Below are 115,343 nucleotides of genomic sequence, written 5' to 3' on the forward strand. Positions count from 1 at the left end.
GTTTGATCGTAACCGAGGGTAACAGATTGGGTCGACAAAGAAAGTTCTGGCAAAGCTTGATAGTCTGTATCGTTTGATTTGTTCTGCTGAATTTCTGTGACTGTTGCTGTCATTTTCTTCCCTCACGAATAATTAAAAACACTAGATAAATACCACCCAAGCTCACGGTGATGAGTCCTACCGGTAATGTCGAGCCTTCCCAGCCATGTTGCGCGATAAAATCTGCGCTAAGTAATAACAAGCCGCCGACTAGAGCGGATGATCCTAATGAGGTGCTCGCGCTGTTTTCAAGACGTTTTGCTATCTGAGGCGCGGCCAGAGCAATGAAGGCTATTGGGCCTGTGATGGCGGTGGCTACAGCGGTTAGAGCAACGCCAACAAACATTAGGGCGAGACGGGTTTTATTCACTGAAACGCCCAGCGCCGCCGCGGTATCGTCGCCCATTTCGAGTAATTTCATACGAGTATTAAGCAAAAAAGCACAAAGGATAAAGACCGTAATGAGTACCGCTGCTGGCAATATGCGCGCCCAGGTCATACCATTGAGTGTGCCTGCACTCCATAGCGCTGCTGTCATTGCTGTTTCCAATGAAACGCTGAGTATCAGCCATTGGTTAAACGCAGAAAGGGTGGCACTAATCGCGATGCCTACAATGATTAATCGAAAACCAGAATGGCCATCTCTATAGGCGAAAATATAAACGAGCAATGCTGAAAAAAGACCGCCCAGAATTGCGCCCAATACACTTAACCAATAGATATTGCCGAACAATGCAATAGACAGTAAAACACCCGTAAAGGCGCCCACATTAAAGCCAGTGATGTCAGGGCTACCTAAAGGGTTTCGAACCAGTGATTGAAATACGGCACCACTGATTCCTAGCGCCGCACCGATTACTAAGGCGGCAAACAATCTAGATGCTCGCCATTGCCACACAACAATGGATTGATATGGGTCTGCTTGGCCTGTGATAAGTTGCCAAATATCTTGAGTATTTTCGGCAATGTGTTGGCCAAAAAAAAGTGTGGCAATGATCAACGCAAGAGTAAAAGAACAAATGATTTGCTTTGGGTAGTGGCTGATAACATTGATTATTGTCAGTGTGTAGGTACGATAGATCTTCATAGTCCAGAAGCTCCTTTTTTGCGCACTAAATAAATCAGAATAGGTGCGCCGATAAACGCGGTCACAATAGAAACCCGTAACTCCCCAACAATTAATACACGCCCGATGATGTCAGCAATTAATAGCAATATAGGCGTTAGGATAAAGCAAAAGGGGATGATCCAACGTTGATCTGGGCCCACCATCCAGCGAGCAATATGCGGCATCATAAGACTGACAAAACCAATGGGTCCAGCCGCCGCAGTGGCAGCGCCACAGAGCAATGTAACTGCTATTAGCCCTAACAACTGAATCCGAGCGGGCTTGCTGCCCAGTGCTGAGGCCAAAGAATCGCCTAATCCAAATGCATTAAGAGCTGGGGTAATCGATATGGCTAATAAACAGCCACCGATGACAATAGGGGCGATAAATAATGGGACAGATAACGACCGAATATCTAGACTACCAACTGCCCAAAAACGCATTTGATCAAATGCACTTGGATTAAAAAGAGTAAGGCCAGAGCTAATACCGCCAAATACGGCGCCAATGGCAACCCCTGCTAGCGTAAGTTTCAGAGGGTCGGTTTTACCGCCGCCAATGCTGCCAACGAAATATACTAATAAACTGGCTAAAAAAGCGCCCAGAGCCGCGTAGCCAAAAAATTGAGTCAGCTGAGTTGCGCCTAAAAAGACGATGGCAATTGCTATGGCTAAACTGGCGCCTAAGTTAACGCCAAGAATGCCGGGATCCGCCAAAGGATTTCGGGTTATCGCCTGAATCAGTGCGCCAGACGTTCCAAGCGCCATACCGACAAAAAGCCCATTTAAAGTGCGTGGTAAACGACCTTCAATAACAATGGTTTTGGTAAGTCCATGTTCTTTGCCCATGAAGATATTCCACAGCATGTCCATGGAAATCGGCTTAGCCCCAATGCATAAACTGGCGATCATAATAATGAATAAAAATAGCAGCAATGCGAATAACCAAGCATATCGCTTGCTCTTTGACGCGGACATTGTGTTATTGGTCATGACTTTTCACGTCCAAACAGTGCTTGTAATCGTTTTAATAAATTGGTTGCGCTGTAATAGTCCAAGCGAAAGGTATCATCGCCAACAGAGAATACCTGTTTGTTTTGTACTGAGCTTGTTTCATGTAAATAAGGGTTATCTATAAAGGCTTGTTCTCTATCTGAGCTGGCTGAAAACAGCAGTGTGGTGTTGCCAGTTACCGCATCAGGAAACCTTTCCCCAGTAGCGATGATAATGTCATGACGAATCCCCATGCTGATATTGCCTTTTACGCTCTCGGGGATGTCAGCTAGAGTAAAGCCAAGTTCTTGTAATAATCGACCCTGTGCTGACTCTGAGGTCCAAATATTGGCACCAGTGTCGTCTTGGTAGTAGACCATGGCCGTGGTCGGTTGAGGCGGTAGATTAATTGTAGTTTTGGTGTGTTTCACTTCTTGTTCGAAGTGCTGGATCATGGTTTTCGCTTGTTCTTCTAAACCAAGAATGTCGCCAAAGATGTTTGCTAATTGCATCCAGCTTTTGTCGTCATACGCAATGACCAATGTGGGTGCGATATCTTTAAGTTGCTCATAAAGCTTGATGGCGGAATCGCCACCTGTTGCAGAAATGATGATCAGATCTGGGTTGGCTTTGATTATCGCTTCGGCATTGGGTTCGGTCTGATATAGGGGGATGATACCTCGAGTTTCTGCGATATCTGCCCACTGGCGCATGAACCCTTGTTCAGATGCAACGCTGGTATTCGCCATGGTGGCGCCAGAACCAACAAGTGGTGCCTTGATGGCGAGTAAAGTACCCGTCAAGGTGACGCTGGTGGACACAATTCTGGTTGGTTTTTTATTGAGGGTGAGTGAACCTTCAGGGGTCATGATTGTTCTTGGCCAACCCGATGAGCTTTTTTCTACCTGATCTATTTTTAATTGTGATTTGTCTGGTAAGGCTGGAGGTGATTGATCACAGCTTGCTAAAGTGAGACTTAAAAAAAGAAGAGCGAAAACTTGTTTGAAGTGTGTCATAAAACGAACCATGTCTAAAATCCTGTAGACCAAAAAGAACGCGTTATTATATAGATGAGAATGGGTTTTTTATACTATTGATAATCATTTGTATTTATTTTTTAATCTTTCGCTGCTTTTATGCAGTAAAACACTAAAAAATAATGCTCTAGGGACTGATAACTTTGAGTTTAGTGAGTTTGGTGCGGTCACCTAATAACCATCCTTGCATGCTTTGGAGGATATTATTTTTATAGGCATAAAACTCAGCTATTGAGCTCAATATGCTGCCATACATTAGGCTTAATACAGGGATGAGTAAGGTGTTTTTGAATTCAATACGGTTAATGATGGTAATGAAGATGAGGCTTGTAGCAAAGCAAAAAGCAATAGTAAATATCATTTTACTGCTGGTACTAGCTTCATGGAAGTGTGGTCAATGAAACTCAAATCATTAGTTTAGTCGTATCAATTGCTGGGCTCCAATCATAAGTGATGCTATACATAGCATCACAAACAAAGCTGATAAGCGTAATATCATGAGAAGTATTCTTCACTTGAAAGAGGCGTTTTTTAAAAAGTATTAGTGCTTTTTCATGGAATAAATGGCATTAACTATTTAAATAAATAGACTGTGTGGGTTGCCAAATAGATGGGTCTCTATGAGTTACAAAAATGATGGTCGCAGATAGATCATGAATTACGTTAATAATTTCCTGTTCTGTTGCCTCATCTAGCGCAGCTGTTGCTTCGTCTAATATTAAGATGGGAGCGTTTTTGATTAGGGCGCGAGCCAATGCTACACGTTGGCGTTCACCCCCTGATAACGCGCTACCTTGCTGGCCAATTGATTGATGTATGCCATCAGGTGAACGATCAATTATAGAGCTGAGTGTGGATTTTCTCGCAATATCTTCAATTTCTTTATCTGAAGCATCTGGCTTACCAATGCGAATATTTTCAGCTAAAGTTCCTGTAAATACGATAGGATCCTGCGGCACAAAAGCGATATTAGAAGCCAGTCCATCATAGGTCATTTCATTTAGTTTAATTCCATTAATTGTAATATGACCTTGTGTGGGATCATCAAATCTCATTAGTAGTTCAAGTAGGGTGCTCTTGCCGCTACCACTAGGTCCCGTCACTAATACTCTGCTGCCAATCGGGATGTCTACATTGATATTGTTTAGCATAGGAGCATAGCTTACACCTTGAACTAAAATATGGTGGCTATCTGATGCAGTTTGTACGTTTGCCTGTGCAGTAGTAGGCTCGGGTAATATCGGTGTGTTTGTAGCTGCCTTAAAATTATTTAATGAAGCTCGTAGGTCATTAATGCCTAATCCTGCTGTTGCCAAGTCGCCAAGAGGGGCTGCGGCACGGCTAACCATGATTAGGAGTGCTAATATGACTGTAGGGCTATTAAATCCAGTAAATATCAAATATGCAGCCATTCCTGCTATAGGCATTATGCTTGCTAACGAAGAAATAAATACGGCGAAAGCAGCCGCTTTATTAGTTTTGATTAACGCCCTTTCCTGATTTTTCCAGCGATGCTCAATTCGTTCTATTGTTCGCACAGGTCCTGCTGCTGTGCGTAATAGCTCAATATGATCAACTAATTCAATAGTTGCTTCTGATGTTTTTGCTTCTGTATCATGTCGCCTTGCATCTGCATGTCCAAGTGCTTGCTGTGATAAGAATTGTGCGATCAATGATAATGTAAGTAATGCGGCGGCAACTAGGGCTACATCTAGACTCACAAGAACATATATGCCGAATATTAGAAATAGAGGAATGCATGGAGCGTGAAGAAAACTTTGAAGTTGGTGAGCTGGAATGCTCATAAATCTAGGAATACCTTGCCCAGCAATGTTAGCTACTTGTGCACGATGATCATTAGTAAACCAAGATAACTTGGTGCGAGCAAGAGACTGCCCTAATGCTGCATATAAGTCGCCAGCGAGTCTAACTCCTGTTAAATAGCCTATGCGATTCACTAAAACTGTTGCGAAAACAGCAACGCCAGCGCTGATTAAAATCCATTTTGGTGACCAATAGTTGATAATCCCAAGTGCCAAAATAGTGTAAGCAATTGCTTCTAAAGCGGCTACTAATATCCAGCCAATGCTAACAATAATTAATCGCTTACGCGCAATAGGTGGCAATGCAGGTATTGTTTTTTTGTGTGGTGTGTTTACTGCAATGCTCATAATAACTCTCCTGATGTAGTTTTACGCTTCAATTCAAGGTGAGCACTTGCTTTGGTTGCTAAGGCTTTATCGTGCGTAACTATAATAATAGTTTTGTCTTGATTTCGAGCTAAGTGTTCTAGCGATTCAATTAATTTAGTTGCCTTTATTTGATCTAAAGCGCTGGTTGGTTCATCAAGTAATATCACATGTGCTGAAGATAGAAATACCCTTGCAATACCTATTCGTTGTCGTTCACCGCCTGATAGTATTTGAGCATCTGTATTTAAATCGATGTCTAACTGTGCTGTTAGAAGGGCTGATTTTAGTTGTTCATCAGTAGCATTTGGGGCTGATAATCTTAAATTTTCTTCTACGGTTGCGGGTAGTACATCTGCACCTTGTGGTATGAATAGAAAGGTTTGGTGTCGAACTTGTTCATCTAGTTGAGAAATGTCTGTTTGGGCTAGCTGGATATGCCCTTTTTGCAGAGGTTCAAGCCCTGCTAAAATGCGCAAGAGGGTTGTTTTTCCTGCACCACTTGGACCAGTGATTGCAGTCATAGTGCTGGGTTCAAAAATATAGTTTAGTTTATCAAGAGTCTTGACTTTGCCTATAGAGTATTCAGCATCTTTAATTGCAAGTATAGGTGGAGTACCTAACTGTGTTAATTGACCTGTTGGTAATGTAGGCGTCTGCAGCAGCTTTATTATTCTCCCCATTGCTGATTTCCCCGTACTTACATAATCAAGTCCATGTCCGAGACGCAAAGCGGGTGTCACAATTGCTAAGCTGAAAAATAATGTTGCGGCTAATATTATAGTGTTTTGGTCATAAGACACTAAATAGGCAATAGCAAACGTCGCGACAGCTTGTAGCAATGCTACGGCAATCCCTGCAAATGTTGCGACTTTACTTACCCACATAACCATGCTGTTAGTAAAACGTTCCGCTGAATCATGATAAGTGGCTAAAGCTCCAGATTGACGCCCATATATTCTATTTACTCTAATGCCGCGCGCGTAATCGTCAACTGCAGATATCACCTCAGCCATAACCTTCATGCGTGCAGCTCCATCGCGAGCAGTAATGCGTGGTACTACTACGAGATAATATAATGAGGCAATAAGGCCTGGTAATAACACCCAGAGTGTTTCAGGACCAACCATGCTAATTAATAAAGTAATAGAGGCTAGCGGTAAGACTGCTAAGTTAGCAATTTCTGAAGGTAAATGAGCCACCATATGATGTAATTTTGCAATATCATCTGAAACAAGGCTTCTTAAGCTCTGGTCACCTTGTCCAGACAGTGTTGATGCAGGTAAGCGAGTAAGGTGATTGGCAACTTGACGACGTAACTTTCCTGAAAATGCGGCCTCGGCATCGTGTGCAAGCCATGAAGCTGAGGCTGAAAATGCAGCACTTAAAAGCCACAATATTATCGCAGTAATAACCCAATAAGCAGATATATCGCTAATCAATTGAACCATGCACCAAAAGGCTGCGAGCGTGGCTAAGCCAGATAAGGATGATAAAAGCGTCCCAGCAAGAAGCTTAGGCAATGCTGGTTGTAATGTTAATCCTATCAATGGGTTAGTAATAAGACAGCGTAAGTTTGGTTTGCTCATGTTAGCCTCAATTGTCCATAATTTAGTTGTTTCATAAGGTTTACAACCTTATCTTTATTAACTCTGTTATCTTAGGTTTGGCTGATGTTGGTGCCAAATTATTAAGATTAAGCAGCATTCTAAGAAGATGTTTTTTTTCTTTGTTATGAGATTGTTGATTAGTAGATCGGTTATATAATGACTAATAATAGCGTTATTGATAATGGTTATCAATATTGTGTTTGTTTTGTGTGTTGATAAAAACTACACACTAAAACACCAAAAATTAATGCTATAGGGGCTGACTAGATTAAGTTTAGAAAGCTTGGGGAAATCACTAAGTTTGATTTTTCCATTTCTAAATTTGGGTTTGACTCCGTTGATGCGGATCTTTTTTGATGTGAGGGAGTCTGCGGTAATTTCAAAGCGCTTCTTTTTTGAGCCAAAGCCGTTGCAGTGAAGAATTTTTGGATTGGCTGACATATTGATAATGAGTAGGGTGCATTTGCCTTCTTTTTTTGCGCTATGGCAGTAAATCTGCACAAATGGGTCGTTACTTTGCACGTCAAAAACGTGTTCTCCTATGAGCTTCCCCCATAACCAGCTGACCCAATAATCTGGATTTGGTTTTAACGTTTGTCGATTAATAAGGGCGTAGTCACCGCCGATTAGACTTTGTCTTATCATGACTTTCTGGCCGTTTTTTGCGCCTCGACCGAGTTGATCTGCCCACCAAAAACAGGATACAAAACGATCTGATAGTTTGGCTTGCCCACCGCACTGAGCCGATCCAGTTTCTCCGGTCCAAAGTTGAGCATTAGGTTGATATTGATCGCGGAGCTTTTCCAGTTGTCTCGAATATCTCTCATAATCCATGAGTGAGCTTGGCGATAGAATGTTTTTGATTGTTGCTGCGCGAGTTTTGATCGGAGAACGACTGCTTTGAAATGGATAATAATGCCAATCAACAATATCGAGAGGTTCTTCTAGATTATCTAAAAATGGAGCGGAAATATTGCTAAGGGGTTTGATGGCTTCGCCGATTCTCGGCCAGAATGCACTGCCAGGGCCGGCGATTTTGCTATTGGGACTGTACAGTCGAACGCAGCGAATAAAAGAGTCATAGTCTTTTGCGAGATTTTTCGCGCTAGGTTGTGAGGTTAATCCATGAAATGCCCAATAGGCGTTGAGCTCATTACCCAGTTCGCAAATATGGATACTTTGCCCATGAACGTGGCTGTATTCCAATAATTCTTTAACTTCGGTTGATTGCCATGTGCCTTGTTGACGTCGTTCAAACAGACCATATTTCATGGTAAACATAAGGGCTAAACCATTGCGTTGGCAAAAGTCATGAAGCTGGTGCCACATGTCTTTGGTGACAGTAAGTGCGTCTGAATTGCTATTAGTTGGGGCGTTAGCGCTCGTAAAGTAATGTACTTTATCCGCTTCAGAGCCGCCTACTCGAATATAGGCGGGGCCGAGTGCTTGAACTAATAAATCGAGTTTTTCCTGTTGTAAGTTGAGAGGATCAACCCGTTGAGTACCAAGTCCTCGTTGCGTGCCTTTACTTCCTTCCCACCAGAAACCGCCAGCCAATACGGATATATCAATCGAGAAAGATAAGTATCTTGGTTCTATGGTTGTAACAGGTGTCGTGCTGTTAAGATTAACGACAAGCAATTTATTTTGGCGAATGTTGTGTTGTCTTTGCAATCTAGAATAAAACAAGAGGTTTCTTCTCTCACAAAAGGTTTTGCTAGACTGCAATAAAAGTGTGACATTTGTATGATGCTCTAAATGCCCCGATTTTTTATAAAGGACACTAAGATGAAAGTACCGGTTTGGATAATGACGATTTTGTTGGCAGGCTGCACTTTATTAACTGGTTGTACTAGTGCTCCAAAAAATATTGATCCCGTAACACAATTTCAAGTAGAGCGTTATTTAGGCACTTGGTATGAAATTGTGCGTCAAGATCATGCTTTTGAAGAAGGTTTGTCTAATGTCACAGCGACTTATTCTATGCGTGATGATGAAGGCGTCGCAGTGTTGAACCGTGGTTATTCTGCGGAAGATAAAAAGTGGCGAGAAGCTGAAGGCCGCGCTTATTTTGTCAATTCGTCGGATATTGGGCATCTAAAAGTGTCGTTTTTTGGGCCGTTTTATGGTGCCTATGTGATTTTTGAGCTGGATCAAAAAAACTATCAATACGCCATGATATCTGGGCCTAGCCGAGACTATTTCTGGTTATTGTCTCGCACTCCAACTATGCCTGAAGACGTTAAACGTCGATTATTAGCCAAAGCGGAAGCATTAGGCTTCCCTATGGATAAATTGGTTAACGTAGTTCAAAGTAGCAATGTGCCAGCCAGTTAGCTTTTCCTGCGTTACAATTTTAGAAAAGAGAGCAAGTAATCGACTCTTTTGCTTCAGGAGTTGAGCAAACTTCAGTGTAAGCTGTGGGGCTTTGAATAAGAGCATAGTGCACATTGGAGTCTCTACATAAGGCGAGAAAGTCGTCATAGCGTTGATTGAAATTGTTTCTTGTTATCTCATAATTGATTGTTGCGTCATTATCGCCAAAATTATTATCCATGGCTTCTGCTTTTACTCGCTGAATCAGATACGTTAATTCATTATATTTGTGTCGAATTTGATGGCAGTATGCGCTATTCGGTGTGGTTTCAGCACATTCTATCATTGATGTTTCAAGCTGGGCTTTCTCGGTTTGATAGCGATCTAAGTAATTTATCGATTGGCTATTTTTCCTTTGTGTTCTTTCAGACTGTAGCGATAGCACTTCTAATCTATTTTTTGCTTTATTCAAGCGCTCTTCTTTTGCCAAGCACTCTTTTCCGAAGGCTATTAAATCACTGCTATGTACTAGACTTACAAAAGAGCATCCTAGTAAAAGAACGCCGTATTTAATGGTCGAAATGTGCATTAGGTTGTAGGTCCTGTTTGTTTTTCGTTACACATTTAGTGTACGTTCATCGTAATTACGCTTAAGTATACACTGTGTTTTTCTGGAGGAAGTATGGAAAAATTGTTATCAGTTATAGGTGAGGGGAAGGGGATTTCTATCTCTCTTGATCGAGGGCCTTTTCAGAATAATGGTGCGTCACCTTGGTATGCTTATGTTGGAGTTGGCACGCCAGAGCAAACATTGAAGTTTTCTTTTGATACCGGCAGTGACTTTATCTGGGTGACATCTAGTTTATGCAAAGCAGATACTTGTCATCATTATGGTGATCAAGAGTTTGCTTATCAAATATCATCCAGTTTTTCTTGGGTTAACCAGCAGACAACTGAGGTTAATTTTGGGCCATGGGGAAATATGGAGGTAAAAACGGGCAAGGATGTTTTTACCTTAACACCTGAAGCCTTGGGACAATCAACAAGTGGTTCTGTGTCTTTGCTGTCAGATGTGTATTTAGCGCAGTCTTATCAAGGTATTCAGTTTCGAGAGCTTGATTGGGATGGCGGCATCGGTATTCCTAGTACAACGGAATTGTCAGATTCTCTTTTTGTTTATCGGTCTTTTCGAGGCATAACACCGAGTAATAAAACTGAACCGGCATCATTTCATTTCTTTCAGAGTTTGCTTGATCAAGGAGTGGTTAGTTCGAAACGTCCTTATGTAACATTTCTAACAGATATCGATAACAAGAGTGGTCAAGTGGAATTTGGTCAGCTGAATAAAGATTACCGAGAGAACAGGGAGTATCTATTTTTGCCTTGGGATAAATACAGTGCACCTTATTTATGGACCAGCAAGATCACATCTTTATCTATTGGTGATACTCAGCTTATTTCACCTGAATCAATTACTAGCACGCCATACTTTCTTGCTTTGGATTCTGGCTCATCTCAGTTCAAAGGCGACTTGGATGTAATGGCTACGCTTTACAACATAGCATCTAAAACAAAAGAAAATCTGGTGATTGAGATCGGAGAAACGGATTCTGGAAATATTGGAAAGTTGGTGGTTACCTCTAACATGTACGATGTATTGATTGAGGCTGGTGAGAATAAAGGAGAAGTTATTACGCAATTTCAACCAATGGAAAATGCTGATTATATCGCGTTGGTAGGTTCTGTATTGATGGATTATTTGTATACGGTGTATGAATTTAGAGTAGTTCAACGTGAAGGCGAGAATTGCGTTATTCCTGTTGGCATGTGGATATTCAATAAAGAAGAGGGGCCCAAAGTGATTACGACAACTCAAAATAAGCCAGCACGTATTTTCAATTAATGTCTACCAATTTTAGTGAACAGATAAAAATGTTTAAACCATAAAGGAGTAATGCATGTCTTTGATGTTGAATGGCTCATGGGAAAATAGCTATGGCTCAACGATGACGTTAGAAGTCGATGAAGATGGTTTTATTTTTGGAGAGTACGGATCTCATACTGGCTCTACTGGTACTTATCTTGTGATTGGATATTGTCGGCCAAGTGACCCTACTAATGATGCTGGGCAACCATTAGTTCTGTCTATTTATTGGCGTTCAATTGGTGGTGAAGAACCTGACGATGGCTCTCACTGGGTTTCTACCTACTGTGGCCAGCTTGATAGTGATGGCCAAATTACGGTAATGAACTCATTGGTAACGACAACTAAATATCAAGCTTTTGTTCCAGGAGATTACATCGACAAGTTGATCTTCACGAAACATTCTAGCTCTAATGAAATCAAGACAAAAAACATTGAGCCTATGGCTCAGAAAAAAGCAAAATTTGCTAATTCTATTAATGGCGTTTGGGTAAACCAAGAAAAAAGTATTCAGCTAACGGTATTTTTGCAGGATAAAGAATATGGGGTTGTTAACGGCTGGTTAGCATATGAAGGTGAACTAATAAGCATGCTTGGTTTCACAGATACCTTAGATAATAACAATATATTACAGAGTGTTAGCTTAAGTGGATATATGCTATATACATATCAACCGATATCACTTATCGGTCGTATAAGCCAAGACGCTAATACTTTGATTCTTTCTCGTTGGTTGGCTAACTCCACAAAGGCTGAGTCAGCCTACTTTCAGGCAAACTCTGAAAACTGGGAATTAACGAAAAAATCATAGTTGAGTCATGATCAAATTGTGAGGGAAAACAAATGAGCTTAGGTAATGCATTCAATAAAGAAGAGCATGATCAAACTATAATCGATTGTTTTCTACAAATGTGGCGTTATTCTGCCGATTTAATGTTCATCATGGCAGTAGAAGATGGTGATGAGTTTTCTTTATACGACAATAACCCAGCGTCTAAGGCAGTAATGGGTCTTGAAAAGGGAGCAGAGATACATCGCCTTAACTTACGAGTGCAGTTTGGTGACGAAATGGCAGAGCAAGTCTATGCTACCTATCGTCAAGTATTGCAGGGTGGAAAACCTGTTTCTATCGAACAAGCTGGTATGCGAGGTGACGGTAGTCAGATTTATTTTGATACCTTGTTTGTCCCTATTTTTGATTCATTAGGTAAGCCGATTTTTGTATGTGGCGTAAGTCGTGATATTACGAAAATAAAAGAGGCCGAAACCGTTGCATTAAAAGCTAATGAAAAACTTCTGGAATACAGCACCGCACTGGAAACGATCAACCAAGAATTGGATCGTAAGGTACAAGAGCGAACCAAAGAATTAGAAAATGCGAAACGCATAGTAGAAGAGTCATTGGAGGCAAAGTCTTCCTTTGTTGCCAGAATGAGCCATGAAATACGCACCCCAATTAATGCTGTGATTGGATTAAGCCACCTGACTTTAAAAACGTCTTTAAATCATGAGCAAAAAGACTATATCAACACCATTTTATCGTCCGGTGAAAACCTACTTAGTCTCGTTAATGATGTATTGGATTTTTCGAAGATTGAGGCGGGGGAAATGGGGATAGAAAAAGTGCCTTTTTCCCCTAAATTGATTGTCCAGCATGCGATCAATATGAATGCTATCAAAGCTGAAGAAAAAAAATTGGCAGTGACGGTCGATATTTCTCCATCGTTGCCGCCCATGCTATTAGGTGACCCATTACGTATACAGCAAGTGTTGGTCAATCTAGTTACCAATGCTGTTAAGTTCACCGAACGTGGTGGTGTTTGTGTACGCATGTATGCTGATGAAAATAATGATAAAGGTGTTCTAATAAGGTGCGATGTAATTGACACAGGTATTGGGATATCGAAAGTGTATTTGGATCAACTATTTCAATCATTTCATCAGGCTGACGATAGTGTTACTCGCAAGTTTGGTGGAACCGGTTTAGGCTTAACTATCTCTCGCCAACTCTGCTCGTTGATGAACGGTGATATTTGGGTACACAGTGAATTAGGGCAAGGTTCTACTTTTAGTTTTGTTCTCCCTCTTAATATCGCCCCTGATTTATTGCTTTTAAATGAAAGTACCTTAAATGAAAAAGTGTTAAAAGAAGAATGTAGAGAAAATAAAAGCATCCCGAATTTTTCTCAATATAACATTCTTCTGGCAGAAGATAATCTTATTAATCAAAAGGTTATTTTGGGGTATTTAGATGATACCTTGATAAAGGTGGATGTTGTTGGTAATGGTGAAGAGGCTATTAATAAATTAGAAAACAAGAAATACGATTTGGTTTTGATGGATATTCAAATGCCGATTATGGATGGGTTAACCGCTTCTAAAAAAATTAGACAATCCTCTCATTATAGTAATATTCCTATAATTGCAATGACAGCTCATGTCTCTGATGAAGCAAAAAAGCAGTCAGCACACGCTGGTATGAATGCGCATTTAGATAAGCCAATTAAAAAGTTTGATTTATACAAAATTTTACAAAAACACCTAGCTACAAATAAGCATCATAACTCCTTGCAAATGAAGGGTTTTGTGATGCATGAACAAGACGCACTGCATTCTGAGGTGTTGTCTAATTTGTACTCAATAGATACATTGGATATAGATAAAGCGATAAAAAATCTTAGTGGAAAAAAAGACTTATATCTTGATTTAATATCGTCTTTTTATAATAGATACAAAGATTTTTCTTTGGCTGAATGTATTGGTATTGATTTAGATGGGGTTATTCACTCATTAAAATCTAATGCTGCTTACATAGGGGCGTTAAATATATCAGTGTTTTGTACTGAATTAGAAGGCAATATTAAAAATGGGGCTTTTTGTTCTGAGCTAATTATCCATCTTGTGGGAATGGTTAAGGTGTTAGTTGATAAATTGAAATGTATTTTAATGCCCTATTTTTCTTTAATTAAATCAAGTGAAGATATAGAAGGGTTTAGCGAAAGTGATTTAGTGAATAAATTGAAAAAAATAGTACCTCTATTAAAAAAGTCAGATTTTTTTGTAGAAAATCATTTCAGTTTACTGCGCAAAATGGTTCGCGGTAGCAAGTACGTTCTGGATATCGAAAATTTAATTTATGATGTTAAAAATATTGAGTTTGAGACGGCTGCTGTTAAAGCGTCTCAGCTTGTTTTAGAGCTCCAAGGTGATTAGAGACGATGACAGAAGTGCAAAGTGTTTTAGTCATTGATGACGAAAAAATCAACCTGAAAATAATCAGCGATATACTCAGTGATGAGGTTAGCATTATGCTAGCAAAAAGCGGTGAGCAGGGTATTAGAAAGGCTATAGAATATAAGCCAGATTTGATTTTATTAGATGTTGTAATGCCAGAAATGGATGGTTTTGAAACCATGGCTCGCCTTCGTCATAATGTGCGTACAAGTGCCATCCCCGTTATTTTTATTACTGCTTTAAATGACTCGAGTCATGAAGAAAAAGCTTTATTAATGGGTGCCAGCGACTATATTCAAAAACCACTACATACCAATATAGTACAGGCTCGCGTTCGCCTTCATTTGCAGCTTGTAAAACAGCGTCAAATGTTAGAAAAACTAGCCAATATTGACCCTTTAACATCACTTGCCAATCGTCGTAAGTATCAAGATGTTATTGAGCAAGAATGGCAAAGAGCCATTACTCATCAAGGATGTCTTTCTTTGCTCGTCATTGATATAGATAATTTCAAGCAATATAACGATTGTTACGGACATGCTACTGGTGACAAAGTGCTTCAACAAGTCGCAATGGTATTAGCTAAGCAAGCTTTAGATAAAGGACTCGTTGCAAGATATGGTGGTGAAGAGTTTGTTATCTTGTTACCTGACCATTCTCAAGAAGATGCTGTTGAGGTTGCTCGTCTTTGTATGCAAGGAGTTGAGGCCCTAAATTTAGCTTACAGTCATGAAGATTTTAGCGGTAAGGTAACGGTTAGTGTGGGAGGAAGTACAAAATTACCTAATATAAGTTGCAGCAGCGATGACCTTTTTAATACAGCAGATGAGATGCTGGGGCTCGCGAAAAAAAGCGGTAAAAATAAAATATTATGGAAATTACCGAGTAATCCGCACACAATAGCTGAGTGATGTTTGTTTTTTAAGTCACTCTTATTATAAGGTTTGTAATGAACAAGGTTAATAACTCATACGGGTTAGAGATGCATCCATTACGAGATGCACTGTATGCAGAGCTACATTCACGCCCTTTTCAGGTGCTGCCCAGTCCAGCCCGAATAAGTTATCTCGCGGTTATTGTCGGTTCAGATCAGAAGCAAGCAGAGTTTGAACACTTTTGTTCACTTTATAATCATTTTAATGGTGTGCCACCACAAGATGATGGCGTGTGCTTTGAAGTAGATTTTGGCGACTTTAAAATACGTCGTGATAAGCACCTTGAATTTACTTCTTACATGATTACTCATTCGCAGATTGATCCTAACCTAGGTTTTTTCGATCAAAATGCTTTGGTTTGTTTGCCAATTGATTGGTTATCTAAAATTCCTGGTATTGTTATTGCGGCGTTTCATGTGGCCGTTGAAGATGCTCGAACCATTCCTGAACCAGATCTCGCTCTAGTAAAAAGCCATTTTGAAGGTATGCGTTTAGTCGGTAGTCGTCCTCAAAATGGCGATGCTCAGGTTTGGACCACTTTTCAGTTGCACAGTGATGGCTGTGGTCGTTTTCTCATTTACAACAAACGCATGAGTGATAGCCAACTGGGCCGTATGGTTCAGCGCGTAGTCGAGATAGAAACCTACCGTTTGATGGCGTTATTAGCGTTACCCATGGCGCGAAAATACAACGCAGAACTTGTTGCCATGGACGAAGAGTTAGCTCAAACCACCGCCAGCTTGTCTGACGCGACAGAACCACTTGATGAGCAAGCCTTGTTGAGCGAACTAATAGACATGGCCGCTTGGGTTGAAGCCACACGATCAAAAACCTCATTTCGATTCAGTGCCACAAGGGCTTATCACGAATTAGTTTTAAAACGTTTAAATGAGCTAAAAGAAGACGAAGTATCCGGTCATTTAACCATTACCGAATTCATGACTCGTCGTTTAACACCTGCAGTGAGGACCTGTAATACAGCTGGCAACCATTTAGAAAGCCTTTCGACTCGTATCGACAGAGTGTCGGATATGATGCGTACTCAAGTAGAGATGTCGATTCAATCTCAGAATCAACAATTGCTCACTTCCATGGATCGTCGTTCAAAAATTCAACTTGCCATGCAGCATACGGTCGAAGGCTTGTCTGTTGCTGCGATCAGTTACTATAGCGTGGGTTTATTGAAGTTCTTGATTGAGGCGGTTTACGACAAAGGTGTCCATTTTGATAAAAGCCTAGTGATTGGCTTGTCCGTGCCTATTGTTGTTGGCAGTGTATGGTTAGCGACGCGAAAAATACATAAACGCTTTTTGTTGCTGGCTAAGGCCAAAGAAGAAAAGTAGTCGTTGTTTTGTTTTTCAAACACACATAAAAAAGGCTTTCTATTGTTACCGTAGAAAGCCTTTTTTGTGATTAGAGGTTTGTTTTATTAGGGTCTTTATCAAACTGTATTATGAATCTCTGCAACGAAGTCGTAAGAATCCCCAGGGAACCATGAGCGCGTAAACTCAATGGGCGTACCATCTTGTGTTACAGCGGTACGTTCAATGTAAAGTACAGCGCTAAGTGCTGGGATGTCGAGTAGATGAGCTCTTTGTTCATCAATGCTAATGGCGCGAAGACGCTGAAACGCACGAACAGGGCGGCAGCCTTGTTGTTCCAGCAAATCGTACAATGATCCTTCCATCGCAAAAGGGTTGAGAATGTAACGGCTTGGAATCGTCGCCAGCTCAAGCGCCATTGGCTTGCCATCGGCATAACGCAAACGATAAAAGCGTACCACTTCTTGCTCTGCTGACAGTTTAAGTGCTTTGCATTCATCCTCATGAGGCATACCCAAAGAGCGATCTAGCCATTTGGACGTAATGGTTTTGCCACGTGCTTCCATGACTTCGGTAAAGCTACGCAAGTGGTTCAGCGGTTGTTCAACCCTTTCACTCACAAAAGTTCCTGCGCCTTGACGTTGCGTCAATACGTCTTCTTTTACCAACTCGTCGATGGCTCGGCGCACGGTGACGCGTGAAACATCAAGATACTTGGCCAGATCACGCTCTGGTGGAAGCGTGTCTCCACCAAGTACTCGACCTGCAGAAATAGACGCTAAAATGGCTTTTTTTACCTGCATATAAAGAGGAATGCCTTTTTCTCTCAATGCTTGGGCCGCGCCAAATAACTCATTAACCCGATTTTGGTTCATATCAGTGTCCTGAACGGGAAGGGGTTCCCGTATTCGTACTCGTTTTTTCGAAGAGCTAAGTATGTCAGTTCTAAAGGAGAATAGCCGCTGACGTATGCGCGTTTACTCTCGTTAAAGCCTTGCCTTGGTGATCAAATAAATACAAGCGATTAGGTTGAATACCAAAGGTAATTTTATCACCTGCTTGGTGTTGGTTGTCACCATCCACCTTAAGCACCATTTCACCTTCCTGACCGATATCGACATATAAATAAGATAGTTCACCAAGGTGTTCAATGAGAGTGACTTTGCCTTCTACGATGTTGCTTTCGCAGTTTAGCGCCATGTGTTCTGGCCGCATGCCCAGTTGTACTATATCGCCCTGATTTAAAGACGAAGTATCGACCGAGGCTTCAATAACACGGCCAGATTCTAGCACAAGTTGCGTGTTTTCAGCGCCGGATTGACTGATCTTCGCTTTCAAAAAGTTCATTTTTGGTGAGCCAATAAAACCAGCAACAAATTGTGTTTTTGGATGATGATACAAATCCAACGGTGCGCCAACTTGTTCGACACGGCCTTTGTTCATCACGACGATTTTATCACCCAATGTCATGGCTTCTACTTGGTCGTGAGTAACATAAACCACCGTGGCTTTTAGTTCTTGATGAAGCTTACCAAGTTCGACTCGTGTTTGAACTCGCAGTGAGGCGTCTAAGTTAGATAAAGGCTCATCAAATAAGAAGACTTTCGGATCTCGTACAATGGCACGACCTATAGCAACACGTTGGCGTTGACCACCAGACAATTCTCTCGGTAATCGCTCCAATAAGTGATCAATCTTCAGCTTCTTCGCGGCTTCCATAACCTTGTTGTTCACAAACGCTTTGTCTTTGCCTGAGATCTTTAAGCCAAATGCCATGTTTTTAAACACGTTCATATGAGGGTACAAAGCATAAGATTGAAACACCATAGCGATGCCGCGCTTGGCGGGAGAGCGTCCATTGACGCGCTCGTCATCGATATACAAATCGCCTTCGGTGATGTCTTCTAATCCAGATAGCAAACGTAATAAGGTTGATTTACCGCAACCAGATTCGCCGATCAACACGACAAACTCGCCGTCTTTGATATCAAGGTCGATGCCATGCAGTACGTCCACATCGCCAAAGCGCTTTTTAATATTGTTAAGTTTTACACTAGCCATAAAATAAACCTCCAACGGTCAAAGATATAAACTATTATTTGACCGCTCCGCTGGTTAAGCCGCGGATCAATTGTCTTGAAAAAATGGTGTATAGGATCAGTACAGGAACGATCGCCAAGGTTAGTGCTGACAAAACCGAGTTCCAGTCAGTGACGTATTGACCAACAAATTGCTGTACGCCAAGAGTTATAGTGCGAGTATCTTCACCCGGCGCGAGTATCAGTGGGAACCATAAATCATTCCAAATCGGAATCATGGTGAATACGGCAACGGTTGCCATCGCGGGTTTCAGTAGTGGCAAGATGACACAAAAGAAAATCTTGTATTCACTAACCGAATCGCAACGAGCAGCTTCGGTGAGTTCCTTTGGAATGGTGCGTACAAACTCCGATAATATGTACACAGCAAGGGGCAAGCCTTGGGCTATGTACACCAAAACTAGCGCAGTAAGCGTATTCACAAGATCCAGATTGACCATCAGGCTCAAAATACTCACCGTGCCAAGACGGATCGGTATCATGATGCCCATGGCAAACAAAAAGGTAATCAGCAAGTTGCCCTTAAATTTGTATTCCGTCAGAGCCCAAGCGGCCATCGCGCCAAGTAAAAGCACCAAACCTACTGCCAAGATAGTGACGACCAAACTGTTCCAAGAATACAAGCCGAAGTCTGATCTCAATAACACTTGTTGGAAGCCCACTAAGGTAAAGGAATCACTGTCTGGTAAGCCGAGTGGATCGCGGAAAATTGCACGACGTTCTTTAAAGGCATTGATCACAACGACAATAATTGGGAACAGAGCAATCACGGTATAGGCCAATAACACAGCGTGTACCGTGACACTTTTGGGCACTTGCCTCATTCCAGAGGAAGGTATAAGACGACTAAATAGTTTCATCATGGCCTCCTTAAAATTGGAATCGCTGAATGCGGCGTTGAATAAAGAATAAGAACAGCATGACGCCCACCAAAATGATCAAAAACATCAGTGTTGCCACCGCAGCACCCATGGATGCGCTACCTTGTTGTAGCTGGAAGCCAAAAAATGTTCGGTAGAAGAAAGTTCCCATTAAATCGGTCGAAAAATCTGGGCCGGCAAGGGCGCCTTTTACCGCATATATCAGTTCAAATGCATTGAAATTCGCCACAAAGGTTAAAATTGATACCATGGCGATAGTTGGCAAAATTAACGGTAATTTAATGTGCCAAAAGGTTTGAAATGAATTCGCGCCATCAACCACACTGGCATCGACAATGTCATCAGGAATGTTGAGCAAGGTTGCGTAAATCAACATCATCGGAATGCCGACAAACTGCCACACTGAGATAAAAGCTAAAGTGATTAGTGCGCTACTTTCCTTACCAAGCCAAGCATCGAAGTATTGACCAAGACCAATACTGTAAAGGAAGTTTTCAGAAATTCCCCAAATAGGACTTAACAGCAGCTGCCAAACGAAACCAATGATTACTACAGAAAGCATGGTAGGCATAAAGATAAGTGTTCGGTAAGTACCGGATAAACGCAGCTTTGGCGAGCTCAATAAAACCGCGAGAAGCAAACCAATCGGGTTTTGTACAAGCATGTGAATCGCGAAAAATTTGAAGTTATTGCCGAGTGCGTTCCAAAAAGCCTGTGACCAAGTTTCGTCTGTTACCAAGGTGATAAAATTCTGCAGACCGACAAAGCTACTTTGCCCTTGTTGCTCGTTGAATAAACTTAAGACAAGTGTATCGAGCAAGGGGTAAACACTGAAAACAACGTAAATAAGCAGCCCCGGCCCGAGGAAAAATACCAAGTGCCATGGGAACGGTTTCTTTTCGTCATGTTGGTTGGATGGAGTCATAGTTTATCTCAATGTAACGTGCTATCTAGATAAATTTCATTTAGTTAAAAGGTCGCCCTAATCGACGACCTTTTAATGGTTTAGTTTATTGCTGAGGTTTGTACCATTGCTCCAAGCCTTCTTGTGTTTCTTTGGCGGCGGCTTCTGGTGTCATGGTGCCATTGATTACCTGAGCGCTCACGTTCCAAAGTTGGTTTTCCAAGTTTGGTGTACCACGAGACAGAATTTGATAGGAGTTACGAATGGTCGATTCACACTGCTGACGCCAGCTCATAAACTCTTGTGCAACAGGATCTTTAATGTCGATTTGATGATCGGATAATGGGAAGAAGCCCGGTACCGCATTCGCGTAAAGTGTGGCGAACTCTTTACTTGCCATCCAATTTAAGAAGACTTTAGCGGCTTCTTTATTAGTCGAACTTGCATTGATGCCAATACCCATATCGGTATGATCACTGATGTAGCAAGTGTCTTCTGCTTTTGCCACTGGAGGTGGAAATGCACCAAATTCAAAATCCGCTTGATTGTTGAACGTCTGAATATCCCAAGAGCCCGCTGGATAAATAGCAGCACGACCTAATGTGAAAAGGTTCTGTGAGTCAGAATATTTCTGCGCTTCAAATCCTCGACCTAGATACGATTTCCACTGGGCAAGTTCTTTCCAAGTATCTACGTAAGCTTTGTCGGTTAGTTTTTCTTTACCTGTTAATAGTGCTTTACGGCCTTTTTCACCTTCCCAATAGTTTGGTCCGATATTTTGGAACCCCATTGTTGCGGCTTCCCACTGATCAGCGGTTCCCATTGCTAACGGTATATAGCGACTTTCTGATTTGATGGTATCAAGCGTTTTGAAAAACTCATCACGGGTTTTAGGCACGGATAAATTCAGTTCTTTAAAGATTTCTTTGTTGTAAATAAAGCCGTGAATAACCGACGCAACAGGCATGCAGAATTGATCTTTGCCATCGTCCGTGACCCATGCGCTTTTCGCCACGTCAGAGAATTGTTTTAGACCTTTTAGATCATTTAAGTTTGCAAGATAACCGTCTTTATAAAGATCCAATGCCGTATCGAACGGACGACAAGTGATTAAGTCGCCAGCAGAACCTGCTTTTAATTTTGCTTGTAAGGCTGAGTTGTATTCCGTTGGAGGGGTTGGGGCAAAGTTTACTTTTGTATCTGGATGGCTTTTGTTAAAAGCTGGAATGATGACATCAGACCAGATATTGGCATCATCACTGCGCCAACTTTCTATCGACAAATCTTTTGCAGCTTGCGCTATGCCAGTGCTGCTAAGCAGGATTGCGGCTAGGCAAGTAAGTTTTGTTGCCATTTTTGTTTCAGGTGAAGCGGAACGAACATTGAACATGAGTACTCTCCGATTGTGTTTTCCAATTGTGATGTGATTGCTTTTTTTATTAGGTTTTTTCGTAGACCTTTTGTACTGCTACAGCTTTCGTAACACCGTAAAATAATTTCCGTTAAAACTATATTGGTATTTTTTAGGTATTGCTAAGTTTTAAAAATTAGCACCAATTATTCGTCCAAGCAAATAAATATGACAGAATTGTGGAAAATAAATTGATCTTACGCTTTAATTGGTTCTATATTGGTTCTATGTTGATTCTGGTTACTAAAGAGGGTTCTTATGCAAGTTATCATTCTCCCATCTGCTCGTGACGTGGCCTTGTATGCGGCTGATTGTGTTGTAGATGTGATTGATGCCAGAACGAATCCCGTTTTAGGGTTGGCGACTGGCTCGACGCCCATCGCTTTGTACAAAGAGCTGGTGGTGCGTTATCAATCTAAGCAGGTATCGTTTCGTCACACGACCAGTTTTAACTTGGACGAATATATTGGTATTGCAGACTCTCATGAGCAGAGCTATCGCACTTTTATGAATCGGCATCTGTTTGATGCTATTGATATCATTGCTACGAACACGCATGTTCCATTGGCCGAAAGCCAAGATGCAGGCACCTTAAAGAAAAGCGCACAGGATTATGAAGCAAGTATTCAGCAAGCTGGTGGTATTGATTTGCAGATTTTGGGTATTGGTTTAAATGGTCATATTGGCTTTAATGAACCCACCTCCAGCTTTGCCTCACGAACTCGTATAAAAACCTTGTCTGAATCCACTGTTGTAGCGAATAAACGTTTTTTCAAAGACGGAGAGTTTCAGCCCCATTTAGCGCTCACCATGGGAATTGGTACTATTTTGGATAGTCGAGCAGTGTTATTAATGGCAACCGGAAAAGCGAAAGCAGAGGCGGTAAAAGCCATGATAGAAGGACCGCTTTCTGCTATGTGTCCAGCGTCAGCACTGCAGCTACATGAAACTGCAACCATAGTATTGGATGAAGAGGCGGCTAGCTTATTAGCTCTAAAAGAGTACTACCAATGGTGTGAACAAAAACGACAACAATTACATGAGGGGAATGTATCATGAGCGGCTTATATATAGGAGTGGACGGAGGAGGAACCTTCTGTCGAGCCCGCTTGGTTGATAGTGATGGTAATGTATTGGGTGAGGCCGTAGGTGGCTCGGGTAATCCAAGAATAGGGATAGAAGCGGCATGGCAGAATATTATTAATGCCTGTCTTGAAGCATGCCATCAAGGCAATATTCTTCCCGAAGCCTATTCAAAAATCACGTTAGGTTTAGGCTTGGCGGGTGCCAATCAGCCGTTAGAACAAGAACAGGTGATTTCTCAAAAATCCCCTTTTGGGCAACGCTACTTATTAACCGATGCGCATGCGGCTTGTTTGGGGGCGTTTAACGGTGAAGATGGCGCGTTATTGATATTGGGCACTGGCAGCTGTGGTGTGGTTTATAAAAATGAAAGGTTTAGCATTGTTGGGGGTTGGGGTTTTCCGTTATCTGATCAAGGTAGTGGGGCACGTATTGGCCTATCTGCACTTGAGTATTCGTTAGCTGCGTTAGATGGTATTTCACCATCGACACCTTTTACTGACAGTATTAATGCTGAGTTTTCTCTCTCTGCGGAAGAATATGTATTGTATCAAAATCGTGTGCCACTTCCGAAAGAATACGGGGCTTTTGCTGTTCAAGTGTTTCAGTTTGCTCAGCAAAAAGATCCTATCGCGTTAAAAATCATCCAGCAGCAAGTAGAATGGGTAAGTCTATATTTAGACGCTTTGATCACCAAAGGCGCGCAGAAGATAGTTTTAGTTGGTGGCGTGTCCGAAGCCATTTTAGCGTATTTGCCGGAGCGATTTTCGACATACTTTTGCCAGCCAGAAGGCGATGCCATGGCGGGCGCGATTTTGATGGCCAAAGCTCAGATAGGAAGGAAGGCAATATGAAGGAACATATGATGAAAACTATATTTGCTAAACGTCTGTTCGATGGCGAAAACTGGTTAACGAATCAAAAAGTGACCTTAAAAGGCCAAATTATTGAGTCCGTTGTGTCTATAGAAGGTATTTCGGATGCACAAGCAGACCACATGGAAGTTGTTGATTTTCTGGCGCCTGGGTTTATTGATGTTCATGTTAATGGCGGTGGTGGTGCATTGTTTAACCATACGCCGACTATAGAAGCATTGGAGCGTATGGTTGCTGTGCATGCTCAATTCGGTACGGTTGCGATGATGCCGACATTGATATCGGATGATTACGAGATCATGTCGCAAGCTCACCAAACGGTTTGCCAAGCACTGAAACAAAACATGGTGGGTATTTTAGGGATGCATTATGAAGGTCCTTATCTTAACCCTATTCGTAAAGGTGTTCATAATGAATCTAAACTGCGCAAACCCACAGAAGGTAAATTAGCGACGTTGCTAGAAGTGAGTCGAAGTGGAAAGCTCATGGTGACATTAGCACCAGAGCAAGTGCCAGAAGGCTTTATCGAATGGTTAGTTTCCGAAGGGGCTATTGTTTGTATCGGTCATTCTGCGGCGAGTTATGATCAAGCAAGGCAAGCTGTGATGAGTGGTGCTCGCGGTTTTACGCATTTGTTTAACGCCATGACACCCTTGGTAAGTCGCGAGCCCGGTGTGGTTGGTGCGGCATTACAAACCGACAAACCAACTTGGTGTGGTTTAATTGCCGATGGCTATCATGTTCATCCTGCCAGTATGCGAGTCGCTATTGCCGCAAAAGGCTGTGAGCATATGCTTTTAGTAACCGATGCTATTCAGAGTGTGGGGTCAGATGAAAAAGAAATGCCATTTTTAGGTAAAAAAGTACTGCGCAGCGAAGGTAAAGTCACCACCGAAGATGGCACGTTAGCTGGCTCCGATTTAGATATGGCAACCGCCGTACGTAATACTATTTCTTTAATCGGCCGAACACCTACGGAAGCCTTACAAATGGCGTCTTTAAGACCTGCTGAGTTTTTAGGAATAGAGCATCATTTTGGTCGTATTAAAGCGGGATACCGAGCTAGCCTTGTAGCATTAAGTGAAGATTTTTTTGTGCAATCAACATGGATCGATGGGCGGAAAGTGTGGGGGTAGGTAACAACTTATTTTAAATAAGTTGGAATAAAGCTATCTATCCAAAGCGTATCTCTATACTATGGCGGCACAAGCTAGAAAGAAGTCTAAATTATTAACTCTGCAATACGTTGTTTTATTCATAAAATCCTCGTCTGAAAGTTTCTAAGTACAAGTCTATTTTTTTGCAAAACCGGCCCCCAAAAGGCTATTCAAACTCAGGTGATTATTTATGTCTAATACAGTTAAAGGAACCGTTAAGTGGTTCAACGAAATTAAAGGTTTTGGTTTTATTGAGCAAGAGTCTGGCCCTGATGTGTTCGCACATTTCAGCGCTATTGCTAGCTCAGGATTCAAAACTTTGGCTGAAGGCCAACAAGTAGAATTCGTTGTTACTGCTGGCCAAAAAGGTCCTCAAGCAGAAAATATTACAGTACTTTAATTAGCTACTAAGAATATTTAAAAAAGGGTAAGTTCTTCGGAACTTACCCTTTTTTTTTGCGTTTAAAAAATATATTCCTTTTCGTTGGAGAATTCTAACCTTCCCTTTGTACTTCTAATTGAGCCATGTGCCTATAATATTGAAACTATTCTTTAGTTTTTTACGTACTTATTAATATCTGTTGCGTTGTCGCTATAAAGCAAAAACCTAAGAATAATAAGGAGTAATGTTATGAATCGCCGAAACTTTCTCGTAAAAACCGCTTGTGTCATCGGTGGTGCTCATTCGTTTAGTGCGCCTGTTATGGCTGCCACTTCAACCTCTGATGAAGATTTTGAGGTGGTACTTAGCAAGAAACAGTGGCAAGCAAAGCTAAGCGATTTTGAATACCAGGTAATGAGAAAAGAGAAAACAGAGCGAGCAGACAGTAGCGCATTGCTTAATGAAAAGCGAGAGGGTACGTATCTTTGTAAGGGCTGCGATCTTCCTCTTTATCCTAGTAATACTAAATATGAAAGTGGAACCGGTTGGCCAAGTTTTTATCAAAGTTTACCAGATGCAGTTGGAACGAAAGAGGATAATGGCTTTTTTATGAAGCGAACAGAAGTTCATTGTCGTCGACGTGGGAGTCACTTGGGGGCATATTTTTGACGATGGTCCGCAACCAACAGGATTGCGCCATTGTTTAAATGGTATTTCTTTGGTGTTTCAGCCAGCTTAGATATTTTTAACGTTATTTTTTTTAAAAACTTGAAACCATTTTTAATTTACCCCGTATTTCTTTATAACCATGGCGAATTGTTATGGATAAACAAACTGGAGAATAACAATGAAATTATTAAGTCTTGTTTCTGCTGCAACAATTGTGACTCTTGCCGGCTGTTCTTCTGGTGGTATGAAATCAACTGATGAATCCGCTAATCCAATGGTAGGTGGTGCTCCGATGTATGCGAGCAAAAACATCATTGAAAATGCCGTTAACTCAAAAGATCATACCACTTTAGTCGCAGCGGTTAAGGCGGCTGGCTTGGTTGACACGCTTCAAGGTCCAGGTCCTTTTACTGTTTTTGCTCCTACTAATGCGGCCTTTGATAAATTACCTGAGGGCGTTGTAGCAGATCTTTTAAAACCTGAAAACAAAGCGACTTTAACTAAGGTCTTAGCTTGTCACGTTGTAAAAGCTGATGCTCTGTCTGGCGCGATTAAAACTATGATCGATAATGATATGGGGAAACACCCAGTTCCTACTGTCGGTGGCTGTACTTTAATGGCCACTTACATGGGTGATAAAATTGTGCTTGAAGATGAAAATGGTCGTGTTGCTCACGTAACTATTGCCGATGTTAAACAATCTAATGGCGTGATTCATGTAATTGATACCGTGCTTTTTCCTAAGCAATAATCCTACATTTTAGTGTGACTGCGTGTTGAATTAGTTTAAAAAAGGCTTAGCTTCTATTGTTAATATAGAGCCTAAGCCTTTTTTTATTCCATCCCCTTTTTCATTTCGAAACAGCGACCTTCATTTTCTTAAAGTCGCCATTATGGTTGCCAATAAAATGCAGGCACCGCCTATCATTTGTATTGTATTGAGTGATTCTCCTAACCAGTAGTAAGCAAAAATCGCCCCGAAGGCAGGTTCTGAGCCAGTGAGCAAGGAAACCCGTGATGGTGTAGTGTGTTTAACGCCGAAGTTCTGTGCAAATAAGGCAAAAATAGTGCAGAAAATAGCGAGGTAAAAAGCTGATATCCAAAAAGAAAGATCTGTTGGGAATAATTGCTCAATTGGATTATCGCTTGTAATAAAAATGAATAATGCACCAAGGGTAACTACGTTGGCTTGAATGCTCGTGGTGCTAAGCGCCGATAACGTTTTTCCTTTCAGTAAGCTTTTTGTTGTCACTATCATGCAGGCTCGCAGAAAAGCGGCTAACAAGATTGAGTAGTCTCCTTTATTCATGTCTAAAGATAGAAGGTCTAAAGACAAAAATTCAAAGGACAATGCGTCAACTGTTTGCTGGCCGCTGCTTTGTGTTGTCAGTAGAAAAACACCGAATAACGACAGTAAAGCAAATAAAATGATTTGTGTGCTAGGCAATTTACGGTCTGTAATGGCTTCTATAAATGGAGTGATTAGCACACATAAGCTGATTAAAAAAGCGGCTTTAGATGCTGTGGTATAGAATATGCCATAGATTTCTGCAAGGAAAATACACAGTAAAATGCCCCCTGTTGGAACGGCAAATTTCCAGTCTTTTGCTAATCCCATGCGCTGCTCTTTGATAAAAATAGGGGCGAGCAAAATAGATGTTAAGCCAAAGCGGATCACGATAAAGGCAAGTACGCCCGTATAGAGTAGCGCTTCTTTAGTAATGCCATAGCTGGTTCCCCAGAAAAAAGCAGTTAGCAGTAATGCTATTTCTGGGAGAGGTAGTTGAATTCGTCGAAATGGGAATTGGATGTTAGACATTAGCATGATGATCTCGTGACCTTTATAAAGAAAAACATGTTAACTTGTGTTTGGATAAATAATAATTGGCAGATTAATCAAAAGACTTGTGACTCATGGACATAAATAAGCTCATTGCATTGTTACCTGACATGGCTGCGTTTGTTGCGGTGGTTGAAACTGGTAGTTTTACCAAGGCAGCGCTGAAGCTTGGCGTGACGCCTTCAGGTGTTAGTCGGCAAGTATTACGTATGGAAACGGCTTTATCGGCGGTATTGATAGAACGTACTACTCGACGCCAAACCACAACCTTGGTTGGTATGGCGGTTTATGAGCAATGTCGACAAATGTTAGACAGCGCAAAAGAAGCCGTCATCGCATCTGAAAATAACGCCACAGAAGCAACAGGACGTTTACGAATAGCCGCTCCTAAAGCCTTTGCTAAGCAGGTGCTGGAGCCGTATTTGTTAGAGTTTATGGCTTTGTATCCAGGGATTTCGTTGCAAGTTCAAGTAACTGATTTGCGTATAGATCCTGCTTATCAAAATGTGGATTTAGTATTCCATGTGGCGGATCGGCCGTATGAGCATTTGGTGTGTAAAACCATAGGAAGTGTTTGCTCTATTCTTTGTGCCAGTCCAGCTTATTTGGCAGAACGTGGCTTGCCGATATTACCTAGTGATTTATTAGAGCATGATTGTTTGCCGCTGGGCTTTTTTGATGGTGATAACCTTTGGTCATTTAGCCAAGGTGAGCAAAAGCTAGATATTAAAGTTGATGGGCGTTACATCAATAACCATTCTGAGATGCGTTTGAAAGGCGTTAAGCAAGGCTTTGGTATTGGCAAATTTCCTGATTTTGTTGTTCGAGAATCACTCGATAAAGGGGAGGTGGTACAGGTATTGGGAGACTGGCAATTAAACAGTGATTTTCAAGGCGGTATTCATATGCAGTTTCCTGCTATGCGCTTTATGCCCAATAAAATGCGCGTGTTTATCGATTTTATGGTGGAGCATTTTGTAGCAAATAAGACCTAGTTATAACAAAAGTGTAACAAGTAAGGTAAATACTTAGATCGTGAATTCCTAAGGAATGGGATTGTTTTTTTCACCTTTTTTATACGTTTTTATGAATAAAATTGTGTGCTTATCTTTCTATTTTTTACATAAAACTTGGGGTTGGTATGGTACCTTTTTTATCCGTTGTATTACCTGCAAAAAATGAGCAGGGGAATATAGGGTTATTAATTAAAGAAATACATAAAAGCCTTTCTCCTGAGTACGCATTTGAAGTGGTACTGACTGATGATGGAAGTGATGACGGTACTGCTCAGGTCGCGATTGATACCGCCAAAGAAATTGGTTGCAATCTACAAGTGATTTATCACGCTAACAGTTGTGGTCAAAGTACGGCTGTCTTATCCGCTGTTCGCCATGCTAAAGGCGAGTGGATTATCACCTCAGACGCTGATGGTCAGAATGACCCGAATGATTATGCTAAATTAATTCAACAAGCATCTTTATTAAGCCGCGAGCATTTTTGCGTAGCAGGTTATCGTAAAAAACGTCTTGATACAGCTTGGGTGCGTTTTCAATCCCGAGTTGCTAATAATATTCGTCAAAAATTACTCAATGATGGCGTGCCTGATTCTGGTTGTGGTTTGAAATTATTTCCGAAAAATACTTTTTTAGCTCTTCCGTATTTTGATCATATGCATCGTTTCTTACCAGCTTTAATTAAACGTATCGATGGCGAAATTGTAGTTTGCCAAGTAAACCACAGAGATCGAAACGCAGGTGTTTCTAACTATAATGCTTGGAACCGTGCCTGGGTTGGGATTATCGATATTGTTGGGGTGATCTGGTTGAACAAACGCGCGAAGCATCCTGTTATTGCTAAGATCTATTCGAGTCAGGATTAATTCATGAAATGGGTTAAATGGCTGCTGCTTGTTATATTCGTTGTGTTACTTATTTCGGGCGTGCTTAACCCTGTTTTAGCCCATCTATCGGATAAAAATTGGTTGACTGGCTATTTGTTACAATATGGCTGGATAGGGCATTTTTCCATTGCTTTAGCGGCACTGATTTTTGTTGGCATTGGTGGTCCACGCCAAGCGATATCTTTTATATTTGGTTATTTGTATGGCGCTGTTGTAGGCGTTGCCGTGGCGATTGCTATTTGTTCATTAGCCGCGTTGGCAAATTATATGGCTGCTAGAATGGTATTTGCTCATACTCTTGCACATCATTTTCCAGTTCGTATGCATAAGTTTAATCAGTTTGCCAGCCGTGCTCCTTTCATGAAAATTCTTACTCTAAGGCTGCTACCTGTTGGCAGTAATTTAGTGACCAACTTGTTATCTGGCAGTGTTGGTGTGCCTTTGCCTGCATTTTTGTGCGCTAGTGTGTTGGGGTATTTTCCACAAACGCTTGTGTTTGCTTTGATTGGTGGTGGTATTGGCTCTGCTAATCACGCGATGATTTACCTTAGTATTGGATTGTCTCTTTTAAGCTTTGTTTTGACTGCTCTCATTTATCGAGATCATTTGAAGCATAAACTCTCAAAACTTAATTTGGAAAATAACGCATGATGTCTACAACACCGATAGATAGTATGGATTATAAGCGTACCTTCTGGCTGATTTTTTTAGTGGCTGCTGTAGTTATTTTAGCGGGTATTGGACTTCGTGATCCTTGGCCTGCCGATGAGCCTCGTTTCGTTGAGGTGGCCAGAGAAATGGTGAATTCTGGAAACTGGTTTTTCCCTATGCGTGGCGGTGAATTATACCCAGATAAGCCACCTGTTTTTATGTGGTTGCTGGCGTCTTTATATTGGCTGACAGGAAGTTTGAAAGCGACTTTTTTAATTCCTAATGCTGTGGCGAGTTTGGTTGCTTTGTTTTGTACATTTGATATTGCTGCAAAACTTTGGAATGTCAAAACAGCACGTAATGCCTGCTTAATGTTGCTTATTGCACCGCAATTTATTATTCAATCAAAATCTGCTCAGATAGATGCCACAGTCGCCTGTTGGATCACGATTGCCATGTATGGGCTGTTACGTCATTTTTTCTACCAAGCCAGCTTTAAATGGTATGTCGCCAGCTGGGCTTTTATGGGATTGGGTATTATTACGAAAGGGGTTGGTTTTCTACCACTGCTGTTCTTGTTGCCTGTGCTGTTTTTGCATTTTAGTGGCAAGTATCGATTCGAAAAAACGCAAGTAAACTGGACTTTGTGGTTAGGGCCGTTGGCCATGTTATTGGTCCTTGCTGCTTGGTTACTACCTATGTTGTATATTGCTGAGCACAGTAATAATCCTGACTTTATGGCTTATCGTGACAATATCTTATTTAAGCAAACGGGTGAGCGCTACGCGGATTCTTGGGGGCATATTAACCCTTGGTATTATTTTTTGGTCAGCGTGATTCCTGCTTTGTGGTTTCCTCTTTATAGTTTTTTGTTTACGAAAGCCTTTTGGTGCGATGTTAAAGTCTCTCCGGTGATGTTTAGTGTCTTGGTTTGGGTTGCACTGCTGGTGTTATTTTTTAGCATTAGCCCTGGAAAACGAGGCCTATATATCTTACCGGCTTTGCCTATGCTGGCTCTAATTATGGGGGCTCATTTTACTAATATCGGCTTGACGGTTTGGTTTAGGCGCGTATTGCAGGTGGGCTTTGTTGCTTTTGGTATGCTGTTTTTTACTGCTGCAGTACTTTGTTTTACTAAATCACATGCAATTACCAAAGAAATTGGTGAGCATACTTTACCATTTGGTATTTTGTTTTTGGTCATGTCTTTGGGTTGGTTTGCTATCTTGTTATGGAAGCGTAATAAGGTCGATCTAAACATCTATTGGGCCGCTTTTGCGATCACTTGGGTGTTATATAGTACGGCTGGCTATATGTTGTTTAACCCCGAAAGAACCCCAGCAAAGGGAATAATGGCTGAAGCAGCGCAAGATATTGGCCCTGATGGCGAGCTTGGTGTGACTCGTTTTAAAGAGCAGTTTTTGCTTTTTTCTCCAGTTCCTTTAATCCATTTTAGTTATCTGAGTAGTACTCAAGAACAAGATAGAAATGCTTGGTTGTGGATGAGTGAGAAGCCTAATCGTTATGTGATGACAGCTAAAGATAATTCAATTGAATGCTTTGATTTAAGCAAAGCTAAAGAGCTAGATCGAGCTCATAGCAAAGAATGGATTTTGCTTGATGAAAGTGCCATGACGCCCACGTGTGAAAAGCCAAAGACAGTTAAACGTTATTCCTTACCATTGAAGGCTCTGTACGAGTAGTTTTCTTATGGTCAATTAAATGATGTTTTGAATGTTGTAATCTGAAAGAAAGGCTCAGTTTATTTATTTGACTGGGCCTTTTTTGTCAGGTTAGTTCTTCATTTCTTATGGTTAGTACTTCATAACCTGTCGATGTCACTAGGATGGTGTGTTCCCATTGAGCGGACAGTTTTTTATCAGCGGTTATTACGGTCCAGCCGTCTTTTTTAATCTTGGTTTTGGCCTTGCCTTGGTTGATCATTGGCTCAATGGTGAAGGTCATCCCTTCCTCCAATGTCATCCCTGTTCCTGCTTTACCGTAATGTAGTACTTGCGGCTCTTCGTGCATTTCGCGGCCAATGCCGTGACCACAATATTCTTTTACCACCGAATAGCCTTTGCTTTCTGCTAAGGTTTGAATCGCGGCTCCTATGTCGCCTAAAGTTGCGCCAGGTTTTACTTTTTTGATCCCAGCCCACATCGCTTCATAGGTGGTTTTGACTAATCGTTTGGCAATAGGGTTCGCCTCGCTCATGACATACATTTTGCTGGAATCGGCGATAAAGCCGTTCTTTTCTAGGGTGATGTCTAGATTGATGATGTCTTTTGCTTTGAGTTTTTGGTTGTCGCTTGGAACGCCATGGCAAACCACCTCGTTGATAGAGGAGTTGAGGACAAATTCATAGCCATATTGACCTAGACTCGCAGGTCTGGCATTGAGTTCATGACGAATGAAGTCTTCAACTTTGTTGTTAATCTCTAAGGTCGAAACGCCTTCTTTTACAAAATCATCAAGCATATGAAATACGCGGACTAATAACTTTCCAGACTCGCGCATGAATTTGATTTCAGCTGGGGTTTTGATGTGTACTTGCATGTTACTTGACGGCTTTCAATGGCGTTTCTGTATTTGCATTAGCCAGTTCATTGGCGATCAATTCAGAAAAAGTGAGGCTGGGATTAAGCTCGGCTAAGCGTCCCATTTTTATCCAGAATTCTGCTTGCGCATTGATAGAGCGAGACATGACATGGCAGCTTTTGCGGATGTCGTCGTGAAGTTCGTCGGAGATTTTAATAATACCCATGAGATATGATCCATATATAAAGTGTATATGGATCATATATTCAGGGGTGTGGCTTTTCAAGTGCTATTTATTGATTAGCGTTTAGTGGAACAAGTCTTTTATCAACTTAATGCCTGCTTCTTGACCACCTTTGTTATATGCATCCAATAATGCTGAACCAAGGATTGCGATGTCAGCTTTGCCGATCAGTTGCTCTATTTGAGCGCGTTCGCGTAAACCAAAACCGACGCCCATTGGTGCGCTAGCATGCTGTTTAATTTGCGCTAAATAATCATCAAGTGATGTTTGCTTGGCTTTGCCTTCATGGCTTTTGTTTTCATGGACAGAATGACCTGTAACACCAGAACGAGCGACGCAATATAAGAAACCGCTTGCTTGGCCTGCTAGCATCGCTAAACGATCTGGTGGCGTCACTGGAGTCACCAACCAAACTGGATCGATGTTATTAGCCTTACAAGCTGCTTGATAGGTCGCTGCTTGTTCAATCGGCAGATCTGGAAGAATTAAACCTAGAATATTTTCTTCTGCTGCACGTTTAGCGAGCTTGTCTAAACCAAAGCGATACATTGGATTTAAGTAGCTCATCAACACAATGCGGCTGTCAGGAAAGTTTTTAGCTATTTTGCCTAACTGAGATAAACAGGTTTCCACGTCCAGCTTTTGCTCTAATGCTTTATGACAAGCAGCAACTATACTTGGGCCGTCGGCGACAGGGTCCGAAAAAGGAAATTGCACTTCGATGAAGTCCACACCTTCTTTCATTAATCGTGCCATCCAATCCAAACTTTCTTCCACACTTGGGTAGCCATACACCACGTGAGTCATCGACAAAATAGGTTTTTGTTGGCGTTTTTCTTTAATAAAGGTCGCTAACTGGCTCATGCTTTTTCCCCTTTGTTCTCTTGAGTGGTTGGATAAGAGGCTAGGTAGTCGGTTAAGAATTGCGGAAAAGTTTCATCTTGTACGGCTTTCGCTACGTTAAAGATGTCCTTGTCGCCACGACCAGACAGGTTGATAACGATCTTTGAATCTTTCGGCAAATTTGGCGCATCTTTAAAAGCACCCGCCAAGGCATGAGACGATTCTAGAGCTGGAATAATGCCTTCTTTTTTCAGTAGAAGTGTACAAGCCGCAATGACTTCATCGTCCATGGCATAGGTCATTTTAATACGACCGATTTCCGCTAAATGGGCGATGATAGGGGATACGCCAACATAGTCTAAACCAGCTGCGATAGAGTGTGTTTCTTGTAATTGTCCTGCGCTATCCTGCAAGAACATAGTTGCAAAGCCTTGTGCGATACCAGGTTGTCCAAGATTGTGAGATAAGCGAATAGAATGCTCGCCAAGCTCCAAACCTTTACCGCCTGCTTCGACGCCGACCATTTCCACTTCTTTATCATCAAGGAAAGGTAGGAACAAACCACAAGCATTTGAACCACCGCCAACACAAGCGTACAAACGGTCTGGAAATTGACCAAATTGAGCGACACTTTGCTCGCGTACCTCGTTGCCAATCACAGATTGAAAATACGCCACCATTTCAGGGAAGGGCGCGCAACCGCAAGAGGTACCAATTAGGTAATGGCTTTCTTCATGGCTAGAAGACCAGTCACGCAGCGCTTCGTCTAATGCATCTCGTAGCGTTTGTGCGCCAGTGGTAACAGGTACAACCGTAGCGCCAAGTTGTTTCATCCAGAAAACATTTGGGTACTGGCGTTCAATGTCTTTCGCGCCCATGTAAATAGTGCATTCCAGTCCTAAACGCGCTGCAACAAGGGCCGTGGCAATGCCGTGTTGTCCAGCGCCTGTTTCCGCAATCACACGTTTTTTACCCATACGTTTGACTAATAACCCTTGGCCAATAACGTTGTTCATCTTGTGCGCGCCACTGTGGTTTAAATCTTCACGCTTAAGGTAAATTTGTGCGCCGCCAAAGTGTTCGGTTAAATTCGCACAAAAAGTCAGTGGCGTTGGGCGGCCAGAAAACTGCTGCCATTGTTTATTCAGCTCAGCGAGAAACTCTGGGTCGTTTTTGGCTTCTTCGAACGCATGTAAAATTTGCTGTTGGCTCGAATAAAGGATTTCAGGAATATAGCTACCGCCGTATTGCCCGTAGAAACCGTTCTCGCTTTGCATGACTTGCTCCTAAAATTGCTATTTATTTAACTATACCGTTTAGTTAATTTAATGCGATGATAAACGTTCGTCAAGTGTTTTGAATTGTTGATGGGAAATTAAGTTTTAGAGGATAGAGATTGAGTCTTCAGACAGACGCAAAGCCAAATTGCGTTGTTAGAAAACGAAAGCAGATGAACATCAATAGGTTACTATATAATTTATAGCGAATAGTTAGATCGAGGACATTATGGCAAGAGGAAGACCCAGTAAAAAAGCCCACATAGTTGAGGCGGCGTGTGGTTTGTTTACTCAACAGGGTTATCAGAGTACCAGTATTGATCAAGTGGTCGTGACAGCTGGCGTCTCTAAGCCTACGGTATACAGCAATTTTCCTACTAAGTTAGTGTTATGGGAAACGGCGTTAGCCTCGTTAACTGAGCAAGCACAAGATGAGATGCAAAAGGTCTTGGTGCGTCTACAAGCAAAGAAAAATCTCACGCTTATTTCAGGCTGGATATTGCTTTGGGAGGCTTGGGTTAATAAAGCCGAGCGCCTTGCGGTGTACCGTATTTTATTGGGCGAGCAGCATAAAATGTTGCCGTCTACCTTTTCCTTGTTTACTGAGTTTGAGGCTGTTTTAGAGTCGACTTTATTAGCTTGGATTGCTGAGTTTGCCGTATCACCGATGAATTTCTTTGCGTTAAAAGCGGTTAGTAGAGAAGCGCTTTTAACGCCTGCATTAATGAATCAGGCAATGATGGTTAAGACTGAGCTAGAAAGTCAGCTTGATGGTTTGATGAAATAGCTGAACTTGATGCCGGCATTATTATGCCTACTGTTCACGCGGGCGCGGCTTTGTTGTGTGATAGCGCGAAAAGACTGGCGAGCTTGGTAATGATTTGATTAAGGTAATGCGTTTGCATTGTCTGTGTTTTGGTACTACAATTTTTGTAATACATTCTGCAACAAGATAGAGGTTGTCAATAATGGCTAATATCGCTTTGGAAACCGAGTCAACACTTACCGAGCGTTTTCAAACAACGGTGCCTAGTTCTGTTCGTCGAGCTTTGCATTTGGGTAAAAAAGATAAAATCCGATATGTGATTCAAGCAGATGGCAATGTTTTAATGACAAAAGTTGAAAAAACAGAAGACGATCCTGTGATGAATAAGTTTTTGTCTTTTTTGGCTAATGACATGCAACAGCATCCAGAAAATCTGCAGCAATTGACAACAAGTATGCGCAATACTGTTCAAAGCCTAATTGAAAATGTTGAGCTAGATTTGGATGCGCCGTTGTCTGATGAGGATGAATAAATTTGTCTTTATATTCGAGCAATCATCATCCTACCATCGTTAATGGTTGGACACTCTATGCACACCCTTTGTTCGCTGAGCAATATCTTATTCTCAAGGACAAAGTGGAGGAATTAAAGCAGCAAGATCCTACAGGTTATGTAAAGAAAAATGCGACTAAGCGATTGGCAGCCATTCACAAGCTGGCATTTGAAATAATTCCTCAAGATCCAACCAGTTCAGATTATCGTCAAGGCAAGACGTTAGGCGATAATCATAAACACTGGTTTCGCGCCAAGTTTTTTCAGCGGTATCGTTTGTTTTTCAGATACCACGTCGAATCAAAGATTATTGTTTATGCTTGGGTCAATGATGAAAAAAATAAAAGAGCTTATGGCAGCAAAAATGACGCTTACAGGGTCTTCTCTAAAATGCTAATGTCAGGACAGCCACCGGATGATTGGGACGACCTTTTAAAGGCTTCGACACGCCATTTTCTTTCAAACGATGATGAACTCCCATCATAAAATAGCCATTAAATAAGGTTTTAAGCAGCGGTTAAACCGCTGCGCTTTGCTCTTCAATTACTTCTTCAACACGGCCTTTTTCGGCCCAATACATGATGCATACTGCTAATGAGCCCATAATCACGAAGCCACCCGAAATTGGCATCAAGGTGTTGTTGTACATTTGGCCTATCACAGTACCAATGCTCATCGACATAATAGACGACACTGAACCAATAACAGCAGATGCAATGCCCGCGACATGCCCCATTGGTTCCATTGCTAGGGAGTTGACGTTACCGAACAACAAACCAAAGCAGAAGAACAAAACGGCAGCATAGACTAAAAACATCCATAAACTGATCGCCACAAAAGCGTGCAAAGCAAAAAATGCAATGGATGCGATAACGACAACGCAAATAGCTCGGAAGGCGATGTATTTTGCGCCATGTTTTTCAACGATACGAGAGTTAATCAAAGAAGAAAAACCCAATACTAAGGCCAATAAACCGAAGTAAAGTGCGAACAAGTTACCAGTTTTGAATTGCACCTGAAATATTTGTTGTGAAGAATTCAAATAGCCAATAAAGCTACCGAAGAATAACCCCATGCATATGGTGTAGCTCGCCGTGATTCTATTTGTTACTACTTCTTTAAAACCTTCGTAAAAGCCTTTTTTCGAAAAAGGAATACGGTTGGATTTTGGTAGCGTTTCTTTTAAACGAAAGCCAATCCAAACAATCAATAACACAGCATAAACAAGATACATCTCAAAAATACCGCGCCAGTCATCGACAAACATAATCGCTTGACCAAGTGTTGGGGCGATGGCTGGAACCAAGACGAAAATCATCATCACCAAAGACATGATACGAGCCATTTGCGCGCCATGGTACAAATCACGAACCAGGGATATAGCGGAAATATAAGGTCCAGCAACGCCTAAGCCTTGAATAAAACGACCCAACATCAGCATTTCTAAACTGTCTGCTTGGTAGCAGACCACAGTGCCAACCAAATAAAGAGCGAAGCCACCAAATAGAATAGGGCGACGACCTAGGGCATCCGACAGTGGTCCGCAAATTAATTGCCCCATTGCCAAACCTAAAAACAACATACTAATGAGCAATTGTGGTTGGTTCGCTGTTACTGCGCCAAGTTCGTTACCGATAATCCCAAGTGCTGGTAGCAAAGCGTCAATAGATATTGCTGTTATCGACATTAATAGAGCAACTAAAAGCGTGAACTCCTTCGATCCCATACCGGAAGAAGAAGTGTTGTTGTGAGCATTTTCCATATGTCATCCAGAGAAAATATGATGTTTCGAAAGGAAGCAAAAATCGAGTCCTAATAATAGCTGAGTATTATACTCAGGCTTTATAAAACGCAGCTTACGGATGTGTGCATAAAATAAGGAATTGGATAATTTATATTTGAGCTATGTGATTGTAAATTGTTTGGCTTGGTTAGTAATTTCTTGCATTTTCATTGCACTTTTTTTGTGATTTTTATACGATTCCTATATGTTTGATGGCAATCGCAATCAAATTCTTTGATACGGATACGGATACGGATACAGTAAAGTGAGCTTGCATGGAATGTGGCGTTATAAATCGTTTTGAATACCCCCCTCTTTCTGCCTGTTATATATTTGACTGGTCTAATTTTCATTTCTATTCCATTTGTCTATCGATGATTTCTTTTTTTATTATTTATTTATAAGGGGGTTTTATGACTTCTCGCCTACTATTTGGTCGAACTGCTTTGGCTGTTTTTGTGTCTTTGTCGGTTGCTGGTTGTTCGGTTACCCCTAAACAATTTACTAATCAAGAAATCTTGTCTCAGGCGGCTGAAAATGCTGATGAGATAAATAAAGACGTTGCCCCTATTAATGGTCCAATCGATTTAAACGAAGCTTTTGCTCGTACTATTAAGTACAACCGCGACTCGCGTCTAAAAGCTTTTGAAGCTGTAGTTTCGCAGGGGCAATTGGCAGTCGATAAGTTTGATATGTTGCCAGAATTAGCTGCCAAGGCAGGCTACAATCATCGAAATAATTACGCGGCTTCTGCATCGGTTACTTTCTCCGGTGATGAGCCATCGAGCTTAGGTAGCAATCCGAGCTACTCGGTTTCATCTGATAAAAGTACGGTAAATGCGAGTATTGGCGCGACTTGGGATATTCTCGATTTTGGCTTGTCGTACTATCGTGCAAAACAGCAAGCGGATCGTTTTCTGATTTCCAAAGAGCGTGAACGTAAAGTGGTTCATTCTATTATGGAGCAGTCTCGTAATGCTTATTATCGGGCGGTTTCTGCGGAACGCTTGTTGTCTAAAATCAATCCTTTAATCGTTAAGGCTCGTGCTGCATTAGTTGACTCAGCTAAGATAGAAAAGCTTCGTGCTCAGTCCCCAATGGAAGCATTAACCTATCAGCGGTCTCTATTGGAAACCTTGCGTACCCTTCAAGACATTCGTAAGGATTTGATGCCAGCTAAAACTGAGTTGGCAATTTTAATGGGCCTAAATCCTGCTGTTAATTTTGAATTGGCAGATGTTAATAATCCTAATAGCGATATCCCCGTTCTTAATGTCGACATGAGTTCTATGGAGCGCACTGCGTTAGTACTTCGTCCAGAACTACGAGAAGCGCAATACCAAGAGCGTATTACTCAAGAAGAAGTGCATTCTGCCTTTTTGTCTCTTTTTCCAAGCTTAAGCCTTAGTGCAGGCCTGAATTACAACGATTCTGATTACCTTCGTTATAACGACTGGACGTCTGCTGGTGTGGGCTTGAATTGGAACCTTATGAACGTGTTTCGATATGGCAAGTTAGATAAGTTGAATGACTTGAAAATTGCCGCGGGCAAACAGCGATCTCTAGCAACCTCTATGGCGGTTATCTCTCAGGTTCACATTGCTGATATTCAATTCAAAGAATCGAATGATACTTATGCACTGGCTACGCAATATTATGATGTGGCACAGCGTATTAAAGCCCAAGTAGATTCTAGCCGCACAGCACAAAGTATTGGTGATTTAACCGTTATTCGTGAGGATCTAAATGCTTTGTTGGCAGAGTTACGTCGTGATGTGGCTTATGCTGATCTGCAAAATAACTTCGGTAGAGTGTTAGTTTCTATGGGTCTGGACCCATTGCCAGAAGGTTTTGGCAATATGAGTCTAGAAGATCTATCTACGGCTTTTAACAACATGTTTGCTCGTTGGGAGCAAGGTGACATTGAAGTGATTTCCGCGGAAGAAATGCAATCTGCATTAGCGGCAAAAAGTGTGGCTGAGAAGTAAGTTTTGATGATGTTAAAACTGAAAGTTGTGGTGTGCCTGCTCTTTTGTGTAATAACGATGCCAGTTATCGCACAAGAGACCTTTAAAGCGCGAGGTATATTGGTCGCGACCAATAAGGCGACGCTGTCTACTGAGTTATCTGCCAGAGTGATTGCAGTGCCCAAAAGAATGGGGGAATCCTTTAAGCAAGGGGATTCTCTTATTCGTTTAGATTGTCGGTTGTTTGAGGCTCAATTGGAAAAAGTGGATGCCGAAACGAAAGTCGCGCAAGCAAGATTAGATAACACTCAGCAACTTAATCGGCTGAATTCTATTGGAACATTGGAAGTCACTATTGCACAAGCTGAGCTACAAAAGGTTCAGGCAGAGCGCACTATGGCACAACTAAACGTAGAGCGTTGTGATATTAAAGCGCCTTTTGATGGTGTGGTTGAACAACTCGATAGTCATACATTTGAAGTCGTGCAACAGCAACAAGCCTTGATGAAAATCGTCGGATTGAATCGATTAGAAGCCGACATAATTGTTCCCGCACAATGGATGGCGTGGTTGACAATAAATAAAGCAATCACATTGCAGGTCGAAGAGACACAACAAACATTGCAGGCGGTGGTTAGCCATATTGGGCCAAGTGTCGACCCAACGAGCCAAACTATTCAAATACGAGCTACGATTAAAAAAGTACCAGTGAAGGTTTTACCTGGTATGAGTGTGGTGGCGATGTTTCAGTAAAAAAATAGAATTTTGATATTAGTACTTTTTTAAAGAGCAGTATTTTTAAAGAACAGTAACAAATGCTGCTAAAAAAAATAAAGCAGCGTTTACAACAGATTGAATGAATTTTAGCAACAATACATGAGTTGCTAAAAATATACCCATAGAGGTGGTGATCATGAAAAAGCAATATTCCAACAAATCAGGCAAAAAAGCGTCAGGTCATTACTCTCTAGGCAATAAAAAACAGGCGCGTAAGCCGCTGATTACTGCTTTAGAGCCGCGTTTGTTGTTGGATGGTGCTGCGGTTGCCACCGCGATAGATGTGCTGACCGATTCTCAGCTTCATGATGCGTCTCAAACCGACGTAAGTCAGCAAGATACCGATGCTTCTGTCGTGATGGCTCCCACTGAAGTGAGAGCCGCTGATCCCACCTTGAATAATGGCAAAAAAGAAGTGGTCTTTATTGAAGACAACGTGGCGGATTACCAGACCCTAATAGACGGTATTGGTGCGGGTATAGAAGTTGTCTTATTGGACTCCACTCAAGATGGCCTCGCGCAAATGGCGTTATGGGCCGAGAGCAACAGTGACTATGATGCTATCCATATCATCAGTCATGGTGCCGAAGGTCAAGTTAACCTAGGGGGATTTAGTCTAGATAATATTACCGTCAATACCCGTTCTGCTGATTTAGCCCAACTGGGCGCGGCATTAAATGAAGACGGTGATTTGCTGCTTTACGGTTGTGAAGTCGCCAGCGGAGAAGGGCAAGAATTTATTACTGCTTTAGCACAAGCCACCCAAGCGGATGTGGCTGCGTCGGATGATTTGACTGGTGCAGCGGTTAAAGGCGGGGATTGGGTGCTTGAAAAGTCGGCTGGGAGCATCGAATCCGTTGTTTTTTCTAAAGAAAGCTATTCCAGTGTGCTGGCTGATGAAACAATTGGGACCAATGGCGCCTCCGGTGTTGCGCAATCATCGGGCGACGCGGCGCTTGGGCAGACTTTTACGGCGACAAAAACGGGTGTTTTGAAGGAAATTCATGTTGCTAGTAATAATATTGACAGTGGTTCTGATTGGACCTTGACGGTGTATTCCGGAAGTGGAACTGGTGGTACGGTTCTCGCAACGCAGACGGGTGCCTCATTCGGCGACACCATAACAACGTATCCCACCAATTACACCTATGCCACAGTTACCTTGTCGACGACGGTTAATCTGACAAGTGGTTCAGTTTATACTTTTAATTTTTCTCCTGCGGCGGCGATTGGCTTGCTGTATACGGACGAACAATACGCGGGTGGTTCGATTGTTTATGACGGCTCGGTGGTTGGCAGTAATGATTTGATTTTCCAGGTGGTACAGGCTGATGCAGCTCCTGCCAATAACGCCCCTACCATCACTGGCGCACCTGCGGACATTACCGTCACTGAAGATACCGCTTCCAATGTGGATTTGTCTGGTGTGGCCTTTGCCGACAGCGATGGTGATAATCTTACAGTCACCCTGACCGCATCGGCTGGCACCTTAGCCGCTTCATCAGGTGGCAGTGTAACTGTAAGCGGTTCCGGCACAGGCATACTGACTCTCGCTGGCACCGCTTCGGACATTAATAGTTATTTAGATACCACGTCAAATGTCCAGTATACAGGTGCGAGCAACGCCAGTGGTGACAATGCGGCAACGTTAAGCATTAAAGCTAATGATGGCACGGTAGATTCTAGTATCTCCACCGTGAATATTGATATTACGGCGGTTAACGATGCGCCGACGGCTGTATCACCGACGACTGGCACCGTAAGCACCTTTGACAGTGCAAATGCTGTGGTTGCCACTGTCGGGGCCACCGATGTCGATGACAGTACGTGGCAGTACAGTATTCAATCTATTAGCTTGGACAGTGCCTCTCAGGCCAATGATGGTTCATTGTTTAACTTTGCCACTGCTGCGAATACCTTAACGGCAACCAATGCACTGCGAGCTACCACACCTTCCGGCTTGACGGCAGGCACTTATATTGTGACCGTTGTCGCAACGGATGCAGAGGGGCTTGCTGCTACTCAAGAGATAACCATTACGGTGACAGACACCCTGGTGGTGACCACAGCCAATGACACCTCAGAAGACGCTGCGGACGTTTATAATGGCAATAGTTACGCCGCTGAGTTGGCGGATGGCGGTGGTTTGTCGTTGCGTGAAGCGCTAGGTTTGGCAGCGGCTGGCGGTAAGACCATCGCCTTCGATACTGCTAGTTGGGGGAACTTTTATAATATTTCGTTGGATTCCCAAGTTACTGTAGCAGATGGCACCGTTTTCCAACTCGCTAACGGCACCAGTTTTACTATCAGTGGTAGTGATTTGATGTTAAATGGTGGTTTGACGATTAATAATGCTGCGTCTAACAATCTTACCCTCTCTGCCAGCTTAACCGATAATGGTGTCGTTGAATCGTCGTTGACTAAAACAGGGGCAGGCATACTGACCCTAGTTGGCACCAATAATACAGCAACGGGTGGTGATACTGGTACAGGCCTTAACACTATTGTGGCCTCGGATGGCAGACTACAGATCAGTGCCGAAACTAACCTTGGTACTGATGGCGTAACTTTGAGCGGCGGCATTACTTTGGCTACTGTTGGCAACATACTTACTGTCGACAACACATTTGCAATCCAGGAAGGCGGCGCTACTTTCAACCAGACTGGTAGTGGACACCTCACCCTGTCCAATCAGGTTTCCGGTGATGGGCTGCTGACGAAAGCAGGCGGAGGCAGCATGACCCTGTCCGAAAACAATGATGCCTTTGAGGGGGGGGTACAAATCTATAATGGTACGCTTAATGCCACATCGACAGGGGGAAGCTTAGGTTATGGTACTGTGACCTTAGCAGGTGGCACGCTTGCGCTCTCTGGTGCGACAGCCATCAATAACAATATCGTTGTCAACGAATATGCAGATGCAACCATTTCAAACAGCACAGACGTAACTCTGTCTGGGCAAATCTCGGGTTTGGGAGCGTTAACCAAAGCCGGTGCGGGTACGATGACTTGGTCAGGGATTAATACTCATAGCGGTGCGGTGACGGTTTTTGACGGTACGCTGGCGGTTTCAGGCGGCAGTTCTATTGGCGATGACAGTGCGGTAACCGTCAACAGTGGTGCTACTTTGAGTCTGACCGGTGGTAACGAGACCATAGGATCCTTGTCAGGATCGGGTGCAGTCGCGCTGACCTACGGGTTAACAGTGGGCAATGCCAGCAGCACCGAGTTCTCAGGTGCCATATCTTCTACGACTACCAGCGGTATCACCAAAGTCGGTGCGGGTACGCTTACCTTAAGTGGCCTAAATACCTATACGGGTACAACGACGGTCTCGGCAGGTACGTTGATCGTCACTGGCGGTAGTGCGATTGCGGATAGCGGTGCGGTGACTATCAGTAGCGGTGCAGAATTAGAGCTTCGCTCTGGTGAAACTCTGGGTAGTCTGGCCGGTGCGGGCAGTCTGACCCTCAATGGAGTCAGCCTGACGACAGGCGGCAATAATAGCAATACCACATTCTCTGGTGTGATCCAGGATGGTGGCAATGGTGGCGGCTTGACCAAGGTTGGCACAGGTACTTTTACCCTGACGGGCAGCAATACCTTCTCTGGTGATATTGCCGTTTTGGGTGGAGGCTTGTCCATTGAGGGGGATTCGAACCTGGGTTCTGGTGCGTTGACATTAAATTCAGGTACGTTATCCGTGACGGGCGATGGCGCGAATATTGATAATGCCATTTCTATATTGTCTAACGGAGGCGTTGTCAATGTTGGTACTGGCGTCGCCGCCACTTTATCGAGCATTGTCTCCGGTACGGGAGCCTTGACGAAAGCAGGCGCAGGCGTTTTAACCTTGAGTGCAACCAACACCTATAGCGGAGCAACCAGCGTTACGGATGGCACGTTAAAAACGAATACCACGGGTATCAATGCAACCTCAGGCTTGACGTTGAATGGTGGAACGCTATCAACACTCAGTAGTATTGGTATCAACAAAGCGTTCGCAGTCAGTATTGGCAGCAACGGCGGTACGTTGAATATGAGTGCTGGCGTCATATCTCTATCGGGAGTGATAAGCGGCTCAGGTGGCTTGACAGTTAGTAGCACCAACGCGGGTAGCACATTAACCTTGTCTGGCGACAACACCTATACCGGCGGCACCACGTTAAATAACGGCATATTGCAATTTAATCATGATAATGCCATTGGTAGCGGCACGTTAACCATTGAAGGTGGAAAGGTGCGGGCTGGCCTTGCCAGCCGCACCATCAGCAATGATTTGGTGCTAGGCAGCACTCTGACATTCTCAGGTTCCAACGCTCTGACGTTCAGTGGTGGCGTCGATTTGGGCGGAGTGGATCGCATTATCGATAATACGATCAGTCGCGATCTTACTTTTAGTGGCGTACTGAGCAATGGTAGTTTGACGATAGCGGGCACTTCGGGAACCGGAGCGGTGATTCTATCCGGTACCAATACTCACACCAACACCACGATTAGTGGCGGTAATATCAGTACGAATAGCAACAGTTTGTCTATCGCCAGTGAGGCTAGTTTGGGTACTGGCACCCTTACCCTTAACGGAGCCGGTGCGGTTCTTAATATCACAGGTGCTACTACCATCGATAATGCTATTGCAATCGGCAGTAGCGGCGGCACAGTGAATAACACGAATGCTGTCACTTTATCAGGTGTGATTTCTGGCGCTGGTGCGTTGACGAAATCGGGTGCAGGCGTGCTTACCTTATCCGGTAATAATGCTGACTATTCCGGTAATATTACCCTGAATCAGGGGGTGATTATTGCCGCTCACAATAATGCCTTGGGTAACACCACAGGTTCTACAACAGTCGCTAGTGGTACCACTTTGCGCGTTGGTAACGGCTTAACATTGGCAGAAAACCTTACTATTAGCGGTGTCGGTATCGATTCTTCTTATGGCGCTTTAAAAATCAATGAAGGGACGGGTTCAGCGACAGTGACCGGTGATATTACTCTGGCCGCTGACAGTCTGATCGGTGCCTTTAACACAGGTGATAGTCTGACGTTGAGTGGTGTCATCAGCGGTGATTTTGACTTAACCAAAGTAGGTAGCGGAACACTGACATTATCAGGAAGCAATACCCATACTGGTGCCGTGACGGTTTCTGCCGGTACGCTGGCGGTTTCAGGTGGCAGCTCTATTGGCGATGACAGTGCTGTGACAGTCAGTAGCGGTGCGACTTTGAGTCTGGCCGGTGGTAACGAGACCATAGGATCCTTGTCAGGATCGGGTGCAGTCGCGTTGACCTATGGACTAACAGTGGGGAATGCCAGCAATACCGTTTTCTCTGGTGTGATTTCCTCAACGAACACCAGCGGTATCACTAAAGTAGGTTCAGGAACACTGGCCTTATCAGGAGCGAATACCTACACTGGCGCGACTACCGTCTCTGCAGGTAAGCTCTTATTGCAAGGTGGTTCAGCTATTGCTGATAGCAGTGCGGTGACTATCAGTAGCGGTGCAGAATTAGAGCTGCGTGACAATGACGAAGCCGTTGGTAGTGTGGCAGGGGCTGGCGCTCTGACACTGAATGGCGGCAGCCTGACGACGGGCGGCAATAATACCGATACCATATTCTCTGGTGTGATCGAGGATGGTGGTAATGGTGGCGGCTTGACCAAGATTGGTACAGGTACTTTGACCCTGTCAGGCAGCAATGCATATACTGGAACAACCACTGTCTCCGCGGGTACCTTAGTGGTTGACAATAGCGCCGCTCTTGGCACGACAGCGGGCGGCACGGTAGTAGAGTCTGGAGCCACACTGCAAGCGACTGCTGGAATTAGTATTGCCGATGCATTGACTCTCAGTGGAACTGGTGTCAATGGCGCTGGTGCCTTGGTCGCATCGGGCAACGGCACTGTCACTGCATCAGGCGCCATCACGCTTGGTGCTGCAACAACAGTGGCGGCTTCGGATGCAGACACTATTTTATCTCTTTCTAATAATATCGCTGGCACCTATGGCTTGACCAAGGCTGGCACAGGTATGTTATCGCTTGGTGGCAATTCGCAGAGCTTCACCACCTTGACTATCGGAGCTGGTAGTTTGTCGGCCGGGCTGGATGCCAATCTAGGCTCTGACGCGGTGATACTGGAAGATGGCACCCTCTGGTCCATCGCTAATAATGGCGGTACGATCGACAATGCCATCGTCCTGAACGGTTCCGCGGTTCTCAGCGCCTCATTGAATACAACTCTGGCGGGGGGGATTTCTGGTAGTGGCAGTTTGACGAAACAAAGTAATGGCACCTTGACGTTATCAGGTAGCAACAGTTACACCGGTACCACCACGATTACTGGTGGCACCTTGGCGATTGGTGGCGATGGTAATCTGGGCGCAGGCAGTCTGGCCATGAATGGCGGTACCTTGTCGGTTATTGGAAGCAATGTCACCATCGACAACGCGATCAGTCTTGGCAACAATGGCGGCACAGTGAGCAACGCGAACGCTGTCACTTTATCTGGTTTAGTGTCTGGTACTGGCACGTTGACTAAGTTGGCTAGTGGCATCCTGACTTTGTCCAACACAGGTAATGAGGCAGCATGGAGTGGCGGCATCAATGTATCGGCGGGAACCCTTGCCGTTAGCGATGATAATGTGTTGTCGTCAGGTGCTTTAAATGTCACTGGCGGGACTTTGGAGCTAGGTAATAGTGTTAATTTAGACAATGCGGTCACCTTAGGTGCTGGTGGCGTGCTGCTACCTGCCTCAGGTAAAACAGCGACCCTGTCGGGCAACCTTGCTCTGACGTCGGATGCAACGTTCAACCTAGGCGTCAATACTAACTTGACCATCAGTGGTGTGGTCAGCGGCGATTATGGCATCACTAAATCAGGCTCTGCCTCCCTGCACTTGACGGGTAACAATACTTATACTGGGGCAACGGTTATCAATGCTGGTTTGGTCACAGCTGGCACCAATACGGCGTTGGGTACCACAGAGAGCGGCACAACGGTCAATTCCGGCGGTACGTTGAGTTTTGCGAATGGAGTTAGTATCGCCGAAAATCTGACGATTGCTGGCACCGGTTCTTTATCAAATGGTGCGCTAGTCATGCGCTCCTCAGGTACGGCGACTCTTACCGGCGCGGTAACCTTGTCAGGCGATGCCACGGTCAAAGCGTCTTCCAGCGCCTACACCTTGGTGTTAGCTGGTGTTATATCAGATGGGAATAATGGCTATACGTTGACAAAAGATGGAACAGGAACGGTCACTTTGTCTGGTACAAACACCTATACAGGCGCGACGAATGTGTCGGCAGGTACGTTACTGGTAACAGGTGCATTGAATGGTACATCGAGTGTGACTGTTTCTTCTGGTGCGACTTTAGGCGCGTCTGGAAATGGAAACACCGGTACTATTTTTGCGGCGAATTCCTCTAATACTGTAACAGTGCAAAGTGGTGGTACCTTGTCTCCTGGTCTCACAAGTAGCGTCGGTTTTATGACGATCAATGGTAACCTTGATCTTCAGTCAGGTAGTACGTTAAGAGTGGACATTGCAGGGACGACTGCGGGTAGCTTGTATGATGTGGTGGATGTTCGAGGTTCGGTTTCATTGGCAGGAGCGTTGACGGTGAACCACAACTATACGCCCGGCAATGGTGACACGTATCGTATTATCACCAATGACAGTGCAGATGCCATCACTGGAACCTTTACAGGTCTTGCCGAAGCTGGAACCTTGACGGCAGGTGGTAACGCCACTGTCTTAACTGGGTATTACGCAGCAAGTGACGTCGCAGCCACCACAGGTGGCAATGATTTCATGTTGAGGGCACCTGCGAATGAAGCCCCTGTAATCACGTCCGGAGCCACCGGTAGTGTGAATGAAAATGCAGATGTGGCGACGGTGATTTACACCGCGGCCGCAACGGATGCGGATAACAATGCCTTGAGTTACAGCCTTACGGGCGATGATGTGGCCTTGTTGACTATTGATTCCAGCACGGGCGTGGTAACACTGAAAAGTTCTGCCAACTACGAAAGCAAAAACACCTACAGTTTCAACGTGGTGGTGACCGATAATGGTACGGGAAATCTGACAGATACCAAAGCCATCACGGTGAGTGTCAATGACTTGAACGACAATACGCCGGTGATTACCTCAAGTGCGAGTGGCAGTGTCAATGAAAATGCCGATACCTCGACCGTAATTTATACGGCTACAGGTACCGATGCAGACGGCACGGCAGCGAACAACACCTTGCGTTATAGTCTGTCTGGCGACGATGCCGACCATTTAACCATCGATACGACCACGGGTGTGGTGACGCTTAAAGCCGCTGCGGATTACGAAACCAAGTCCAGCTACAGTTTTAACGTTATCGCTACGGACAATGGTGCGGGTAACTTTAATTCTGGCAGCTTGAGTGTCAGCAAAGCGATTGTCGTGAGTGTGAATGACTTGAACGACAATACGCCAGTGATTACCTCAAGTGCGAGTGGCAGCGTCAATGAAAATGCGGATACTTCGACCGTGATTTACACGGCCACAGGTACCGATGCAGACGGCACGGCAGCGAACAGTACCTTGGTGTATAGTTTGTCAGGCGACGATGCGGATAAGTTAAACATCAATGCGACAACGGGCGAAGTGACGTTGAAAGCCTCAGCGGATTATGAAACTCAAACCAGCTACAGCTTTAATGTTGTGGCAACCGACAACGGTGCCGGCAACTTCAATTCTGGTAGTTTGAGTACCACGCAAGCGGTGACCGTCAGCGTCAATGACTTGAACGACAATACGCCGGTGGTTACGTCAGGTGCGACGGCAAGTGTGGATGAAAATGCTGATCTCAGTACGGTGGTTTACACCGCGACCGCGACAGACGCGGATGGTACAAATGCCAATAAGACAATTAGCTTTAGCTTAACGGGTACGGATGCCGCGGCGTTTGATATTGACAGCAGTACGGGTGTGGTGACGCTAAAAGCCTCAGCGGATTATGAAACCAAAGCCAGCTACAGTTTCAGTGTCGTGGCGACGGACAATGGCACAGGCAATCTGACGGACACGCAAGTGGTTACCGTCAGCGTGAATGATCTCAACGACAATGCCCCTGTGATTACCTCTGGTGCGACTGGCAATGTGGACGAAAACGCTGTTACCAATACGGTGATTTACACGGCCACAGGTACCGATGCTGATGGTACCGTGATGAATAATACGCTGCGCTACAGTTTGTCTGGAGATGATGCTGATAAGTTAATCATCGATACGACCACTGGTGAGGTGACACTGAAAGCCTCAGCGGATTATGAAACTCAAACCATCTACAGCTTTAATGTTGTGGCAACCGATAACGGCGCCGGTAATTTCAACTCTGGTAGTTTGAGTACCACGCAAGCCGTGACGGTGAGCATCAATGACTTGAACGATAACACACCTGTGATGACTTCCGGTGCGACGGGCAGTGTCAATGAGAATGCTGACACCAGTACGGTAATCTACACGGCAACAGCAACCGATGCGGACGGCACCGCGACGAATAATACCTTGCGCTACAGTTTGTCTGGAGATGATGCTGATAAGTTAATCATCGATGCGACCACTGGTGAGGTGACGCTAAAAGCCTCAGCGGATTATGAAACCAAAGCCAGCTACAGTTTCAGTGTCGTGGCGACGGACAATGGCACAGGCAATCTGACGGACACGCAAGCGGTTACCGTCAGCGTGAATGATCTCAACGACAATGCTCCTGTGATTACCTCTGGTGCGACAGGCAGCGTTGATGAAAATGCCGATACCTCGACCGTGATTTATACGGCCACAGGTACCGATGCAGATGGTACCGCGACGAATAATACGCTGCGCTACAGTTTGTCTGGAGATGATGCTGATAAGTTAATCATCGATACGACCACTGGTGTGGTGACACTGAAAGCCTCAGCGGATTACGAAGCTCAAACCAGCTATAGCTTCAATGTTGTGGCAACCGACAACGGTGCCGGCAACTTCAATTCAGGCAGTCTGAGTACCCCGCAAGCCGTGACGGTGAGCGTCAATGACCTGAACGACAATACGCCGGTGATTACGTCGGGTGCGACAGGCAGTGTGGATGAAAATGCCGATACCTTGACCGTGATTTATACGGTCACAGGTACCGATGCAGATGGCACCGCTACGAACAATACTCTGCGTTACAGCTTGACTGGCACTGACTCGGATAAATTGAATATTGATGCGGTGTCTGGTGAGGTGACACTGAAAGCCTCAGCGGATTATGAAACTCAAACCAGCTACAGCTTTAATGTTATGGCAACTGACAACGGTGCCGGCAACTTCAATTCTGGTAGTTTGAGTACCACGCAAGCGGTGATCGTGAGTGTCAATGACCTGAACGACAACACACCAACGGTGAGTGCGGGGGCAGAAACGGCTTTCCTAGTGGAAGCAGGTGGAGTGAATAATGCTGCAGCTGGTACTAATAGTTCCTCTATTGCCCTCACTAAAGGAGATGTTGATACGGTTGGTAGCGTTAGTTATGACTCTACGTATTTAACTAATAATGGCTGGACTACTTTAGATAATGGCGCTACTTACTCAAGAATCGGCACTTATGGTACAGCGACATTAACTGTATCGACTGATTTAGTGAGCTATGTCCTGAACAACAATGATAGTGACACTCAATCTTTGGTGGTTGGGCAGTCCGTTACTGATAGTTTTACGATTCAAGTTACGGATGGCAATGCGACTAAGAGCACTAGTGCTGTATTCAACATCACTGGGGCGAATGATGCTCCAATTGCGTCTGGTATTGTGGTGGCAATGACAGGAACGTCTAGTCAAGTGTTTAACCCAGTGATTTTACCTTCTGATTTGTTCACCGATTTGGATAATGGAGAAACGAGTAAACTGGTTTGGAGAGTTGAAAATTTACCAACGGGGATGTTGTTTAATGCGCTAACACATACTATTTCAGGGACGCCTACAGGTGGCTTTGAGGGTGTAAATACGCTGCAAGTCGTAGCAACTGATCCTAATGGTGCTCAGGTTAAGGTTCCTGTAACTTTGACTTTGAGACCATCGCCAGTAACTCCGCCAGTTGAGGCTAATGCAATCGCGCCCCCTTCACCACAACAAGAAGTCGATAATACAGAGTTTTCAGCACCAGAAATTAGTCAAGGTGTCGATGTGTTACCTTCAGGTATAATCGAAACTTCAGCTGGTGCTACTGGTTTTGCTGGAGAGGCAGCTGAGGGTGTTGATAATGCTCAGTTGGTTGAATCTGTTGTTCCTGTAGATAGTAATGCTGCAAATACATCTAATGGAGCGATAGTCTCTGAGTCACGAGTGTCTGTTGATGTCGGAGCTAATGGTCAAGTTCGAGTCTCGGAAATCGCGGGCCAATCATCAAATGTTACTGGGTTAACTGTTGCTAGCCTAATTACTCAAACTGATCGAGTGTCTATTTCCTTGGCTGATACTGGAGCAGCTGCAAGTTATAGTGCTACTTTGTCGGACGGTTCGAGTTTACCAAGTTGGGTGGAAGTAAACCCATCGACTGGCGAGGTGACTATGATTCCGCCGGCTGGGCAAGGTAAGATTACTCTTAAGATCAATGCTACGGATGCAGAAGGTAATATTCGTGTTTTAGAAATTGAAGTTGATCTTGAGAATTTGCCAGCCCCTGTTCAAAATGAACTTACAGAGTCAGCTGCTCAAGCTAATGGTGCTATCTTTGTGCCATTAGATGAGCAATTAGCTATTGCGGCTGAACAGTTTGATGAATATGGAAATGATTTGATGAAGTTGTTAGCGTCGTAATTTATGTCTATTGATCAATCAGTTGCGCAGTTACTGCAAATAGAGCAGCAGGTTCGTCGTTGTGAAACCTCGACGGATCTGAGCTTTATTATGGTGAATATGACGCGAACCTTGGTGCCTTACCAGCAAGCAATGTTTTTGTCTGGTAATGAATTGGAAAAATTGAAATTAAAAGCGGTGAGTGATCTTTCTCTTGTCGATCGATCTACACCCTTTAGTGCTTGGCTTGAGCAAGTTTCTGCTTTTGTAAGTGCTTCAAAGATAGGTGTTAAAGCACATACCATAGATACTAAGAGTTGGCCCGCTGAGTTGCTCAATGATCTTAGTGAGTTCTCTCCGCCTTATATGTTGTGGTTGCCTTTGCTTATACCGGCTAAACCTACTCAACGAGTAGGTGTGCTTTTATTAGCTAAGTCCGAACCATGGACAGAGAAAGAAATAGGGCTCTTGCAACATCTAGCATCGAGTTACGCTCATGCAATGCAACTGTTTACTCAACGTTCTGGTTGGCGAGCATGGTTAAGTGGATTAAATTCTAAGAAAGTGAGGCTTGGCGCCCTTATTGCCATCGTTTTGCTTGGATTGGTTCCAGTTCGGTTGACAGTTTTAGCACCTGCAGAAATCATTGCAAAAGAATCTCTTTTGGTTACCTCGGCGATTGCTGGTGCGGTTCATGAGGTGTTAGTAAAGCCTGGAGATCAAGTTGTCATTGATCAGCCTCTCGTGCAAATGGATAGGACTGAATTTCAAGGGGCTTTTGATGTAGCCCAGCGAGAGTTAGAAAGAACTCAGGCGGAACTAAGAACTGCTGAACAAGCTGGTTATGTGGATCGCAGGAAAAAATCTGAATTGGCTGAGTTGGAATCTCAAGTCGAGTTGAAAACTATTGAGCGCGATTATTTGAAAACTAAGCTATCTCAAACTCAGATTCTTGCGAAGAAGTCAGGTATTGCAATACTGGATGATCCTGAAAAATGGAAGGGCCGCCCAGTTGTTGTGGGAGAGCGTATTTTATCCATAGCGGATCCATCGAAAGTGCAGTTGCAAATAATGCTCCCTGTTGCCGATGCTATTTCTTTAACAAATGGTAATGATGTCACGTTTTACTTAGATACTGATCCTCTAAACCCTATCCCCTTTAGCTTGGATTATTCTTCTTTTGAGCCGAGTTTGACACCTGATCAAGTCATTGCTTATCGTATTGTGGCTGACATTCAGCATGAAGCTCTTCCTCCTCGTATTGGCTTGCGTGGTACGGCAAAACTGTATGGTGAAAAAGTCTCTTTGGCTTATTATTTATTACGTCGCCCCATTACCTTTGTCCGTCAACATTTAGGTATTTAGATGCCTATTGACCTGAATGCACAGCTGCCAAAATTACGTCAGAACTTGTCTTTATTAGTGGCGCCACCTGATGAAGATGGAGAGCCTCGCTGGCAAATTTTTGATCCAGTCAGTAATAAGTTCTTTTACTTGTCTCGTACTGCTTTTTATTTATTTCGAGAATGGCGTCATGTAAGCAGCTCTGTAGAATTACTTTCTCGAATTGAGGCGCGAGGAATTGATGTTGAAGAAGTTGAACTAGAATATTTTTTACGCTTCTTGGAAGGTAACCATCTTTTAGAGGCTCAATCTGAAAATGATGTAACTCGCCTTCGCGGAGAGGCAGCTAAACAAAAAAAACATGTTTTGCTTTGGCTTTTACATAACTATTTGTTCATCAAAATCCCTCTTATTCGTCCCGATTTACTATTGACGCGTTTTTATCCTTTTATAAAACAGTTGTTCAGACTACGTTTGGATAGAGTCGCGCTTGTGTTGGGCTGTATAGGCTTGGTGATAGTGTTGAAGCAGTGGGACACCTTTACCCACACTTTTCAGAATCTGTTTAGTATGTCGGCTATTTTTTATTACATTGCGGCATTGATTTTTGTGAAAACGGCCCATGAATTAGGCCATGCCTTCGTTGCCAAGCGCTATGGCTGTCGGGTGAGTTCAATGGGGATAGCTTTTTTATTGATGACGCCGATTTTGTACACAGATACGACGGATGCTTGGCGGTTAAGGTCGCGGTTTCAGCGCTTGAGTATTGTGATGGCAGGGGTGAAAATTGAAATTTATATCGCCTGTGTTGCTACTTTTTTGTGGGGGATCGTTCCTGATGGTGGCTTTAGGAGTGTGTTGTTTTTTATTGCCACTACCAGTTGGATATCGTCGTTGTTGATCAACACGAGCCCATTTATGCGCTTTGATGGTTATTATGCATTATCCGATTTTTTAGGAATGGAGAATTTACAGCCACGATCTTTTTTAGTGGGTAAGTGGTTTTTGCGTGAGCGATTATTTGGTTTTGGTTTTTTGCCTCCTGAACCGCTTAATCGAAAGAAATGTCTGCTGATGGTCGCTTATGCTTGGAGTACATGGATTTATCGATTCTTTTTATTTTTGGGTATCGCCGCCTTAGTTTATTATTTTGCGTTCAAGATATTAGGCATTGTACTTTTTTTGGTGGAAATTATTTGGTTTGTACTGCTTCCTATTGTTAAAGAAATAAAGGTTTGGGTGAGTCTGAGAGAAAAAATGTCGTTAAACCGTACTAGTGTGATGACTTTATTGTTTTTTTTATTGGCTTTGGCTGCATTAGTATTACCTTGGAAAAGCCAAATAAGTGCGCCTGCTGTTGCTACTTTTGAGCGACATCAGACTTTTTATCCTAGTGAATCGAGTCGAGTTGTTTCGTGGCAAGTGACTCCAAACGAAAAGGTTAAAAGAGGACAATTACTGATTTTATTAGAATCACCCGATGTAGAGCAGCAAATTCGATTAACGCAGATTAAGCTCGATGCGTTGCAAACTCGTTGGCAACGGGCGAGCTCTGGGGCAGTCGAATTAGACTCAGTATTTACTTTACAAACGCAATTGTCACGGGAGCAGTCTCGCCTTCAATCTTTACTTGAACGTCGAGAAAAACTAGCGATCAAAGCACCTTACGATGGTTATATTGGCGAATGGTTATCGCTAACAGAAGGTGATTATGTAAATGGTCAATCTCCTTTAGCAACCTTGTATGATGATGAAAGTTTAGTGGTCAAAGCCTATATTGAAGGGCGTATCGTGCCGCTATTGAAAGAAGGTAGTAAGGTAGATTTTATTGGTAACGATGGTGAGATATTGTCTGCGCAACTTCTCATAGACAAAGTGCTACCTACTGCCATTAAGAGTCTCAATTATCCAGGTCTTGGATCCACTTATGGTGGTGCAATTGCGACCCAGAAGTTAGAAGATCAATTAATTCCTGAAGAGGCGACTTATGAAGTGCAGCTGAAATTGATTGGCGAAGTACCATTGATGCGGCAGCAATTTGGTAAGGTTAACTTAGCTATTGAGCCCCATAGTTTACTGATAGATGGTTTACGACGTATCTACGGTGTGTTTATTAGAGAGTCAGGCTTTTAGTCGCAACCTAGAGATTATTTTAACGTATTTAGTAATGGCAGTTTAATGACGCAGTTTAATGATACTAATTCATCATGGTCAGCTGAAAAGGTTGATATCGTAATAAAAAGTTTAGCGAATTTACGTTTATTAGCCGACTTAGATTTAGTTCCTCGTTACCCGCATTTTGGTGATAAAACCTATCCTTTAGGGCGCTGTAAAGAGATCCGTGATGCGGTGTTTGTGTTGCTTCAGGAGAAGCTTCCACAATCAACAGATCCGGGGCTTGTATTAATACGCGATATGTTATCTAAAGGAACGGTGCTTAAAAAAGTATGGGGCTCTCTTCGTGATGAATATTTTCAGAATGCCATGGTATTAGGTGATTGGTATTTGGATGTTTCAAACGATACGGTGAATCCGAATAAACCAAGAGTAGAGGTTCTTCCGCTTATCGAGTCACAATTTTACAATATTGCAAGCTTCGAGCAATTCGTCAAAATAGCTAGATCCTACTGGAATGTTGAAGTCTATAGAAATGATATATGTCCAGCACTAGCGCCTTTTATGCCGCTTATTTATGTTAATGAAAAAGGCGTTAGTTGGATGGGAGAGGCCAATGATGACATGTTGTCTATGGTGATGAAAAGCCAATTCTTTTCAGCAAAAAGTATTTTGTCTCATCTTTCTACGCCCCCTGAAGCGATAGTTAATAAGTGGCAAAATGCCTTGTCGCAGTTGAAACACAATAGTTTTATACATACACAAGGAGACTCTCTGGCCTTTTGTGAGGAGTATCGAGTAAAACAATATCACCTTGATTCTATTTTTCGTGATCGTGTTGTCATGGCTTTTTTAGAGTTACCAAGAGGTCTTTAGGGTAGATTAAGGCTTTGCTTGTTGTATGGAGAACGCGTTATGCATAACAGTGAGAAAGAAAAAATAGAGCTTGAGCATCAGGCGGCTAAGCTTTTTATGCGTTGTTATGAGCGTAATACGGGTAAGCATATTCGACACATTTGGCATAATGATCCAATTCGCCCCGATGTATCCTGTATGTTGGAGGGTGAACGATTAGATTTAGAAATTGCTCATCTTTATGGATCAGAAGAAGAGGCTATGGAGATTCTTGGACGAGATCTTACCCCAATTACGCGTAATGTTTTGCGGTCACTGAAAGAAGAGCCTGCTGACGAGCGATTACTGAGATCCTTGAATAAAATTTTAGAAAATAAGTCTAGTAAGCAATACGATTCAAAAAGGGTGTGGTTAGTTATTCGAAATACTCACCCAGCGTGGAGCCAAGCAGATATTAAAGCGCTTGAGCATCTTATTACCATACCTGTTCCTCATTCTTTCGAAAAGGTTTGGATTCTCGGTGATATAGAAGGGAAAAGCGGCATTGTTCGACTTTATCCCTAGGGCTATTGCTGCTCTTGGTTGCTATTATATATCTTGATTTTTCTTCTGTTCTTCGGCTCTTTTTTTAGCAAGATTGTTTAGTCGTATTTGTTCTGCTTTGTATTTTTTAAGGACAATGAGTCCAACAATTAATGCAGCGCAGAAAAAAATAATAGCGAAGGCGCCAAGCGCGACAGTGGCAAGAGAGTGCATAATATTTGTGCTCAACATTTGTGCTAAATAGAAAAATAATTGTGACGATTATATAAAAAAACGGCCACTTTTACAGGTAAGTAAAGTGGCCGTTTTGGTTTTTTGCTAGGCGAGCTTCGGCTTTATCGTTGGTGAACGCATTTGCCGGCGGAGTAAGTTGCTTGAATTGCGCGGTCGTCGCCAATGGTCATGAAGACGAATAGGCTTTCTTCGATATTTTTGGATAACGCTAAGCGCGATTCTAATAACGGCGTACCTTTTTTGTCTAGAATGACGAAATCTGCTTCGCTACCAACGGCTAAATTGCCTATTTTATCTTCTAGTCTAAGTGCTCTAGCGCCGCCTAAAGTAGATAAATACAGAGATTTGATTGGGTTGAGGTTCTCGTTTTGCAGCTGAATCACCTTGTAGGCTTCGTTCATGGTTTGCAGCATGGAGAAGCTAGTGCCGCCACCCACATCTGTGCCAAGACCAACGTTGACCTTATGCTCTTCCGCCTTATTAAGTTTGAATAAACCGCTACCGATAAACAGGTTAGACGTTGGGCAGAAAGAAATTGCTGAGCCGGTTTCGTGTAATCGGTGGTATTCACTATCACAAAGGTGGATGCCGTGAGCAAATACAGAGCGCTCGCTCAGCAGCTTGTGCTGGTCATACACGTCTAAGTAGTTGGTGCTTGCAGGGAATAGGTCTTTTACCCATGCACACTCATCTTTGTTTTCAGATAAGTGAGTATGCATATAAACATCATCGTATTCGCTTAGCAGCTTACCGGCTAATTGTAACTGCTCGTCTGAACTGGTCGGTGCGAAACGAGGCGTGATAGCGTAATGCAAACGGCCTTTATTGTGCCAAGTATCGATAAGCTCTTTGCTTTCTTGATAGCTGCTTTCTGGTGTATCTGTGAGGTAATCAGGCGCGTTGCGATCCATCATTACTTTGCCGCAAATCATGCGTAAGTTATGGACTTCGCTGGCTTCGAAGAAAGCTTCGACAGATACTTTATGGACCGTGCCGAATACCAAAGCGGTGGTCGTGCCATTGCGTAAAAGTTCTTTCAGAAAGCGGTCTGCCACATTGCGAGCATGAGCTTTGTCGCCAAATTTACCTTCTTCAGGAAAGGTATAGGTATTTAACCAAGTTAATAGTTGTTCACCGTATGAGCCGATCATATCAGTTTGTGGGTAATGGATGTGAGTATCGATAAAGCCTGGTGTGATAATGGTATCAGGGTGATGCTCAATTAGGGTGTTATCTGGTAGTGTTGGTAGTAGATCGACTGCGTTACCAAGGGCGTAAATTTTATCGTCTTGAATGACTAGCAAGCCATCTTCAAAGTATTCATATGCAGCATCAATGCCTACGTCTTTGGGATCTGCGATGCAGTGAACAATGGCGGAGCGCCACGCTTTCAAATGGCTCATATGTTTCTCTTGTGTGTCTTCTAAAATGATTTTAAATATAAAGTTTGACCGAATGGTTATACTTTATCAGGTCTTTTTCGTACTTTCATTAAACCTTATATTTTGATTTAAGAAATAGTCCAATTATTAGCCTTACTAGGATGGCTAAAATGACACCGAAAGCATCAGCGTAGAAATCTAACCATTCCGCATAGCGGTTTACATAAGGCTGAATCAGTTCAATTGCGCCGCCTAAAAATATTATAAACATAGACAGCAAGAGAAAGCGTTTCATTGGGCCAAACGCGCATAGAAGCGCCCAACCACCGAAGCCAATAACATGATGCGTTTTATCAGTGCCAGGCACTGACGGAAGGATATCTGCAGGAGTTAATGTGGCTAGGCAGATAATAAGTGCGCCTAAAACAAAACCGACAGCTTGCGCTGTCGGTGAGGTGAGCCTTTTGATCATCGTAAAATGCGCGCTCGAATGTTTTTGCCTTTGATCTTTTTGTTTTCGAACTCTTTGACAACGGTTTTAGCAACTTCGTTGTCGACTGATACGTAAGCATGAAAATCAAAAATATCGATTTTGCCAACTTGTGATTTATCCAATCCAAGGCCAGCGGTTAATGCACCAAGTATGTCGCCTGGGCGAAGCTTGTTTTTACGGCCTGCATCAAAAGAGATGGTGGTTTTTTGCGGAATTAAGCGATAGTGAGGATCAATCGCTTCAAGTTCAATAAAATTCGCGGTGATATTAAAGCGTGTTTCAATATCACGAACTTTATAATCGTCTTTTGATGTCACAAGATTAACTGCAATACCTGCGGCACCCGCGCGGCCAGTTCGGCCAATACGATGTGTATGGACATCGGTGTCGCGTGTGGTGTCATAGTTCACAATGAGGTCAATTTCTTTTACATCAATTCCGCGAGCCGCCACATCGGTAGCCACTAATACACAACTACTTTGGTTGCTGAAACGCACGAGTACTTGATCGCGTTGTCTTTGTTCTAGATCCCCATGAATGGCTTGAGCGGCAACTTTGTGTTCAGCTAACCAGTCTGCGACCACTTGTGATTCTGCTTTTGTATTACAAAATACAATCGCTTGACGAGGTTCAAAATGTTGCAATGTCGCCAATAAGGTTTCGCATTTGTCTTTATTTTCGCTACGAACAAAAAACTGTTCTATATTAGGTTTAAGATCTTCTTGTGCTTCTACCTTGATGCTAATTGGCGTGTTCTGAAATTCCTTGCTGATCGCTTCTATACCATCGCCATAGGTAGCTGAAAAAAGCAGTGTTTGGCGGTTGCTTGGCGTTAGGTCAACTACTTCACGGATGCTATCGACGAAGCCCATATCCAACATGCGGTCAGCTTCATCTAATACTAGCGTGTTTAGTGCATTGAGTTTAAGCGTGCCTTTGCGAAGGTGCTCCATTAGACGGCCAGGCGTACCCACAACGATATGAGCACCATGTTCCAAAGAGCCTATCTGCGGACCAAATGGCATACCGCCACATAAACTCAGTACTTTAATGTTGTCTTGATAGCGTGCCACTTTACGAATTTCTTTTGAGACTTGATCTGCTAATTCACGAGTGGGACACATTACGAGAGCTTGAACGCCAAAAAAGCGCGGATTAATTTTGAGTAAAAGAGCAATTGAAAAAGCTAGGGTTTTACCACTACCAGTTTGTGCCTGCGCAAGGATGTCTTTGCCTTCAATCATAGGTGGCAAACTTTGTTCTTGGATTGGGGTGAAGGTGGTGAACCCCATATCCGAAAGCAAAGTGGTTAGCTTAGTTGGAAGAAGGTTGTTTAGAGCGTGTTGAAATGTGGTCACAAAAGGCCTGTCTAGTTGAGTCAATAATAGAGGCAGGATACCAGAAAATCGTCATGAATACTTTTCTTAACCATTTATTCCGTGCCGCTTATATTGTTTTTAGGTAAAGTGGGTTGTTGTTATGGATGCAGTGATTTATAGCGGCCTTTTTGTTGGGAAAACATCGATGGGTAAACAATGATTTCTTTAAGAAACCATGTGAAAAATGAAAAGATGCATTACGTCGTTTTTTGTTTTGTTTTTTTATGTGGAATGGCTACGAGCCTTGCTATTTATTTGGAAGAGCGTAAGCATGTTTACAGTGATCAAAAAGCTGTAGGGGAGCTCTTTACTGAAAAATTAAATGATAGTTTGACGCAATATATAACGGAAGTATCTTCCGCTGCTGCTCTTATCGAGTCTAGCAAAGGAGAGGTGTCTGCTGGCTATTTTTCGCGTTTTGCTCAGAGAGTTATCACTACTCAAGGCATTAATTTATATTTTGCTCAGTACGTACCTGCAAGTAAAAAAAACGAATACGAAATGCAGAAACGTATTTTGTTAGGTAATTATAATTTTAGAATTTATCCCGATGGTAATAGGTCAGAATACATGCCCTTGGCGTTAGGGTATCCAGATAAATTTACTTATGGTTATGACATTTTATCTTCGCAATACCGGAATCTTAGTTCGGTTATTCAGGCTCGTAATTCCTCTTCTGTCACTTTGTCCGAGCCGACACTTTCGCCTTTTTCTGATGCTAGTCTGAGTACGGCTGCCGATACCTTCATTATAAGAAAGCCAATTTACTTATCTGTTGATGCGCGTTCTTATAAGTTAACAGACGATATTGGTTTTCATGGAATAGTCGGTGCATTTTTTAGAGTAGATAGCCTGTTTAAAGAGGTTAATTCCTTGGTTAACCACGATCTCTATTACCGACTTGCCGATGTTTCTTCAGATAGAGAGCTTTGGTTTGTCGACACGGCTGAACCTTCATCATGGGAAGGTGTAAGTTTTGATACTCACTATCTTTCTATTGCTGGACGTAAATGGCGAATTGATACCCGTTATAATGAAAACATTATTACTCGAATACATTGGTTTTTAGTTACTGTTCCCTTATTTGTATTTGGTTTTTTGGCGCTATTTTTAGCCTATTATTCACGTAAATTGTCCTTAACTTATTTCTCTATGCTTGATTCAATCAATAAGCGTATCGAGATTGACGAGCTGACCGGGTTGTTAAGTCGTTATCAAATACAGCTCGAACTAAATGAATTAATCGTAACCTGTCAGAAAGAAGAGAAGCAGTTAGCTGCGTTTATTTTGGATTTGGACCACTTTAAAACCATTAATGATGCTTTTGGTCATGAATTGGGGGATAAATTACTGGTAAAAGTGTCTAAGCGATTAGCGTCTATTTTACCTGATGACGCCGTTATTGGTTACTTGGGGGGCGATGCTTTTCTAGTGCTGGTTGTGCAGTCTGATGGTCAGGATATGCCCGCGCTAGACGTCTTAGCGAAAGATTGGATACAAAAAGTGAGTCAGAGCTATTTTTTAGAAGGGCTAACGCTTGATATTGGCTGCTCTATTGGTGTCGCTTTGTATCCTGAGTTTGGTAAGGATGCAGTCACTTTGATTAAAAATGCCGATATGGCCGTGTACCAAGCTAAAACAGCGGGGCGTGCTACCTATCATTTTTACGATGGCGATATGGGGCGTCGGTTTGCGCGCAATGTACGAATTGAAACCCGGCTACGTCTAGCGTTGCAGAACGGGAATTTAGAGCTTCACTTTCAGCCTAAAGTAGACCTTACGACAGAGCGTTGCGTAGGTATGGAGGCCTTGTTACGTTGGAATGATGAGGAGCTTGGGATGGTTTCGCCCGCAGAATTTGTTCCTATTGCTGAGCAAACGGGCATTATTTTACCTCTTGGGGATTGGGTCTTCGAACAAGCTTTTCGTCATATATTAGAATGGCAAGCGCAAGGTATTACAGTGCCGCCTATCGCTATTAACTGCTCTGCTGCTCAGCTTAAAAGAATCGATTTTTTACCTAAGCTATTGGCGCTACTGGATAAATATCAGATCGATCCGAGTCTTTTAGAAATTGAAGTGACTGAATCAATCTTGATCGAAGATGCGGAAAGGTGTGCCGAGCTCTTGCGTCAACTTAGTCGTCTTGGAATGAGGCTGGCCATTGATGATTTTGGTACAGGTTATTCTAGTTTAAGTTACTTGAAAGATTTGCCGTTTCATTATGTTAAAATAGATCAAGTTTTTATTCGTAATATTATCGAGGACAAAAAACACGCAGCGTTGACTCATGCGATAATTAGTTTGAGCCATGATTTAGGGCTTAAAGTGATCGCAGAAGGTATTACTGATATCCATCAGCTAATAATGTTGCAAGATTTTGGCTGTGATATTGGTCAAGGTTACTTATTCAGTAAGGCGTTAGGGGCAAACTCCATGGGGAGTGATCCCATGATAGTGGCGCTTAATGAACAGAGCTCTGAGGATTAATTCGTTAAAATTTAAGAACTTTCTCCTTTTTCACAATTTATGAGGCGGCAAGTTTATCGCGTTAAAGAGGGCTGTTACGAGCTATCTTGTCTTTAAGGGCTTCCCAAAATTGGGTTAGATTTGGGTTTTGATTGAACTTAGATCGATACATGCGTATTTCAAGCGGGATATTCCAATTTTCCTCACCTGCTAAAGCGACTTTTCCATAGTTTAATGTGTCTAACATTAAGCGTTTTGGAATCCAGCCAATACCGTAACCTTCTTTCACCATGGCTTTAATACTGACTGAGTGATAGTTCTCAGAGATCGTTTGCAGTTGCGGAATCTCTCTTTGTCTTTGCAGATGGTGATGAATAACTGGCTGTAAGAACGAATTCTCGTAATAGCCAATATAGGGTAATGGTTTACGTTTAGCGCCTGGGAGCGTGAACTTAGGTTCACCTGTGGCGTTGGTTGCGCTACATGGAATTAGGGTTTCTTCAGCAATCACAAGATGCTCATATTGCTCATCATCAAGGGCGCGAATGAAGTTAATAGCAGGATGCCAATAGCAAAGCATTATGTCGCATTGCTGATCCATCAGAGAGTTAACAAAGTCTATACCTAGCCAAGAGCTAGATTTCATATTGATATCTAGATCCATATCGATGCTTTGACAAAACGGCTCGATGACTTCTTTATAAAAGCTGAGAAACAGAGTTTGCGTGGTCACGAAACGTATTTGTGATTCTTCTTGTTTGCGAATTTCTTGGCACCGCTCTTTGGCGTCTCTAAGCTGCCTAGTAATTAATTCAGCACTTTGAAGAAATACCTCACCTGCGGGCGTTAAAGATAAAGGCAGGGTGTTGCGGTCTATTAAAGTAACGCGCATTTCTTCTTCGAGTAGTTTAATGCGTCGACTAAAAGTCGGTTGCGTGACATTTTGCTCGTCTGCAGCACGTGAAAAGTGACGTGTCTTCGCTAGGGCAATAAAGTCCTCAAGCCATCTTATTTCCATGGGGCCTCCTGACGAGCAGAAGCTGTAAAATACGTGATAAACAAGAGAGGGATCATAGTCGGCCCTCCTCAATAGCGTGACAAGCCACACTACTGCCATCACTTTGCAGTGTCATAGCGGGAGACGCTTCATAGCAGCGCTGATTTGCATAAGGGCAGCGCGCCTGAAAAACACAGCCAATTGGTTTTTCTGTTGGTGTTGGGACTTCACCTATTAATCGAATCGGTTGCGCGGTATTACTGTCTAGTCTTGGGATAGCGGATAACAAGGCTTGGGTATAAGGATGTTTTGGAGCGCTAAATAATGTTCCTGTAGGCGCAAGCTCACAGATTCGTCCCAAATACATTACCGCTACTCTGGTAGCAAAATGTTCGACAACCGCTAAGTCATGAGTAATGAAAAGATAGCTAAGGTTGCGTTCTTCTTGTTTGTCCATCATTAGGTTCAGTACTTGTGCTTGTACTGATACATCCAGTGCTGATAACGGCTCATCAGCGACAATAAAGTCGGGTTCAACCGACAGAGCGCGAGCTAAACTGATTCGTTGACGTTGACCACCTGAGAATTCATGAGGGTAACGGTCTGAACTCGAAGCAGAAATACCGACAGACTCTAAAAGCTCATCAATTTTCTCATCCACTTGAGATTGCGAAAACTGTGGGTTATGGAAGGAAATTGGCTCACTTAATGTTTGATAAACCGTCATTCGAGGATTTAGAGACGCATAAGGGTTTTGGAAAACCATCTGCATACGACGTCGGAAAAACATGCGCTGACGGTTATTTAATTGATCGATACGTTGATCAAGGTAATGTATTTCACCCGCACTTGGTGTTGTAAGTCCCATAATGGCGCGTGCTAGGGTGGATTTTCCACAGCCAGTTTCACCCACAACACACAATGTCTCGCCTTGGTTTATTGTAAGGTTAACGCCATTGAGCGCATGAATGCTGTCTTTATGTCTTGTAAGTTTGCCGTGACGGAATCGCCATTGGCTAAGCCAACTTTCATTTGACGTAAACGCTTTTTCTAAGCCGCTAATTTGAATAAGAGGAGTTGCCATTAGCTTGCCTCCTTATCTTTATCAGCGAACTCATTAAGCATATCTTCGACCAAAAAGCAGGCAACGCTAGACACACCACTGTAAATAAAGCGGGGTTGTTCTTGTCGGCATTTTTGTGTGGCGTAAGGGCAGCGTGGATGGAATGCGCAACCTGATGGCCGCTCCGCGAGCGAGGGCATGCTGCCTCGGATTTGGTTTAGGCGCTGGCCCGGCAGTGTCATTTGTGGTAAGGCATTCAGTAATCCTTGAGTATAAGGATGCTGAGGATCGTTGATGATCTCTAGTGTAGGGCCTTCTTCGACAACATGGCCGGCATACATGACTAAGGTGCGTTCGGCGACTTTAGAAACTACACCAAGGTCATGACTAATTAGCACAAGAGCAACACCATTGTCTCGGCAGATGGCCAGTAGAAGTTGCAGTATCTCCGCTTGGATCGTTACATCCAGAGCGGTAGTGGGTTCGTCCGCAATAATAATGTCTGGATTGAGCAACAAGACGGAAGCGATGATAACCCTTTGTCTCATGCCACCAGACAATTCATGTGGATACTGGTCGAAGCGTTTTTCTGGCGATGCAATTTGCACATGATGTAACTTTTCAATGGCAATGTTACGGGCATCTTTATAAGAAATTTTAGTATGGCTGCGGATGGTTTCGACCAACTGATCGCCGATAGTCAGCACAGGATTTAGTGTCATCATAGGGTCTTGGAAAATCATGGCGATGCGTTTGCCACGAACTTCTTGCAGCTGACGCAAATTCATCTTGGTAATTTCTTTGTTTTCTAACTTGATCGAGCCAGATTTTATATAACCTGGCTTGCCAATGAGATTTACAATAGAGAATCCTAGAACCGATTTTCCTGCACCTGATTCACCAACAATAGCAATTCGTTCACCACGATTTAAAGTGAAGCTTACGTCAATAAGAGCTGCGAGTTCTTGTTCTTTCATGTGAAAGTTGACATGTAGGTGGCTGACGCTTAGCAAATTCATGTGAGACCTTTGCACGACTGCTGTGCTTGCCAATACTGTGTTAATAAAAGTCTCATATTAATCTTTATACGTCCTTGGATTTAGATGATCGCGCAACCAATCGCCAAGTAAATTCATGGCTAAAATTAAAATAATCAGTGTGACGCTTGGGATGACACAAATCCACCAAGAGCCTGAAAACATATAGGCAAACCCTGCTGAGATGAGCGAGCCAAGAGACGGCTCTGTCGCTGGCATGCCGAGACCTAAAAAGGACAAGGCTGCTTCGGCAACAATAGCGTTTGCAATTTGAACAGTGAAAATAACCAAGATTGGTGAAAGTGTGTTCGGTAAAATATGGCGAAACATGATGCGTTTTGAACTAATGCCCATAATTCTAGCGGCATCGACATATTCTTTTTGCTTTTCTGCCAGCACTGATGCGCGAATGGTTCGAGCAAAGAGCGGCCATTCTGTTAAACCAATGACTAGAATAAGAATGACCATTGCGAGTTGCTGATATCGGGCCATACCAAATAAGGATTGGAAGATCGCTAGGAAAACAATTGCGACCATCATATTTGAAAAAGACAATTGAATATCAGCGCAGCGCATCAAAAAGTTGTCAATGCGACCACCTAAATAACCAGCCATTAAACCGATGCAAATACCTAGTGTAACTTGAATTAAAACAGCACAGATACCTATGGTAAGAGAGAGTCGTGTGCCATATAAAATAACTGACAGTAAATCTCGACCTTGTGCATCCGTGCCTAATAGAAAACGATTGTCACCACTAATCCAGCTAGGTGCAATCTCCGCATTCATCAAATCCATAAATGCAGGATCGACGATATCGAAAGGTGCTACCAAAGGCGCGAGTAGGGCGACTAGGCAATAGAATAGAAATATGATTAGGGCCAGCATTGCGAGTTTGTCGCCCACAAAACCTGACACAATATGGCTCCAACGATTGCCTGAAGTGGGATGGAGAAGGTCTTTTTTAATGTACTTCATAGTCCATGACTCGCTAAGCGTACCGTCGGGTTAACCAATCCATAGATCAAATCTACAAAGGTATTGGTAATAACAAAGATACCACCAACGACAATTAAGTACGCAGAAACAAGTGGAGTATCGACTCGGCTAACCGCGTCCATAAATAAAAATCCCATGCCTGGCCACTGAAAAATGGTTTCGGTCAAAATGGTGTAAGCCACTAAGGTTCCTGCTTGGATCCCTCCCACTGTTATGACGGGTAACATAGTATTTTTTAATGCATGCTTAAAATAGATGCGTCGTGCAGATAGGCCTTTTGACCAAGCGAAGCGTATATATTCGGACTGCAAGACTTCCATCATTTCTGCACGTATTAAGCGAACAAAAATAGGCATCAAAGCAATTGCCAGCGTCAAACTAGGAAGAAGTAAATGTTTTAAACCATCTTTTGTAAAAAGCCCACTTTCCCATAAGCCGAATATTTCTACCGTCTGGCCTCGTCCAAAACTGGGTGCCATATTTAATTCGATAGAAAATATGTACACCATTAGAATGGCAACAATAAAAATAGGGACAGAGAGGCCGATGGAGCTGATGATCATTAGTAAGCGAGAAAGTATGTGTTTGGGTTTGATTGCGGCTAAAACACCACAAGGTGTAGCAACAAGAATCACCAGTAAAATAGAGCAAAAAGCTAATTCTAAGGTGGCAGGAAGTTTTTCAAGAATTACGTCAAGAGCGGGCTCTTTATAGTAGTACGAGGTACCTAAGTCACCATGGATTGCGCCTTCTGCAAAGCGCCAATACTGAAGGAAAAAACCATCATTTAGTCCTAGTTCGTTACGAATTTGATTGCGTTCGTCCTGAGATACTGACATGCCAACCATTTGCTGAACTGGATCACCTAGCTTATCTTGTATGGCGAAGCTGATAAGACTAATGATGATCATAACAAAGCACGCTTGCATGACGCGTCGGAGTAGGAAAATCAGCATGGGGCGATTAGATCCCCACTCGTCATTGACATGATGTTCTCTTGATGAAAGCCCGTTGAGAGACTGGTGTATTCACTATTCTTCAATGAATAGATCTCCTATATGGGGATAATTTTGATCGTTGACTATATCTTGTATTTTGACGTTATCTTTGGCTGCCCAAGTCAGAGATTGCCAATATAATGGCACAATTGCCGCGTCATTATATAAGGTTCGTTCTATCTGTTGCATAAGACGCAAGCGCCTTTCAGGGTTCATCTCCCGATTTGCCTGCCGGATATCATCGTCAATATAGGATCGACAATATTCGCTAGCATTATAAGCGCCCATTCCGGTTTTGGCATCGGGGCAAGCGATAATAAACTCAAATAAATTGTTTGAATCCATTGTATCTGACTGCCAACCTAGCATCATCATATCTGCACTGCGATTATCGAACTCTTTAAAATATTGAGCTTTAGGTAGGGTTTTTAAATCGACTGTGATGTTGATTCTAGACAGCATTGCGGTAATGGCTTGAGCAACCTTTTCGTCATTCATATAGCGATTGTTTGGCGCCATCATGCTGATGCGGAAGCCTTTCTCGTATCCCGCTTCCTTCATGAGTTCTAGTGCTTTTGTTAAATCATACTCAGGTTCTAAATTATTGATATGCCCTAGAAAGCGGTCGGGGCTTAATTGGCCAGCAGGTATGGCATAGCCTTTTAAAATTTTGTCGACGATTAGTGATTGATTAACTGCTAAGTTAATGGCTTTTCTAACTCTGATGTCTTGGAATTCTTTGCGTCGTTGCTGATTCATGTGAAGTAATAAAATACGCGTACTGTGTAGCGTAACCAGCTGAATGCCTTTGATTTTTTTTGTCCGTTCAATATCAATTGGTGAGACAGGAAAAATAAAATCTACGTCGCCAGATAGGAGGGCGGCTAATCTTGTCGAGTCGGCACGAATTGGTGTGAGTATGACTTTATCGATGTTGCCAACGGAATTTGTATCCCAATAGTTGGGGTTGCGTTTTAGTTCCATACGACTGCCTAACTCTCGTTCCGTCAGAATAAAAGGTCCTGTTCCAGATACATTCCGAGATGCGAATGTTTCACCATACTTAATGATTTGGTCTTGGTTTTGGTAGAAGGCTTTATCCATTGGAAAAACATACGTCATTATGTTGAGTAGTAATGGATTGGTGTAGGTTGAGTGGACATCAACTGTGTATTCATCGACCATGGAAGCGGATTTTATAGTGTCAAACATGGCGCGAAAATCAGGAGATTTTTTTAATCGCTCAATAGTGTAAATCACGTCTTTTGCCGTGAACGGGTTACCTGTACGAAAAGTGACGTCGTGACGAAGGTGAAAACGCATGGTTAGGTTGTCAATTCGCTCCCACTTAGTCGCTAAGCGATGCTCAAACTGGCCATTTTGTTTCCAGCGTAATAAAGGATCAAAAACAAGATGAGAAAACTGTAGTGTACCTTCCGACAGTTGCTCATGTGGGTCTAATGATATTGGGTCTGCATCAAAGGCCATTCTTAGTGTCGTTGCTGTTGCCTTATTCCAGAAGAGTAGAGCCAAACAGCAGACTATAATAACCTTTTTCTTCATTATTTCAGGTCTCATTGTTGAGTGTGACTTGTAGGGTATGATTTTTTGCGTTTATAAATCTTGACCATTCGGACGACCCTGCATTTTTACAAAAAAATGAGTAAAAAGACAGCAAGACTAATGATTTTAAGCACAATTAAAGTTGAATTATGTTTTATTTAAATAATCAGCTTAACAATATAGGTGGATATGAATTATTTTGCGCATCTTCACATTGCAGCGATTACGAATACTTCTTGGGTTGGTAATTTGCTTGGTGACTTTCCAGTTGACGCAAGTCTTTTGGATGCAGATTTACTAATAGGTTGGCGTTTGCACCAAAAAGTAGATGTCATGGTGGATCAGCATGAGGCAAGTGTATTGTTTCGTGGTATGGAGCGAAAAGGGCGTCGACGATTTGCTGGCATTATACAAGACATCGCCATGGACTATTGGTTAATACAGAACTGGACACTATTTAGTCCTGTTTCGTTGGACATTTTTTGTGAGCAGGCTGTGGCTGGTTTAGTAAAAGATAAGCATCGCAGTCCGGAACGTTTGAAAAACATGATTAGCTCATTGGAATATGAAAATTGGTTATCTAATTTGGGGACACTAGATGGTGTGGATAGAGCGATACATTCTATTATGCGCCGTTGGAAGCATGGTAAGCATTTGCAGGGGTTTGTTGATGATTTACCCAATGTGATTAATCAGGCCGAAGCGCCTTTTTTAGACTTATATCCAGATTTATTAGACTACGTGAAACAAGAAATGAAAAAAGCCGAGGCCACACACAGCCTCGGCTAATGGACCTTTGCGCTATGCGCTTCATAGCAGGCCCGATCGAGAGAACAACCAAATAAACGAATTTAGCTCGGTGCAGATTCCTCGCCTTCGTTTATCTGGAATGGACGAGTATAGATATTTTCTGATTAGTCACCTTGACTTAGGTCAGATTAGATCACTTTAATAAAAGCTCTCAATAAACATACGAGAGTTAGGTGCACAGTATTTTATCTCTCTCTTGCGGTAACTTGTGGTAGAATCCGCCACCGAAAAAGACTTGGTTAGAATAGGGGAGTTAGGTTGAGCGTTCAGTGGTATCCAGGGCACATGAATAAAGCGCGTCGAGAAATCGAAGAAGTCATGACGCAAGTAGATATCGTTATCGAGGTATTGGATGCCCGTATCCCCGATTCCAGCCAGAACCCCATGCTTAATACCTTGCGTGGAGAAGTACCTGTGCTTCGTCTTTTGAATAAAAAAGACTTAGCTGACAAAGCTAGACTAGACTTATGGTTAGAGCATTGGCGTGGTAACGAGTCTATTTTAGCTCACCCTTTTTCTACGTTAGACAAAGCGGATGTTGCCAAAATAAGCCAATGGGTGGGTCAGATGGTTCCTCATCGAGGTAGCGCTGAAAAACCGATTAGAGCCATGATTGCGGGTATTCCTAACGTTGGGAAGTCCAGCTTAATGAATGCGTTGTTGGGTCGTCGAGTGGCAAAAGTCGGTGATGAGCCTGCTGTTACTAAGTCACAGCAAAAATTGAAAGTAACAAATGGCTTTCAGATATTAGACACCCCTGGCATTTTGTGGCCGAAAATTGAGAACCCTGATGCCAGTTATCGCTTGGCTGTTACGGGTGCCGTTCGTGCTACTGCTATTGATTATGAAGATGTTGCCTTGGTGGGTTTGAAGTTTTTTATCGCCGATTATTTGGAATCGCTTACAACTCGTTACAAATTGAAAGAACTTTCGCCAGATCCTTATGAAGTGCTAAAAGTGATTGGTTCTAAGCGAGGTGCATTGCGAGCGGGCGGTAAGGTCGACATGCATAAAGCGGCAGAAGTATTTTTAAATGATGTAAGAACTGGTGCAATTGGGCCTTACGTCATGGAAACGCCAGACATGATTGCCCATGAAGAGCGTTTGGTTGAAGAGGCAAAAGCGAAAAAAGAAGCAGAAAGACAAGCTCGATTGGCAGCCGCTGTTCCGCAACGCCAGCAAGCAATTAACCGTGCTTATCGTAATGCTCAAGCGACAGATCAAGTAGAATCAACAGAACAAGCTCAAACTATTCAGCAAGATGAGAACACAGATGACAAGCAGTGAGGTTCACGGTCATGGATTATGAAATTGCCTTTGATCAGGACGAAAATGTTTATCGCATTTATACAGGGTACGAGTTTGCTGCAATTGGCGAATGGGTCTCTGAATACGTGCGGGATTTGGAAAGTATTCAGCGAGTACTAATGGCGGCTCGTTTGGCAGAAACTGAGAAAGAAACCACGGAGTTCAAACATGGTCCTTTTGATGTTGTTTTGAGCGAAGAGGGCGTGTCTGTATCTCGACAAGTAGATCTCGACTCAGCAGAAGAAGAAATAAAAGCGATGTTTGATACTCAGGAAAGTTTTTATCAGACCTCGACAGATGGTATTCAAGCAGAATGTGGCTTAGAAGATCTAATTAATATGATCGAAAATTGGCACGAAGTGTTGCAGTGATTCTAACGTGTTATGATGGTTGTTCCTTGCGCTGGCTGGGTTTAAACTAGCGCTTGTTTATTTTTTACGTTTTTTTAGGGAGCCGATATGCTCATCGAATTGGAAAAAGCCCGCACTCGAAATAATGTTGTTCGCATTTTTCGTGAAGAATTGGATGGACCAGATGGCTGGACTGACGGTTTTGTTGTGGATGCCAACGAAGAAATGGTTTTGCTCCAATTGGTGGATGATAGTGTTCGTCTTAATGGTTATCAAATTCTCTTTTTAGAGGACATTAGTGACTTCGCTCATCCGGCTCCCTTTAATGATTTCCAGAAAAAAGTACTAGCGCTTCGTGGTGAAGAAGTTGTTGACCCTGAAGTGGTGCTTGACGATTTAGCTGTATTGTTAATTGATATAAGTGAAGAGTTCGGTTTGGTCACACTTCATCGTGAAGAGATTGAACCGGATAGCTGTGAAATCGGTCGTGTTGTTCGTGCTGACGCCGTTACTTATGAGTTAGAAGAAATTGGTTCAGATGCGCGTTGGTTTGATGATACGTTCGAATATGATTTGTATGATATTACCCGTATTGAGTTTGGTGGCGCTTATGAAGATGCTTTGCTACTAGCAAATGATGACATGGGTGATGATGCTTATGAGTTGTCTGATGATTATCCGGATGATGGGGTTGTAGACGACGAATAATAGTGAATTGAGTCTTAGCTTTTTTTACGCTTTAATAAAAAACGCCTTATTGGGCGTTTTTTTATTTATATTAATGCCTTTATGAAATTATTTATTTTGTAAAGGTAGAATTGTTTTATTAAGTCTGCTTCTGTCTGGCAGTGATCTTGCAGAATTATAAGCATAAATTGCTTTGCGAATAAGATGAAATGGAAAATGAGGAACCTTTTTATGTCTCGGTGGCTGACCCTTTTTTGTTCGCTATTGCTGATTTCTGGCTGCGCGGCTTATGCGACACATCAATTTGATAACGTTTTTGGGGCGCAAGATCCAGCGAATCGTGTTAGTGACATTAGTGATGAAGATAGTGCGTTTTATAATGAGCAAGTAAGACCTATTTTAGACAGTCGCTGTGTTTCTTGTCACGCTTGTTATGATGCGCCTTGTCAATTGAAGTTTACCGCTTCTGATGGTATTGAGCGAGGAGGATCAAAAGAGCTTGTTTATGATGGTACTCGTCTTTTAGCTTCTTCCCCAACACGTTTGTTTATTGATGCTAAAAGCACTGATGAATGGCGATCGAAAGGCTTTCATCCCGTTTTAAATGAGCGAGAGCAGTCACCTTCGGCTAATCTGCAGGGCAGTTTATTGTACCGAGCGATTGCGCTGCGTAAAACGCAAGGTGATTTCACTCAGCCTGTTTTACCGGACAGCTATGATTTCTCACTTGCTCGAGATCAACAGTGCGTTAGCATTGAAGAGTATCAGCAATTTGAGCAGGATTATCCTAATTGGGGGATGCCTTATGGTCTTCCTGCCCTTAGTGCCGATGAGTATGATGTATTGACGCGTTGGTTGGCGAAAGGTGGCAAGATGCCAGAAGCTAAGCCTTTACCTGTTAAGCTACAGCAGCAAGTGGCTTTGTGGGAATCGCGATTAAATGGAGATGACCTAAAAGGGCAGTTGGTTTCTCGTTATATCTACGAACACCTTTATTTATATAGTCTTTACTTGGGTGATAGAGAGTTTGATGACGGTAAAGAGATTCGCTTCCAGTTAGTTCGCTCTAAAACACCGCCAGGTGAGCCTATTGATCGTATTGCCACGCGTCGCCCTTATGACCCACCAGGTGTAGATCGTGTTTATTATCGACTCTGGGCTGACCCAGAAGTCAAAGTTCAAAAAAATCATATTCCTATGCAGTTGAATGAAGCGAGATATGTTCGCTGGCAGTCTTATTTTTATACTGATGATTATGAAGTAACAAGAGATCCTGGATATGCTCCTGAGGTCGCAACGAATCCTTTTAAGGCATTCCGTGAGATACCAGCTCACGGGCGTTACCGTTTCTTACTAGACCATTCGCAAAAAACGATTATGTCATTTATTAAAGGTCCGGTTTGTCGTGGACAGGTTGCTGTTAATGTGATTAATGAGCAATTTTGGGTGTACTTTATTGATCCAGAATTAATTTATAACAAAGGTTCTGCTGATTACTTAGAGGATCAAGCTCAGAATTTGGATTTACCTGCTATAGGGTCTAGTAATACTTTATCACCGACCTCTTGGGTTACCTTTTCTGATCAGCAAAAGTCATATTTGTCGGCGAAAGCGGCGTTAATTGAAAAAGAAGTTGGAGTTGGCGGCAAGGTTCCTTTGGATTTAAGTTTAATTTGGGATGGTGATGGCAACAATGATAATGCTGCGTTAACTATTTTTCGCCATTTTGATAATGCGTCGGTAGTGAAGGGGATGGTGGGTCAACATCCCAAAACTGCTTGGGTGATTGATTATCCATTACTGGAGCGTATTCATTATTTACTGGTGGCAGGGTTTGATGTGTACGGTAATGTTGGCCATCAGCTGGTAACCCGTTTATACATGGACTTTTTAAGAATGGAAGGGGAGATGAATTTTTTGCTTTTACTCCCTAAAGAAGATCGAGAGTCAGTCCGAAAGTATTGGTATCGAGATGCGAATCAAACAATTAAAGATTATATTTTTAGTGACTATATAAAAGTTAATCGTCAAACCCAGATTGATTATGTGACGGATGATCATCAGTCTGAGTTATATGAAAAACTTCGAGAGAAGTTAGCTGCTGTACTAGATCATGGCTATGATTTGGAGCAAAGCAAGTTAACTGCTAAGCAGCGTAAGGCCTTGTATAAGCTTCAAGCGGTGCGCGGAGGCGGGTTGGTTTATTTGCCGAATGTTGCAACCATATTAGTGACTCAGCAAGGTGTGCCGCTGGAAGTCATTAGTTTGATTCATAATAAAGCCCACGCAAATATTTCCAGTTTATTGGATGAAGAAGCTGCACGTTTGCCTGACGAAGATGGTGTGACTTTGGTGAAGGGGGTCTTGGGTGATTACCCTAATGTGCTGATGCAGGTCGAAGAAAGTGAGTTGATAGATTGGGCCGATCAAGTCGGGAGTCTTAAGACAAAAGAAGATTATTCGGCTCTTTTAGATAGCTTTGGGATACGAAGAACTCACCCTAATTTTTGGTTTGTTAGTGATGCAATTGGCAATCTAAATAAGCTGGATCGCCCAAGAGAAAGTGGGATTCTTGATTATAATCGTTTAGAAAATAGATAGCGGCTTTTTAAATGGAAAGTGGCTTTGGAAATGGATAGTGGTATTAGCACGAGTATTATACTTGTGCTAAATAGTACAAAGGTATCAATAAGCTAATTACCTTTATAAGTGACATGATGGACGCTTCTGCATTTAGTGCATGATTGAGTGCTTGTAACTGGCGTCGATGAGTCTTAAATAGAGGGTATATTAGTTTTATTGGATGAATGTTATGGTTCCACTTTCGATACTTGATCTTGCTCCTATTGCTGAAGGTTGTTCGGTTGCGGACTCATTGGCGATGAGTCGTCGAATGGTTGTTGCAGCAGAAGAGCTTAATTACGCGCGTTTTTGGTTGGCAGAACATCATGGGATGGCTGGCGTTGCGAGTTCTGCAACTTCTGTTGTGTTATCTCATCTTGGTGCTGCTACATCCAAAATTCGCATTGGTTCTGGTGGTGTAATGCTACCGAATCATTCACCTTTAGTTATCGCTGAGCAGTTTGGTACTTTAGCTGAACTCTATCCTGGTCGTATTGACTTGGGGTTAGGTAGAGCGCCAGGGACCGATATGCAAACGGCAAGGGCATTACGACGTAATATGGATGCTTCTGTGGATAGTTACCCGGATGATATCTTAGAGTTGCAGCGTCTGCTTGGTGGTGGTAATCAGGGTGTTATGGCTGTTCCTGGTCGCAATACTAATATTCCTTTATGGATGTTGGGGTCTAGTTTATATAGCTCTCAAGTTGCAGCTGAATTTGGTTTGCCATATTCCTTTGCCTCTCATTTTGCTCCTGATCAATTAATTCAAGCGCTTACTGTTTATCGTCGTAATTTCAAAGCCTCGGAACAACTCTCCAAACCACACACAATGGCTGGTGTAATGGCTGTTGTTGCTGATACAGATGAAGAGGCGAAATATTTATTTACCTCTGCTCAGCAACAATTTGTGAATTTACGTCGTAGTCGCAATCTTCCTTTTGCGAGGCCTGTTGATAGTATGGATGGGATCTGGTCTCCGAGCGAGAAGCACATGGTTGAGCATATGTTGCAATATGCTGTCGTGGGTTCAAAAGAGTCTGTTGCCTTTCAATTATCTAGCTTTATTGATTTGACAAAAGTGGATGAGTTGATTATTTCTATGCCTATCCATGATTCTGAAGCAAGGCTGAAGTCATTGCGTTTGATGGCTGAGGTTAGAGATAGCCTGTAATCAGAAAATGTTATCTTCTTAAAAAAGAGCTACTGATAGTTTGAAGTGACCCCCAATAGTTGGACTGCCAATATTGGGGGTTCTTTTTTATTTATCGTAAGGTGAAGGGTCACCATGTATTGGTTGCGTTTTAAATCGACGATGCGTCCAATAATATTGTTCTTTTTTAGGCTCTATAACCTTTTCCATTAATTCATTAATTCTAGTCGCATTTTCAACATCATCTTGGCTTGGATAGTTTTCGACTTCTGTTAATTTTAGGAGGTAGCCGTTTTTTGTTCTGCCATAGTCGTAAAGCACAACTGGCGCATTGGTCATATTTGCGATGCGTCCAATGTGAGCAATAGTTGCGCATTGGTGGCCGTAAAAAGGAGCGAAGACAGAGTTTTTCCGTCCATAATCTTGATCGACAGCGTACCAGACAGCCTTGTTTTGCTTTAGTGATTTCAAAACTTCTCGCATATTGGTGCGTTCGATGGTTTTGGAGAAAATCGCTTTACGTTGACGCTCCATTACCCAGTTCATCACCGGGTTGGTTTGTAATTTATAAATGGGATGAGCATCTATAAAGCGCGGCATTTGACTTCCGCAAAGGTCGAGAGAGGAGAAATGGCCACTAATAAGAATACAGCCTCGCCCTTTAGCTAATACTTTATCAACTACATCTTGTCCTTCAAAAGTGATTCGTGACTGAAATTTTTTCTGGCTTTGAAACCAAGAGGAAAATGTTTCAATTGTGCCTTTTCCCATGCTTTCGAAGTGTGCCTTGGTGAGGTTCTTTCGTTCAGTATCACTCATTTCTGGGTAACAAATTTTTAAGTTTACATCGCATATATGTCGACGTCTTTTGGCAATAGCGTGTAATGTACGGCCAAGATACTTGCCTAGACCTTGTTGTAACGACCAAGGTAAAAAACTTAACACATAGGCGATTCCCATAGCGAACCAGCTTAGCCAATGTTTCGGTCCCATAAATTTGAAGATACTTTTATTTAATGTACTTTGTTTAGCCATGGTAACCCTCCAAAAAAGCCTGCCACTGCTCTTCAGATACATGAAAGTTTGAATATTTATTGGACTCTTTAGTTATCGAGCGTTTAAGGCGGTCAATGTTAGACCGCATCCAGTCTTGGTGAGGCTCTTTTTGTTCGCATTTGTCAAAATCAATGACCCAAACTTTGTGCTGATTATCTATCATAATGTTATGGCAATTTAGGTCGGAGTGATAAATGCCGTTGTTATGAAAGCGTTTTATTACAGTGCCTATTTCATTCCAGTCAATCTCAGGTGATCGATGACTTTTGATAATATCAAATAAATCCTGTGCGTCTTTGATTGTCTCGGTCAATAGTTCAGCTTGATAGAAACCGTATTTAACCGTGAGAGCGCCGCCAATAGGTCGGGGGACAGGAAGAGATAGATTATTCATTTTTTCTAGTAAGCTAAGTTCAAGCCAAGGGCGTGTTTTTTCTAATCCAGTGAATAGAAATCGGCTTTTATTAAATTTTGCGATAAGTCCACCTCGACGATAACGTCGAATGACAAACTGTCCAAATTGACTGTTGATAAACCAGACAGCACCACGGCCATTTCCGGTACCGTGCAATGCTTGTTGTGACTGCCAGAATTCTGGGTCAAACCAAGCTGCTGATAGCGGTAATGTTTGGTCGCTTTTTAATAGTGTCGTATCAGGTGATATGTTGATGGTTTGTGGCATGTTACTCGCTTTATCAAGGTGTTCTTTGTAATGTCTACAAATTTGGACACATTCAAGGGTGTCTATTCTATAATACTTGCTGAGTTTAAGCAGCCCTAGAGGAAGACATGCAACAAGAGAATATTCAACATTTGGCCGTGGTTCGATTATCAGCATTGGGTGACGTGTGTCACGCAATGGCAGTAGTGCAGTCTATTATGAAGCGTTATCCATCTATCCAAGTGACTTGGATAACTTCTCCGTTAGAGGCAAATTTAGTGCGTTTGCTCGATGGTGTGCAAGTGGTTGTATATGATAAAAAAAGCGGTTTTTCTGGATTGTTGGCGCTGCGTTCTCTATTAAGTAGTCAAAAGTTTGATGTGTTGCTGCATTTTCAGTGGTCTTTTAGGGCGAGTGTAGTTTCTCGTCTGATTAAAGCAAAAAGACGCATTGGTTTTGCTTTGTCTCATTCTCGTGAAAAACAACATTGGTTTGTTAATGAGTACGCGCCTGAGCCTAAAGGTGAGCACGTTCTCGATTCTTTTTTATCTATTGCCAGTGTGTTGGGGGTTTCAGAGCCTACATTGCCTTGTGAGTTAATCTTGCCAGAACCAGACCTTGGTCTGCCGGATCATTATGTGGTTATTAACCCATCGGCTTCCAAGGAGGATCGTAACTGGACGGTTGAGGGCTATCAGGCGATCATTGAACGATTGTTAGTGAAGGGTATATGTCCTGTTATCACTGGCGGCCCTTCAGATAGAGAGGTGGCTTTTGCAAAGCAAATTATTGCAAACCGAGCTGAGCAGGTTATTAATCTGGTGGGGAAGACCCAGCTGAATGTAATGTTGGCTGTTTTAAAGGGGGCGTCGCTGGTAATTAGTCCTGATACTGGGCCTGCTCATATGGCAACTCTAGTTGGCACGCCTGTTCTTGGTTTGTACGCTCATTCGAATCCGCAGAGAACAGGGCCATATCGTGATTTAGATAAAGTGCAGAGTGTGTACGAGGAGCTAGTTGTGAAGGAGTATCAAAAGCCTGTCGCAGAGCTGCCTTGGTCAACACGTGTGCATGACCCTAAGGCCATGCAGCACATCCGTGTTGAATCGGTTTTAGCTATGCTGGATACGCTTATTTAGCGAGTCTATTTAGAATGACTATTTAGACAAAGACTGCTCAGCAAGCTTAAGATCTAGCGTCGCCTTTAACAGCTTGTAAAGCTGGATAGAGGCGTCAATTTCTTCTTTTCGGTTAGTTAAACTTTCGATGTTTAAACCAAGCGGAACGCCAAGAGGTAGCGCGGTTTCAATAATTTGTTCTAACGCATTACGGCAGATTTTAATGGACTCTTCTAGTGGTGCTTTAGCATCTAAAATGCGGTGCTTTGTTGCATCCGGCACGGAAATCCCCAACCACTCCATGAATTCAAGTGTTTTTGCACTGCCACATGGTGTGAATGTTAAAATAATGCGCTTAGGTGTTTCGCCCTTTTCTTTGCAAGTTCTCGCGTAGCGGCTGATTAAGTCAGCGGTCGCTTGGTGGTTGTAAACGGCTTGTGAAATAAAGAACTCACAACCTGATTCAGATTTTTTTAACAGGCGTAAATGCTCGTCGCCTTTTTTTGCATGACGTTCTGCAATGGTCACGCCGCCAAGATTAAAATCATGAGGTGATGCTTTTAGGGTTTCATAAGCTTGCGGCAATGGTAGCTTGATATCACCATTTGAAGAAGGTGAGCCAACCAATACTAAATCACGAATACCGTACTGTTCCCACGCCTCAGTTAGCCAGCCTGAAAACTCCTCTGAGCTACGGGATGAAACAGATTTGTAGGTAATTACCGGCTTGCCTGATTGCTGATGAAGGCGCTTTGACCAAGCTCGTGGGTCGTGAGTTTCCATGAAAGGAAAAGGGCGTGGCTTGTCAATTCGGCTAGTTTCGTCTTGAATGTCATAAACGATTAAACCATCGACGTCGATATTATCAAGGCGCTCAAGCAGTTTTTGGCTTACTTGTTCTAGCTGTACTTCTTCAAGAGAGGATTTTGGTGGTGTTGTACCAATGAAGTAAACACCTCGACTAGGATCTTGAAACTTTGTTGCTAATTCCGATTTCATAATGTCACACTCTAATTAGACGAGGCAGAGAATGTCGGTCTGCGTCTCGGGATGTTTGTTAGTTGGTGTTATTCTAACAGTGAAATGTATTCAAGGCTTTGTGTTGAAGGTGAATAATATTATTGATGAAGTGAGGGGCGCTAATCTTATAGTGAGATAAATTATGTCAAATATAGAATTAAAAGGCCTTTCTGAGGTGACGTCTTCTAGCCTGCCACCAGTCCATAATTGGAAACCGCCATTTTGTGGTGATATGGATATGGTGATTAAAGCGAACGGTGAGTGGTTTCATGAAGGCGGTAAGATTAAACGCTCTGCAATGGTGGCCATGTTTAGCCGAATATTGTGGTTTGAAAATGGCGAGCACTTTTTAGTGACGCCTGTTGAGAAAGTTAGAATTCAAGTTGAAGATGCTCCTTTTCTTATTACTCGTTGGCAATGGATAGAGACAGAACGTGGTAGAGCGATAGAATTTGCAACGTTAACTGACGATGTTCTGGTGCTTGGTGTTGATTGCGATCTTTGGATGGACTGGTATAAGGAAGAAGAGCGGCCTTATGTTTCAATGCGTTATGGTATGAAGGCTTTGGTAGGACGAAATGTGTTTTATGGTATTGCCGAAAGCCTTGAGCAGGTCGAGGCACCGAAAGGCATTGGTATGGGGATAATAAGTGCCGGTAAAAGCTATCTTTTAATGCAAGATGCATAACGAAATTGAGCCTGTCTAGGTTATAATGCGCGAATTAGACGTGACGCTTTGTTTGCGTAGTATTTTAGTTTTGAAGGGGTGTTTGTTTGTTATTCGAAGAATTTGGTTTTGATAATCGCATTTTAAAGTCCATTGGCCACTTGGGGTTTGATGAGGCAACTGAGATTCAAGCTCGTGCTATTCCAGAGGCAATGGCTGGTAGAGATTTGTTAGCGTCGTCAAAAACAGGTTCGGGAAAAACACTTGCCTATCTTTTGCCTGCGTTGCATCGAGTTTACAAGAAAAAAGCCTTGTCTAAGCGTGATCCGCGAGTGGTGATTTTGGTGCCAACTCGCGAATTGGCAAAACAGGTTTTTGGTCAACTGCGTCTTTTGTTGGCGGCTAGCCGTTTTACCTCAATTCTTATTCAAGGCGGCGAGAACTTTAACGATCAACATAAATCTTTGCAAAAAGATCCACATTTTATCGTGGCAACACCGGGTCGTTTAGTTGACCACTTAAAGCAGCGTCATGTTTTTCTTGAAGGGCTTGAGCTGCTTATTTTGGATGAAGCTGATCGTATGTTGGATTTAGGCTTTGCTGATGCCATGCGAGCTATTAACTCGGCAGCAAGCCATCGTCAGCGCCAAACTTTATTCTTTTCCGCGACGCTTGATAATACCGAAATCAGCGAAATTGCTGGCGAGCTATTGCGAGAACCTTCGCGAGTCGCTATTGGTCAAGGTTTTGATGAGCACACAGATATTTCTCAGCATGTTTTGCTTTGTGATCATCTGGATCATAAAGAAGCCCTGCTGAAACACTTATTAGTGGGGCAAACCATTAAACAAGCCATTGTTTTTACGGCAACGAAAAGTGACACGGTGCGTTTATCTGAGATTATTGCGGGTTGGGGATTAAGCACTCAAGCTTTGAACGGTAACTTGTCTCAAAGCGCTCGTAATAAAACCATGGAAAGCTTCGCGAAAGGGCTGTTTGATGTATTGGTAAGTACAGATGTTGCTTCTCGTGGCTTGGATATTGCTAGCGTGTCCCATGTTTTTAACTTTGATTTACCAAAGCAAGCGGAAGAATTTGTGCATCGAACGGGTCGTACTGGCCGCGCTGGTTTTAAAGGTGATGCTTATTCTTTGGTTGGCCCGAAAGACTGGGTGAACTTCAAAGCGATAGAGGTATTTTTACAAAAGACATTTACAACAGAATCTATTGAAGGGCTTGAACCGAAGTTTAAAGGTCTGCTTCCTCCTAAACCTGCTCGTCAAGAAACTAAAAAAGGCAGCACGAAAGCACCAACTAAGGCGCCTAAGAAGACAAATAAAAAGCCGGCAGGTAAAGCACGTTTCCATGACAATCAACAAGATGGCTTTGATGCGTTTAAATTGCCGCCTAAGCGTTTTGTTACGCCAGATAATGTTGGCGATGAAGATGAGTAGTAGCAGCTAGTTTTTTGTTAATTTATCCAAAGAGTTAGATTTTATTAATTGACAGATGAGCTATATTCACGATATTGATTAAGTAAGGTGCAAATTGGTCTTTTATTAAGTCTCAGTCTTTCAAAAAATTGTAAGGTGAGTCGTGACTTTGAAGGAATGTACCTTCATTTACTTTCTTATCTATTGGAGATGAGCTTATTAATCGTTTACCCCCATTAAATTCATTAAAGTGTTTTGAGTCTGCCGCTCGTCATGGCAGCTTCAATAAAGCAGCCAAGGAATTGTCTGTAACACCTTCTGCGATTAGTCATCAAATCAAAGGTCTGGAAAGCTTTCTAGGCCTTGAATTGTTTCGCCGTACTAAACGTAAAGTGATCTTAACGGAAGCTGGGGAGTCTTATCTAAAGCCAATAAAAAGTATTTTTGAGCAATTAGAAAATGCGACTTCAGAGCTTAAGAGCAAGCAAAAATCAGGTTCGCTTCGTTTGGCCGTTGCTCCAGCTTTCCTGACTCGCTGGCTAATGCCAAGAATGGAGCGTTTCCAAGAGCGCTATCCTGATATTCAGATTGAAATCAGCTCTTCAACGGGTTTAATTGATTTTTCCGCCAATGATATAGATATGGCCGTATATTTTGGTAGCGGAGATTGGGATGATGTTGAAGCATATTATTTGCGTCCTGCCCGACTTGCTCCAGTATGTAATCCTCGTTTGATTAAGCCAGAGCAGCCTATTGTTAAGCCTGAAGATATGCGTTTTTACCCGTTATTACATGTTACTAAGCGAAAAGATGAGTGGCATGACTGGTTGCAGCAACATGATCTTGATCCTAAGTTATTCCGTCGTGGTTTGATGTTTTCTAGTGGCTCACTTACTGCGGGTGCGGCCGCTCAAGGTTTGGGTATTTCATTAACCGATCCAGAGCTTATTATGCCTGAGATAGAAGCTGGCACGCTGAAAGTTTTATTCAATCAGCATTTGATTACCAATCGGTCTTTTTACTTGGTTTATGAAAAGCGCCGTTCTGTAACCTCTGCAATGTCTGCCTTTAAAGAATGGATAATTGAAGAAATGGTTGGCAATAAAAATACCTAGATGTATTTTGAGCTAAAAAATTGTTAAAAACATAAATGAGAACTTGTATATGAGTACAGCGTTAACGGTAAATAGCTATTTTAATGATCAAGTGAAATCCATTGCATTGAATAATACGGAAGGGACATCAACCGTTGGTGTTATGGCGGTTGGTGAGTACGAGTTTGGCACGAGTCAGCGAGAGTATATGACGGTTGTGTCTGGTGCTTTAACTGTTAAGTTGCCTACAGAAGATGATTGGAAAACCTTCGTTAAAGGCGATACTTTCATTGTTGAAGCGAACCAGACTTTCCAATTGAAAGTAGCTGAAATGACTGCTTACCTTTGTCGTTACGAGTGATATTGCAGTCTTAAAATTGTGGTATGCGAATTATAAAAAAAGGGCTGAATTTCAGCCCTTTTTTGTTGGATCTAATCTAATTATTTATCCGCCGACTACGTTGACGAGTAGGGTGACTTTATCTCCAGGTTGAACGTATTTCTTACCACCAACCTTTGGATTCCAATCTCGAATATCATTCACCGATACATTGAATTTATTAGCAACGACGGCTAGAGACTCACCAGAGCGAATAGTGTAGACCACTTTTTTCATTACGCTTCGGGTGCTGTTTTCTGACTGCTTAGGTTCTAACCATACAACAAGCTTCTTGCCTGGAATCAGCGGGTCTGCAAGTCCCATATTGTTCCATCGGGCTAATGTTTTACTGTCCGTACCGTATTTATTTGAGATTAACCATAAACTGTCGCCAGAATTAACTGTGTAGTTTATTTTTATACGGTTACGGTTTGGTGCATGAGATTGTTTGGCTAATAAGCGCTGATGAGAGCTTAGTGTGTAGCTTTCTATATCATTGCCAGCAACTGGGATCATTAACTCTTGTCCAACACGAATCATGGTCGAGGATATTTTATTTACGTCCTGTAGGACATTGACCGTGGTGTTGTGCTGTTTTGCAACAAGAAGTAAGTTGTCGCCAGCTTTTACTGTGTAACGAACCCAAGTAACTCGTTCTTTGCTAGGTATCTCTGCTAGTTTGGTTCTAAATTGTTTTGCTTTAGAGACGGGCATAAGTAATCTGTGCGGCCCATCTGGTGAAGTTGCCCACTGGTTGAAGCCGGGGTTTAGTAAATAGACTTCATCAATGCTCACATTAGCCATTTCCGCTGCTTGGGCTAGATCGAGTTGTCCGCCGATATTGACGACATCGAAATATGGTTTGTTAGGAATGAAGTAGGTTGAGTAATTATATTTTTCAGGATTTTTGATTATTTTTGCTAGGGCAATCAATTTCGGAACGTAAGCTCGAGTTTCTTTAGGGAGGTCTAAAGACCAAAAATCCGTCGGTTTGCCAGCTTTTTTGTTTTTTCTGATGGCTCTTAGTACTGTCCCTTCTCCAGAGTTATAAGATGCTAGCGCGTGAAGCCAATCGCCATCGAACATTTTATGCAGTCGAGTTAAGTAAGCAATAGCTGCTTGTGTTGAACCAATAATGTCTCGGCGACCGTCATACCACCATGTTTGGTCTAGTCCATACATTTGTCCAGTAGAAGGGATGAACTGCCAAGGGCCAGAGGCGCGGCCATGGCTGTAACCAAAAGGATCAAAGCCACTTTCGACGATGGGTAATAACGCGATTTCAGTTGGTATTCCTGCTTTTTCTAGCTCATCGACAATGTAATATAAGTAGCGTTCACCGCGTTTTGATACTCTGTCGAGGTACGAGGGGTGAGAGCTAAACCAGCGTAACTGAGAAGACAGTCGTGGTCTGTCTATGTCTAGGTCTAATTGAAATCCTGTGCGGACTCTTTCCCAGATATCTTCTGGTGCTTTTGGCTTGCTTGTCGCTATAAGGGGTTCTTCTGTGGGAGCTGTGTCTTCCGTTGCAGAGTCAACTGGAGGAACTGTGTCAATGAAGCCTAGTTGTTCGGTATCTGCTTCAACAATATCAGTATCTTCCGTCGATTCTATTATATCTGAGGAAGTGTTGTTCCTTTCTACTTTCGAAGCGGTTTGGCATGCACTTAGTGCTAGGCTGGCGAGGCAAACCCATAAAAATTTATATATCATGTAGGTCACAAAATTGAGTAAAGTTTCGACATTTTAAGGTTGTAGCGCAATAGGTCAACTAAAACTATCTTTGGCGCGTCTCACTTGGCTGAATGCAGCAATAGAATTTTCTGCTGGAATTTCGTTAAGTTGTTGTGCTGCTTGAACTTTAATGGCCTCTATATGGCTTCTTAAGAATGGGTTAGTTTTTTTCTCTAAGCTGAGTTTTGTTGGCAAGGTTGGCTTTTCTTCTGCGCGTAGTTTTTTACACGTATTATTGCTTTCTATTAGGTCTTTGTTATTGGGTTCAACAGAAAGTGCAAAGCGGTAGTTGGCTAGAGTGTATTCGTGGGTGCCATAAATTAGCGTATCATCTGGCAAGTCTGAGATCTTTGTCATAGCCGTTAGCATTTGTTCAGGTGTGCCTTCCATTATGCGACCACATCCACCTTTAAATAGCGTGTCGCCGCTAAACAAAATGGGCGTTTCTTGTTTTGAAAAATAACACAAATGATCAAGAGTGTGCCCTGGTGTTGCTATGACTGTAAATATTTTTGAAAAGATTTGAACTTGGTCATTATCATCGACAGGATGAGTGACGAGTTCTGTAAGGTGCTCAGGTCCATGTACGGGGCAATTTGAGTGCTGTTTTAGTTCAGCGACTCCGCCCGTGTGATCTTTATGGTGGTGAGTAATTAAAATGCCTGTTAAGGTCTTTTTGTATTCGCGGCAGTAGTTCAAAACAACATCTGCTTTACCTGGGTCCACAGCCCAAATACCCGAACTATCTTTATCTTGGATTATCCAGATATAATTGTCATTAAAGGCGGGAAGCGGAAAGATAGTCATAAAGTGTCTACTTTTAAAGGGTTATTGTGTTTTATATGACGCGCCAAGAAAAATAATAAAAAGACACAGTCATACCGTTTTAAATAGAGAATTCATTGTATGTTGGATGATCAATCAAGACAATTTTTTCAAAATTGGTACAAAAGTAACCTAGGCGATAGCCTGTTGCAATTAGAGTTGAGTGAGATAACCTCTGAGCTTGATTCTGCAGTAGGTTATTATTTAGTGAGTCAGTCGCCTCTTAGAGATTTTTCTCTGAAGAATCATCGTTTACGCGAAAGTATTTTAATTGCGCCTGTTTTAGAGTTTGGTGCTCCTGGTAATACTATTGTCGCTAGGGCAAGTGAGCTACCTTTCGAGGCGGATGGTGTGGATGTGCATGTTTTTCATCATACGTTAGATATTTCTGCCACACCCCATGATGACCTAAGGGAGGCTGCAAGGACTTTATTACCAAGTGGGAAGCTAGTTATTATTGGCTTTAACCCTTGGAGCTTGTGGGGGTGTCGTCGCCTATTTTCTAAGAAAGTTAAAGCGCCTTGGTGTGGGCATTTTATTGCTCATCAGCGTTTAGAAGACTGGCTAAAAGTAGCTGGTTTAACATTAGAATCAAAACGTTTTGTTTTTTATGAACCGCCGCTTCAGAGTAGTAAGTGGCGTTCGCGCTTTGCCTGGATTGATAAAATGTTTAGGCCTCTCAAGCTGCCATTTAGTGGTGTGTATGTGATGACTGCAACCAAACAAGTAAGGCGTTTTATTCCATTAAAACCTCGTTGGTCAGGGGCTCGAGTTAGAGTGCCGCCATTATCAAAGCCAACAGCAAAAGAGATGAAAGAGTGAAGAAGGTAATAATGTACACAGATGGTGCTTGTAAGGGTAATCCTGGCATCGGTGGTTGGGGAGCTTGGCTTACTTTTGGAGAGCATGAGAAGCACTTATGTGGTGGGGAGCATGATACAACCAACAATCGAATGGAGCTTATGGGGGCTATAGAAGGCCTTCGAGCGTTGAAAGAAAAATGCTCAGTAACACTTTATACCGATTCCTCTTATGTACAGAAGGGGATTACTGAGTGGTTAGCAGGTTGGAAGCGAAAAGGTTGGATGACGGCATCTAAGCAGCCTGTAAAAAATAAAGACCTCTGGCAAGCTTTAGATGAGCAGTGTCAGCATCATGAAGTCACTTGGAAGTGGGTGAAAGGCCACGCTGGTATAGAAGGTAACGAAATTGCTGACCAATTGGCGAATAAAGGTATTGATGAATTAAGGGCTGCATCATGAGACAGGTAGTGCTTGATACGGAAACAACGGGTATTGATCCAAAGCAAGGCCATCGTATTATTGAGATTGGTTGCGTGGAGATGATTGGTCGTAAGCTAACTAAGCGACATTTTCATGTTTACATCAATCCTGATAGAGAAGTGGAAGAAGAAGCCTTTCGGGTTCACGGAATCAGTAATGAGTTTCTGGCAGATAAACCACGTTTCCATGAAATTGCCCAAGAGTTTTTCGATTTTATAAAAGGCGCCGAACTAATTATTCACAACGCGCCTTTTGATATTGGCTTTATGGATCATGAGTTTGCCCGTATTGGCGGTTATCCGAAAACGGCAGAGGTTTGTGGTGTTTTTGATAGTTTGGTTTATGCCCGTAAAAAGCATCCAGGGCAGAAGAATAACCTAGATATTTTGTGTAGACGTTATGGTATTGATAACTCACACCGTGAATTGCACGGCGCTCTTTTAGACTCAGAAATTCTTGCTGACGTTTATTTGTTGATGACGGGTGGGCAGACCAGCCTTGGCTTGGCTAATAACTCTGATTCAGAGTCCAAAGAGGAGGGTGGGGTTGAAGAAATCCGCCGATTCTCTAAAGATCGTCCAGCATTGAAGGTTATTAGGGCGAGTGAAGATGAGCTAAAAGTCCATGAGGAGCGCTTGGATTTGATTGATAAAAAATCAGGTCAGTCGTTGTGGCGGATTAAGCATTAGTTTAGCAATATTAATACGACGAATTTATAAAGTAATAAGCAAAAAAATGCCCTCCTAGAAGAGGGCATTTTTATGTGTATTGAGTAGTCGTGTCTTATAAGAAGTAGGTGACACAAAGCCCGCCGACAACGCTAAGTACAACTGTATAAGGTAGGGCCATCCAAACCATCTTGCCGTAAGACAGGCGCAACAGAGGGGCGATCGCAGAAGTTAGCAAGAATAAAAATGCAGCTTGTCCATTTGGTGTTGCTACACTTGGCAGGTTTGTGCCCGTGTTGATAGCAACTGCAAGCGTATTAAAATGTTCACGGGTAATAGTGCCTGCATCAAGCGCTGCTTTTACTTCACTAATATAAACGGTTGCAACAAATACGTTATCGCTGATTGCGGATAAAATACCGTTAGCAATAAAGAACATAATGGGCTGAGAGTCTGTTGGCATATGCAGCACAATATCAATAATTGGCTGGAATAGGTGTTGCTCATGTATCACAGACACAATGGTGAAAAACACAACTAGTAATGCTGTAAAAGGCAGAGCTTCTTCAAATGCGTGGCCTATTTGGTGCTCATCAGTAATGCCGTTGAACGCAGTTAGTAGAACAATAACCATAAGCCCAACTAAACCAACTTCAGCAATATGGAATGCCAAAGATAAGATGAGCACAACAGCAACAATGCCTTGAATGATTAATTTAGCTTTATGTTTGTTGGTTTGTTTTTGGCTCTCTTCTTTTTCGAAATTATTCAGAATGTCTCGTACTGTATCAGGTAGTTGTGCGCCATAGTCAAACCACGCTGTTTTTTCTAGTATTACGACGGTTAATAAACCACAGGCTAAAACGGGCATTGATACAGGAGCGACATAGAGGAAGAACTCAATAAAATCCCAGCCTGCTACTTTGGCGATTAATAAGTTTTGTGGTTCGCCAACCAGTGTCGATACACCACCAAGAGCAGTACCTACAGCGCCATGCATTAACAAATCTCGTAAAAACGAGCGAAACTCATTTAGATCTTCGGTATTTATCGGCAGGATAGAGTCGTCTTTTGCATGGTCGTGGTTTTTATTAGAACTTTGGCCAGAAGCTGCTTTGTGGTAAACCGAATAAAACCCAACTCCAACACTTATCAGAACGGCAGTGACAGTTAAAGCATCCAAAAAGGCGGAAAGTAGAGCAGCAGAAAAACTAAAAATTAATGAAATGACTATTTTAGATTTTACTCTGACTAATAGCTTGTTAAAAATAAACAGTAGCATATCTTTCATAAAGTATATGCCAGCGACCATAAACATAAGCAGTAAAATCACATCGAAATTTTTATTTACTTCATGATAAACACCATCTGAGCTGGTCAGTCCTAGTAGGACGGCCTGAATAGCAATTAACCCACCGGGTTGAAGGGGGTAACATTTCAGAGCCATAGCGAGGGTGAATATGAATTCAATGATAAACAACCAACCAGTAATAAAAGGTCCTAACGTAATCACGGCAATAGGGTTGATGATAAGAAATGCGATCACGGCTTGTTTGTACCAGAGGGGGGATGCCCCAAGGAAATTGTTGCCAAGCGCATGTGATAAAGAGGTTTTCATTTATTGCTCCTTTCGGGAAAGCATTAACTTGTTGGCAAGGTATTACGATGTTTTTAAGTTAGACGATAATAAGGGATAAAGAAAACAGTATCTATAGTGATTAATGAGTTATAGATATTGCTATTTATAAAAATAGCCCCACTATCTCAAGAAGTTATGATTATTTAGAGGAAAAGATGTTGGAATTTTTAACTGATTACGTGGGTTTTTTATTAAAATTAGTAAGTGTTGCCTTGGTTATAGGTTTTCTTTTAGCGGCTTTATCTAGTGGAAAGCGCAAATCGCAGCCAGGTAGTTTGTCTGTTACTAAGTTAAATGAAAGCTATGATGCTATGAAAGCTGAACTAGATCATCAATTGTTGGATAAAAAAGTTCTAAAGAGTTTGGCAAAAGAAAAAAAGAAAAAAGAAAAGTTAGAAAAAAAAGCGTTGAAAAAAGCGCCTAAGGAAACCGAGGAAGTTGCTAAAAAGCGTCTTTATGTCTTGGATTTTGATGGTGATATAAAAGCTTCTGCAGTTGAAACGATGCGAGAAGAAATTACGGCAATTTTAAGCGTTGCTAAACCGCAGGATGAAGTGGTTGTTCGTCTGGAAAGTGGTGGCGGTGTAGTGCATGGGTATGGTTTGGCTGCTTCTCAGTTGCAGCGTATTCGGGAAGCAAATATCCCATTAACAATTTGTGTAGATAAAGTTGCTGCCAGTGGTGGTTACATGATGGCGTGTGTCGCCGATAAAATTATTGCAGCACCGTTTGCGATTCTTGGTTCGATTGGTGTGGTTGCGCAAGTTCCTAACGTACATAGATTGCTTGATAAGAGTTTGATTGATGTTGAGCTGCATACCGCAGGGAAATATAAGCGCACCTTAACTATGTTGGGTGTAAATACCGATGAAGGACGTGAAAAATTTAAACAAGATTTAGAAGACACACACGGTTTGTTTAAACGCTTTGTGTCTAGCCAGCGCCCGCAATTGGATATCGAAGATATTGCTACTGGTGACACTTGGTATGGGTCAGAAGCCATAGAGAATAAGTTGATTGATGTGGTGATGACCAGTGATGCTTATTTGGTTTCTCATTATGAAAATGCAGACGTAATACAAGTGACTTATAAGCAACCAAAAGGTATGGCTGAACGTCTTGGTCTGTCATTCTTTTCGGCTTTGGAACAAAAGGCTGTATCCTGGGTTGGAAAAATAACGCAGTCTCGTGGTTATTAATTAGTAATCTTGAAAAGCTACTTTGTCATAAAAAAGAAAGCTTTTAAAAAAGAATTGAAAAAAGAGTGGTATGCGATGCATGCCACTCTTTTTTTTGTGTTTGCTGTTCTACCTGTTTGTTAGTTCGTTTGTGCTTTGCAGAGAATCGTAAGTTAGGCTTTTCCCTGTTTCGGGTGCTACTGATTGTGTAGCAATTTTCTCTATTGCGTCTTCTAACTCAATTGGCTCGAAATATATTAATGTGCCAATCGTGGGATGGTCTAGATAGTTTACTTTTTTGCTGGCTGTTTTATTACTTTGATTTAGCTTCAATACCAATGCAGGCTCGAACTCTTTGAAATCAGGTTGGTTTTTTGTCTGTGAAAATATTGATGAGCTTCCATCATGTTCGCTGTTTTGAATGGGATCAGGTTGAGTGAAACTGTCAAACAGATAGTGTTTATATTGGATGTCTGACTCTAAGTAACGCCCAAGTTTAATGGCGATGTTGCCAGTTAGTTCTGGGTAGCCATCTTTCTCTTGTTCACTATAGAAGGATTTCCTGATGGTGTCTCCTGGGTATCTGAAAATGAGAGTCCATTTTTTGTTGGCTAATATTGTGACGTTTTTACCTAACCTTGCTTCGACGTTTCCGAAAGGTGTGGATTGCGCATTGTTGTTGTCGTCGGTGCTTTTTTCATCACCTGTTAGGCGAATAAGGTTGTCTGTCGAAAGAATGCTTTTGTAATTTACTTGCTCGCTAGTTAGAGCGTCTGGCCATTGGAATATCACCATGTAGCCTTCATAGGCTCTAGCTGTATCGGGGTTGATTTGCTCATCAGCAGCAAAAATTTGAGTGCTGAGTAGATTTAGGGATAGAAAAATAGCAATCAGGGATTTCAATGTAATAATTCCAAAGTCATTGTCGTTTGTTGGAAGCGCTCTTCCGCGCTATTCATTGGAGCTAAAAATTTCAACGTATCAGAGCCAACCAGTTTGTAGGTATCGGGTTTCGTTTGGATGAGTCGAATAAGCTTCATCGGGTCGACTGGTGTTTTGCTGTTAAAGAAGATTTTACCTTCTTTTGCATTGGCTTCAATTTTATTAATACCAAGGCTTTCCGCTTTAAGTTTTAGTTCTGTTTGACGGAATAAGTTTTTTGTTGCGTCAGGCAGTAGTCCAAAGCGGTCAATCATTTCCACTTGAAGATCTTTTAGTTCGTCGCTGCTTTTTGCGCTGGCAATACGTTTATACAGAATCAAGCGTGAATGTACATCACCTAAATAATCTTCTGGAATGAGTGCGGATACTCGCAAGTTTACTTCGGTTTGCGCAGGAGACGTAATATCTATATCGGGAGACTCACCATTTTTGAGGGATTTTACTGCTCTGTCTAGCATGTCCATAAATAGCGAGAAACCAACGTGTTCAATGTGTCCACTTTGACCGTCGCCTAATAGTTCGCCGGTGCCACGGATTTCTAAATCGTGAGTTGCTAACGTGAATCCTGCGCCAAGTTTGTCAGCAAGCATGATGGCTTCAAGGCGTTTTTCTGCATCGCCTGTGACTTTACGATCATTTGGAGTCAGTAAATATGCATAAGCCTGATGGTGAGATCGACCAACACGGCCTCGCAATTGGTGTAGTTGTGCTAAACCAAATTTATCGGCTCGCTCAATGATAATCGTGTTGGCGTTTGGTATGTCGATGCCAGTTTCTATAATGGTAGAGCAGACGAGTACGTTGGCTCTTTTGTGGTAAAAGTCAGACATGACTTGTTCCAGCTCTCTTTCGCGCATCTGACCGTGACCAACAATAACGCGAGCTTCTGGGATTAATTCCTCCAACTCTTCCGCCGCTTTTTGGATGGTTTGTACTTCATTATGTAAGTAATAAACCTGCCCGCCACGATGCAGCTCGCGCAAAATGGCTTCTTTGATTTGATGCTCGTCTTTTTGTTTTACAAAGGTTTTTACAGATAAGCGTTTGGCTGGTGGTGTGGCAATAATGGATAAATCACGAATACCAGACAAAGACATGTTTAGTGTTCGAGGAATTGGTGTGGCGGTTAAAGTTAATATATCAACTTCTGCTCGTAGGGCTTTAAATTGCTCTTTTTGCTTCACACCAAAACGATGCTCTTCATCGATAATAACCAGTCCCAAATTGGCAAACTTAACATCACTTTGGATGAGTTTATGGGTGCCAACAACAATGTCTGCTTTGCCAGATTCTAGTCGATCGATTGATGTATTGGATTGTTTGCCTGAGCGGAAACGAGATAATAGTTCGATCTCTACTGGCCAGTCGGCAAAACGGTCGCAAAAATTTTCATAGTGCTGTTGAGCTAGTAGTGTGGTTGGGACAAGAACGGCCACTTGTTTTCCGTCTTGAACGGCTAGGAAGGCTGCTCTCATGGCGACTTCTGTTTTGCCAAATCCCACATCGCCACAGACCAAGCGATCCATTGGCTTTTTAGTAGACATATCGGCCATGACTGCATCGATTGCCATTTGCTGATCGGGTGTTTCTTCAAACGGGAAGCCTGCAGAGAATAATTCGTATTGATCATCTGGCTTGGCGAAAGCATAACCAACTCGTGCCTCGCGTTGCGCGTATATTTCTAGTAGTTCTGCCGCTGTGTCGCGGGCTTTTTCTGCTGCTTTTTGTTTGGCGACACTCCATTTGTCAGTACCAAGTTTATGCAGTGGTGCGGTATCTTCATCTGCGCCTGTGTAACGAGAAATTAATTGTAATGATGAAACAGGGACATAAAGTTTTGCGTCATTGGCATAGCCTAGCGTTAGAAGTTCTGTCTCTTGTCCATCTATTTCTAAATTGGTTAGTCCAAGGTAGCGACCGACGCCGTGATCGATGTGGACAACAGGAGCATTTAATCTCAGTTCGGTGAGATTGCGGATGATCGCGTCTTCACTAATATTGCTTTGTTTATTGCGTCGACGATGCTGAGAAACGCGCTCGCCTAATATTTCACTTTCAGGAATTAGGGCTAGCTCATCATTAATTATGAAGCCGCGACCAATATTACCTTCGGTGATGGCGAGCGCCTTTGTTGATTTGGTGAAAGCTTCCCAGCCGTCCACTTGCTTAGGTTTAATGTCGTATTTTTTTAGCAGATCAAGCAGTGCTTCTCGGCGGCCCGCAGACTCTGCGACGATAAGAACTCTAGCTGTTGTTTTTGCGAGGAAGTCTTGTAGTTTGCCAAGGGGGCGCGCTGCTTTCGAATCAATTTTAACAACATCAAGGGCTTTATATGCTGGGTGATCTCCCGCTGTCGAAAAAATGATGTTTGTATATCGATTAAGTTGTGCAAAAAGCTCATCTTCTCGTAGACAAATTTCATCGGGCTTTAAAATAGGGCGCTCGATGTTGTAATTAAGTGATTCGTGGCGACTACGGAAATCAAGTTGAATGCTGGCAAACTGATCATTAAAGTTGTCTGAGCGAATGATGAGAGTATTGTCAGGTAGATAATCAAATATACTGGCGGTTTGTTCAAAGAACAAAGGTAAATAGTATTCTATGCCTGCCGGAATCAGGCCGCTGGAAATATCTTGGTAAATCGGGCTTGAAAGCGGGTTTGTCTCAAAGCGTTCTCTAAAAGCTTGGCGAAACTGCTGAATGCCCTGTGATGTGGTTGGGAATTCTTTTGCTGGAAGCATTTTGATTTCTGAAACTTTGCTTATGCTGCGTTGTGTTTCAGGGTCGAACCATCGAATGGACTCAATTTCATTGTCAAACCAGTCAATCCTAATGGGGTTTTCTGCGCCCATCGGGTAGACATCCATCAAGGCGCCACGAATGGCGTATTCGCCATGTTCGCGGACGACACTCACATTTGAGGAGCCGACATTTAAGTAGCCCGCGTTTGTTAGTTTTCTTGATAGCTGTTCAAGAGGTAGCTCCAGCCCTTCTTCTAAATGAAAACGTTGAGCATCAAGATGCTGTTTTGGGCAAAGTCGTGTTAGGCAAGAAGCAACCGTTGTTAGTACGATCGGGTTTTTCGTTTCGGAAAGTTTGGCCAGTGTTTCCAAACGCTGAGAAATGATGTCTTGGTGCGGTGAAAAGGCATCATATGGCAATGTTTCCCAGTCGCTAAATCTCAATATTTCTCTTTTGTTTTGATTTAGAAACTGTATTTCATCTTCAAGCTCATTTAATTCGGCAACAGTATTGGCCATGTAAAGAGTTGGCTGTTTATGTTGAGAGGCTATTGCTAGCAGTTGTAATGCTTTTCTGCTGCCGTCTAGGCCACTAATTAAATTCTTGAAGCCTGGCTTTAGTGTTATTGATACGGTTTCTGACATGTTGGGCTTATTGTTCTCTAGTGGCGGATAGCGTCAAGGATACAGAGTCTGCAAAACGTAATGCGTGTGGTTTTGCAACTTCAACTTTTGCAAAGGTAACATTATTTGACGTCATGCAAAGTTCCAGCAAGTCTGCGGTTAGCTTTTCGAGTAAAAGAAAGCGATTGCTTTCGGTGTGGGCTATCATTTCTTTACAGATAGTTCGGTAGTTTACCGCATTTTCAACATTATCTGTGTCATAGGCTTGAGAGGCTGGGTAATGTATCCAAGCGTTAATAACAACATCTTGTTTGTTTTGTTTTTCAGACTCATTGAATCCAATGTAGGTTCTTAGACGTAAATTTTTAATATGAATTTGAGCTTCTGGTTTGATCATAGTTGTGCTTCCGTGTTTTTGAGCCTATTCATTTATTAGGCGATATTGTGTCGTTTTCAATCATGTATGGCAACTAACTAAAGTACGTTGGATTGCACTGTTTGGATTGCCTTGCTCCATTTTAATTAATCTAACTGGCGTTGATTGGCAATGTTGCGTCGAAGCGTGTAATAAAATAACAAAAAAAAGTATTTTTTACGGCTTTACATCATGGAATAAGGATGAAGTAGTACTTTTAAGTAAAAGTTGGTGCTTAAAGACCGCCTCATGAGCTGGTCAATGGGGGGAATGATCTTTATAATACGTCGGTTTTTTGGTGAAGTGAGTTTGCGTTTTACAATTACCTTAAGGTTAGTTGTTCGTTCATGCATGTTTTCCCGGAGGGGGGTGTGAACATTACGCATTACGCTTTTTGTGTTCAATTTATTGTTGGGCAGAACATATGTATAAAATTACAAAAGGCCTAGATCTACCGATCTCAGGTGCTCCCAATCAAGTGATTGAGACGGCTGCTGCTGCTAAAACAGTTGCTGTGATTGGTCCAGACTTTCATGGAATGAAACCCACCATGCTTGTCAAGGAAGGGGACAAAGTCAAAAAAGGTCAGGTTGTCTTTACAGATAAGAAAACGGAGGGTGTTAACTATACTTCTCCTGCTTCTGGAACTGTAGCTGCTATTAACCGTGGCGCACGACGTGTATTTCAGTCGCTTGTTATTAGTGTTGAAGGTAATGAGTCCGAAACCTTCGCTGCTTATTCTGGCTCTGAACTAAAATCTTTAGAACGTAGTAAGGTTGTAGATAATCTGGTGAATTCTGGATTGTGGACATCATTCCGTACGCGTCCGTTCTCGAAAGTGCCTGAAATTGCTTCAGTGCCGAATTCCATTTTTGTTACCGCAATTGATACTAATCCGTTGGCTGCTTCTCCTGAAGTCGTGCTTGCTGATCAGGCGGAAGCATTTGCAGATGGTCTTACCGTGTTAACTCGTTTGACTGAAGGTAAGGTTTTTCTATGTAAAGCGCCTGGTGCGAAAATTCCTACAACGTCTGATGTGACAGTTGAAGAGTTCTCTGGTGTGCACCCTGCTGGTCTAGCTGGTACGCACATTCATTTCCTTGATCCAGTCAGCGACAAGAAAACAGTTTGGTCTATTAATTACCAAGATGTTGTTGCTATCGGCAAACTTTTTGTTACTGGTGAGCTTAGTGTTGAGCGGGTTATCGCTGTGGCTGGCCCACAGGTTAAAAAGCCTCGCTTAGTTCGTACTCAAGTTGGTGCAAGCTTAGATGATCTGTTGGCAGGTGAATTAGCAGAAGGTGATAACCGAGTTATCTCTGGTTCTGTTCTTTCTGGTCGTAACGCTTTTGGGCCTTTTGCTTTCTTGGGGCGCTACCACAATCAAGTATCTGTATTGCTTGAAGGTCGTGAGCGTCAAATGATGCATTATCTTCGTGCTGGTGTAGAAAAACATTCTATTATGAATGTGTTCTTGTCTAAGCTTACTGGTAAGAAATCATTTGATATGACAACGACGACAAATGGTAGTGATCGTACCATGTTGCCTCTTGGTAATTTTGAGCGCGTTATGCCGCTTGATATTTTGCCAACACAATTGCTACGTGCGTTGGTTGTGAATGATACGGAGCAAGCTCAAAAGCTTGGTGCACTTGAGTTGGATGATGAAGATTTGGCTTTGTGTACTTACAGTTGCTCAGGTAAGTTCGAATATGGCCCGATCCTTCGGGATTGCCTAACTCTAATAGAGAAAGAGGGTTAATTCATGGGGCTTAGAAAAGTACTCGATAAAATGGAACCTGAGTTTCACTCAGGTGGAAAATACGAAAAGTGGTACGCGCTTTACGAAGCTGTAGATACTATTTTTTACCGCCCAAGTTCTGTGACCAAAAATGGCTCTCATGTTCGTGATGCTGTGGATATGAAGCGCATCATGATTTTGGTTTGGATGTGTACATTCCCAGCTATGTTCTTTGGTATGTATAACATTGGTTTGCAAGCCAATACTGCTATGGAAGCAATGGGAGTAGCGCCTGCTGACTCTTGGCGTCATGCCATTATTGGTAGTCTGACTAGCTATAATGCCTCAAGCATTTGGGACAATATGATTTACGGTGCAATGTACTTTTTGCCTGTTTATCTTGTTACCTTTGTTGTGGGTGGTTTTTGGGAAGTATTGTTTTCTTCTGTGCGTAAGCATGAGATAAACGAAGGCTTCTTTGTTACTTCCATTCTTTTTGCGTTGTCATTACCTGCAACCGTTCCTTTATGGCAAGTTGCCTTAGGGATTAGTTTTGGTGTTGTGTTGGCGAAAGAAGTGTTTGGTGGTACAGGTAAAAACTTCCTGAACCCTGCATTGGCTGGTCGTGCTTTCCTATTCTTTGCTTACCCAGCTTCTATGTCTGGTGATGCAGTTTGGACAGCGGTTGATGGGTTTTCTGGTGCAACAGCACTAAGTCAGCTTTCAGCTGATGGTGTTGCTGGTTTAACCGTTGCTTGGTCTGATGCATTCTTTGGCTTTATTCAAGGTTCAATGGGCGAGACTTCTACTTTAGCGATCCTAATTGGTGGTTGTGCATTGTTAGTAATGCGAATTGCTGCTTGGCGAATCGTCGCTGGCGTTATGCTGGGTATGGTACTAACCTCTGCGTTGTTTAACGTAATTGGTTCTGACACTAATCCTATGTTCGCTACGCCTTGGTATTGGCATCTTGTTTTAGGTGGTTTTGCCTTCGGTATGATGTACATGGCGACTGATCCAGTATCTGCATCAATGACGAATCGTGGTAAGTGGTTTTATGGCGCTCTGATTGGTTTGATGGTTGTACTGATTCGTGTTGTTAACCCTGCATACCCAGAGGGTATGATGTTAGCAATTCTATTCGCGAATTTGTTTGCGCCATTTATTGATCACTTTGTTGTTCAGGCGAACATTAAACGGAGGATTGCACGCAATGGCTAGTAGTAACGATAGTATTAAAAAGACCATTATAGTTGCTTTATCTTTGTGTTTGGTTTGTTCTATTTTTGTTGCAGCGGCAGCGGTAGGCCTTAAGCCTATTCAGAACACCAATAAAGATTTAGACCGTAAACGTAATATTTTATCAGCAGCTGGCATGCTTGAATCCGGTAAGTCGGTTGATGAGATTTTCGAATCGGTTGAATCTCGTGTTGTTAATTTACAAACTGGTAAATTTGCAACGCAGGAAGAGCTGCAAGCAGCAGGTATTAAAGCTGCTACCTTTGACCAAAAGTCTGCCGCGAAAGATCCTAAGCTATCTATTGCCCTTAAGGGTGAACAAGATCCAGCGGGTATTAAGCGTCGCTCAAACTTCTCAGTTGTTTATCTTGTGAAGTCTGGTGATAGAATTGATCGAATCATTCTTCCTGTGCATGGCTATGGTTTATGGTCAACTATGTATGGTTTTATGGCTTTGAAAAATGACTTCAATACAGTGATTGGTTTTGGTTTCTATGACCAAGGCGAAACACCTGGATTGGGTGGTGAAGTAGACAATCCTAATTGGAAAGCGTTGTGGAAAGGTAAAGAAATTTACAATGAGCAAGGCGAAGCTGTTATCCATCTTGTAAAAGGTGGTGTTGATAGTTCAGACCCTAAAGCTGCTTATAAAGTAGATGGTTTATCTGGAGCAACACTAACAAGTCGTGGTGTTACTCATCTTGTTCAATACTGGTTAGGTCAAGAAGGTTTTGGACCATTCTTATCGCAACTGCGTAGCGAAGGAGTTCAATAATGTCTGATGTGAAAAAAGTCCTTTTTGGGCCAATTCTTGCTAATAACCCAATTGCTTTGCAAATTTTGGGTATTTGTTCTGCATTGGCTGTAACAAGTAGTCTGAAGGTTAGTTTGGTTATGGCAATAGCCTTGACCTTAGTAACGGCTTTTTCGAGCTTCTTTATTGCGATTATTCGTAACCATATTCCAAACAGCATTCGTATCATTGTTCAGATGATTATCATTGCTTCGTTGGTAATTGTGGTTGATCAGATTTTGAAAGCGTTTGCTTTTGAAATTAGTAAGCAGCTTTCTGTATTCGTTGGTCTTATTATTACGAACTGTATCGTAATGGGGCGTGCAGAAGCGTTTGCGATGAAGAATGGTCCTGTGATGAGCTTTGTCGATGGTATTGGTAACGGTTTGGGCTACAGCGCGATGTTGATCGTTGTTGCTTTTTTCCGTGAATTGCTAGGCGCCGGTAAATTATTTGGTTTTGAGATCTTTGCCACTGTACAGAATGGTGGTTGGTACCAACCTAATGGTTTGATGTTGCTTCCACCAAGTGCGTTCTTTGTTATTGGCTTGGTTATTTGGGCTTTGCGCTCTTATAAGAAAGAGCAAGTAGAAGAGCCTGAGTTTAAGATCGCAGCGAATTCTCGTTCTCAGGAGGCGCTATAAATGGAACATTTAATAAGTCTATTTGTTAAGGCTGTTTTCGTTGAAAACATGGCGTTGGCTTTTTTCCTTGGTATGTGTACTTTTCTGGCTTTGTCCAAAAAAGTAGAAACAGCGATAGGTTTGGGTATTGCCGTTGTTGTTGTGTTGGCGATTACTGTTCCACTTAACAACTTGTTGTACCAGAATCTATTGATCGATGGTGCACTTGAGTGGGCAGGCTTGCCTGGTGTTGATCTTAGCTTCCTAGGTTTGTTGAGCTACATTGGTGTTATCGCTGCTGTCGTTCAAATTTTGGAAATGGCTTTAGATAAATACATGCCTGCGTTATACAACGCGTTGGGTGTATTTTTACCACTTATCACAGTGAACTGTGCCATCATGGGTGCTTCTTTGTTCATGGTTGAGCGTGACTATAACTTTAGTGAAAGTCTTGTTTACGGTGTAGGTGCTGGTGTTGGTTGGGCGTTAGCAATTGCTGCGCTAGCTGGTATTCGGGAGAAGCTTAAGTATTCAGATGTTCCTGCAGGTCTTCGTGGTCTTGGTATCACGTTTATTACTGTTGGTCTAATGAGCTTAGGTTTTATGTCATTTTCTGGTGTGCAGCTTTAATTGGCTGCCCATTTAGACAACCAAGAATAAGGTTTAACTAACATGGTCAACTTAGAAATTATTCTAGGTGTGGTGATGTTCACAGCTATCGTGCTTGCGTTAGTGGCAATTATCCTTGCTGCTCGTGCGCGCTTGGTAAGTACTGGGGACGTTACAATTCGCATCAATGGTGAAAAGGAAGTAACTGCACCTGCTGGTGGCAAGTTGCTTCAAACTTTGGCGAACAGTGGCATTTTTCTATCATCTGCTTGTGGCGGTGGTGGTACTTGTGCTCAGTGTAAATGTAAAGTGACTAGTGGTGGCGGTTCTATGCTTTCTACTGAGCAGTCTCACTTTACTCGTCGTGATGAAAAAGAAGGTTATCGCTTATCTTGTCAAGTTTCTGTGAAGCAAGATATGGATGTAGAGGTACCTGAAGAAGTGTTTGGTGTTAAAGCGTGGGAATGTACTGTTGAGTCAAACCCTAACTTAGCGACCTTCATTAAAGAGTTGACGTTAAAATTGCCTGAAGGCGAAAACGTTGATTTCCGTGCGGGTGGTTATGTTCAGCTTGAAGCGCCAGCGCATACTGTGTATTACAAAGATTTTGATATTGAAGAAGAGTACCGTGGTGACTGGGATAAATTTAACCTTTGGAAGTTCGTATCCAAGGTAGATGAAACCGTTATTCGTGCTTACTCAATGGCGAACTATCCTGAAGAAAAAGGCATTGTGAAGTTTAATATCCGTATTGCTTCACCGCCTCCAGGTAAAGATGATTTACCGCCAGGTCAGATGTCTTCTTATGTGTTCAGTCTTAAGCCTGGCGATAAGATAAAAGTATACGGTCCATTTGGTGAGTTCTTTGCCAAAGATACTGATGCTGAAATGGTGTTTGTTGGTGGTGGTGCTGGTATGGCGCCAATGCGTTCACACATCTTTGATCAGCTTAAGCGTTTGAATTCGAAACGTAAGATTTCATTCTGGTACGGTGCTCGTAGCGTACGTGAAGCCTTCTATTCTGAGGAATACGATAAGCTTCAAGAAGAGAATGACAACTTCGAATGGCATTTGGCGCTTTCTGATCCTCAGCCTGAAGATAACTGGGAAGGTAAAACTGGCTTTATTCATAACGTTCTTTATGAAAGTTATCTAAAAGACCATCCTGCTCCAGAAGATTGTGAGTTCTACATGTGTGGACCTCCAATGATGAACGCATCTGTAATTAAGATGTTAGAAGATCTAGGTGTAGAAAAAGAAAACATCCTACTTGATGATTTCGGTGGCTAGCACCTGAATAAAGACCCACCTTTAGGTGGGTCTTTATTTTATTGGCGACTAAAAAGACCTTATATGCGTAAAAAAATACTATTTTCAGCCTTCCTGCTTATCGCTATTGCGGTCGTGTACCGTCTTTCTGTTTTCACTCCTGAATTAGCTAGTTTCTCTGGCCCTACAATGGGCACAACCTATACAGTGAAGTTTTTTACTACAAAAGACGTTAATAATTCTTCGGATTTGAAGGATGATGTTGATGCTGCGCTGGTTAGAGTTAATAAACTCATGTCGACTTACGATCCTAATTCAGAGCTTTCGCTTTTTAACAAGCTGCCTGAAGGCCAATCTGCTAATGTTAGTGAAGATATGGCTTATGTTATCGATAAGGCGTTGCTTATTAGTGAAATGAGTGGCGGTGAATACGATGTTACTATCGGGCCTTTGGTTAACCTATGGGGGTTCGGACCAGGGAAGCGTGAAGATAAAGTGCCTAGTCAAGAATTGATTGATGAGGCGAAGTCGCGAGTGGGTTATCACTATTTAAAGCTTGATGGCCGTCGTTTGACCAAAGAAAAAGACATCTATGTAGATTTGTCCTCTATTGCTAAGGGGTATGGCGTTGATGTAGTGGCACGAGTGCTTCAAGATAGAGGGATAGAGAGCTATTTGGTTGAAGTGGGAGGTGAAATAATATCCAAAGGTTTAAAGCCCGATGGAACTCCTTGGAAAATAGCGATCGAAAGTCCTGCAGGTGGGCATGATATTGCAGAGCGTATTATATCTGTGACTGATTTTGCTGTTGCTACATCTGGAGATTACAGAAATTATTTTGAAAAAAATGGTGTGCGTTACTCTCATACTATTAACCCTGTTACGGGGCGGCCAATTACGCACAGGCTAGTTTCTGTTACTGTAGTAGATAAAACGACAACAATGGCTGATGGTCTTGCTACAGCAATTACTGTGCTTGGTCCTGAAAAGGGTTTTGAGTTTGCTCAACAAAATGGTATTGCGGCTTATTTGTTGGTGAAAACAGATTTTGGTTTTGAAGAGCATCCATCTGATGCTTTTAAATCTTATTTAGAGTAATTGAACTTTATATATTTTTATTTTTTAGGAGAAATCATATGTTGACGATTATTTTGGCATTTGTCCTTATGCTTTTATTGGTTACTGCTATGTCTGTCGGTGTGTTGATGGGTAGAAAACCTATTTCTGGTTCTTGTGGTGGCATGAGCGCTTTAGGAATGGAAGTTGCCTGCGATATTTGTGGTGGAGACAAGGGTAAGTGCGAGAAAGAAACGAAAAAAGGTATGGCGGCAACAGTCTCTGATGACACGTTTTACGACGCATCTAAATAATTGAACAGTGAAGAGGGTATTATGACGACGAGACATTATGATGTGGTGGTGTTAGGCACGGGTCCTGCCGGAGAAGGTGCTGCAATGAGTGCTGCGAAGGCTGGCAAAAGAGTGGCTGTTATTGAGGCGAGTTCGCAAGTAGGCGGAAGTTGTACGCATTTAGGGACCATTCCATCAAAGGCATTGCGTCACGCTGTTAAGGAAATTATTGCCTTCAATACTAACCCAATGTTCCGTGATATCGGTGAGCCTCGTTGGTTTTCATTTCCAAAAGTTTTGGATCGTGCGAATCGAGTAATTGATAAACAGGTCATGGGTCGTACGGAATATTATGCACGTAACCGAATTGATATTTACTTTGGTAGAGGTAAGTTCAAAGATGCGAATACGATAGAAGTAAATACCTATGAGAAAGGGCCAGAGCTTCTAGAGGCAAAGAAAGTCGTGATTGCAACTGGTTCGCGTCCATACCGTCCAGCCAATATCGATTTTTCGCATCCTCGTATTTATTGTTCTGATACCATCTTAAGTTTAAGTCATACTCCGCGCTCTTTGATTATCTATGGTGCGGGTGTAATTGGTTGTGAGTATGCATCTATTTTTTGTGGTTTGGGTGTACGTGTTGAGCTAATCAATCCAGCCAAAAAATTATTGAGCTTTCTTGATGATGAGATTACAGATGCGTTGAGTTATCACTTGCGTGATGGTGGTGTTTTGATTCGTCACAATGAAACGTATGATTCTGTTGAAACCACAGAGCGTGGCGTAGTGATGCATATGGCGTCAGGTAAAAAATTACGCGCAGATGCTTTGTTGTTCTGTAATGGTCGATCCGGTAATACCGATAATTTGGGTCTAGAGTCAATTAACTTAGAGGTTAATAGTCGCGGGCAATTAGCGGTAAATGATACCTATCAAACGCAGGTTGAGAACGTCTATGCTGCAGGTGATGTTATCGGTTGGCCAAGTTTAGCCAGTGCGGCGTATGATCAAGGTCGTGCTGCTGCTGCTAATATGTTTGGTTCTCCTGGTGGTGAGTTCATTAGTGAAGTGCCGACAGGTATCTATACAATTCCTGAAATAAGTTCAGTAGGCAAAACGGAAGCTGAATTGACGGCTGAAAAAGTGCCTTACGAAGTAGGTCGTGCTTTCTTTAAAAACACTGCTCGCGCACAAATCACAGGTGAGGCGGTTGGAATGTTGAAGATTTTGTTTCACCGCGAGTCGCTAGAGTTGCTGGGGATTCACTGTTTCGGTGACCAAGCGTCAGAGATTGTTCACATTGGTCAAGCGATTATGAAGCAGCCTGGTAAACAGAACACATTGAAGTACTTTTTAAATACGACTTTTAACTACCCAACTATGGCGGAAGCCTATCGAGTTGCGGCGCTCAATGGTTTTAATCGAGTGTTCTAGTTTTAGTTTGTTATAAAAATACCCACTTTATTGAAGTGGGTATTTTTTTGTCTGCCATTTGATGTTGAATTAACTGTCTTTAATAGCGTAGATGCCTTTTAGGTTTCTGAAGAAGCCTTTGTAATCCATTCCGTAGCCGAATAAAAACCTGTCAGCAACATCTGTTCCGACATAATCTGGAGTCATGTTTGTTTTGCGGTCGTGTAATTTATTAATAACGGTCGCAGTGTATACGCCGCTTGTTTCTTGGTTTTCTAGCCATTTAGCAATCGCTTGTAAGGTGTGTCCTTGATCAAAAATATCGTCTACAACGAGGACGTGCCTGTTTTTAAGGCTCGTTTGTGGGTAGCTTAGCCAATTAAGTGAGGCACCTTCTGTTTCCATTCCGTATCGAGTGGCATGAATGTAGTCGAGTTCTAATGGAAAGTTTAAGCGTTCTATCAAAGCGGCTGTTGGAATTAATCCGCCATTCATAACACAAAGAACAAGAGGGAGCTTATCTGCTAGGTCTGCCGTTATTTGTGTTGCCATCTTATCAAGGGCTTCGTTAAGTTTTGCTTCGTCAACTAAGCAATCCGCCTCATCTAAAATTTTGTTTAGGTCGTTGATTGTATTCGTCATGGTAAGCCCTATTGTGGAAAATTTGCGGGATTTTACATTAATCCTGACCGGATGCTAAGTTTTTCTGCAGAGTTGTGTTTTTTATGTTGTGCAGTGTGGCGCAAAGGCAAATCGATGCGAGCACTACTAACCATGAGCTTTGCAGCCAGATAAGAAAGATAGGGATGGCTGCGAACGCGCCATAAACTACTTGGTAGCTGCTGAAAAATTGTGCAAATGAGCTGAATATCGTATTTAAGATGAAGAGGCCGATGCTACCTGCAAGAGCAGATATTGAAGCCCACTTTAATGAAACTTCAGCATTTGGTGTTAAATAATTCAGTGTCAATAACATTAAGAAATACAATGTAATGCCGCCAAGTTCTAATAGATTGTCAAACCATGCATTTGTTTGTGTACCTTGTATTTGCATTGATATAAGTGTGCCGTATAGGCTTAGTGATGTTGCAAAAATGATTGGGCCTAAGGTTAGTATGGCCCAGTATATTAGTAACCGCTCTCTAATTTTTCTGGCCTTTTTGATTTCCCAGATGGATTGGACGCTACTTTCAAAGCTATTTAGTAGTAATAGTGCGGTTAAAACAAGAGCAACAAGTCCTGCCGCTGGAAGATTTTTAGTCTGCGCAGAAAACTTAATTAAATAGGGCATCATTATGTCACTAGAGCCGGGTGCTAGATGCTGTTCAATGAGTTGGAATAGTTGTGCTTGCATTGCTTCTAATGCTGGCGTGAAGCTTAGTATTCCAACAATAATAGTTATGATAGGGACAGCGGCTAGCAGGCTCGATAGAGTGAGTTGTGCTGCTTTTTGTGAAAGGTTGCTATGTTTGAATCTTGTTATTGTTAAGTATCCATAACGTTTGAAGACAAGAAAAAAATAAATTAGACGTTCTGGCATGGTGATCAAGCTCTGTTTAAGTTGGCTACTACAATAACATAGGCTTAAATATTTTATTAAAAACTTCTTTTTAATGCACATTGCACAAACACGGTGCAACGTGGCTCCTTTTGGCGCATTTGCCTTGTTTTTTAGGGTGGCTGCTTGTATTATTTATCTCGTTCCTTTTGTGATATTTGTGCTGCGGAGTAGTGAATTTTAACTATTCTCGGTTCCATAGCTTCAAATAGTCATTTTTAGCCCAGTTTTACTGGGCTTTTTTATGTCTATTGGTTGACGATTGCTATTCCATCCCTATAATAGCCCACCAAATGAAATGTAATGATCTTTGTTCCGTTAGCTCAGTTGGATAGAGCAACCGCCTTCTAAGCGGTAGGTCACTGGTTCGAATCCAGTACGGAGCACCATTTTCAGTCCATTACTTTAATTAAATTATTATTTAGGTTTTGTTGGCTGTAATTGAATAGATGTCTTGTTAATAACGAGATTGCCAACAAATTAAAGCAGGTTCCCGAGAGGAAGTTTTATGCAAGTTTCTGTAGAGACAACGTCTCCAATTGAGCGCGTTCTAACAATTAGTGTTCCAGCTGCTCGTGTTGACGAAAAAGTAAATTCTGAAGTGGCTAAAACAGCGAAAACAATTCGTATTGATGGTTTTCGTAAAGGCAAAGTGCCTGTTAGTGTTGTTAAAAAACGTTACGGTCAAGGTATTCGTCTTGATGCTGTAGAACAAATTATGCGTGATGCTTACGTTGAAGCGATTCAAAAAGAATCTATTCAGCCTGCAGGCATGCCTTCAATTGAACCTAAGAACTTTGCCGAAGGCGCTGATCTTGAGTTTGTTGTTAAAGTAGAAGTTTATCCAGAGGTTACCTTGGCTGATAACGCTACGATTAAAGTTGATCGCGTTGTATCTGAAGTAACTGATGCAGACGTTGATGTAATGTTGGAAACTTTGCGTAAGCAAAATTCTGAATGGTCTGCTGTTGAGCGCGCATCTGCGGACGGCGATCAAGTAACAATCGATTTTGTTGGTTATCTAGGTGATGAGGCTTTCGACGGCGGCGCTGCTGAAGGTCATAAATTAGTTTTGGGTTCTAATACAATGATCCCAGGTTTTGAATCTGGTATCCTAGGTGCTAAAGCTGGCGAAGAGCGCTCTATTGCAGTGACTTTTCCAGAAGATTACCAAGCTGAAAACTTGAAAGGTAAAGAAGCTACTTTCAAAATTACTGTTTCTGAAGTTGCAGAACAAATCCTTCCAGAGCTAAATGATGCTTTTGTTGAGAAATTTGGTCTAGAAGAAGCGACTGTTGCTGCTTTGCGTGCAGAAGTGCGCAAGAATATGGAGCGTGAGCTAAATCAAGCAATTAAGTCAAAACTTAAAAACGCTTTGTTTGAAGGTTTGTCTTCAATCAATGAGGTGGAAGTTCCTTCAGCTCTTGTTGATCAAGAAGTTGACGCACTTCGCAAACAAGCTGCTCAGCAGTTTGGCGGTCAAGGTTTTGATGCATCTCAGTTACCTGCTGAATTGTTCCAAGAAGAAGCGAAAAAACGCGCTAAGCTAGGTTTGTTGATTTCTGAAGTTATCAAGAAAGATGACATGAAAGTTGATAACGACCGTGTTCGTTCTTTCTTAGAAGACATGGCTCAAGCTTACCAAGAGCCACAACAAGTTATTGATTTCTACCTAAAGAACAAAGAACAACTAGCTCAAGTTCAATCTGCTGTACTTGAAGAGCAAGTTGTTGATAAACTGTTAGAATCTGCTCAGGTTACTGAAGTAACTCTGGGATATGAAGACGCTATCAAGCCAAATGCCCAAGCTGAAGAGGCTGGGGAAGAAGCATAAGACAAGTCTTATCTTTTTTAATAAGGTCGACATAGCGTTTGCTATGTCGACTTTTTTGTTTTAAGGAATGCGATATGAATTTGATGAACCCGACTACCGGTCCTGTTGCAATCACAAGTAATGGTCTTGTCCCAATGGTTATTGAGCAGACCGCTCGTGGAGAAAGGTCATTTGATATTTACTCGCGCTTACTTAAGGAGCGAGTGATCTTTTTGGTTGGTCAAGTTGAAGATCACATGGCCAACTTGGTTGTAGCGCAGTTATTGTTTTTAGAGTCAGAAAATCCGGATAAAGACATTCATTTGTATATTAACTCTCCGGGTGGCTCTGTTACTGCTGGCATGTCTATTTATGATACGATGCAATTCATTAAGCCAGATGTTAGTACAATGTGTATTGGTCAGGCAGCGAGTATGGGTGCTTTGTTGTTAACAGCTGGTGCTGCTGGTAAACGTTATTGTTTGCCAAATTCGCGAGTTATGATTCATCAGCCTTTAGGTGGTTATCAGGGGCAAGCCTCTGATATTGAGATTCATACACGTGAAATTTTAAGTATCAAACATAAATTGAATGAAATTATTTCTTTTCATACTGGTAAGCCAATTGAGCAAGTTGCTATTGATACGGACCGTGATAACTTCATGAATCCACAAACAGCAAAAGACTACGGTTTGATTGATGATATCTTGCAGAAACGAATAGTTTAAGAAAAGGGTGGAATAAATGTCGGATGATAAATTTAGCCGTGGCGACCACTCCGATCGGTTATTGTATTGCTCTTTTTGTGGAAAGAGCCAAGACGAAGTAAAAAAACTTATTGCAGGGCCTTCAGTCTATATTTGTAATGAGTGTGTGGATCTTTGCAATAACATCATTACGCAGGAGCTGTCTCAGATTACTGAGGATGGTGAGTCTGCAGATGAGTTGCCAACGCCATCTAAACTAAGTGCGGCGCTTGATGATTATGTTATTGGCCAAGACAAAGCTAAGCGTGTTTTGGCGGTGGCAGTTTATAATCATTATAAGCGTTTGCGTCATCAGGGAAAATCGGACACTAGTATTGAGCTAGGTAAGAGTAACATCTTGCTAATTGGTCCAACAGGTAGTGGTAAAACGCTTCTTGCTCAGACTCTTGCTCGTGTTCTAGATGTACCTTTTACTATTGCTGATGCGACTACATTGACGGAAGCAGGATATGTTGGTGAAGATGTTGAAAACATCATTCAAAAGCTATTGCAGAACTGTGATTACGATGTAGAAAAAGCTCAGCGTGGTATTGTTTATATTGATGAAATAGACAAAATTTCAAGAAAGTCTGATAATCCTTCTATTACACGCGATGTGTCTGGCGAAGGTGTTCAGCAGGCTTTGCTAAAACTAATTGAAGGTACTGTTGCTTCTGTTCCTCCGCAAGGTGGTCGTAAGCATCCTCAGCAAGAGTTTTTGCAAGTCGATACATCCAATATTTTGTTTATTTGTGGTGGTGCGTTCGCAGGTTTAGAGCGTGTTATCAGCGATAGAACAGAAAAAAGTAGTATTGGCTTTTCTGCAACCGTGAAAAGTAAAGAAGAGGGTAGATCCTTTTCTGAAGCGGTTCACCGTGTAGAGACAGAAGATTTAGTTAAATTCGGTTTGATTCCAGAGTTTGTTGGTCGTTTGCCTGTTGTGGCGACACTTTCAGAATTGGATGAAGAGGCGTTGATGACGATCTTAAGTCAGCCTAAAAATGCTCTTGTTAAACAGTATCAGCATTTGTTTGAGTTAGAAGGTGTTGAGCTGGAATTTACACCTGAGTCTTTGCGTGAAGCGGCTAAATTGGCTTTGGAGCGTAAAACTGGTGCTCGTGGCTTGCGTAGTATTTTAGAGTCAGCTCTATTGGATAGCATGTATGAGCTTCCTACTCGTAATGATGTGGTAAAAGTTGTTATGGATGCCACTTCAATTCGTGGAGAGACTGCACCTTTGATGGTGTTGGAAAAAGAAGAGTTGGCTAAAAACGCATAATTCTTTAAAGTTTGATGATCTAATAAAAAAGCCGAGTTTAAGTTTTATTGCTTGAATTCGGCTTTTTTTATGATATTTCGCTTTAAAGTGTTGTGTAGACTAAATTCAAATGGTGATAGTGCTTGTAATTTCGGGCTTCGTCCCTATCTCTTTCCTAATCAATGTTGAAATATAAAAGTGCGCTTTTCTTTATGTGCCCGGATTGGAAAAAAATATGACAGATTCTTTGCTACTGCCAATGTTGCCACTTCGTGATGTGGTCGTGTATCCCCATATGGTGTTGCCGTTATTTGTTGGTCGCGCTAAATCCATAGCAGCATTAGAGTCTGCGATGGAAAATGATAAACATGTATTTCTTGTTGCTCAGCAGGATGCCTCTAAAGATGATCCAGTTTTAGAGGATCTTTATTCTATTGGTACGACAGCGAAAGTAATGCAATTGCTGCGACTACCTGATGGAACAGTTAAGGTTCTTGTTGAAGGTAGCAAGCGTGCTCGTCTCGAAAAAATAGAAGAGGCGGATGGTTTTGTCTTAGGTCGCATTGTTGAGCTTGATCTACAAGAAGAGGATCAAACAGAGCATGGTGTTATTCGTAATGCTTTGCTTAAGCAGCTAGACGAATACGTAGCGGGAAGTAAACGTATTCCTGCGGAGGTGGTCGCTTCTTTAAAGTCTATCGATGATCTTGCCAAGCTTATCGATAATATTACGGGCCATATGAGCCTCAAGCTTGAAGATAAGCAAAAAGTATTGGAAATAGACTCTTTAACGGGTCGTGGAGAATATTTGATTGGCTTGATGGATGGCGAGCTTGATATCGCTCATCTTGAAAAAAGTATTCGCAGCCGTGTTAAAAAGCAAATGGAAAAAAGTCAGCGCGAGTACTATTTGAATGAGCAAATGAAAGCCATTCAGAAAGAGCTTGGAGATATGGAAGATGGCAGTAATGAATTAGATCAGCTGCAAGAAAAAATTGCTGAAGTTGGAATGTCCGATGAGGCAAAAGAAAAAGCCGAAGGTGAGTTGAAAAAGCTGCGCATGATGTCACCTATGTCAGCTGAGGCTGCAGTGGTTCGAGGCTATATCGATTGGCTAACATCTTTACCTTGGAAAAAACGCAGTAAAGTTCGTAATGATTTAGCTTACGCTGAAAAAGTGTTGAACCAAGATCATTATGGTCTTCAGGATGTCAAAGAGCGCATTCTAGAATTTCTTGCTGTGCAGCAGCGAGTGAAAAAAGTAAAAGGTCCTGTACTTTGTTTGGTTGGGCCTCCAGGTGTAGGTAAAACCTCGCTGGGTCAATCGATTGCGAAAGCGGTTAATCGTCAGTACGTACGTATGGCGCTTGGTGGTGTTCGTGACGAAGCTGAGATACGAGGGCATCGTCGTACTTATATCGGTTCTATGCCAGGTAAGTTGTTGCAAAAATTGGCGAAAGTGAAAGTTAAGAATCCGCTGTTTTTGTTGGATGAAATTGACAAAATGGGTATGGATCAGCGAGGTGACCCTGCCTCTGCGCTGCTAGAAGTGCTTGATCCAGAGCAAAACCACACTTTCAATGATCATTATCTTGAAGTGGACTTCGACCTTTCTGATGTCATGTTTATTTGTACATCGAATAGTATGAATATCCCTGGTCCTCTTTTGGATCGTATGGAAGTTATTCGCATTCCGGGTTACACCGAAGATGAGAAGTTGAATATCGCAAAACGCTATTTACTACCTAAGCAAATCAAGTTGTCAGGCCTTAAAGAAAGTGAAATTAAGGTGACAGATGATGCCTTGATGGATGTGATTCGTTACTACACTAAAGAGGCTGGTGTTCGTGGTTTAGAGCGCGAGCTAAGTAAAATTTGCCGTCGTGTTGTCAAAAAACAGGCGTTAAGTAGTAATAAAGAATCAAAAGCGGTTGAAGTAATAAGTGCTAATTTGGAAGATTTTTCCGGTGTGCATAAATTTAGTTATGGAAAAGCGGAAGAAAAAAATCAAATCGGTCAGGTGACAGGTTTGGCTTGGACGTCTGTAGGTGGTGAATTATTGACCATTGAGGCGGCTGGTGTACCGGGTAAAGGTCGTCATGTTAAGACTGGTTCACTTGGTGATGTTATGCAGGAATCCATTCAAGCGGCTTTGACAGTGGTTAGAAGTCGAGCAACTGGTCTTGGTATTGATGAAGATTTCCATGAAAAAACAGACCTTCATTTGCATGTTCCAGAAGGTGCCACGCCTAAGGATGGTCCAAGTGCTGGTGTTGCTATGTGTACAGCCATCGTATCTGTGTTAACTAAGATACCTGTAAAGGCCTCTGTGGCCATGACTGGTGAGATTACGCTGCGTGGGGAAGTGTTACCCATAGGTGGGCTGAAAGAGAAGCTTCTGGCGGCTCACAGGGGAGGAATAAAAACTGTGATTATTCCTCAAGAAAATGCTCGTGATCTAAAGGAAATTCCTGATAATATCAAGGCAGACATTGAAGTCATCCCTGTCAAATGGATTGATGAAGTGCTTGATATTGCTTTGGAGTACATTCCTTCACCAAAAAAGGTAGAAACATTGCCTTCAAGTGAAAAAACTGTTGATGAACAAGAAACTGTAAGTCATCATTAAAGGCATAACCTGTGTTGACAGGGGATAGGCTGGGCTTGTATAACTGCTGGCTCGGCCTTGTCGGTAGTCATTTATACTGCGCCGAAAAAACACTAAGGAACCAAGAAAATACTGAAGGGGTACAACGTGAACAAATCTGAATTGATTGATGCTATTGCAGCGTCTGCTGATTTATCTAAAGCTTCTGCTAGCAATGCACTTGATGCTACTTTGAAAGCAATTGAAGCTGCTTTGGCAAAAGGTGACCAGGTTACACTAGTTGGTTTTGGTACTTTTGCAGTTAAAGAACGTGCGGCGCGTACAGGCCGTAATCCTCAAACTGGTGAGGAAATCCAAATTAAAGCAGCGAAGGTTCCTGGCTTTAAAGCCGGTAAAGGTCTTAAAGACGCTGTAAACTAATGTTTTTGGAGCAGTAGTTCAGTTGGTTAGAATACCTGCCTGTCACGCAGGGGGTCGCGGGTTCGAGTCCCGTCTGTTCCGCCATTAGACACAAAAGGTGTATTCCAAGCGGAATACACCTTTTTTATTTGTCATTTAATTAACTCATTTGGAGGCAGTAATGCTCCAGGATATCAGAGATAAGTCACAAGGCATTGTGGTAAAGATCATAGTTGGTTTTATCGTTGTGACTTTTGCTCTATTTGGCGTAGACGCCTTGGTTACTAGCTTTAATTCGTCAGATACCGTAGCAGAAGTGGATGGTGTAGATATTACCCGTACGCAAATGCTGCAAGGTGCTGAAACTCAACGCCGTCAATTAATTTCAATGATGGGTGGGCAAGTTAATCCTGCATTACTGGAAGATAACTTATTGCAGCGTCGTGCTTTAGATGAGTTGGTTCAGCGTGTTGTATTAGCTAATCAGGCAAAAGGCTTGGGTTTGGGGGTTTCAGATGCTCAAGTAAATACTTATTTGCTGCAAGCTGAACAGTTCCAAACGAATGGTCAATTTGATCAAAATAAATATCTTAACTTTATTCGTTCTCTTGGTTTCACTCCGTTGGCCTTTAAAGAGCGTATTAAACAAGATGTTTTGATCCAGCAGCCTCGTAATGCTATTGCTGGCTCAGAGTTTGTTTTGCCTTATCAAGTAGACAGTGTTTCTAAACTACAGTCTCAAGAAAGAACATACGATTATGTGTCTTTTTCTTTGGCTGATGAGTCAGAAAATACTAGTGTGTCAGACGATGAGCTAAAAGCGTATTACGAAGCAAATAAAGAAAACTTCAAAACGCCAGAGCAAGTTAAGGTAAATTATGTTGTGATTTCGAGCTCTGATTTTTACGGTAAAGTAAAAATTACAGATGCTGAGTTGCA

General features: G+C 42.5%; 97 protein-coding genes and 2 tRNA genes (2 of these 99 cut by a window edge). 60 read left to right on the plus strand and 39 right to left on the minus strand.

Annotated elements, in window-relative coordinates; genetic code table 11:
- From CCS02_RS01525 to CCS02_RS01560, 7 genes are all read right to left on the minus strand, one after another.
- Window positions 1–113, minus strand: partial view of an ABC transporter ATP-binding protein gene (locus CCS02_RS01525; protein ID WP_084122076.1) — the beginning only. Its footprint begins 739 nt before the window's first position; only the first 113 of its 852 coding nucleotides appear in the window; it begins with the start codon at window positions 111–113; its stop codon lies off the left edge, out of view.
- Complete coding sequence (locus tag CCS02_RS01530; protein ID WP_100635425.1) at window positions 110–1,126, minus strand: FecCD family ABC transporter permease; 1,017 nt, start codon at window positions 1,124–1,126, stop codon at window positions 110–112. The genes CCS02_RS01525 and CCS02_RS01530 overlap by 4 nt, the downstream gene beginning before the upstream one ends.
- Window positions 1,123–2,139, minus strand: coding sequence for a Fe(3+)-siderophore ABC transporter permease (gene fepD / locus CCS02_RS01535; RefSeq protein WP_232728793.1), 1,017 nt, complete (start codon window positions 2,137–2,139; stop codon window positions 1,123–1,125). Before fepD ends, CCS02_RS01530 begins: the two co-directional genes overlap by 4 nt.
- The gene (gene fepB / locus CCS02_RS01540) at window positions 2,136–3,167 is read right to left on the minus strand and encodes a Fe2+-enterobactin ABC transporter substrate-binding protein (RefSeq protein ID WP_232728794.1); all 1,032 of its coding nucleotides are present in this window, start codon (window positions 3,165–3,167) and stop codon (window positions 2,136–2,138) included. The genes fepD and fepB overlap by 4 nt, the downstream gene beginning before the upstream one ends.
- A gap of 578 nt (window positions 3,168–3,745) precedes the next feature.
- Window positions 3,746–5,347 (minus strand): ABC transporter ATP-binding protein, encoded by a 1,602-nt coding sequence (locus CCS02_RS01550; protein WP_100635427.1) that lies wholly within the window; start codon window positions 5,345–5,347, stop codon window positions 3,746–3,748.
- The gene (locus CCS02_RS01555) at window positions 5,344–6,954 is read right to left on the minus strand and encodes an ATP-binding cassette domain-containing protein (protein ID WP_100635429.1); all 1,611 of its coding nucleotides are present in this window, start codon (window positions 6,952–6,954) and stop codon (window positions 5,344–5,346) included. Before CCS02_RS01555 ends, CCS02_RS01550 begins: the two co-directional genes overlap by 4 nt.
- 243 nt (window positions 6,955–7,197) lie before the next feature.
- Window positions 7,198–8,664 carry a glycoside hydrolase gene (locus tag CCS02_RS01560; RefSeq protein WP_100635432.1) on the minus strand — a complete coding sequence of 489 codons (1,467 nt, stop codon included), beginning with the start codon at window positions 8,662–8,664 and terminating at the stop codon, window positions 7,198–7,200.
- 99 nt (window positions 8,665–8,763) lie between these two features.
- Here CCS02_RS01560 and CCS02_RS01565 point away from each other — a divergent pair, with 99 nt between their 5' ends.
- Entirely contained in the window at window positions 8,764–9,312 is a 549-nt protein-coding gene (locus CCS02_RS01565; RefSeq protein ID WP_100635435.1) for a lipocalin family protein, read from the plus strand.
- Window positions 9,313–9,331: 19 nt separating this feature from the next.
- Here the strand turns inward: CCS02_RS01565 and CCS02_RS01570 are convergent, their stop codons facing one another.
- The gene (locus tag CCS02_RS01570; RefSeq protein ID WP_139248820.1) at window positions 9,332–9,781 is read right to left on the minus strand and encodes a hypothetical protein; all 450 of its coding nucleotides are present in this window, start codon (window positions 9,779–9,781) and stop codon (window positions 9,332–9,334) included.
- A gap of 192 nt (window positions 9,782–9,973) precedes the next feature.
- On the opposite strand from CCS02_RS01570, the gene CCS02_RS01575 reads away from it, so the two are divergent.
- Genes CCS02_RS01575 through CCS02_RS01595 form a run of 5 tightly spaced genes read left to right on the plus strand, consistent with a single transcriptional unit; the run spans window position 9,974 to window position 16,727 of the window.
- A complete protein-coding gene (locus CCS02_RS01575; protein ID WP_100635437.1) occupies window positions 9,974–11,194 on the plus strand; it encodes a pepsin-like aspartic protease in 1,221 nt (406 codons plus the stop codon).
- A gap of 55 nt (window positions 11,195–11,249) precedes the next feature.
- Entirely contained in the window at window positions 11,250–12,026 is a 777-nt protein-coding gene (locus tag CCS02_RS01580; RefSeq protein ID WP_100635440.1) for an avidin/streptavidin family protein, read from the plus strand.
- A 32-nt stretch (window positions 12,027–12,058) separates the two neighbouring features.
- Window positions 12,059–14,428 carry a PAS domain-containing hybrid sensor histidine kinase/response regulator gene (locus tag CCS02_RS01585; RefSeq protein ID WP_100187365.1) on the plus strand — a complete coding sequence of 790 codons (2,370 nt, stop codon included), beginning with the start codon at window positions 12,059–12,061 and terminating at the stop codon, window positions 14,426–14,428.
- Window positions 14,429–14,433: 5 nt separating this feature from the next.
- Window positions 14,434–15,360, plus strand: a complete 927-nt coding sequence (locus tag CCS02_RS01590; protein WP_100635443.1) for a GGDEF domain-containing response regulator — start codon at window positions 14,434–14,436, stop codon at window positions 15,358–15,360.
- Window positions 15,361–15,398: 38 nt separating this feature from the next.
- A complete protein-coding gene (locus CCS02_RS01595) occupies window positions 15,399–16,727 on the plus strand; it encodes a DUF3422 family protein (protein WP_072837960.1) in 1,329 nt (442 codons plus the stop codon).
- A gap of 98 nt (window positions 16,728–16,825) precedes the next feature.
- Here CCS02_RS01595 and CCS02_RS01600 read toward each other — a convergent pair whose 3' ends face one another.
- From CCS02_RS01600 to CCS02_RS01620, 5 genes are all read right to left on the minus strand, one after another.
- Window positions 16,826–17,581 (minus strand): GntR family transcriptional regulator, encoded by a 756-nt coding sequence (locus CCS02_RS01600; protein ID WP_072837961.1) that lies wholly within the window; start codon window positions 17,579–17,581, stop codon window positions 16,826–16,828.
- Window positions 17,582–17,651: 70 nt separating this feature from the next.
- The gene (locus CCS02_RS01605; RefSeq protein WP_072837962.1) at window positions 17,652–18,767 is read right to left on the minus strand and encodes an ABC transporter ATP-binding protein; all 1,116 of its coding nucleotides are present in this window, start codon (window positions 18,765–18,767) and stop codon (window positions 17,652–17,654) included.
- A gap of 34 nt (window positions 18,768–18,801) precedes the next feature.
- Entirely contained in the window at window positions 18,802–19,665 is an 864-nt protein-coding gene (locus CCS02_RS01610; RefSeq protein ID WP_100635445.1) for a carbohydrate ABC transporter permease, read from the minus strand.
- 10 nt (window positions 19,666–19,675) lie between these two features.
- Complete coding sequence (locus CCS02_RS01615) at window positions 19,676–20,611, minus strand: carbohydrate ABC transporter permease (RefSeq protein WP_072837964.1); 936 nt, start codon at window positions 20,609–20,611, stop codon at window positions 19,676–19,678.
- Between the two features lie 85 nt (window positions 20,612–20,696).
- On the minus strand, window positions 20,697–21,980 hold the full coding sequence (locus tag CCS02_RS01620; RefSeq protein WP_100635447.1) for an ABC transporter substrate-binding protein: 1,284 nt from the start codon (window positions 21,978–21,980) through the stop codon (window positions 20,697–20,699).
- Window positions 21,981–22,259: 279 nt separating this feature from the next.
- On the opposite strand from CCS02_RS01620, the gene nagB reads away from it, so the two are divergent.
- The 7 genes from nagB to CCS02_RS01650 all read left to right on the plus strand — a co-directional run bounded on the left by nagB (window position 22,260) and on the right by CCS02_RS01650 (window position 26,918).
- Entirely contained in the window at window positions 22,260–23,060 is an 801-nt protein-coding gene (gene nagB, locus CCS02_RS01625) for a glucosamine-6-phosphate deaminase (RefSeq protein ID WP_100635449.1), read from the plus strand.
- On the plus strand, window positions 23,057–23,938 hold the full coding sequence (locus CCS02_RS01630; RefSeq protein WP_100635450.1) for a BadF/BadG/BcrA/BcrD ATPase family protein: 882 nt from the start codon (window positions 23,057–23,059) through the stop codon (window positions 23,936–23,938). The genes nagB and CCS02_RS01630 overlap by 4 nt, the downstream gene beginning before the upstream one ends.
- Window positions 23,935–25,095, plus strand: a complete 1,161-nt coding sequence (gene nagA / locus CCS02_RS01635) for an N-acetylglucosamine-6-phosphate deacetylase (RefSeq protein WP_100635452.1) — start codon at window positions 23,935–23,937, stop codon at window positions 25,093–25,095. Before CCS02_RS01630 ends, nagA begins: the two co-directional genes overlap by 4 nt.
- A 211-nt stretch (window positions 25,096–25,306) precedes the next feature.
- Window positions 25,307–25,516, plus strand: a complete 210-nt coding sequence (locus tag CCS02_RS01640) for a cold-shock protein (RefSeq protein WP_012069364.1) — start codon at window positions 25,307–25,309, stop codon at window positions 25,514–25,516.
- A 231-nt stretch (window positions 25,517–25,747) separates the two neighbouring features.
- A complete protein-coding gene (msrB, locus tag CCS02_RS22440; protein WP_269800419.1) occupies window positions 25,748–26,167 on the plus strand; it encodes a peptide-methionine (R)-S-oxide reductase in 420 nt (139 codons plus the stop codon).
- Window positions 26,139–26,237, plus strand: coding sequence for a peptide-methionine (R)-S-oxide reductase (locus CCS02_RS22445; RefSeq protein ID WP_269800420.1), 99 nt, complete (start codon window positions 26,139–26,141; stop codon window positions 26,235–26,237). The genes msrB and CCS02_RS22445 overlap by 29 nt, the downstream gene beginning before the upstream one ends.
- Window positions 26,238–26,345: 108 nt before the next feature.
- Window positions 26,346–26,918, plus strand: coding sequence for a fasciclin domain-containing protein (locus tag CCS02_RS01650; protein WP_100635454.1), 573 nt, complete (start codon window positions 26,346–26,348; stop codon window positions 26,916–26,918).
- Window positions 26,919–27,038: 120 nt separating this feature from the next.
- On the opposite strand, the gene CCS02_RS01655 is transcribed toward CCS02_RS01650, so the two are convergent.
- The gene (locus CCS02_RS01655) at window positions 27,039–27,992 is read right to left on the minus strand and encodes a DMT family transporter (protein ID WP_100635455.1); all 954 of its coding nucleotides are present in this window, start codon (window positions 27,990–27,992) and stop codon (window positions 27,039–27,041) included.
- 89 nt (window positions 27,993–28,081) lie between these two features.
- Here CCS02_RS01655 and CCS02_RS01660 point away from each other — a divergent pair, with 89 nt between their 5' ends.
- The 4 genes from CCS02_RS01660 (at window position 28,082) to CCS02_RS01675 (ending at window position 32,261) form a co-directional block, all read left to right on the plus strand.
- Complete coding sequence (locus CCS02_RS01660; RefSeq protein ID WP_100635457.1) at window positions 28,082–29,002, plus strand: LysR family transcriptional regulator; 921 nt, start codon at window positions 28,082–28,084, stop codon at window positions 29,000–29,002.
- Window positions 29,003–29,148: 146 nt separating this feature from the next.
- The gene (locus tag CCS02_RS01665; protein ID WP_100188609.1) at window positions 29,149–29,886 is read left to right on the plus strand and encodes a glycosyltransferase family 2 protein; all 738 of its coding nucleotides are present in this window, start codon (window positions 29,149–29,151) and stop codon (window positions 29,884–29,886) included.
- A gap of 3 nt (window positions 29,887–29,889) precedes the next feature.
- Complete coding sequence (locus tag CCS02_RS01670; protein WP_072837971.1) at window positions 29,890–30,558, plus strand: TVP38/TMEM64 family protein; 669 nt, start codon at window positions 29,890–29,892, stop codon at window positions 30,556–30,558.
- Window positions 30,555–32,261, plus strand: a complete 1,707-nt coding sequence (locus CCS02_RS01675; protein WP_100635459.1) for an ArnT family glycosyltransferase — start codon at window positions 30,555–30,557, stop codon at window positions 32,259–32,261. The genes CCS02_RS01670 and CCS02_RS01675 overlap by 4 nt, the downstream gene beginning before the upstream one ends.
- A gap of 85 nt (window positions 32,262–32,346) precedes the next feature.
- Here the strand turns inward: CCS02_RS01675 and map are convergent, their stop codons facing one another.
- The 4 genes from map to trpB all read right to left on the minus strand — a co-directional run bounded on the left by map (window position 32,347) and on the right by trpB (window position 35,463).
- Window positions 32,347–33,117 carry a type I methionyl aminopeptidase gene (gene map / locus CCS02_RS01680; protein ID WP_100635461.1) on the minus strand — a complete coding sequence of 257 codons (771 nt, stop codon included), beginning with the start codon at window positions 33,115–33,117 and terminating at the stop codon, window positions 32,347–32,349.
- A 1-nt stretch (window position 33,118) separates the two neighbouring features.
- Window positions 33,119–33,325 carry a ParD-like family protein gene (locus CCS02_RS01685; RefSeq protein WP_100188612.1) on the minus strand — a complete coding sequence of 69 codons (207 nt, stop codon included), beginning with the start codon at window positions 33,323–33,325 and terminating at the stop codon, window positions 33,119–33,121.
- Between the two features lie 81 nt (window positions 33,326–33,406).
- Window positions 33,407–34,207, minus strand: coding sequence for a tryptophan synthase subunit alpha (gene trpA / locus CCS02_RS01690; protein ID WP_100635463.1), 801 nt, complete (start codon window positions 34,205–34,207; stop codon window positions 33,407–33,409).
- The gene (gene trpB / locus CCS02_RS01695; protein ID WP_100635465.1) at window positions 34,204–35,463 is read right to left on the minus strand and encodes a tryptophan synthase subunit beta; all 1,260 of its coding nucleotides are present in this window, start codon (window positions 35,461–35,463) and stop codon (window positions 34,204–34,206) included. The genes trpA and trpB overlap by 4 nt, the downstream gene beginning before the upstream one ends.
- A 229-nt stretch (window positions 35,464–35,692) precedes the next feature.
- Here trpB and CCS02_RS01700 point away from each other — a divergent pair, with 229 nt between their 5' ends.
- The 3 genes from CCS02_RS01700 (at window position 35,693) to CCS02_RS01710 (ending at window position 37,267) form a co-directional block, all read left to right on the plus strand.
- Entirely contained in the window at window positions 35,693–36,250 is a 558-nt protein-coding gene (locus CCS02_RS01700) for a TetR/AcrR family transcriptional regulator (RefSeq protein WP_100635467.1), read from the plus strand.
- Between the two features lie 181 nt (window positions 36,251–36,431).
- The gene (locus CCS02_RS01705; protein ID WP_072837978.1) at window positions 36,432–36,761 is read left to right on the plus strand and encodes a type II toxin-antitoxin system PrlF family antitoxin; all 330 of its coding nucleotides are present in this window, start codon (window positions 36,432–36,434) and stop codon (window positions 36,759–36,761) included.
- Between the two features lie 2 nt (window positions 36,762–36,763).
- The gene (locus tag CCS02_RS01710; protein WP_072837979.1) at window positions 36,764–37,267 is read left to right on the plus strand and encodes a type II toxin-antitoxin system YhaV family toxin; all 504 of its coding nucleotides are present in this window, start codon (window positions 36,764–36,766) and stop codon (window positions 37,265–37,267) included.
- Window positions 37,268–37,298: 31 nt separating this feature from the next.
- Here the strand turns inward: CCS02_RS01710 and CCS02_RS01715 are convergent, their stop codons facing one another.
- On the minus strand, window positions 37,299–38,543 hold the full coding sequence (locus CCS02_RS01715; protein WP_100635469.1) for a multidrug effflux MFS transporter: 1,245 nt from the start codon (window positions 38,541–38,543) through the stop codon (window positions 37,299–37,301).
- Window positions 38,544–38,977: 434 nt separating this feature from the next.
- Here CCS02_RS01715 and CCS02_RS01720 point away from each other — a divergent pair, with 434 nt between their 5' ends.
- The 7 genes from CCS02_RS01720 (at window position 38,978) to CCS02_RS01750 (ending at window position 57,983) form a co-directional block, all read left to right on the plus strand.
- Window positions 38,978–40,552, plus strand: a complete 1,575-nt coding sequence (locus CCS02_RS01720; protein WP_100635471.1) for a TolC family protein — start codon at window positions 38,978–38,980, stop codon at window positions 40,550–40,552.
- A gap of 57 nt (window positions 40,553–40,609) precedes the next feature.
- Entirely contained in the window at window positions 40,610–41,284 is a 675-nt protein-coding gene (locus tag CCS02_RS01725; RefSeq protein WP_157789934.1) for an efflux RND transporter periplasmic adaptor subunit, read from the plus strand.
- A 160-nt stretch (window positions 41,285–41,444) separates the two neighbouring features.
- Complete coding sequence (locus CCS02_RS01730; protein WP_100635473.1) at window positions 41,445–53,126, plus strand: cadherin domain-containing protein; 11,682 nt, start codon at window positions 41,445–41,447, stop codon at window positions 53,124–53,126.
- A 3-nt stretch (window positions 53,127–53,129) separates the two neighbouring features.
- Complete coding sequence (locus CCS02_RS01735; RefSeq protein WP_100635475.1) at window positions 53,130–54,470, plus strand: efflux RND transporter periplasmic adaptor subunit; 1,341 nt, start codon at window positions 53,130–53,132, stop codon at window positions 54,468–54,470.
- Window positions 54,471–56,582: an HlyD family efflux transporter periplasmic adaptor subunit gene (locus tag CCS02_RS01740; protein WP_100635477.1), complete on the plus strand. Its 2,112-nt coding sequence runs from the start codon at window positions 54,471–54,473 to the stop codon at window positions 56,580–56,582. It begins immediately after the preceding gene.
- A 45-nt stretch (window positions 56,583–56,627) separates the two neighbouring features.
- The gene (locus tag CCS02_RS01745) at window positions 56,628–57,440 is read left to right on the plus strand and encodes a hypothetical protein (RefSeq protein WP_100635479.1); all 813 of its coding nucleotides are present in this window, start codon (window positions 56,628–56,630) and stop codon (window positions 57,438–57,440) included.
- Window positions 57,441–57,479: 39 nt separating this feature from the next.
- A complete protein-coding gene (locus tag CCS02_RS01750; RefSeq protein ID WP_100635480.1) occupies window positions 57,480–57,983 on the plus strand; it encodes a hypothetical protein in 504 nt (167 codons plus the stop codon).
- Window positions 57,984–58,297: 314 nt separating this feature from the next.
- On the opposite strand, the gene guaD is transcribed toward CCS02_RS01750, so the two are convergent.
- From guaD to dbpA, 3 genes are all read right to left on the minus strand, one after another.
- Window positions 58,298–59,599, minus strand: coding sequence for a guanine deaminase (gene guaD / locus CCS02_RS01755; RefSeq protein ID WP_100188159.1), 1,302 nt, complete (start codon window positions 59,597–59,599; stop codon window positions 58,298–58,300).
- 88 nt (window positions 59,600–59,687) lie between these two features.
- Window positions 59,688–60,050, minus strand: coding sequence for a hypothetical protein (locus CCS02_RS01760; protein ID WP_100188158.1), 363 nt, complete (start codon window positions 60,048–60,050; stop codon window positions 59,688–59,690).
- Window positions 60,047–61,429: an ATP-dependent RNA helicase DbpA gene (gene dbpA, locus CCS02_RS01765; protein WP_100188157.1), complete on the minus strand. Its 1,383-nt coding sequence runs from the start codon at window positions 61,427–61,429 to the stop codon at window positions 60,047–60,049. The genes CCS02_RS01760 and dbpA overlap by 4 nt, the downstream gene beginning before the upstream one ends.
- A 198-nt stretch (window positions 61,430–61,627) precedes the next feature.
- Between dbpA and CCS02_RS01770 the strand changes: the two genes are divergently transcribed.
- Entirely contained in the window at window positions 61,628–63,940 is a 2,313-nt protein-coding gene (locus tag CCS02_RS01770) for a bifunctional diguanylate cyclase/phosphodiesterase (RefSeq protein WP_175550735.1), read from the plus strand.
- A 61-nt stretch (window positions 63,941–64,001) separates the two neighbouring features.
- On the opposite strand, the gene CCS02_RS01775 is transcribed toward CCS02_RS01770, so the two are convergent.
- The 6 genes from CCS02_RS01775 to CCS02_RS01800 form a co-directional block, all read right to left on the minus strand.
- On the minus strand, window positions 64,002–64,937 hold the full coding sequence (locus CCS02_RS01775) for a LysR family transcriptional regulator (protein ID WP_072837992.1): 936 nt from the start codon (window positions 64,935–64,937) through the stop codon (window positions 64,002–64,004).
- Between the two features lie 52 nt (window positions 64,938–64,989).
- Complete coding sequence (locus CCS02_RS01780; protein ID WP_012069391.1) at window positions 64,990–66,000, minus strand: ABC transporter ATP-binding protein; 1,011 nt, start codon at window positions 65,998–66,000, stop codon at window positions 64,990–64,992.
- A complete protein-coding gene (locus CCS02_RS01785) occupies window positions 66,000–66,998 on the minus strand; it encodes an ABC transporter ATP-binding protein (protein ID WP_012069392.1) in 999 nt (332 codons plus the stop codon). The genes CCS02_RS01780 and CCS02_RS01785 overlap by 1 nt, the downstream gene beginning before the upstream one ends.
- A gap of 57 nt (window positions 66,999–67,055) precedes the next feature.
- Entirely contained in the window at window positions 67,056–67,994 is a 939-nt protein-coding gene (locus tag CCS02_RS01790) for an ABC transporter permease (protein WP_100188154.1), read from the minus strand.
- Window positions 67,991–68,971: an ABC transporter permease gene (locus CCS02_RS01795; RefSeq protein WP_072837994.1), complete on the minus strand. Its 981-nt coding sequence runs from the start codon at window positions 68,969–68,971 to the stop codon at window positions 67,991–67,993. Before CCS02_RS01795 ends, CCS02_RS01790 begins: the two co-directional genes overlap by 4 nt.
- A gap of 75 nt (window positions 68,972–69,046) precedes the next feature.
- Entirely contained in the window at window positions 69,047–70,576 is a 1,530-nt protein-coding gene (locus tag CCS02_RS01800) for an ABC transporter substrate-binding protein (protein ID WP_100188153.1), read from the minus strand.
- 189 nt (window positions 70,577–70,765) lie between these two features.
- On the opposite strand from CCS02_RS01800, the gene CCS02_RS01805 reads away from it, so the two are divergent.
- The 6 genes from CCS02_RS01805 to CCS02_RS01830 all read left to right on the plus strand — a co-directional run bounded on the left by CCS02_RS01805 (window position 70,766) and on the right by CCS02_RS01830 (window position 77,527).
- Window positions 70,766–71,365 carry an acyl carrier protein phosphodiesterase gene (locus CCS02_RS01805; RefSeq protein WP_100188152.1) on the plus strand — a complete coding sequence of 200 codons (600 nt, stop codon included), beginning with the start codon at window positions 70,766–70,768 and terminating at the stop codon, window positions 71,363–71,365.
- A 279-nt stretch (window positions 71,366–71,644) separates the two neighbouring features.
- On the plus strand, window positions 71,645–72,673 hold the full coding sequence (ylqF, locus tag CCS02_RS01810; RefSeq protein ID WP_100635481.1) for a ribosome biogenesis GTPase YlqF: 1,029 nt from the start codon (window positions 71,645–71,647) through the stop codon (window positions 72,671–72,673).
- Window positions 72,674–72,684: 11 nt separating this feature from the next.
- Window positions 72,685–73,065: a YacL family protein gene (locus tag CCS02_RS01815; RefSeq protein WP_100188150.1), complete on the plus strand. Its 381-nt coding sequence runs from the start codon at window positions 72,685–72,687 to the stop codon at window positions 73,063–73,065.
- A gap of 87 nt (window positions 73,066–73,152) precedes the next feature.
- Window positions 73,153–73,752, plus strand: a complete 600-nt coding sequence (locus tag CCS02_RS01820) for a hypothetical protein (RefSeq protein ID WP_072837999.1) — start codon at window positions 73,153–73,155, stop codon at window positions 73,750–73,752.
- A 210-nt stretch (window positions 73,753–73,962) separates the two neighbouring features.
- Window positions 73,963–76,332 (plus strand): fatty acid cis/trans isomerase, encoded by a 2,370-nt coding sequence (locus CCS02_RS01825; RefSeq protein ID WP_100635483.1) that lies wholly within the window; start codon window positions 73,963–73,965, stop codon window positions 76,330–76,332.
- A gap of 211 nt (window positions 76,333–76,543) precedes the next feature.
- The gene (locus CCS02_RS01830; protein WP_232728795.1) at window positions 76,544–77,527 is read left to right on the plus strand and encodes an LLM class flavin-dependent oxidoreductase; all 984 of its coding nucleotides are present in this window, start codon (window positions 76,544–76,546) and stop codon (window positions 77,525–77,527) included.
- Between the two features lie 87 nt (window positions 77,528–77,614).
- Here the strand turns inward: CCS02_RS01830 and CCS02_RS01835 are convergent, their stop codons facing one another.
- Complete coding sequence (locus CCS02_RS01835; RefSeq protein WP_100635484.1) at window positions 77,615–78,541, minus strand: lysophospholipid acyltransferase family protein; 927 nt, start codon at window positions 78,539–78,541, stop codon at window positions 77,615–77,617.
- Window positions 78,534–79,244, minus strand: a complete 711-nt coding sequence (locus tag CCS02_RS01840; protein ID WP_072838003.1) for a 3-deoxy-D-manno-octulosonic acid kinase — start codon at window positions 79,242–79,244, stop codon at window positions 78,534–78,536. The genes CCS02_RS01835 and CCS02_RS01840 overlap by 8 nt, the downstream gene beginning before the upstream one ends.
- A 107-nt stretch (window positions 79,245–79,351) precedes the next feature.
- On the opposite strand from CCS02_RS01840, the gene CCS02_RS01845 reads away from it, so the two are divergent.
- Window positions 79,352–80,362 (plus strand): glycosyltransferase family 9 protein, encoded by a 1,011-nt coding sequence (locus CCS02_RS01845; RefSeq protein WP_100188145.1) that lies wholly within the window; start codon window positions 79,352–79,354, stop codon window positions 80,360–80,362.
- Window positions 80,363–80,380: 18 nt separating this feature from the next.
- Here the strand turns inward: CCS02_RS01845 and CCS02_RS01850 are convergent, their stop codons facing one another.
- Window positions 80,381–81,340 (minus strand): methylenetetrahydrofolate reductase, encoded by a 960-nt coding sequence (locus CCS02_RS01850; RefSeq protein WP_100188144.1) that lies wholly within the window; start codon window positions 81,338–81,340, stop codon window positions 80,381–80,383.
- 163 nt (window positions 81,341–81,503) lie between these two features.
- Between CCS02_RS01850 and CCS02_RS01855 the strand changes: the two genes are divergently transcribed.
- From CCS02_RS01855 to ppnP, 4 genes are all read left to right on the plus strand, one after another.
- Entirely contained in the window at window positions 81,504–82,049 is a 546-nt protein-coding gene (locus CCS02_RS01855) for a DUF1285 domain-containing protein (RefSeq protein WP_100635486.1), read from the plus strand.
- 86 nt (window positions 82,050–82,135) lie between these two features.
- Window positions 82,136–83,482, plus strand: coding sequence for a DEAD/DEAH box helicase (locus CCS02_RS01860; RefSeq protein WP_100188142.1), 1,347 nt, complete (start codon window positions 82,136–82,138; stop codon window positions 83,480–83,482).
- A 197-nt stretch (window positions 83,483–83,679) separates the two neighbouring features.
- A complete protein-coding gene (gene gcvA / locus CCS02_RS01865) occupies window positions 83,680–84,576 on the plus strand; it encodes a transcriptional regulator GcvA (protein ID WP_072838086.1) in 897 nt (298 codons plus the stop codon).
- Window positions 84,577–84,625: 49 nt separating this feature from the next.
- Window positions 84,626–84,916, plus strand: coding sequence for a pyrimidine/purine nucleoside phosphorylase (ppnP, locus tag CCS02_RS01870; RefSeq protein WP_100188141.1), 291 nt, complete (start codon window positions 84,626–84,628; stop codon window positions 84,914–84,916).
- A gap of 84 nt (window positions 84,917–85,000) precedes the next feature.
- Here the strand turns inward: ppnP and CCS02_RS01875 are convergent, their stop codons facing one another.
- Complete coding sequence (locus CCS02_RS01875) at window positions 85,001–86,647, minus strand: lytic transglycosylase (protein WP_100635487.1); 1,647 nt, start codon at window positions 86,645–86,647, stop codon at window positions 85,001–85,003.
- Window positions 86,648–86,701: 54 nt separating this feature from the next.
- Entirely contained in the window at window positions 86,702–87,475 is a 774-nt protein-coding gene (gene gloB, locus CCS02_RS01880) for a hydroxyacylglutathione hydrolase (RefSeq protein WP_100635489.1), read from the minus strand.
- Between the two features lie 99 nt (window positions 87,476–87,574).
- Here gloB and CCS02_RS01885 point away from each other — a divergent pair, with 99 nt between their 5' ends.
- From CCS02_RS01885 to dnaQ, 3 genes are read left to right on the plus strand one after another with little or no spacing between them, the layout of a single operon-like run.
- On the plus strand, window positions 87,575–88,315 hold the full coding sequence (locus CCS02_RS01885; protein ID WP_072838011.1) for a class I SAM-dependent methyltransferase: 741 nt from the start codon (window positions 87,575–87,577) through the stop codon (window positions 88,313–88,315).
- Window positions 88,312–88,755, plus strand: a complete 444-nt coding sequence (rnhA, locus tag CCS02_RS01890) for a ribonuclease HI (protein WP_232617181.1) — start codon at window positions 88,312–88,314, stop codon at window positions 88,753–88,755. The genes CCS02_RS01885 and rnhA overlap by 4 nt, the downstream gene beginning before the upstream one ends.
- Complete coding sequence (gene dnaQ, locus CCS02_RS01895) at window positions 88,752–89,465, plus strand: DNA polymerase III subunit epsilon (protein ID WP_072838013.1); 714 nt, start codon at window positions 88,752–88,754, stop codon at window positions 89,463–89,465. Before rnhA ends, dnaQ begins: the two co-directional genes overlap by 4 nt.
- A gap of 94 nt (window positions 89,466–89,559) precedes the next feature.
- Here the strand turns inward: dnaQ and nhaB are convergent, their stop codons facing one another.
- On the minus strand, window positions 89,560–91,062 hold the full coding sequence (gene nhaB, locus CCS02_RS01900) for a sodium/proton antiporter NhaB (protein ID WP_100188138.1): 1,503 nt from the start codon (window positions 91,060–91,062) through the stop codon (window positions 89,560–89,562).
- Window positions 91,063–91,238: 176 nt separating this feature from the next.
- On the opposite strand from nhaB, the gene sohB reads away from it, so the two are divergent.
- A complete protein-coding gene (gene sohB, locus CCS02_RS01905) occupies window positions 91,239–92,282 on the plus strand; it encodes a protease SohB (RefSeq protein WP_100635490.1) in 1,044 nt (347 codons plus the stop codon).
- Between the two features lie 108 nt (window positions 92,283–92,390).
- Here the strand turns inward: sohB and CCS02_RS01910 are convergent, their stop codons facing one another.
- The 3 genes from CCS02_RS01910 to folX are packed head-to-tail and all read right to left on the minus strand — an operon-like array spanning window position 92,391 to window position 96,965.
- Window positions 92,391–93,164 carry a CsiV family protein gene (locus CCS02_RS01910; RefSeq protein WP_100635492.1) on the minus strand — a complete coding sequence of 258 codons (774 nt, stop codon included), beginning with the start codon at window positions 93,162–93,164 and terminating at the stop codon, window positions 92,391–92,393.
- Window positions 93,161–96,589: a transcription-repair coupling factor gene (gene mfd / locus CCS02_RS01915; RefSeq protein WP_100635493.1), complete on the minus strand. Its 3,429-nt coding sequence runs from the start codon at window positions 96,587–96,589 to the stop codon at window positions 93,161–93,163. The genes CCS02_RS01910 and mfd overlap by 4 nt, the downstream gene beginning before the upstream one ends.
- 7 nt (window positions 96,590–96,596) lie before the next feature.
- Window positions 96,597–96,965 (minus strand): dihydroneopterin triphosphate 2'-epimerase, encoded by a 369-nt coding sequence (gene folX, locus CCS02_RS01920; RefSeq protein ID WP_072838017.1) that lies wholly within the window; start codon window positions 96,963–96,965, stop codon window positions 96,597–96,599.
- A gap of 442 nt (window positions 96,966–97,407) precedes the next feature.
- Here folX and CCS02_RS01925 point away from each other — a divergent pair, with 442 nt between their 5' ends.
- From CCS02_RS01925 to sthA, 9 genes are all read left to right on the plus strand, one after another.
- The gene (locus CCS02_RS01925) at window positions 97,408–98,745 is read left to right on the plus strand and encodes a Na(+)-translocating NADH-quinone reductase subunit A (RefSeq protein WP_072838018.1); all 1,338 of its coding nucleotides are present in this window, start codon (window positions 97,408–97,410) and stop codon (window positions 98,743–98,745) included.
- Window positions 98,746–98,748: 3 nt separating this feature from the next.
- Window positions 98,749–99,945 (plus strand): NADH:ubiquinone reductase (Na(+)-transporting) subunit B, encoded by a 1,197-nt coding sequence (locus CCS02_RS01930; RefSeq protein ID WP_100188134.1) that lies wholly within the window; start codon window positions 98,749–98,751, stop codon window positions 99,943–99,945.
- Window positions 99,938–100,738 carry a Na(+)-translocating NADH-quinone reductase subunit C gene (locus CCS02_RS01935; protein WP_100635495.1) on the plus strand — a complete coding sequence of 267 codons (801 nt, stop codon included), beginning with the start codon at window positions 99,938–99,940 and terminating at the stop codon, window positions 100,736–100,738. Before CCS02_RS01930 ends, CCS02_RS01935 begins: the two co-directional genes overlap by 8 nt.
- The gene (locus CCS02_RS01940; protein ID WP_072838021.1) at window positions 100,738–101,400 is read left to right on the plus strand and encodes an NADH:ubiquinone reductase (Na(+)-transporting) subunit D; all 663 of its coding nucleotides are present in this window, start codon (window positions 100,738–100,740) and stop codon (window positions 101,398–101,400) included. Before CCS02_RS01935 ends, CCS02_RS01940 begins: the two co-directional genes overlap by 1 nt.
- Window positions 101,401–102,009 carry an NADH:ubiquinone reductase (Na(+)-transporting) subunit E gene (gene nqrE / locus CCS02_RS01945; protein WP_072838022.1) on the plus strand — a complete coding sequence of 203 codons (609 nt, stop codon included), beginning with the start codon at window positions 101,401–101,403 and terminating at the stop codon, window positions 102,007–102,009.
- A 42-nt stretch (window positions 102,010–102,051) separates the two neighbouring features.
- Window positions 102,052–103,278 (plus strand): NADH:ubiquinone reductase (Na(+)-transporting) subunit F, encoded by a 1,227-nt coding sequence (nqrF, locus tag CCS02_RS01950; protein WP_072838023.1) that lies wholly within the window; start codon window positions 102,052–102,054, stop codon window positions 103,276–103,278.
- Window positions 103,279–103,341: 63 nt separating this feature from the next.
- The gene (locus CCS02_RS01955; RefSeq protein ID WP_072838024.1) at window positions 103,342–104,355 is read left to right on the plus strand and encodes an FAD:protein FMN transferase; all 1,014 of its coding nucleotides are present in this window, start codon (window positions 103,342–103,344) and stop codon (window positions 104,353–104,355) included.
- A gap of 38 nt (window positions 104,356–104,393) precedes the next feature.
- Window positions 104,394–104,627, plus strand: a complete 234-nt coding sequence (gene nqrM / locus CCS02_RS01960; RefSeq protein ID WP_072838025.1) for a (Na+)-NQR maturation NqrM — start codon at window positions 104,394–104,396, stop codon at window positions 104,625–104,627.
- Window positions 104,628–104,648: 21 nt separating this feature from the next.
- Complete coding sequence (gene sthA, locus CCS02_RS01965; RefSeq protein ID WP_072838026.1) at window positions 104,649–106,043, plus strand: Si-specific NAD(P)(+) transhydrogenase; 1,395 nt, start codon at window positions 104,649–104,651, stop codon at window positions 106,041–106,043.
- Window positions 106,044–106,112: 69 nt separating this feature from the next.
- Here the strand turns inward: sthA and CCS02_RS01970 are convergent, their stop codons facing one another.
- Both CCS02_RS01970 and CCS02_RS01975 read right to left on the minus strand, forming a co-directional pair.
- A complete protein-coding gene (locus CCS02_RS01970) occupies window positions 106,113–106,664 on the minus strand; it encodes a hypoxanthine-guanine phosphoribosyltransferase (protein WP_100188131.1) in 552 nt (183 codons plus the stop codon).
- 37 nt (window positions 106,665–106,701) lie between these two features.
- Window positions 106,702–107,562, minus strand: coding sequence for a YihY family inner membrane protein (locus CCS02_RS01975; protein ID WP_072838088.1), 861 nt, complete (start codon window positions 107,560–107,562; stop codon window positions 106,702–106,704).
- A 330-nt stretch (window positions 107,563–107,892) separates the two neighbouring features.
- Here CCS02_RS01975 and CCS02_RS01980 point away from each other — a divergent pair.
- The 8 genes from CCS02_RS01980 to CCS02_RS02015 form a co-directional block, all read left to right on the plus strand.
- Window positions 107,893–107,969 (plus strand) — tRNA-Arg (locus CCS02_RS01980).
- Window positions 107,970–108,088: 119 nt separating this feature from the next.
- Window positions 108,089–109,414 carry a trigger factor gene (gene tig / locus CCS02_RS01985; protein WP_072838028.1) on the plus strand — a complete coding sequence of 442 codons (1,326 nt, stop codon included), beginning with the start codon at window positions 108,089–108,091 and terminating at the stop codon, window positions 109,412–109,414.
- Between the two features lie 74 nt (window positions 109,415–109,488).
- Window positions 109,489–110,121, plus strand: coding sequence for an ATP-dependent Clp endopeptidase proteolytic subunit ClpP (gene clpP, locus CCS02_RS01990; RefSeq protein WP_072838029.1), 633 nt, complete (start codon window positions 109,489–109,491; stop codon window positions 110,119–110,121).
- Between the two features lie 16 nt (window positions 110,122–110,137).
- Window positions 110,138–111,418 carry an ATP-dependent protease ATP-binding subunit ClpX gene (clpX, locus tag CCS02_RS01995; RefSeq protein ID WP_072838030.1) on the plus strand — a complete coding sequence of 427 codons (1,281 nt, stop codon included), beginning with the start codon at window positions 110,138–110,140 and terminating at the stop codon, window positions 111,416–111,418.
- Between the two features lie 214 nt (window positions 111,419–111,632).
- Complete coding sequence (gene lon, locus CCS02_RS02000) at window positions 111,633–114,026, plus strand: endopeptidase La (RefSeq protein WP_072838031.1); 2,394 nt, start codon at window positions 111,633–111,635, stop codon at window positions 114,024–114,026.
- 126 nt (window positions 114,027–114,152) lie between these two features.
- Complete coding sequence (locus CCS02_RS02005; protein ID WP_012069435.1) at window positions 114,153–114,425, plus strand: HU family DNA-binding protein; 273 nt, start codon at window positions 114,153–114,155, stop codon at window positions 114,423–114,425.
- Between the two features lie 7 nt (window positions 114,426–114,432).
- Window positions 114,433–114,509 (plus strand) — tRNA-Asp (locus CCS02_RS02010).
- Window positions 114,510–114,585: 76 nt separating this feature from the next.
- Window positions 114,586–115,343 carry the beginning of a SurA N-terminal domain-containing protein gene (locus CCS02_RS02015; RefSeq protein WP_072838032.1) on the plus strand. 1,066 nt of this gene lie beyond the right edge of the window, so only the first 758 of its 1,824 coding nucleotides appear in the window; its start codon is at window positions 114,586–114,588; the stop codon falls past the right edge of the window.

It is taken from the genome of Marinomonas sp. ef1, from assembly GCF_002806845.1.
GTDB classification, from domain to species: Bacteria; Pseudomonadota; Gammaproteobacteria; order Pseudomonadales; family Marinomonadaceae; genus Marinomonas; species Marinomonas polaris.

Excerpts from the sequence above, each read along its gene's own strand:
- CCS02_RS01530 (WP_100635425.1), bottom strand. The coding sequence starts at position 1,126 with ATGAAGATCTATCGTACCTACACACTGACAATAATCAATGTTATCAGC.
- fepD (WP_232728793.1), bottom strand. The coding sequence starts at position 2,139 with ATGACCAATAACACAATGTCCGCGTCAAAGAGCAAGCGATATGCTTGG.
- fepB (WP_232728794.1), bottom strand. The coding sequence starts at position 3,167 with ATGGTTCGTTTTATGACACACTTCAAACAAGTTTTCGCTCTTCTTTTT.
- CCS02_RS01550 (WP_100635427.1), bottom strand. The coding sequence starts at position 5,347 with ATGAGCATTGCAGTAAACACACCACACAAAAAAACAATACCTGCATTG.
- CCS02_RS01555 (WP_100635429.1), bottom strand. The coding sequence starts at position 6,954 with ATGAGCAAACCAAACTTACGCTGTCTTATTACTAACCCATTGATAGGA.
- CCS02_RS01565 (WP_100635435.1), top strand. The coding sequence starts at position 8,764 with ATGAAAGTACCGGTTTGGATAATGACGATTTTGTTGGCAGGCTGCACT.
- CCS02_RS01575 (WP_100635437.1), top strand. The coding sequence starts at position 9,974 with ATGGAAAAATTGTTATCAGTTATAGGTGAGGGGAAGGGGATTTCTATC.
- CCS02_RS01580 (WP_100635440.1), top strand. The coding sequence starts at position 11,250 with ATGTCTTTGATGTTGAATGGCTCATGGGAAAATAGCTATGGCTCAACG.
- CCS02_RS01585 (WP_100187365.1), top strand. The coding sequence starts at position 12,059 with ATGAGCTTAGGTAATGCATTCAATAAAGAAGAGCATGATCAAACTATA.
- CCS02_RS01590 (WP_100635443.1), top strand. The coding sequence starts at position 14,434 with ATGACAGAAGTGCAAAGTGTTTTAGTCATTGATGACGAAAAAATCAAC.
- CCS02_RS01595 (WP_072837960.1), top strand. The coding sequence starts at position 15,399 with ATGAACAAGGTTAATAACTCATACGGGTTAGAGATGCATCCATTACGA.
- CCS02_RS01600 (WP_072837961.1), bottom strand. The coding sequence starts at position 17,581 with ATGAACCAAAATCGGGTTAATGAGTTATTTGGCGCGGCCCAAGCATTG.
- CCS02_RS01605 (WP_072837962.1), bottom strand. The coding sequence starts at position 18,767 with ATGGCTAGTGTAAAACTTAACAATATTAAAAAGCGCTTTGGCGATGTG.
- CCS02_RS01610 (WP_100635445.1), bottom strand. The coding sequence starts at position 19,665 with ATGAAACTATTTAGTCGTCTTATACCTTCCTCTGGAATGAGGCAAGTG.
- CCS02_RS01615 (WP_072837964.1), bottom strand. The coding sequence starts at position 20,611 with ATGACTCCATCCAACCAACATGACGAAAAGAAACCGTTCCCATGGCAC.
- CCS02_RS01620 (WP_100635447.1), bottom strand. The coding sequence starts at position 21,980 with ATGTTCAATGTTCGTTCCGCTTCACCTGAAACAAAAATGGCAACAAAA.
- nagB (WP_100635449.1), top strand. The coding sequence starts at position 22,260 with ATGCAAGTTATCATTCTCCCATCTGCTCGTGACGTGGCCTTGTATGCG.
- CCS02_RS01630 (WP_100635450.1), top strand. The coding sequence starts at position 23,057 with ATGAGCGGCTTATATATAGGAGTGGACGGAGGAGGAACCTTCTGTCGA.
- nagA (WP_100635452.1), top strand. The coding sequence starts at position 23,935 with ATGAAGGAACATATGATGAAAACTATATTTGCTAAACGTCTGTTCGAT.
- CCS02_RS01640 (WP_012069364.1), top strand. The coding sequence starts at position 25,307 with ATGTCTAATACAGTTAAAGGAACCGTTAAGTGGTTCAACGAAATTAAA.
- msrB (WP_269800419.1), top strand. The coding sequence starts at position 25,748 with ATGAATCGCCGAAACTTTCTCGTAAAAACCGCTTGTGTCATCGGTGGT.
- CCS02_RS01650 (WP_100635454.1), top strand. The coding sequence starts at position 26,346 with ATGAAATTATTAAGTCTTGTTTCTGCTGCAACAATTGTGACTCTTGCC.
- CCS02_RS01655 (WP_100635455.1), bottom strand. The coding sequence starts at position 27,992 with ATGCTAATGTCTAACATCCAATTCCCATTTCGACGAATTCAACTACCT.
- CCS02_RS01660 (WP_100635457.1), top strand. The coding sequence starts at position 28,082 with ATGGACATAAATAAGCTCATTGCATTGTTACCTGACATGGCTGCGTTT.
- CCS02_RS01665 (WP_100188609.1), top strand. The coding sequence starts at position 29,149 with ATGGTACCTTTTTTATCCGTTGTATTACCTGCAAAAAATGAGCAGGGG.
- CCS02_RS01670 (WP_072837971.1), top strand. The coding sequence starts at position 29,890 with ATGAAATGGGTTAAATGGCTGCTGCTTGTTATATTCGTTGTGTTACTT.
- CCS02_RS01675 (WP_100635459.1), top strand. The coding sequence starts at position 30,555 with ATGATGTCTACAACACCGATAGATAGTATGGATTATAAGCGTACCTTC.
- map (WP_100635461.1), bottom strand. The coding sequence starts at position 33,117 with ATGCAAGTACACATCAAAACCCCAGCTGAAATCAAATTCATGCGCGAG.
- CCS02_RS01685 (WP_100188612.1), bottom strand. The coding sequence starts at position 33,325 with ATGGGTATTATTAAAATCTCCGACGAACTTCACGACGACATCCGCAAA.
- trpA (WP_100635463.1), bottom strand. The coding sequence starts at position 34,207 with ATGAGCCAGTTAGCGACCTTTATTAAAGAAAAACGCCAACAAAAACCT.
- trpB (WP_100635465.1), bottom strand. The coding sequence starts at position 35,463 with ATGCAAAGCGAGAACGGTTTCTACGGGCAATACGGCGGTAGCTATATT.
- CCS02_RS01700 (WP_100635467.1), top strand. The coding sequence starts at position 35,693 with ATGGCAAGAGGAAGACCCAGTAAAAAAGCCCACATAGTTGAGGCGGCG.
- CCS02_RS01705 (WP_072837978.1), top strand. The coding sequence starts at position 36,432 with ATGGCTAATATCGCTTTGGAAACCGAGTCAACACTTACCGAGCGTTTT.
- CCS02_RS01715 (WP_100635469.1), bottom strand. The coding sequence starts at position 38,543 with ATGGAAAATGCTCACAACAACACTTCTTCTTCCGGTATGGGATCGAAG.
- CCS02_RS01720 (WP_100635471.1), top strand. The coding sequence starts at position 38,978 with ATGACTTCTCGCCTACTATTTGGTCGAACTGCTTTGGCTGTTTTTGTG.
- CCS02_RS01725 (WP_157789934.1), top strand. The coding sequence starts at position 40,610 with ATGCCAGTTATCGCACAAGAGACCTTTAAAGCGCGAGGTATATTGGTC.
- CCS02_RS01730 (WP_100635473.1), top strand. The coding sequence starts at position 41,445 with ATGAAAAAGCAATATTCCAACAAATCAGGCAAAAAAGCGTCAGGTCAT.
- CCS02_RS01735 (WP_100635475.1), top strand. The coding sequence starts at position 53,130 with ATGTCTATTGATCAATCAGTTGCGCAGTTACTGCAAATAGAGCAGCAG.
- CCS02_RS01740 (WP_100635477.1), top strand. The coding sequence starts at position 54,471 with ATGCCTATTGACCTGAATGCACAGCTGCCAAAATTACGTCAGAACTTG.
- CCS02_RS01745 (WP_100635479.1), top strand. The coding sequence starts at position 56,628 with ATGACGCAGTTTAATGATACTAATTCATCATGGTCAGCTGAAAAGGTT.
- CCS02_RS01750 (WP_100635480.1), top strand. The coding sequence starts at position 57,480 with ATGCATAACAGTGAGAAAGAAAAAATAGAGCTTGAGCATCAGGCGGCT.
- guaD (WP_100188159.1), bottom strand. The coding sequence starts at position 59,599 with ATGAGCCATTTGAAAGCGTGGCGCTCCGCCATTGTTCACTGCATCGCA.
- CCS02_RS01760 (WP_100188158.1), bottom strand. The coding sequence starts at position 60,050 with ATGATCAAAAGGCTCACCTCACCGACAGCGCAAGCTGTCGGTTTTGTT.
- CCS02_RS01775 (WP_072837992.1), bottom strand. The coding sequence starts at position 64,937 with ATGGAAATAAGATGGCTTGAGGACTTTATTGCCCTAGCGAAGACACGT.
- CCS02_RS01780 (WP_012069391.1), bottom strand. The coding sequence starts at position 66,000 with ATGGCAACTCCTCTTATTCAAATTAGCGGCTTAGAAAAAGCGTTTACG.
- CCS02_RS01785 (WP_012069392.1), bottom strand. The coding sequence starts at position 66,998 with ATGAATTTGCTAAGCGTCAGCCACCTACATGTCAACTTTCACATGAAA.
- CCS02_RS01790 (WP_100188154.1), bottom strand. The coding sequence starts at position 67,994 with ATGAAGTACATTAAAAAAGACCTTCTCCATCCCACTTCAGGCAATCGT.
- CCS02_RS01795 (WP_072837994.1), bottom strand. The coding sequence starts at position 68,971 with ATGCTGATTTTCCTACTCCGACGCGTCATGCAAGCGTGCTTTGTTATG.
- CCS02_RS01800 (WP_100188153.1), bottom strand. The coding sequence starts at position 70,576 with ATGAAGAAAAAGGTTATTATAGTCTGCTGTTTGGCTCTACTCTTCTGG.
- CCS02_RS01805 (WP_100188152.1), top strand. The coding sequence starts at position 70,766 with ATGAATTATTTTGCGCATCTTCACATTGCAGCGATTACGAATACTTCT.
- CCS02_RS01815 (WP_100188150.1), top strand. The coding sequence starts at position 72,685 with ATGGATTATGAAATTGCCTTTGATCAGGACGAAAATGTTTATCGCATT.
- CCS02_RS01820 (WP_072837999.1), top strand. The coding sequence starts at position 73,153 with ATGCTCATCGAATTGGAAAAAGCCCGCACTCGAAATAATGTTGTTCGC.
- CCS02_RS01825 (WP_100635483.1), top strand. The coding sequence starts at position 73,963 with ATGTCTCGGTGGCTGACCCTTTTTTGTTCGCTATTGCTGATTTCTGGC.
- CCS02_RS01830 (WP_232728795.1), top strand. The coding sequence starts at position 76,544 with ATGGTTCCACTTTCGATACTTGATCTTGCTCCTATTGCTGAAGGTTGT.
- CCS02_RS01835 (WP_100635484.1), bottom strand. The coding sequence starts at position 78,541 with ATGGCTAAACAAAGTACATTAAATAAAAGTATCTTCAAATTTATGGGA.
- CCS02_RS01840 (WP_072838003.1), bottom strand. The coding sequence starts at position 79,244 with ATGCCACAAACCATCAACATATCACCTGATACGACACTATTAAAAAGC.
- CCS02_RS01845 (WP_100188145.1), top strand. The coding sequence starts at position 79,352 with ATGCAACAAGAGAATATTCAACATTTGGCCGTGGTTCGATTATCAGCA.
- CCS02_RS01850 (WP_100188144.1), bottom strand. The coding sequence starts at position 81,340 with ATGAAATCGGAATTAGCAACAAAGTTTCAAGATCCTAGTCGAGGTGTT.
- CCS02_RS01855 (WP_100635486.1), top strand. The coding sequence starts at position 81,504 with ATGTCAAATATAGAATTAAAAGGCCTTTCTGAGGTGACGTCTTCTAGC.
- ppnP (WP_100188141.1), top strand. The coding sequence starts at position 84,626 with ATGAGTACAGCGTTAACGGTAAATAGCTATTTTAATGATCAAGTGAAA.
- CCS02_RS01875 (WP_100635487.1), bottom strand. The coding sequence starts at position 86,647 with ATGATATATAAATTTTTATGGGTTTGCCTCGCCAGCCTAGCACTAAGT.
- gloB (WP_100635489.1), bottom strand. The coding sequence starts at position 87,475 with ATGACTATCTTTCCGCTTCCCGCCTTTAATGACAATTATATCTGGATA.
- CCS02_RS01885 (WP_072838011.1), top strand. The coding sequence starts at position 87,575 with ATGTTGGATGATCAATCAAGACAATTTTTTCAAAATTGGTACAAAAGT.
- dnaQ (WP_072838013.1), top strand. The coding sequence starts at position 88,752 with ATGAGACAGGTAGTGCTTGATACGGAAACAACGGGTATTGATCCAAAG.
- nhaB (WP_100188138.1), bottom strand. The coding sequence starts at position 91,062 with ATGAAAACCTCTTTATCACATGCGCTTGGCAACAATTTCCTTGGGGCA.
- sohB (WP_100635490.1), top strand. The coding sequence starts at position 91,239 with ATGTTGGAATTTTTAACTGATTACGTGGGTTTTTTATTAAAATTAGTA.
- mfd (WP_100635493.1), bottom strand. The coding sequence starts at position 96,589 with ATGTCAGAAACCGTATCAATAACACTAAAGCCAGGCTTCAAGAATTTA.
- folX (WP_072838017.1), bottom strand. The coding sequence starts at position 96,965 with ATGATCAAACCAGAAGCTCAAATTCATATTAAAAATTTACGTCTAAGA.
- CCS02_RS01925 (WP_072838018.1), top strand. The coding sequence starts at position 97,408 with ATGTATAAAATTACAAAAGGCCTAGATCTACCGATCTCAGGTGCTCCC.
- CCS02_RS01930 (WP_100188134.1), top strand. The coding sequence starts at position 98,749 with ATGGGGCTTAGAAAAGTACTCGATAAAATGGAACCTGAGTTTCACTCA.
- CCS02_RS01935 (WP_100635495.1), top strand. The coding sequence starts at position 99,938 with ATGGCTAGTAGTAACGATAGTATTAAAAAGACCATTATAGTTGCTTTA.
- CCS02_RS01940 (WP_072838021.1), top strand. The coding sequence starts at position 100,738 with ATGTCTGATGTGAAAAAAGTCCTTTTTGGGCCAATTCTTGCTAATAAC.
- nqrE (WP_072838022.1), top strand. The coding sequence starts at position 101,401 with ATGGAACATTTAATAAGTCTATTTGTTAAGGCTGTTTTCGTTGAAAAC.
- nqrF (WP_072838023.1), top strand. The coding sequence starts at position 102,052 with ATGGTCAACTTAGAAATTATTCTAGGTGTGGTGATGTTCACAGCTATC.
- CCS02_RS01955 (WP_072838024.1), top strand. The coding sequence starts at position 103,342 with ATGCGTAAAAAAATACTATTTTCAGCCTTCCTGCTTATCGCTATTGCG.
- nqrM (WP_072838025.1), top strand. The coding sequence starts at position 104,394 with ATGTTGACGATTATTTTGGCATTTGTCCTTATGCTTTTATTGGTTACT.
- sthA (WP_072838026.1), top strand. The coding sequence starts at position 104,649 with ATGACGACGAGACATTATGATGTGGTGGTGTTAGGCACGGGTCCTGCC.
- CCS02_RS01970 (WP_100188131.1), bottom strand. The coding sequence starts at position 106,664 with ATGACGAATACAATCAACGACCTAAACAAAATTTTAGATGAGGCGGAT.
- CCS02_RS01975 (WP_072838088.1), bottom strand. The coding sequence starts at position 107,562 with ATGCCAGAACGTCTAATTTATTTTTTTCTTGTCTTCAAACGTTATGGA.
- tig (WP_072838028.1), top strand. The coding sequence starts at position 108,089 with ATGCAAGTTTCTGTAGAGACAACGTCTCCAATTGAGCGCGTTCTAACA.
- clpP (WP_072838029.1), top strand. The coding sequence starts at position 109,489 with ATGAATTTGATGAACCCGACTACCGGTCCTGTTGCAATCACAAGTAAT.
- clpX (WP_072838030.1), top strand. The coding sequence starts at position 110,138 with ATGTCGGATGATAAATTTAGCCGTGGCGACCACTCCGATCGGTTATTG.
- lon (WP_072838031.1), top strand. The coding sequence starts at position 111,633 with ATGACAGATTCTTTGCTACTGCCAATGTTGCCACTTCGTGATGTGGTC.